A 112,196-nucleotide genomic window follows, 5' to 3' on the forward strand; every position below is an offset into this window, starting at 1 on the left:
GGTCTGAGCTCGCGCGGTGTCTCTCTGCACTTGTCAAACAGCGAGTGGGACGATGGACGCATGCCGCACGAGGAACCGCGTCCGCCGGTGACCGAGGCCCAGCGTCGCCGCCGGGTCGACGAGATCTTCGGCGACGTGCTGCCGGAGACCACGTCCGATGAGCGGGGCCGGGGCCCGGAGACCACGCCGGATTCGTGGTATCTCGAGAACCGGCCCCCGCATCACGATCGGTGACCCCTCAGCGTCCGTGCCGGGAGGGGCCGTCGCCCTGTTGCGCGCGCAGCAGGTCCCGGATCTCGGTGAGCAGCTCGACGTCCGTCGGCTCCGCCGGGCCGGGTTCCTCGCCGCGCTTGCGGCGCTCCTGCACGTGCTTGAGCGGAAGCACGATCAGGAAGTAGACGATCGCGGCGACGATCACGAAGTTGATCGCCGCGTTGATCACGCTGCCGAAGTCCATGAAGGTCGCGTCGTTCCCGCGCAGGACATTGAAGCCGAGGCCCTTCGCCGCGTCGGTCCCGCCCAGCGCACTGATGAGCGGCTTGATCAGGCCGTTGGTGAACGCGGTGACGATCGCGGTGAACGCGGCGCCGATGACGACGGCGACCGCGAGGTCGACGACGTTTCCGCGCATCAGGAAGTCTTTGAAGCCTTTCAGCACTGCTGCTCCCAGAGGAACTCAGGACGGGCACCTGGCCGCCGCAAGACAGCCGTCGCCCATCGGGGTCGGGTTAGCGGAGAGTAACCGCTACCGGCCGTTCCAGCGAGGAAGCTGCGACCTGCGTGGCAACCTGCGGCGGCACCGCCACCAGCACCAGTGGACCCTGTTGTGGCGGGCCCCATGATCGGCCGCCGGACTCGCCGGACCGCCGAACGGTGACCACCACAGCCCCTCTGGCCAGCACAGACGCAGAATTTGTGGTACTCGCGCCCGCGATGACGTCGACGCGCTGACCTGGCTGGAGCAACTCCGCGACGGCCGAATCCGCGATCCGGACGGCGACCGTGACGGCGCCGGGTTCACCCGATACGGGGAGACTGTTGCCGACCAGTCGGACGTCTGTGATGGGTTCGCCGGATCGGGCAGCGCCGGACAAAAGCCGCCCGGTTACGGCGTCTGCTGACGAAAGCGAACCTGCCGGACGGAGATGGTCGGGCAGTGCGACGGCGCGTACGTCTGCCGTGCGCAGGACTGAGCCCGCTGGCAGGTCGTGCGCTGCTACCACGGTCGAGGTGGCCGGTGCGCCGCGCGCGGAGGGCGGCAGGAACAGGACGACCAGGCCGGCCAAGAACAGTGTTCCGGCGAGCCAGCGGCGGAGCAGCCGGGCTCGCCGGCCGCGCAGCAGACGCGGATCAGGCAGCGAGGACAGGCGGCGGAGCAAGGTGTTCAAGGTCGTCCCCTCGTCGGTTCCCGTGCGGCGGGATGCCGCACGAATCCGACGTTAAGGACGCCGCGGACCGGCCGGAAGAGCCGATTCGCCAGCCTGTGGATAACTGGCCCCTTGTGGATAACTCGGGGGTCAGGAAGGCGTTGAAGCCGTTTTCGTCGTGCTCGAGGAGGAAGATGAGGACGAGCTCGAGGACGAAGACGTCGACGAAGAGGAGGTGGTGGACGACGAGTCGGACTTGCCGCTCTCGGTCTTGGCCGGGGTCGCAGCGGTGCTCGACTTGCCCGCGTCCCGCGAATCCGTGCGGTAGAAACCGCTGCCCTTGAAGACCACCCCGACCGAGCTGAAGACCTTGCGCAGTGGACCGGAGCACTGCGGGCAGATGGTCAGGCTGGGGTCGGAGAAGGACTGCACCGCCTCGAAGCGGTGGTCGCATTCCTTGCAGGCGTACTGATACGTGGGCACTGAAGCTCCTTCATGCGCTGGCACTCGACCTACAAGAGTGCTAACCCAATTGTGCTGGACGGCATTCCTCCAGCGCAATTCCCCCTTGCTCACATTGCCACGTGGAGCGGGGCGGGGCGGGTTCGTGCTGGTCAGGGTGGTCGAGCGGACGCCCGGCCGGGCAACGGTGGCTGGTCAAGCCCGGCTCAAGACCGCAGTCGGGTCAAGACCAGAGCCAGGTCAAGACGGCAGTCGGGTTAACACGGCGGCTGGGTCGAGACGCCTGGCGGGTCGAGACGGTGGCTGGGTCGAGACGCCTGGCGGGTCGAGACGGTGGTTGAGGCGAGACGGTGGCTGGGTCGAGACGCCTGGCGGGTCGAGACGGTGGTTGAGGCGAGACGGTGGCTGGGTCGAGACGGTGGCTGGGGCGAGACGGCTGTCGGGTTGAGACCGCCCTGGGTCACGACCGCAGCTGGGTCAAGACCGCGGCCCGGGCCAAGCCGGGCAGCTGGGTCGGGATGGCAGCCGGATCAAGCCGGCGGGCGTCAATGCGGCTGTCATCGGCACGTCGTGCGGTTCGGAGGGCAACTGGTCGACGACCTCCGCCGTGCGCACCACCGCCAGTCGCTGGACGTCTGGGGCCGCTGGCAGGGTGCGGTCGTAGTAGCCGGCACCGCGGCCGAGCCGGGTGCCGTGGCGGTCGACGGCCAGCGCTGGGATCAGCAACACCTCTGCCGACGCGACTGCCGACGTCCCCAGGCGCGGGCCGGACGGTTCTCGGACCCCGCGCAGACGGCCGGGGACCAACGCGTCCGGACCGGTGTACTCGGCCCAGTCGAGGGGGCCTGGCGTGTCCGGAATCACCGGCAGCAGGACGCGGGCACCGGTCGCGGCCAGTGCGGCTACCAGCGAGATCCGGCCGGGTTCGGTGCCGAACGGGAGGTACGCGCATACCGTTTGCGCAGCAACTGAGGCCGCCGCGGAAGCGAGCGCGGCTGCTTCCCGGGCGTGGTCTTCGGGGGGCAGTTCGGCGCGGGCTTGAAGGATTCTCGCCCGCCACTCCGCCTTGCTCGGGGTCTCATTGCCCGGCGCGTGCATGAGACCAGGTTAGGCTTTGCGCCCATGACGGGCGCCTCAACCACCCAGACCTTCAGAACCGCCATCGTGCCTGCGGCTGGCCTCGGTACGCGATTCCTGCCGACCACGAAGGCAGTGCCGAAAGAGCTGCTCCCGGTGGTCGACACACCGGGGATCGAGCTCGTCGCCACCGAAGCGGCGAATGCGGGCGCGAAGCGGCTGGTGATCGTCACCTCACCGGGCAAGGAAGCAGTCGTCCGGTACTTCGAGGCGAACCCGGGCCTGGAGAAAACCCTCGAGGACAAGGGCAAGACCGACCTGCTGGCCAAGGTCCGTCGCGGGCCGGGCCTGCTCGACGTCGAGGTGGCGATCCAGGAACAGGCCCTCGGGCTCGGGCACGCGGTCGCGCAGGCCGAGCCGAACCTGACCGACGAGGACACCGCGGTCGCCGTGCTGCTGCCGGACGACCTGGTGCTGCCCGCCGGGGTCCTGGACCGGATGTCGGCGGTGCGCGCCCAGTTCGGCGGAAGCGTCCTGTGCGCCTTCGACATTCCGAAGGAGCAGATCTCGCCGTACGGCGTGTTCGACGTCAGCGACACCGACGACCCGGACGTCAAGCAGGTCCACGGCATGGTCGAGAAGCCCAAGCCGGAGGACGCGCCGTCGACCTACGCCGCGGCCGGGCGGTACCTGCTCGACCGGGCGATCTTCGACGCGCTGCGCCGGATCGAGCCGGGTGCGGGCGGCGAGCTGCAGCTCACCGACGCGGTCGCGCTGCTGATCCGCGAGGGACATCCGGTGCACATCGTCGTCCACCGCGGGGGGAGGCACGACCTCGGCAACCCCGGCGGATTCCTGCGCGCCGCCGTCGATTTCGCGCTCGAGGACCCGGAGTACGGGCCTTCGCTGCGTACCTGGCTGACCGAACGGATCGGAAACGATCGCCCATGACGGACTCCCTCGACACCACCCCGGCCGAAGCCCCGGCGGAAGCCTCGGCCGACACGACGGCCGAGACCACCGTCGAACCCCAAGCGGAACCCGTGGCCGGCACCGTCGCGACGGAGGAATCCGGGGAGCTGACCGACTTCCGCTCGGTCGACGCGCAGATCGCGCTGACCCTGGACTCCGCCGTGCGCCCGCGGCCGGTGCGGGTCGCGATTTCCGAGGCGCAGGGCCTGCTCTGCGCGGAGGAAGTGGTCGCCGAACACGCGCTGCCCGGTTTCGACCAGGCCGCGGTTGACGGGTACGCGGTGCGGAGCGTCGATGTGCGCACGGCCGGGGAAGCGCCGATCCAGCTGCCGGTCGTCGGCGAGATCGCGGCCGGTTCGCGACAGCCCCGGCGGCTGCAGCCCGGCCAGGCGGTACGGGTCGACACCGGCGCGCCGCTGCCAACGCTGGCGGACGCGGTCATCCCGACCGCCTACACCGACGGACACCAGGCCAAAGTGACCGTGAGCCGCTCGGTGCCGTCCGCCGGCTACGTGCGGCGGGCCGGCGAGGACGTGCAGATCGGCGACGTCGCGGTCCGCAAGGGCGACACCATCGGTTCCGCGCAGGTCGGCCTGCTGGCGGCGGTCGGACGGGCGAAGGTGCTGGTCTACCCGCGGCCGCGGGTGTCGATCGTGTCGGTTGGCGATGAACTGGTGGACATCGACCGGACGCCGTCGGTCGGCCAGGTCTACGACGTCAACTCCTACGCGCTGGCCGCGGCCGCGCGCGACGCCGGTGCCGAGGTCAGCCGGGTCGGCATCGTCCCGGGCGACCCGAAGCGGCTGCGCGAGGTCGTCGAAGGACGACTGCTGATGTCCGAGATCGTGGTCGTCGCGGGCGGGGCCGGCGGCGCGTCCGGCGACGAGGTGCACGCCGCGCTGTCCGACCTCGGGCACATCGACATGACCCGGGTCGCGATGCACCCCGGTTCGGTGCAGGGCTTCGGCCGGCTCGGCCCGGACTCGGTGCCCACGTTCCTGATCCCGGGCAACCCGATGAGCGCGCTGGTGGTGTTCGAGGTGCTGGTGCGGCCACTGATCCGCACCGCGCGCGGCACCCGCAACCCGCACCGCCGGGTGGTCGGCGCCCGGCTGCTGTCGTCGATCACGTCGACGAAGGGCCGCCGCGGCTACCTGCGCGGCCAGTTGCTGCGCGACGAGGCGAACGGCGAGTACCTGGTGCAGCCGCTCGGTACCGCGGGGGCGCATCTGCTCGCGTCACTGGCCGAGGCGAACTGTCTCATCACGGTCGAGGAGGACCTGACCGAGGTGGCCGCGGGCGAGCAGGTCAAGGTCACTTTCCTCGCTCAGCGCGCCTGATCCGTGGCCGCACTTCCCGAGTCCGTCGAAACCCGGCACCCCGGCTGGCCCGCGACGCTAGGCCCGTTGCGGGTCCCGGCCGGCGTGGTCGCGGTGCGCCCGGTGCGGCTGCGCGACGCGGGCGAGTGGAGCCGGGTCCGGCTGCGCGACCGGGAGCACCTCGAAGAGTGGGAGCCGACCGGGATCGGGCCGTGGGCCGACCGCAACGCGTTCTGGTCGTGGCCGTCCCAATGGGCGGCCTTGCGCGGCCTGGCGCGGCGGGGCCAATGCCTGCCGTTCACGATCACGGTGGACGGAAAGTTCGCCGGGCAGATCACCGTCGGTAATGTGATCCGCGCCGCACTCCGATCCGCGTGGATCGGGTACTGGGTGTCCTCGGACATCGTCCGGGGCGGGGTGGCGACCGCCGCCGTCGCGCTCGTGACAGATCACGCCTTCGGGTCGGCCGGCCTGCACCGGCTCGAAGCGACCGTGCGACCGGAGAACAACGCCAGCATCCGTGTGCTCACGAAGGCCGGCTATCGGCAGGAAGGGCTGTTCGAGCGGTACCTGGACGTGGCCGGCGACTGGCGTGACCACCTGTGCTTCGCCGTGACGAAAGAGGAGACCGGCGACGGCCTGGTCTCTCGCCTCGTCGCGTCCGGCCGGGCTGAACTGGCCTGACGGTGACTACGCGTCGAAGTTCGATCACGCGTTACCACATCATGTGAGATTCACCTAATGTAGTGATGCATTTTCGTGATCGAACCCGGCGAGTCTGCGCCTCCTGTGTGACTGTTGTGGCTAGCGTGACTACAGCAGAGGATCGGGGGAGGTGACGGGAGATGCCCAGCTCGGTGATCATCGTCGCGCTCGCCGCGGCATGGCTCGTCGTTCTCGTGCCCATGGTGGCTCGCAAACGACAGCAGGTCGCGCGGACGCCTACCTCCGCGCTGGCCGCCCGGGTAGTGCGAAGGGGCAGTGCTCGCAACGAGGGACAGGAGGACGACGCCGTGTCCGACAATGCGAAGCCTTCGGTGGAGGACGACCTCGCCGAACTCGAGGCGGAGCTGGACGCCGACCTCGACGAAGAACCTGAACCCGAACCGGAGCCGCTCCCGCAGCCCTCGCGCGCGGAACGCGGCGAGCCGGCTCGCGAACGCCGCAGCTACCGGCCCGGCCGGGGCGGCTTCGACCCGGAAGCGGCCGAGATCGCGGCTCGCGCCAAGTACGCGTTCCGGCAGCGGGTGGTCGTGATCCTGCTGATCGCCGCAGTCGGCACGGCCGCGATCGCCGGGTTCGTGTTCACGCTCGCCTGGTGGGCACACGCGGCGGCGGACATCGCGCTCGTCGGCTACCTCGGATACTTGCGCCGTCAGGTCCGCATCGAGAACGACATCCGGCAGCGCCGGATGTCCCGCTACTCGACGACGAGCCGCCCCGCGCGCCGGGCCGCCCCGGTTCGTGAGGAGGAATACGACTCGTTCGCCGAGGCGGAGGACGAGGACGTCGAAGTCGTCGCGCCGGAGGTGCCGCGCGAGATCGTGGAGCGCAAGCCGTCCCCGATGTCGCGCATCCGTCGGCAGGCGGTCGTGGTCGACCTGGACGACGAGGACCCCGCTTTCGAGGAACTCGCCGAACCCAGCGCGGGCCCGTACCGCCGGGCAGTCGGAGAGTGACCCCCCGTTGTTCGGTGCTTGAAGGGCACTGATAAGCTTTGCAAGCACTGAACAACAGGGGTTCACGCTCCTGAGGGGCTGTAGCGCAGTTGGTAGCGCGTCTCGTTCGCATCGAGAAGGTCAGGGGTTCGATTCCCCTCAGCTCCACACATGAAGTTGTAGATGAACCCCCTGAGCGCTTGGAAATCCCAGGTCAGGCACTCGTTGGGGGTTCATCTGTGTCGGGGGTTTGGTCGCGGCACGTTGCGTCGCTTACTAGAACTTCCGTCGAGCTGCCTGGACCTTGATTTGGGGCCGCCATGCTGGCTTCTTGCGAGGTCAACGAGAACCTTGGCGATCTTGCACGGGTCTGGCGGATCGTGTCGCACGCCCCGAATCCGGACCTTCGACACGCGGGCTCGGGGCTTGTGTCCCCGCTTCTTCGGTTTGGTCATCAGAGTTACCACCTTGTCGCGACGGTTGATTGGTCACGCAGGTGGGGATGGCCGCCGGGGTGATCTGCCTGCAACTCCGTCGGTCATTCGTCGCTTCGCGCGGTCTGCGTGGGACTTTCCCTTTCGCCGGATATCCGGTCGTCCCGCCGGCGCCGGTTTCGTTCCTGGCGTTCCCGTTCGCGGCGGCCGTAGGTCGCGTTGCGGACGGTCTCTTCGTCTTCCAGGCTTGATCCGAGCGCGCCGGCGACGATGCCGACCGAGCTGCACAGCCACACCAGGTTCAGGTACGAACCCACACCGACCGAGTGTCCGAGTGCCTGGGCGAAATAGCCGCTGTCGATCAGGACGGCCGCCGCGAGCAGGGCGAGCACGTACAGGATCGCGTACATGCACACCACCCCGACCGCCAGTGTGGTGGCCGTGGAAACGTTGTACAGCAGCGCTTTGCGTCGCTCGGCGGATTCGGAGGGCCGCTCCCAGAGGTGGTTGTACACCGTCAGCCACACCGTCATGACCAGGACGGTGACCACCGTGATCGCCGTCAGCCGCAACGGGGACAACGCGTCCGCCAGTTTCCAGAACGAACTGGTGATGATGCCGTAGGCGGCGGTGCCGGCCGCCGCCGCGGTGGCGCCCGCGAGGTGCGGGACGAGCCGCCACGGGCGGTTGTCCCGGACCATCCCGGCCAGCAGCCGCAGCCGGCCACGCAGGCCGACCAGAGCGAGGTGGGTCGCGGACGACTGGCGTCCACCGGGCATCCGCCGCGTCGGGGCCAGCACTTCACGCAGCCGTGCCGGCGTCCCGTGTCCGCCGCGATCGCTGTCGATCCCGAGCCGGCGTGAAACCAGTTGCCGCACCACGCGGACCAGCAACGCGCGTGCCCGGCGCCGCACGAGGACGGCACCGAGCGCGGGCAGCGAGATCATCGCGACACCGTGCTCGACGTCGACTCCGGCGACGACGGGGCTCGTCCCCGCGCGCCGGGGCAGGTCGGTGACCAGGACCAGCAGGTCCCAACCCCGGTCCTGCCGGTGCCGCCGCGACAGCGTGCGCATCGGGATGTCACCGTCTTCGTCCAGCGGCAGCTGGTCCACCTCGTGCTCCACCCGCCACCGCGCCTGCCCGCTCACCCGGGTGGCGAAGATTTCGGGCAGGTCGCCGGCGATCGTCGTGATCACCCGCTCCGGCAGCCCTTCGTCGGCCAGCACCCCGACGGCCACCTGGCGTGGCGCGTTCATGTGGTTCACCTCGCTCGTCGGCACCCGCCGGTTTCCCCGGGTGGTACCGGCCAAACCCCTCGGACAGCGGGTCAGAGCGGAAGAGCCGGATGCCGGGACGTCGCCACGCGGTAGGCCCGTGCCGGTGGCGTGGCCGGCCGCTCCCGGCGTGCCCGCGCGACCAGCACCAGCAGCCACACCACCCCGATCGCCGCGATCACGCCCTGCCCTACCCAGGTCAGTGTCGTGTACAACCCGACCTGGGCGCCGGTCGGCGCGGCCGGCAGGCCACGCATCAGCAGTTCGTACTGCCACGGCTGACCGGTCAGCAGCAGCGTGACGTAGAGGGAAATCACGGACATCGAGTCCCACAGCGCGTGCAGCAGCGAAACGCCCAGGTAGGCCAGGGCGAGCCGGGCGGTGAGGACGAAGTGGTCGCGGGTGCTCCACGCGAACAGGAGCCCGCCGAGAACGGCGGTCCACAGCCCGTGCCCGACCGGGGCGAGGAGTCCGCGCAGCAGTTCGGTGGTCACCAAGTCCGTCAGGGACAGTCCCTGAGGGGTGAACAGCGCGGTCAGCGCGTACCCGGCCGACTCCAGTGCGGCGAACCCGAACCCGACCGCGGCGCCCAGGATCAACCCGTCGCGCACGGACTTCACGGCCAGGTGCCGGGTCAGCAGGGCGAGCGCGGCCAGTTTGACCGCTTCCTCGATGAGCCCGACGCCGACGTACAGCCACGGCGACGGGTGCAGCAGATACGTTTCGAGCACCGATGCGCCGAGCACGCCGAGCACACCGCCGACGATGAACGTGCGGAACACGAGTTCGGCGGTGATCTCGCCGGAGTCGCGGCGCTCGAACGCCCACGCCACGAAGGTCACCGGCACCAGGAAGCTGCCGAGCAGCACCAGGGTGGGGATGAGGTTGGGGTTCCCGGTCAGGTAGGTGACGACCGCGGACAGGATCCACAGGAGAAGGCCGGCTCCGAACATCCGGAGCCACATACGTCGTTTCGGGCGTTCGGCGATCGCGCTCACCTGCGCCTCCCCCACCGCTCGCCGCGGCCGTGGGCGGCGGTGTCGATGAAAGTCCGGTACCGGGCCGTGGACCCGGGCTCCGCGACGTCCTCGAGCCCTTGGGGGCAGCGCAGCGACGACCACAGCGCGGCACGCGGTTCCGGGTCGTCGATGACCGCGCGGTACCAGGAAAACACTTCGGCCAGCAGGATGTCGTCCATCGCGTACAGCACGGGCGGCGCGAGCCCGGTCAGCTCGAACAGGCCGCCCCGCGCGGTCAGCTTGTCCTCCACGCGGTGCATCAGTTCGAGCAGGCCGTCGTCCACCCGCCCGACCTGGGACAGGTCGACCACCAGGCGCCGCGTGCCGGCGTGGAGCAGCCCGGCGAAGTGCGCGGCCAGGAGGCGGAGTGCCCGCGCGTCGACCGACCCGCCGACCGTGACGACGGTGTGGTGGTCGTCGCGCAATGTCGAGGTGACCGTGAGGTTTCCCGTGGTGCCTGCGACGTCGGGTGACACATCGCTCGGCCGCCCGGTGAGGCGTTGCAGCTCGGCGTACGCGGCCACGTAAGCCGGTTGATCGAGGTTGAGTGAGAGTCCGTTGGCCATGCCTGACGCCTTTCAGAGGAGCAGTTCGAACATCCGGAAGACCTGGTCCCATTCGGCGGAGCCGGGGTTCTTCACGCGCGGGTCGATGATCTTGAACGCCTGGGCGAGAGCCACGCTGAGACCGCCGGCGACGGCCGGGAGCCGCGCCTCGGTGTCTTCGGAGATCGCGATCCCGAGCGGGGGACGCGCCAGGAGCCGCTCCAGCAGCGGCACCACTTCCAGGTCCTCGTCCATCTTGAGGAACTCGTGCATGCGCTCCTGCAGTCCCTTGGTGATCGGCAGGTCCCACGGCTCGATGACGTCCCGCCGGTTGGCCTTGGCCGTGGCCTTGGCGGCCACGAAGAGATCGTGGATCTTGCGGTCCAGGAACTCGTCGTACCGTTTCAGATCGCTCTTGTCGACGTCCAGGCTCGCGGCCATCCGGAAGAACCGTTCGAACCTCGCCGTACCCATGACCGGCATCAGGCCTCCTGTGAGAGATGTTCGTGGACGAACCGGACGGCCATGGCGCCTTCCCCGACCGCCGAGGCCACCCGTTTGACCGAGCCGTGGCGTACGTCCCCCACCGCGAACACCCCGGGCCTGCTCGTCTCCAGCACCTGTGGCGGGCGATGCACCCCGCGCCACACGTCGGCGTCCCGGAAGCTCTCGGCGTCCACCCCGGTGAGCACGAACCCGTCCTCGTCGAGGGCGACCATGCCCGAAAGCCAGGCGGTGTGCGGGGAAGCTCCGATGAAGACGAACAACGCGCGGGCGTCGAGGACGCGGCGCTCGCCGGTGCGATTGTTTTCGACGACCACCGATTCGAGGTTGCCGTCGCCGGCGAGCTCACGGACTTCGGTGTGGCCGAGCACGCTGATCCGCGGATGCTGCTCGACCTGGTCGACGAGGTAGCGGGACATGTTCGCGGCGAGATCGCCGCCGCGCACCAGCAGATAGACCACCGGCGAACCTTCCGCGAGGAACACCGCCGACTGGCCGGCCGAGTTGCCGCCGCCGACCACGGCCACCGGCGAAGCCAGGCATCGACGCGCTTCGTGCACAGTCGCGGCGTAGTACACGCTGCTCGCTTCGAACGCCTCGATGCCGGGTACGACGAGCCTGCGGTAGCGGGCACCGGAGGCGATCACGACGGCCCGGGAAACGATCTCGATGCCGTCGTCGAATCCGACGACGTAGTGCCCGCCGCGTGCTTCGAGGGTCCGGGCCTCGGCCGGCACGGCGACCCGGACCCCGAACTTGGCCGCCTGGATCACCGATCGCTCGGCCAGTTCCGCGCCGGAGATCCCCGGCGGGAAGCCGAGGTAGTTCTCGATGCGGGACGTCGTCCCGGCCTGGCCGCCCGCGGCCAGGCCGTCGAACGCCGACAGCAGCAACCCGTCGGACGCGCCGTAGACCACCGCGGCCAGCCCGCCGGGCCCGGCGCCGACCACGAGCAGGTCCCGCACACCGTGTTCCGGTTCCGGCTGCCGCAGCCCGATTTTCCGGGCCAGCTCGGCAGTGCTCGGGTTCCGCAGCACTTCGGTGCCGTTCACCACGACCACCGGGGTGTCCGCGACGGCGATGCCGAAGCGCCCCAGGAGCGCCTCGGCCTGCCGGTCCTTGTCGACGTCGACCAGCCGGTACGGGAGCCGGTTGCGCGCCACGAACTCCAGCAGCCGCCTGGTGTCCGGGGAGTAGCAGGAGCCGACGATCCTCAGCCCGTTGCCGGATCCGATGAGCACCGTCCGGCGTATCAGGTAGGCACGCAGGATCAGGTCTCCGAGCACCGGGTCGCCGAGCACCAGGTGCAGCACCGCGCCCACCGGGACGGCGAGCACCTCGCCGGGGTCGGCGGCCACGGCGCCGACGAACGCGGGCTGCCCTTCGATCAGTCCGAGTTCGCCCAGGAACCGGCGAGGTCCGTGCACCCGGACGACCTTCGCGTCGTCCCCGGTTCCTTCGATGACGGCGACCTTGCCGCTCAAGATCACGAAGAACTCGGACGGCCGGCCGCCCTGCGCGTACAGCACCTCGCCGGCCTGGACCGGACGGCGTTCACCCGCTTCGGCGAGCGCGTCGATCTGCTCGTCCGTGAGCCGGGGGAACGCACCGGAGGAGTCCGGGGTCTCGGTCAGCGGCGCGCCGAGGTCGATTCCCGTCGAGGCGGTCATACGAATGTCTGGTCGACGTAGCACCAGCGCCAGGTTTCCCCGGGCTCGAACGAGCGCACGATCGGGTGCCCGATGGCGTGGGCGTGCTTGCTGGCGTGCTTCATCGGCGACGAGTCGCAGCAGCCGACGTGCCCGCACGTCAGGCACAGCCGCAGGTGCAGCCACGGCGTGCCGGCGACCAGGCACTCCTCACAGCCCTGCGGGGTTCGCGGCACCACGTCTCGGACGAGCGCGAGATGCCGGTCGACGACACTGGTCATCGCACGTCACCTTCCCTGGTCGAGTTTGGTCTTCGGGGTGCTCTCCGGCCGCGCCAGCGCCTGATCGAGCCACTCGCGCAGTACGGGGACGGGCGCGGCGCCCGCCTGCCGCGCGACGACCTCGCCGCCGCGCAGCACCATGAGCGTCGGCACGGCCTTCACGTCGAACCGCTGGGACAGCCCGGGTGCCTTGTCGACGTCGACCTTCACGAGCTTGACCTTCCCGGCCCGCTCCCGGGCCAGCTGGGCCAGCGCGGGGCTGACCTGGCGGCAGGGCCCGCACCAGGTGGCCCAGAGATCGACCAGCACCGGAATCGTGGCCCGCTCCGCGACTTCCGCGAAGTCGGTGTCGCCGGCGTCGACGATCCAGGGCAGCGGCTCGTGGCAGTGCCCGCACTTCGGTTTGCCCGCGGCGGCGGCCGGGACGCGGTTCTTGTGGCCGCAGTGTTCGCAGACGACCGTGGCGGTGGTGCCGGTGGTGGCGTTCATGCCGCGGACCTCCCTTCGCCCCCGCTGTAGGTGACGACGAGCTCGCCGTCCTTGGCGTCGACGGTGATCACCAGTCCCTCGGTCGGTTCGCCGCGCAGCAGCGTGCGGCCGATCTTGGTCTCGACCTCGTGGGAGATGTAGCGGCGCAACGGCCGGGCGCCGTAGACGGGGTCGAATCCGCGCTGGGCGATGAGTTTCCTCGCTTCCGCGGTCAGCTCGACCGCGATGCCCTGTTCGGCCAGCCGGCGGCGCAGCTCGGCGAACTGCAGGTCGACGATCCGCTCGATCTCGCCCGGCCCGAGCGGGGTGAACAGCACGATGTCGTCGACGCGGTTGAGGAACTCCGGCCGGAAGTGGTGCCGCAGCTCGGCCAGCACGGCGTCCCGGGCGTCCGGCTTGATCTCGCCGGTGGAGGTGACCCCGTCGAGCAGATGCTGCGAGCCGATGTTGGAGGTCATGATGATCACCGTGTTGCGGAAGTCGACGGTCCGGCCCTGCGCGTCGGTGATCCGCCCGTCGTCGAGCACCTGGAGCAGCGTGTTGAACACGTCCGGGTGCGCCTTCTCGATCTCGTCGAACAGCACGACCGAGTAAGGCTTGCGCCGCACGGCTTCGGTGAGCTGCCCGCCCTCGTCGTAGCCGACGTAACCCGGGGGAGCGCCCAGCAGCCTCGAGACGGTGTGCCGCTCCTGGTACTCGCTCATGTCGAGCCGGACCATGTTCTCCTCGCTGTCGAACAAGGCCGACGCGAGGGTCTTGGCGAGTTCGGTCTTCCCGACCCCGGTCGGGCCGAGGAAGATGAACGAGCCGATCGGCTTGCGCGGATCGCGGATACCCGAGCGCGCCCGGATGACCGCGTCGGCGACCAGCCGGACGGCCTCGTCCTGGCCGATCACCCGCTCGTGCAGGATCTCGTCGAGCCGCAGCAGCTTTTCCCGCTCGCCTTCCTGCAGCCGGGAAACCGGGATCCCGGTCCACGAGGCGACGATCTCGGCGATCTCGTCCTCGGTGACGACCTCGTGCAGCAGCCGTTTCCGGCCCTGCTTGCCCGCCAGCTGTTCTTCCTCCGCGGCGAGCCGCCGCTCGGCTTCGGTGATCTCGCCGTAGCGCAGTTCGGCCGCGCGGTTCAGGTCGTAGTTCCGTTCCGCTTCTTCGGCTTCGTGTCGCAGCCGTTCCAATTCGGACCGCAGTTCCTGGACCCGCCGGATCGCCTGACGCTCGGCATCCCACTGCGCCTTCTTCGAGTCCGCTTCGGCACGAAGATCGGCGAGTTCCCGGTGGAGGTCCGCCAGCCGCGCCTTGCTGGCCTGGTCGGATTCCTTGGACAGCGCGGCCTCCTCGATCTCCAGGCGGGTGACGCGCCGGGTGAGCTCGTCGAGTTCGGCGGGCATGGAGTCGATTTCCGTGCGCAGCCGCGCGCACGCCTCGTCGACCAGGTCGATCGCCTTGTCCGGCAGGAACCGGTCGGTGATGTAGCGGTGGGACAGGGTTGCCGCGGCGACCAGCGCGCCGTCCTGGATCTTGACCCCGTGGAACACCTCGAGCCGCTCCCGCAGCCCGCGCAGGATCGAGATGGTGTCCTCGACGGAGGGTTCGTCGACGACGATCGGCTGGAACCGGCGCTCCAGCGCGGCGTCCTTCTCGATGTGCTTGCGGTACTCGTCGAGCGTCGTCGCCCCGATCATGTGCAGCTCGCCGCGCGCCAGCATCGGCTTCAACATGTTCCCGGCGTCCATCGCGCCTTCGGTGGCGCCTGCCCCGACGACCGTGTGGAGCTCGTCGACGAAGAGCAGGATGCGTCCTTCTTCGGCTTTGACCTCGGCCAGCACGGCCTTGAGCCGCTCCTCGAATTCGCCGCGGTACTTGGCCCCGGCGACGAGCGCGCCCATGTCGAGCGAGAAGATCGTCTTGTCCCGCAGGCCTTCCGGCACGTCGCCGCGCACGACCCGCTGGGCGAGGCCCTCGACGATCGCCGTCTTGCCGACGCCAGGGTCGCCGATCAGCACGGGATTGTTCTTCGTCTTCCGCGACAGGATCTGGATCACCCGGCGGATCTCGGCGTCCCGGCCGATGACCGGGTCGAGCTTGCCCGATCGCGCGTCGGCGACCAGGTCCCGGCCGTACTTCTCCAGCGCCTCGTACGCGCCTTCGGGGGTCGCCGAGGTGACCCGCTGGTTGCCGCGGATCTTGGTCAGCGCCGTCAGGAACGATTCGCGCGTCACGCCGTACCGGGTCAGCAGCCGTCCCGCGGCGGACTTCGCACCCTCGTCGGCGAGTGCCAGCACGAGGTGTTCGACGGAGACGTATTCGTCCTTGAGCCGCTTGGCTTCCCGTTCGGCGGCGTCCAGCAGGCCGGCGAGGCGCCGGGTGAGGTAGACCTGCCCGGGGGTGGCACCGGGGCCGGTCACCTTCGGTCGCCGCGCGAGCTCCGCTTCGACGGCTTCGCGGAGACCGTCGACGTCCGCGCCGCTCTGCGCGAGCAGCCGGGGCGCCAGGCCGTCGGACTGGTCGAGCAGGGCGATCAGCAGGTGCTCACCGTCGGTCTCGGTGTGGCCGTGGCGCTGTGCCACGCTCTGGGCATCTTGCAGCGCTTCTTGCGATTTCTGGGTCAGCTTGCTCATGTCCATCGCCGGTGGCTCCTGACTTGGGCTTCGAGGACGTCGATCCGGTCCAGCAGGTCGAGCACGAGCCCAATGGCCGCGTAGTTGAGGGAAAGGCCGGCGCGCAGGCGCTGGATGCGCGCGAGAGTGGCGACGGCGGACGGCGCGAACCACAGCCGCCCGCTCGAGTCGGCCGTGCCGTCCACCAGGCTCAGTGCGACGAACCGGCGGATCAGGTCCGGGTGCAGTCCGCTTCGTGCGGCCACCGTGTCGAGACTGAGCCGGACGGGACGGACGAGCAGGTACTCGGCCATCAGGTCCTCCTCGGGTCGAAATCGGACACGGCGGCGAGCTCCTCGAAGAGTTCGCGTTCCCGCTTGCCGAGCTTCTTCGGCACCATCACGCGCACCTCGGCGTAGAGATCGCCCGATTTGCCCTTGGGGTTGGGCAGGCCCTCGCCGCGCAGGCGCAGCCGCCGTCCGGTCGACGAGCCGGGTACGACCCGCACCTTCACCTCACCGCCGGGGGTCATGACGGGAACCGTGGCGCCGAGCGCCGCCTCCCAGGGCGACACGGGCAACTCGACCGTGATGTCGCGCCCGGACAGGCGGTAGCGGGGATGCGGCTTGATCCGCACCACGAGGTAGAGGTCACCGGGCGCGGCGTTCCCGGACGCCCGCCCGCCTTGACCGGCGAGCCGGATGCGCTGTCCGTCGACCACGCCGGCCGGGATGTCGACGTCGTAGCCGCGCTCGCCCGCGCCGGCGATGCTCAAGTGCCGTCGCCCGCCCCGGTAGGCCTCCTCGACCGTCAGCTCGAGCTCGGCCTCCTGGTCGGCGCCCGCGATCGGCCCGCCGGAGCCCCGGCTCCGGAAGAAGCCGCCGAGCAGGTCCTCGATGTCGACACCTTCGAAGCCCTCGAACCCGCCGCCGAATCCCGGTCCCGCCTGGGTGTAGCGGACGTGGCCGCCACGCCGCCCGCCGGCGCCGGCGTACACCCGCTCGTCGAAGTCGTCGGGCACGCGGCGGAAGTCCGCGCCGAACCGGTCGTACTTCTTGCGCTGCTCCGGATCGGACAGCACCTGGTAGGCCTCGCTGATCTCCTTGAAGCGCTCTTCGGCGCCCGGGTCGGAGTTCACGTCCGGGTGGAGACGGCGCGCCAGTTTCCGATAGGCCCGCTGGATTTCGTCGGTGCTCGCGGTCTTGGCGACCCCGAGGGCCTCGTAGAAATCGGTGGCCACCGGCCATCACCCCTGCGACCTGGACACCGTCACGGCCGTCGGCCGCAGCTGGTGCCGATCGGTCCCGTAGCCGGGGCGCACGACCCGGGTCACGGTGTTCGGCTCGGTGGCGGGGTCCTCGACGACGGCGACGACCTCGTGCCGGTTCGGGTCGAACCGGACGCCGGTTTCGTCGTCACGCGGGTACCCGAGCCCGGCGAGCAGCCGGACGGCTTGCTCCCGGATCGCGTGGACACCCTGCACGATGGCCGCCGGGTCCGCCTCGGCGTGCGTGAGCGCCAGTTCGAGGTTGTCGAGCACCGGAAGCCAGGCCGACGCGACCCGCGCCCGCTCGGCTTCGGTCGCCCGCCGCAGTTCGGCGGCATGGCGCTTGCGCAGGTTGTCGAGGTCGGCCGCGGCGCGCCGCCACCGGTCCTCGAGCTCGGCGATTTTCTCTTCCGCCCCGGTCGCCGAGGCCGGCACCTCCTGGGGGCCGGACACCGTGCCGGCCTCGGCGACCTCCGCGGAGGCTTTCTCCTGCTCCGCGGCCCTTCCTGTGGTGGCCATCGGTCCGCCTCACGCCCGGTCGAAGTCCGCGTCGATCACGTCGTCCTCGTCGGCCGCCTGCCGCGGGCCGCCGCCGGAACCGTTGCCGCCGTCGCTCGCCCGGGGCGCGGTGAGCCCGGCCAGCACCTGCTGCAGTTCCGAGGTCAGCGACCGCACCCGGTCCAGGGGAGCGGCGTCCTTGACGGCCTCGCGAGCCTCTTGGACGAGCATCTCCGCCCGCGCCTTCTCATGCGCCGGCGTGGTGTCCGTGATGGCCCGTTCGACCTGGTAGGCGGCCGAGTCGAGCAGGTTGCGCGCGTCGATCTCCTCGCGCAGCCGCTGGTCCTCGGACCGGTTGCGTTCGGCTTCGGTGACCATGCGGTCGATCTCCGCCTGGTCGAGGTTCGAGCTCTCGCTGATCGTGATGCCCTGCTGCGCGCCGGTGTCCTTGTCCTTCGCGGTGACATCGAGGATGCCGTTGGCGTCGACGTCGAAGGTGACCTCGATCTGGGGCTCGCCCCGCGGTGCCGGCCGGATGTCGGTGAGCTGGAAGCGCCCGAGCACGCGGTTGTCGGCGGCCCGTTCCCGCTCGCCCTGCAGCACCACGACGTCGACCGCGGGCTGGTTGTCCTCCGCGGTGGAGAACACCTCGGTCCGCCGCGCCGGGATCGTCGTGTTGCGCTCGACGATCTTCGTCATCACGCCACCGCGGGTTTCGACGCCGAGGGACAGCGGGGTGACGTCGAGCAGCAGGACGTCCTTGACCTCGCCCTTGAGCACCCCCGCCTGGACCGCCGCGCCGAGCGCGACGACCTCGTCCGGGTTGACGCTCATGTTCGGGTCCTTGCCGCCGGTCAGCCTGCGGACCAGGCTCTGCACGGCCGGGATCCGGGTCGACCCGCCGACCAGGATGACCTCGTCGATGTCGTTCGCGGTCACCTTCGCGTCGGCCATCGCCTGCTTGACCGGGCCGAGGCACCGCTCGACGAGGTCCGCGGTGATCTGCTCGAACGCCGAACGCATCAAGGTGGTCGTGAGGTGCTTCGGGCCGTCCTTGCCCGCGGTGATGAACGGCAGGCTCACGCTGGTCTGGCTGACCGAGCTGAGCTCGACCTTCGCCTTCTCCGCGGCTTCGAAGAGCCGTTGCAGTGCCTGCGGATCCGACCGCAGGTCGATGCCGTTTTCCTGCTGGAACCGATCGGCGAGGTGGTCCACGATCCGGCGGTCGAAGTCGTCCCCGCCGAGGTGGGTGTCCCCGGCGGTCGACCGGACCTCGACCACGCCGTCGCCGACGTCGAGCAGGCTCACGTCGAAGGTGCCGCCGCCGAGGTCGAACACGAGGACCGTCTCGTGGGCCTTCGAGTCGAGCCCGTAGGCGAGCGCGGCGGCGGTGGGCTCGTTGATGATGCGCAGGACCTCGAGGCCGGCGATCTTGCCGGCGTCCTTGGTGGCCTGCCGCTGGGCGTCGTTGAAGTACGCCGGCACGGTGATGACGGCCTCGGTCACCCGTTCGCCGAGGAACTTGCCCGCGTCGTCGGCGAGCTTGCGCAGGACCTGCGCGCTGATTTCCTCCGGCGAGTGGAGCTTGTCGCGGACCTTGAACCGGACGACGCCGCCCGGACCCTCGACGACGTCGAACCCGACCGCCTTGGCCTCGTCGCCGACTTCGTCGTACTTCCGGCCGATGAACCTCTTCGCCGAGTAGATCGTGCCCTTCGGGTTGAGGATCGCCTGCCTGCGGGCGAGCTGGCCGACCAGCCGCTCTCCGCTTTCGGTGAACGCGACCACCGACGGGGTGGTCCGCGCGCCTTCGGAGTTGGCGATGACCTTCGGTTCGCCGCCTTCCCAGGCGGCGATCACCGAGTTGGTCGTCCCCAGGTCGATGCCGACCGCCTTGGCCATCACACACCGCCGTTCAGCTTGGCGAGCAGGTTCTTGGCTTCGTCGGCCACCGCTTCGTCGGCGACGACCTCGTAGCGGGTGGGTGTCATCGCCCGGACCGAGGCGAAGTCCCGGCGGCCGCGCTGGAGCGCGTGCACGACGAGGCCGAAGATCGCGCCGATCACCGCGCCGAACACGAGGCCGTACACGGCGAGCGTGAAGGCCGCCAGCAATGGCGTGAACCAGTTGAAGACGCCGAACAGCCAGCCGATCAGCAGCCCGGTGAGGGCACCCGAGCCGGCTCCCCGCAGCGCGGCGCCGCCGTAGTTCAGGCGCCCGACGACCTGCTCGACCAGCTTGACGTCCGAGCCGATGATGGCGACCCGCTCGACCGGGAAGCCGCTGTCCGACAGGTAGTCGACGGCACGCTCGGCTTCGCTGTAGTTTTCGTAGGACCCGATCGGACGGCGCTGTTCCGAAATGCCGGGATCCGTGGAGTGACGCGGTGATGGCGCCGTGGCGCCGGGCTGCGTGGTCATGGTCCGACTCCTAGACGTTGGCGTGTTCCTCGCGGGAAGCCCCTTCGGCGATCCGGGGCTTTTTTGCCGTTTCGGCACCACCGCCGATCTCGACCTTGCGGGGCTTGCTGGCTTCGGCGACCGGGATACCGAGCATGAGCACGCCGCGGTCGAACTCCGCGGACAGCCGTGCGCTGTCCAGGTTGTCGCCGAGGAAGAACTGGCGGCTGAACTCACCCTGCGGTCGCTCGTCGACCAGCAGTTCGTCACCTTCACGGCGTAGCGGGGCGCGGTGGGCGTGCACGGTCACCACGTTTTGTTCCACCGTCACGTCGACCTCGCCGGGGTCCACTCCCGGCAGATCCAGCGCGACGACGAACTGGTCGTCGCGGCGAAAGGCCTCCATCGGCATCGCCCGCGGCCCGCGGGCGCCGGCCAGGGCCTGCTCGGTCAACCGTTCGAGATCACGGAACGGGTCGAAACGCATCAGTGTCATGACTCTCCTCATTCCTCGTCCGGGCGCTTGTCGCGAAGAGACCAATCGCGCCCGACAGGCTCCGCGACGCGTTTCTTCCCATGGGCACAAGTCCTGCGACACCGGCAGAAACCGGACTGTCGCAGTGATCTCTCCACATGTGACACCCACAGTGGCAAGGACGATGGCGCCCGCGCATGCGCCTGGCAGGTCGAAATTCGCGCGCACGATCGACACGGCAGAGCAGGATCAACCGCTGTAACGTTCTGACCAGTCGACGGTCGGAGGTCCGATGACACCCGCGGAGCCGGGCGACGGAACCCGCGAAACTCCACAAGGGCCGCACAGCTGGTGGCGTGGCCAGCAGTCGACTCTGCGCGGACTGTTCGCCGTCTCGACGATGATGATCGACGGCCGGGAAGCCGACGGCATCATCCGGCTGGCCGCCACCTCCGTCTCGGCGTTGAGCAGTTGCGACGTCAAGGCGGTGTATCTGTTCATCGGCGACGCACTCCGCCGTCGTGACGACACGGAGCCGGACGCGGAACTCGACCGGCAGGTCCGGCTCCTCGGCGGCGTCAGCGGTCCGCTCGTCCTCCCCGACGGCGGCTGGTGCTGGGGCTTCGCGCTGCGGGGGCTGGACGGCCTGCTGGGTTACCTGGTGGTGCACGCGGGGGTGGAGCCGCCCAAGGACGAGTTCTTCCTGCTCGAAGCGCTCGGCCGGCAGACGGCGGGTGCTTTGGTGAACGCGTCGCTTCATCGGCGGGAGCGCGAGCATGCGCTCGAGCTGCAGCAGCTCAACGGCAGGCTGTCCGCCTCGGTCGCCCGGCTCGAGCAGCAGACGCACGTGCACGAGGTGCTCAGCGACATCTCCGTGTCCGGTGCGGGCGAGCCCGGCATCGCCCACGCCGTGCACCAGCTGACCTCGTTGCCGGTCGCGATCGAGGACCGGTTCGGCAATCTGCGGGCCTGGGCCGGTCCCGGCCGGCCCGACCCGTACCCGAAGCACCAGGCCCACCGGCGCGAGGAGCTGCTCAGGCGCGCCGCGGCGGTCCCCCACCCGGTCCGGGAGAAGGAGCGGGTGATCTCGCTGGTCAAACCGCGGTACGAGGTGCTCGGCGTGTTGGCGCTCGTGGACCCGCACAGGACCGTGGGCAGCCACGAGATGTTCGCGCTCGAGTACGGGACGACGGTGCTGGCGCTGGAGCTGTCCCACCTGCGCAATCTCGCCGAGGTCGAGCTGCGCCTGCACCGTGACCTGGTCGACGACCTGATCACCGGCACCGACGACGAGAGCGCCTACGCTCGCGCCGACGCACTCGGGCACGACCTGCGCGGTGCACATTGCGTGATCGTCGTCCGCTGGGGCGAGGAGCAGACCGACGACGCCGTCGCCGAGGCCGTAGGCCGGGCGGCTGCATCGCTCCAGCTGAGTTCGATGATCTCGCGGCACTCGGGTGCGGTGGTGCTCCTCGTCAGCGGCTGCCTGGAAGGGGACACGCTGTATCGCCTGCTTTCGGAGGACCTCGGTGGCGCCGGCGCGACCGGGATCGGTGGCCGCTGCGACCGCCCTGGCGACTTTCCGAGGTCCTACTCGGAAGCGATCCGGGCGTTGGACATCCGCCGGAAATCGGGGTCGCCCGATGGTGCGACGACCTTCGACCAGCTGGGCCTCTATCGCATTCTGGACAGCGGCGGGAATCGCGCCGAAATCGTGGCGTACGTGCGGGAATGGCTGGGCCGGCTACTCGACTACGACGAGCACAAGAACACGGATCTGGTCCAGACGCTGGCGCAGTACCTCGAATGCGGCGGACACTACGACGAGGCCGCTTCCGCGCTGGTCATCCACCGCAGCACCCTGCGCTACCGGCTGGGCCGGATCCGGGAGATCACGGACCTCGACCTGAATGACGTCGACAGCAGGCTCAACCTGCACGTGGCCACCCGAGCCTGGAAGGTGCTGGGAGGCTCGGTCTGAACGGCGAGGGTTGGAGGCGCTTGAGCTGCGTCGACCCTGTCTTTCCAGCGCCCGTTCTCGAAATAGAGGTTTCGCAGATCAGTCGGGCAATAGGGCTCGGGTGTCGTCGAGGCCGGTGAGCAGGTGCTGCTCACCGGCGACAACGCGGCCACGGCCAGCCGGATCGCCGGCCAGAGTGCAGACCGCCCGCGCCGTGGTAGTCCACGACGACCTGACCACCGTTCCCGCCGTGATCGCCCTGTCCGGCGCGCCCGCCGCGTCGTCACCGCCAACCTGATCATCGCCGCCGTGTTCATCACCGGCCTCGTCCTCTGGGACCTGATCGGCACCCTGCCGCTGCCGCTTGGCGTCGCCGGCCACGAAGGCTCCACCGTCATCGTCGGCCTCAACGGACTGCGCCTGCTCCGCCGCGCCGCCTGGACCCGCGCCACCCGCAGCCAACCAACACGGTGAGCCCGGCTGTTCAGGCTCGTGGTCGCCCGTGCGAGTCGCGGGTGGGGATGCCGCGTTCGCGGAGTTTGGTCAGCACGGTGGTGTGGTCGACGCCCAGGTGTTCGCCGACTCGGGCGAGGGACCAGCCGAGGTTGTAAAGGTGGATGGCGTCGTCGACCTGCTCGGGGGCAAGTCCGCGGCGGCGCATCGGCACGTCGTGTCGTTTGAGGATATTGCTGACCGTTCGCCGTTCGATGCCGAACTGGGTACCCAGCTCGTGCACGGTTGCTCCGGCTTGGTACCCGGTGATGAGTTCCTGGACCTGGTCGGCGTCGAGCTGGCGTGCCCTTCGGGGCTTGGGACGATCGACGGGCGGTGGAGCCGGTTCGGTGGGGTCGGGTAGTTTCCGGAGCAGGGTCTCCAGGGCTTCTACCTGGGGTTTTGTGTTGTAGTAAGTTCCCCCAAGGTCCACAGCAGGTTAATGGCCGTCCATGATGAAATGGACGGCCTTTTTGTTGTCTTGACACCAGCAAAGTCCAGCAGGGCTGCACATCGAGGCTTTCCGCGCATGGGTCACCGGGCTCGCATCGCCAGGTCGACTGGCAGCGCCCCGCAGGGCCGTCGGCCATCGTGAACGATGATCTGCTGAATCTCGGGCGGGTGCCCCGTTGTTCCAGGACCGGCGGACGTTCCATGGGGCGATCGGCGGGCCGTACTTGGTGGAACACCGGATCGCTCGGGTGGTGGAGCTATTTCAGCTGGGTGACTTCCGGGGCGTGGTTCGTGATGGGCTTTGGTGTCCCGGCCTCGTCCCGCGAAGGAGGCGGCCGCCGGCGAGAACGCAGGAACCGGTCCGCGGGGGCCTCGACGAAGCGGTGCACCAGGTCCGCCACGATCGCGGTCGCCACCAGTCCGGCGAGTACCGCGATCTCCGGGCCGACGCGCGGCACGAGCAGGTTGAGCAGCGGGTACATGCAGGCCAGGTGGACCAGGTAGATCGCGTACGTCCGGCTCGACCACTCCCGGATCACCTTCGACCGGCTGACCCGCCCGTTCGCGCGCATCATCAGCAGCACCGCGGCGATCACCAGCAGCAGTGTGCGTGGCATCGCGTTGCCTTGGAAGGTGAAGCCGCCGATGCGGTCCGCCCAGATGAACAGCAGCACGTGCACTGAGCCGATCGCGAGCGCGACATACCGGTGCACGGCTCGCGCGTGCACGAGCGAGATGAGCTGCCCGATGCACAGCACCGACAGGTACACCGCCCATTGCCCGGCTTGATGCGCCCACATGTGCAGCGCTCCGGAGGTGGTGCCTCGGGACAGGGTGGACAGCAGGATCGTGATGAAGCAGACGACGGCCAGCAGCGCCGGCGGCAGCCACGGTTTCCGGCGCAGCAACGGGATCGACGCGGCGACGTAGCAGTAGAAGATGATCTGGATCCACAGCGTCCAGGTCACTCCGACCATGCCGATCTGCGGCCGCTGGAAGAAGTTCCAGAGCGCCATGCCGGCGAGCAGGTCGCCGAAGTCCAGCTTCGGGTCGACGGTGGAGGAGACCTGCAGACCGAGGTTGATCATCAGCCACACGACCGGCGTGACGACCCACAGCAGCGGCAGCAGCCGGCTGACCCGGCGGTACAGGAACGTGCCGGGGCCTTCCCTCGTCGTCACGTGCGTGACGACCACGCCGCTGATCATCAGGAAGGTGCACACGCCGAGGAAGCCGAGGTTCGCGTTCAGCCGGAAGCCCTCGACCACCTGCTCTTCGACCCGGTCGGTCAGCCACCAATGCTGGTGCGCCAGCGTGAAGTACGCGGCGATGTGGCCGAACAGGACCAGGCAGGAGGCCAGTACCCGCAGCAGATCGAGACCGTGGAGGCGTTCGGCTCGGCTCATCGCGCGCCTCCCAGCGGGCGTTCGACGAACCGGTGTCCGGCTTCGGCGGCGAGCCCGGTGACCAGCACGGCCGCCGCCATCGACACGACCAGGGGGAGGCGCTGGTAGCCGAGTCCGAGCACTGTCCAGCCGAGCGCGCAGCCCGCGCCGATCAGCCACACCGCACGCGACGACAGCCAACGGACGAGCGCTGTTTCGCCAGCTACCTGCCCGCTCGGCAGCGCCAGCATGACGATCAGCAGCGCGAACAAGGCGGTCACCGGGTACCAGTAGCCGTACCACTCGGCGTAGCGGTGCTCAGTCAGCAGCATGATCACGAACGCCCCGACGCTGACGAGGCCGCCGGCCCACGGCGACAGCCGGGCGGCCCGGACCTGCCAGAGCATCTGGCCGAGCACGAACAGCGGCGCGAAGCCGGCGAGCTGGCCGGCCTCGGGTGCGTTGGTGCCCACGAGCACGAGCACACCGGAAACGGCCAGCTGGAGGGCGAGACCAGCCGCCGCCGGAAGGCGACGGGTGGCGAGCGCGAGCACGGTCGCGGGCACCACGACCACCACTGGCCAGCCGAGTCCAAGGAAGGGCTCGCCGCCGAGCAAGTGCGCGGCCGCGCCGAGCGCCGCGGCCACCGCCAGTGCCGGGACGGTTCCATTCAGCAGCCGGCGGACCGGAGTTCCCTGTGCCACCAGGAATCCGGCCGCCATCAGCAGCATCGACACGCCGAGCACGCCGAAGTCCTGGCTGATTCCGGAGGGTTTGCTGATCCAGTCGCGGATCGCGACCAGCGTCGCGGGGGAGTAGCCGTGCCGGTTGAGCCACAGGGCGCCGAGGTAGCTGTAGAGCACGAGTACCGACGAAAGGGCGACGACGACCCGCAGCCCGGGGGTCGCGCGCGGAGCCTGCTCATCCATCGGCGGAGAGTTCCTTCAGCTGGCGGTTGATCACCCCGGTGAACGCGGGGCCGAGCGGGACACCAGGCGCGGCCGCCAGATCGACGCGGACCAGCAGCCGGTCATGCGCGTAGTGCACCCGGCCGTCGGGGGTCGCGCCGGCGATCTCCGCCCGGTGCACCGACGGCGGCGCCAGTACTCGCCGCATGCCCGCCTCGATCTGGAGCTGGTCGAGCTCGGCAGCGACGTCCTGCGCGACCTCCGGGCTGGCCAGCTTCACCACGATCGCGACGACCCGGCCCTGCGGACTCTTCGCGACGGTGGCCCGCGCGGCGGTCGCCGTCCCCGCCTCGATCACGGCGATCTCCTTGGCGCTCAGAAATTTCATGTCGACGATCTGCTCGAAATCGCGTACGTACCCGTAGCCGTCCGAGTCGCCGAAATCCGCCAGTGCGAGCCCGTCGCGCGCCATCCGGCCTTCCTCGCCGACCGCGGACAGCGACTGGTAGTTCAGATCCGGCAGCCCGTCGGACAGCTGCCGGTAAGTGATCACGCAGCCGATGCCGAGCACGGCGACGAGCGCGAGCCCGGCGATCGTGCCCGCCCGAGTGCGACCTCCGTTGATCACGGCAGCTCATTTCCCCAGTTCGAATCGACGGACCAGTCTCCCAAACGGGTGACGGGGGATTGAGCGAAGGGTGGCCTGATCAGCCCCCGAGGGGGCTTTTGGGGCGATTGTGTTGCGCTGTGACAGGCAGGCGGCACGTTGAGGAGCCTCGAACGCGGCTGAGTGGCTACGTTCAGTGATCGAGCTCGAGTTCAGTGCGCCTGGCTAGGCGAGCGGCGGCGGGAAGTCCGCGGACTCGAGGTTCGGGCCGTACAGGGCGGTCTTCACGGCTTCGAGCAGCTCGTCGAGGCTGACGCTTCTGGTGCCGTCTGGGCTGGTGAAGGTCCAGGTGTCGGTCCAGGTGACCGTGTAGACCTCGTGGCGGTAGTTCTCGAACTCCACGAACAGGTCGTCCCGGCCCTCATGGCTAGTCAGCCAGGACACCAGCAGTTTCGGCCGGACGAATTCACGTTCGTCCGGCAGGAAGCCGTTGTCCCCGCGAAAGCGCACCTTCAGGTACGGAGCCGGTTTGCGGCCCCAGCGGGTGCCTGGGACTCCGGACGAGCGGCTGTAGCGGATTTCGGCGTCGGCTGGGTCTTCGTCGCCCGCGAACTCGCAGCGGTAGACCGGGATGACCGGATTCACAAGGGCGTTCAGCTCAGCGTTGTCCGGGTAGAGGCGGTGCATGGACGGGCTGACCGACACCACGGCGTCGAACGCGTAACCGGAATGGGAGAAGCCTTCGGCGAGGGCCAGCGGCCGGCCGGTGGCCAGTTCGGTGCTGTGCGAGCGGGCGAAGGACAGCAGCGCGACGGCGAGCCCTTCGTCGTACGAATCCAGTGCGTACGCCTGGAACGCGCGCTGGCCGTCCGCGAAGAGCGCGGCGCTGTAGTCGAAGCCGGGGGCTTTGGCCCAGTGCCAGGCGTCGGGCAGATCGCCGAGGGGCGCCGCGTCCGGCATCGCCGCGTAGGTCTCCCGCAGATCCACCGCTCACCTCCAGAAACGTCAATGCAACTTACATGGATGCCGGGGTCCCGGTTCTTTTTGGGCGTAGCGCTCGTCCATCTTGGCGCCTTCGGACGAGTTCTGCGATTTGCCCATGGCCTCCATGTCGTCTGTCTTGTTGTACCAGGCTTTGCGTTCCGCTTTGGTCATGTTGTGCCCCTCTTCGATCCAGTGCTGGACGACCGGTGGCACGTGTTCGTAAGTCAGGTTGACCTTGCCGTTGGCGTCGTAGTAGGGAATCGGCTCACCGTTCCTGTCCACCCAGTCGAGCTGGTCGTGCGGCGTTCGCACCCCGTTCGCGTCACGGGGGACGTCGCCGAGTTGTCTTCCTTGCACGGTCCACTTCGTCGCCATCTCGTCGTGGGTGGACTGCAAATAGTCGCTGGGGTATTCGCTGCGGCGGTTGTGGACATGGTCCGACGGCGGCAGCGACGGGTCCCTGGCCCACTGTTTGGTCACCGGGTCCTGATATCCCGCCAGGCCGAGCGGGTCGGCGACGGCGAGCGGGTTCGCGACGTAGGTGTAGTGGTTCGCCGAGGGGGCGAGCCCGATCGGGTCCGGGGAGAGATAACGCGCGGTGTGCGGGTCGTAGTAACGGTGCACGTTGTAGTGCAAGCCGGTTTCGTCGTCGTAGTACTGGCCTGGAAACCGCAGCGGGCAGACTGTTTCGTCCGAAGTGGACATGGCGATGGTGTTGCCCCACAGGCCGCTTGTCCGGTACCAGGCGACCCGGCCGTTCGCGTCGACCAGTTCGGTCGGCGCGCCGATCAGGTCGGCGACGATGGCGTGGAACCGGGTGTCGATCACCTCGGCGGGCGCGTCCGCCAGCCAGGAGCGGGTGGTCTGCGCGATCGGTTCGGCCGAGCCGCCGCGGTAGTCCCACGACGTGACGGTGGTCCGGCCGGCGACGGTGCGGGCGGCTTCGGCCAGGACCGTTCCGTCCCAGGAGAACGTGGTTTCTTCGGCGACTCTGCCGTCCGCGGCCAGGCGCTGCTTGGCGGTCCGGCGACCCAGCGGGTCGTAGCGGTACCGCCAGCGGGTGCCGTCCGGGGTGGTGACGGCGACCAGCTGGTCGAGGCTGTTCCATTCGTACTCGCGGATCCGGCGCTGGCCGGACAGGCCGCGGCGGACTTCCCGGACGACCCGCCCGGCAGCGTCGTAGGAATAGGAAGTCCGGCCCGCGCTGCGCAGCAGCATGCCTTCCACCACGCGGGGGCCGGCGAAATCGACAGTGTCCTCTGTGGACGGACCAGGTTGCGCGGCGACCAGGTTGCCCAGCGCGTCGTAAGCGTACTGCTCGGTCCAGTTGGCCGCCTGCACGCCGGTGACCCTGCCGCCCGGGGTGAGCTGGAAGACGCGGGCACCGTGCACCCGGTCGTCGATCGCGAGCACCTGACCGTCGGCGCGGTAACGGAAACTGCGTTCCTGGAGTGCGCGATTCGGCTCGCCGGCGGAGAAGAGTGTCTGGCTGGCGAGGCGGCCCAGTTCGTCGTGGGTTTGCGCCAGGCTCGCGTTCTCGCCGAGGCGGCGGAGCACTTCCCGGCCGTCCCGGTATTCGAAGGCAACGGTCCCGGCGGTACCGGCCATCGCCGTTTCCCGGCGCATCTCGTCGTAGTGCCACCGCGCTTCGACGCCGGACGGGGTGATCCGGCGGATGCGGCGGCCGACCAGGTCGTACTCGCTGCGCAGCACCCGGCCGTTGACCGACTCGGCGACCGGGCGGCCGAGCAGGTCGCGTTCGTAAGTCACTTCGACGGCGGCGTCGGCGATCCGGCTCGGCCGGCCGCCTTCGTCGTAGTCGTAGGCGATACTCGTTTCGCCGGTTGTCTGCCGGGACACCCGGCCGCGCACGTCGCGGGACAGTTCGATCACCGAGCCGCCCGCTTCGGTGCGTGAGATCAGCGCGCCGTTCGCGTCGACCCGGTATTCGACGAAGCGACCGGCGAAATCCCGTTCGCCGATCAGGTTTCCGGCCGGGTCGTAGCGGTAGGACCAGGTCTGCCCGGCCGGGTTGCGGACGCCGGTGAGTCGCAGTTCGGTGTCGTGGGCGAAAGTGTGCCGGATGCCGTCCTGTCCGGTGCGCGCGACGAGCAGGCCGAACGGGCCGCGTTCGAAAACAGTGGTCGCGCCGCTTTCCGAGCGGGCGCGGACCAGGCTGCCTTCGAGATCGTAGAACCGTTCCTCGCGATCGCCGTTGGCGGCGATGCGCCAGGCAAGCGCGCCTTCGCGAGTCCAGCCGTACCGGGTGGTGCGGCCGCGCGGGTCGGTCGCTTCGATCGCCCGGCCGAAGCCGTCGAGCCGGAACGTGGTGGTTTCGCCGTCCGGCGAGGTGATCGACAGCGGGCGGCCGGCGTCGTTGCTGGTATAGGTCCAGCGGGCGCCGTCCGGTTCGACGGTGGCGGCGAGATGGCCCCGCTCGTCCAGTTCGCTGGTCGCGACCGCGCCCATCGGATCCACTGTGGACACGATGCGGCCGGTGTCGTCATAGGTGTGGCGCCAGACCGCGCCGTTCGGCTGGGTCACGGTGACCGGCAGCCGCCAGCGCGGGTCGTACTCGATGGTCAGCGCGGTGCCGTCGGGATACTCGATCCGGGTCGGGTCGCCGTTCTCGTCGCGTTCGTAGCGGGTGACCGCGCCCTTCTTGTCGGTGAAGGACACCAGACGGTGGAACCGATCGAACTCCGGCCGTTCGACCGCGCCGTTCTGGTCGACCACCGAGGTGAGGTGATTGTGCTCGTCGTAGTGGTACTCGGTGCGCTGGCCGAGGCTGTCGGTGACGGTGGTGACCCGGCCGGCCAGGTCGTAGTCGAAGGTCGCGTCGAGGTAGCCGTCGAGGCCGGCGCCGCGGACCACACGTCCGTCCGCGCCGTATTCGTACTCGTAGCGGTAGCCGGTGCGGTCGGTCCAGGCGACGATCCGGTCGGCGTCGTCGTAGTCGTACTGGTACGGCGCGCCGGTCGAGTTCACGATGCCGGAAAGCCGGCCGCGCCGGTCGTAGCGGAACGACACGATCGGCACGTCTTCGCCCTGTTCGCCACCGCTGAGCAGCCGATATCCGGCGATGCGCTGGCCGGCCGAACCGTCGACGGTCTCGACGCCGACCCGGTAGCCGCCGGAATGCGTGACCGCGAGCGGCCGGCCGTTTTCGTCGCGCAGATAGTCGACGCGGTGCCCGCTGCGGTCCGACAGCGAACTGATCTGCCACTCGCCCGCGGCCGTGGGGTGCGCGGCGAATCGGCGGGTCCAGCCGGATTCCTGGTCGACCAGCAAGTAGCTGTCCGAAGCGGAGTCCCAGCTCAACGGCCAACGGGCGCCGAAACTCGGCAGCACCGGAGAGCCGTCACGGGCGGGATGGACGTAGCTGAGCACTTCCGCGTCCACGCCGTAGTACCGCACGAAATCGTCGGTCAACACCAGCCGCTGGTCCAGTGTGGACGCCCAGCCGGGGCCGAATGACCGGCCGTCGGCGTAGCCGGAGGCGTACGCGCGGTTGAGCACCAGCGGCAGCAGCCCGGGCAGGTCGACGTCGGTGCCCGAGGTGATCATCTGGCCGGAAACCGCGTCGACCGGGTCGCCGCCCTTGCCGTCGCAGCCGCCGGTGCCTTCGGATTTCTGCCCGCCGGCCGCCTCCGGATCGTGGCTGCCGGGCGCGTTCGGGTCGGAGCCGTGGTGCCCGGGCGGGGTGCCGTCCGGGACGGTGCCGTCCGGCTCCGGCGCGGACGACGGGCTGGTGCCGTCATGCGGCGCACCGGGTTCGTGCGGGCCGGAGTGGCCGGGCCCGGCCGACGAGACGTGCGTCCCGTCGTCGCCGGGCCGGCCGTGCAGCTCGGACATGACCTTCTTGACCGCGGCGAAGATCTCTTCGAGCTTCGACATCAGCGGCCGCAGCTTCTCGACCGAGTTGATCAGCTTTTTGACCAGCGCGCCGATCTTCTCGATCCACGCCGACACCTGCTCGACCACCTGCGCGACGACGACCGGCGTGCCGAGCCCGAGCGAGCAGACTTCTTCGAGCGCGTCCTGGATGAAGTCGCCGACCGCCTGGGTGATCATGTCGCGGACCATGGCGCGCACCGCGGCGGTGATCACGCCGACGATCTCCACCACGGTGCTGATCCCGCTCGCGCAGGTCGCCGCCGCGTTGAGGTGGTCGATCTTGTTCGTGACGTTCGCGCGGTAGGTGTCCGCGGCTTGCCCGGTCCAGTGCGCGGTGTCCTTCTGCACGCTGTCGCCGAGGTCTTTGGCCGCCTTCTCGACAGCCTTGGCGATGTTGCCCCAGGTCTGCGAGTACGCGGTGATCTGGTCGGCGTCGCCCGCTAGCTGGTTCAGCGCGTCTTGCAGCGGCTGAACGTGCTCGATCAGCCAGTTCAGGCCGTAGGAGATGAGCGTGCCGACTGGGTTCATCGCGATGGTCAGCAAGTCCATCGCGGTGCCAAGCGCGGCGATGCCGCCCTCGATCCACGAACCGGACTTGATGCCGTCGTACGCGCCGATCGCGTCGTCGAGGACGTTGACGCCGGTGTGCCAGGTGGTCGAGTCCTGCTTGCCGGCGACCAGCGGATTGCTCACGGCAGCTCCTTGCCGAGGCTGGTGATCCGCTGGGAGTGCGCCTGTTCGATGTCCTGGTAGGTCTTCGCGGCCTGCTGGATCGACTGGGACAGCGTGCCCATGGCCTGCTGCGCGGCACCGAGGGTGAGCAGGCCGGGCGCGCTGACCGCGAGCACCATCGGCACGAAGAGCGGACCGCAGATCAGGCCGTACGCCTGCACGCCCATGGTGACCTGCTCGGCCGCCGCCAGCGCCTGGCCGAGGGTCTGGCCGACTTGCTCGACCGCCTTCGCGTGGGTGAGCAGTTCGTCCGGGCGGACCTGGTAGCCGCCGCCGTTCGCCGCGCCGTCCGGCATTGTCGTGTCCCCCCGTCGCAGCTATTCGCGGATCATCACCGGGCCGCCGAAGCCCTCGTCGTCGTCATCGTCGGGCGGGGCTGGGCGTCGCGGTGCCGGTCGCGGTGGCGGCGCGGCCGGCGGTGGCTCGGGTTCGTCGGCGAGCTGGCCGATCCGGCTGGCCGCGGCGGGCGGGGGTTCGTCCGGCTCGGGTTCGGGTTCCGGGAATTTCGCCCGGTAGTTGCCGACGATGGTGTCGCGGGTCTGCGGATCGTCGCCGATCGTGTCCGCCATCACCTCGCTGAGCCGGTCCGGCAGTTTCGCCTGCGCGGCTCGCAGCGCGGACAGCACGGCTTTCGCGACTTGATCGCCGGACATTTCCCGGACGCGGTCGGTGATCCGCAGGTCGGCGACGTTGCCGGCGGAGTCCACCGTGACGGTGGCGGTGCCGTCTTTGCTGGCCGCCGACACCGAGACTTGCTCAACTGCCTGCTGCATGGCGCGGTATCGCTGCGCCTTCTGCTTCGCCTGTGCGACCAGTTGGTCGATCCGGGCCTCCGCGCCTTCCGCGTTGTCCGATAGCGGTCCGCTCATCCGGTTGCTTCACCCCCATCGTCCAGTCAGGTACGAGGAAACCATCGAAGCCGGCGCAACGGGTGGCAGACGTTCCGGAATTACGCCGAATGGCGCACGGTGGCAACGGAATCGGGAAATTCGGCGGAAGTCGATCAGTGGTGCGCCGGTGCTGCTTGCGCAGTCTTGCTTGACTGAGCTAAAGTTTGCTCATGCGAGCAAACGGGCGGACCTTCACCGAGTCAGGGCGGCGGGCGCAGATCGTCTCGGCGGCGATCGAGACGATCGCGGAGGTCGGTTACCAGCAGGCGTCGTTCGCGAAGATCGCGAAGCGGGCCGGGCTGAGCAGTACGGGGATGATCTCGTACCACTTCGCCGGCAAGGACGATCTGGTGTGCGCCGTCAGCGAAGAGATCGTCGCGACGGCTACCGCGTTCATGCAGGAGAGGATCGGGGCCGCAGAGGGGCGGCCGGCCCGGTTGCGGGCGTATATCGAGTCCAATATGGACGTAGTGGCGGCGCATCCGGCGCACCTGCGGGCGCTGCTCGGCATCATCGCCGCGGCGCAGGGTGCCGTTGGGGGGCTTCAGGTGGACACGTCGGTGCTCAGTGCGCGGATCGAGCGGCTCGAAGCAGAATTGCGCGACGGGCAGGCGGCAGGCGACTTCGGCGAGTTCGACCCGTCGGTGATGGCGCTGGCCATCACTGGGGCGATCGACGCGCTGGTCGCCAGCCGCACCGGTGCTTCGGCGGAAGTGCTCGCGCGCAGTGGTGCCGAGCTCGCTGATCTCTTTCTGCGCGCGACAGCTACTTAAAGGGGGAATGCATGACTGCTCCGGCAGCGGGTCAGCAGCGGCGCGAGGGGATGCGCGCTCTGGTCCGGCAGAATGGCTCGACGATTGTTTTCGATCTAGTGGTTCCACTTGGCCTGTATTACGGGCTGCGGGCACTCGGCGTAAGCCAGTGGTGGGCGTTGCTGGCCGGGATTCTCGCTTCGATTCCCCGGATCGTGCTCGGTGTCTGGCGCGCCCGCCGGCTGGACCTGATGGCGGTGTTCACGATCAGCGTCATGGCGTTCAGTCTGGCGATCGGTCTGCTCACCGACAGCCCGCGCGCATTGGCGATCCGCGAAGGCTGGGTAGGTGCGTTGCTCGGGCTTCTCGGGTTGTGGATGGTCATCTCCGTGCTGGTGAGGCGTCCCGTGCTGATGACGCTCGGGCGAACCATCGCGGTCAGCAAGGTCGGCGAAGCGGGGGCGCGGGTCTGGGAACGACGCTGGCAGGAGGATGCCGGTTTCCGGCACGGCCTGCGAGTGATGTCCGTCGTGTGGGGGCTGGGGCTTTTTCTCAGCTCGGTGGCCAGCATCGTGCTGACTTACCTGCTGCCGATCGACCTGATCAACCTGGTGACCAGCGTGCAGTTCTACGCGATTCTCGCCGCGCTGCTCGGATTCCACTTCTACTACACCAAGAAGCGTGATCTTCGTGCCTGACTTCGACGTCCTGGTGATCGGCGCTGGTCCGACCGGCCTGCTGCTCGCCAACGAGCTGGTGCTGGCCGGAGTGCGCGTCGCGGTGGCGGAGCAGGCGATCGAGCGCACCGGACAGTCTCGGGCGCTGAGCCTGCAGCCGCGGTCGGCGGAAATCCTGGAGATGCGGGGATGGCTCGAACCCATTGCCAGGCAGGCACTGGCGATGATCCCGTCCGGACATTTCGCTGGCATCCCGGTTTCCTACGCCGAGCTGGACACCCGGTTCCGGTATCAGCTCGGGGTGGAACAGGCCATTGTGGAGGAATACCTGGAGGGCCAGCTCGACCCCGTGCTCCGCGGGCAGCGGCTGGTCTCAGTGCGGCAGGACGAAGAAACGGTGACCGCGACGTTCGACGGGCCGCGGGAAACGCTGACCGCGCGGTACCTCGTCGGCGCGGACGGGGCGCACAGCACGGTCCGGAAACTGCTGGACGCGGACTTTCCCGGCCGGGACGGACGAGTCTCGATGGCGGTCGCGGACGTGGTGCTGGAAAGCGCTTTCGGCACTTGGGAGCTGCCGTCGTTCGACTCGGCGACGCCGGCGTTCGGTCACCTGATTCCGTTGCGGGACGGGAAGAGCCGGGTGCTGTTCGCCGGTCCGGAACAGCAGGAGCTGGCTCGGGAGGCACCGATCAGCCTCGCGGAAGTCCAGCGAGCGGTGGGCGATCGGGCGCGCGTAGAACGGATTTGCTGGGCTTCGCGGTTCACCGATGCTTCGCGGCAGGTGTCGAATTATCGGCACGGTCGAGTGTTCCTCGCCGGGGATGCCGCGCACATCCATCTGCCGATCGGCGGGCAGGGGCTGAACCTCGGGCTCGGGGACGCGTTCAACCTGGGGTGGAAGCTGGCAGCGCAGCTCGGCGGGCGTGCGCCGGCCGGTCTGCTCGACACTTACCACCGCGAGCGGCATCCGGTGGCCGCCGCGACGCTCGCGAGCACTCGGGCGCAGGGAGTGCTCACGGTGCCGGACGAGGATGTCGTCGCGCTGCGGGACTTCGTGTCGGAGCTGTTGTCCCGGCCCGAGACGCTGCGGGAGATCGCCGAGCGCCAGGCCGGGTTGGATGTTCGCTACGAGCTTCCGGGCATCCGGCATCCGCTCCTGGGGGTGCGGATGCCGGACGTGCGGCTGGCCGACGGAACCTGGTTGAGCAGCCGGTTCCGAGACGGAAAGCCGGTACTGCTGGGAGATTCCGGCCGACCCGTCCCCTGGGTGTCGCAAGTGGACAGTCCAGACCTCGCCCGGTACGGCGTCGATGCGGGCACGGCGGTGCTGGTCAGGCCGGACGGGCAGGTGTGCTGGGTCGGGGAAGATCCGGGCGCGGCGGTGGCGGAGTGGTTCGGCGCGCCCGTCCGACCGGGTTGATCTCCTCCGACCGCTGTCCAGTCCGTGAAGGGCCCTTTCCGGGAACCAGATTCCCGGAAGGGGCCCTTCACGGACGTTTCGCTGGCAGCGGCCGTGCGACTGCTATCCGTGTTCTTCGCGGAACGCTGGCGAAACTGAGCGCACTGCCGCGGCCACGAAGGACGCGACCTGCGGACGCCGGTCCAGTTCGTTCCAGGCGAGCACCAGCCGGCTGGGCGGCGCGTCGGCTACCGGAAGGCATCGCACGCTCGGCGGAGCCGAGGTGACCAGCGAGCGCGGCAGCACGCCGACCATCCGGCCGAGCGAGACCAGCTGCAGCAGCTGGACGACGTCCGCGATCTCGGGACCAGCGCCTTCGATACCGGGGACTCCCTTCCACGACGGCAGGGTCTCCCCTTCCAAATCGGACAGCCGGACGGTTTTGCGCCGGGCCAGCCGATGCCGGGCCGGAACGATCGCGACGCGGTCCTCGGCGTGCAAGGTTTCGTGCGCCAGTCCGTCCAGGTCGTCGAACGGAGCGAAGAGAAGGCCGACGTCGGCGCGGCCGTCGCGAAGGTAGTCGGTGCGATCGGCCGGGCCGCTGAAGAGGATTTCGACCTGGTGCGCGCCCGGATCATGGGCGTACTCGGCGAGTATCCCGGACAACAGACCGGCGTCGCCGCCCGGTTTGAGCACCACTCGCAGGTGGCGCTCACCAGCCCGGCGGGCGTTGCGGGCGGCCGCGCTCACCGCGTTGAGCGCGTGCCGGCCGTGCTCCTGCAACGCCTCGCCGGCCGGGGTCAGCGACACCTGCCGGCTGGAGCGGACGAACAGCGGCACGCCGAGCCGGGCTTCGATCCGCTGGATCGCCTTCGACAGCGCCGGCTGCGCGATCGACAGCCGGGCCGCCGCCCGGCCGAAATGCAGCTCGGCGGCAACGGCCAGGAAGTACTCGAGTTCGCGGGTCTCCAGCTCAGCCATTCCGTCAGGTTATCAGTGGATAGCGAACTGGTCTTGGACCAGCGCTGATGTACTCGGCAGTATTTGAAGCATGATCACGCATACGATGATTGTTTCGTTCGACCAGCCGGTGTCTGACGCCACGCTGGATCAGTACCTGGCGGATATCACCAAGGCGATGCGGGACTCCGGCCTCGCCGAGTCGGTCAAGACCCAGCGGCACCTGCCGATCCCCGGCGAAGAGGCGATCCCGGCCCTGATCGCGACGGCGATCGTGCAGGTCGAGGTCGCGGACCTGGAAACGCTGGGCAAGGCGTTCACCGCGCCGGAGCTGCACGAGGTGATCGAGAAATGGCAGGCGCGGCACTCGTACCGGGTGGCTTGGGCCAACCACGAATCGCTGTCGTGAAGCGCGGTCTGGTTACCGGGGCCGGCAGCGGAATCGGCCGGGCGGCGGCGCTCGAACTCGCTCGCACTGGGGCCGCGGTGGCAGTACTCGACATCGACGAGGACGCCGCCGCGGAGACGGTCGCGATGATCGCCGGGGAAGGCGGCGAGGCGCTGAGCGGGCACGTCGACATCGCCGAGGAGCGCTCCGTTCGGGAAGCGGTAGGGCAGGCCGCGGACGTGTTCGGCGGGCTGGACTTCGCGGTCAACAATGCTGGTTCGTCGTCGCGGCAACGGATCGACAAGCTGTCCCTATCCGAGTTCGAACGCGTTGTGCGGGTGAACCTGACCGGCACGTTCCTCTGCCTGAAATACGAGCTTCCGCTGATGAAAGGCGGATCGATCGTGAACGTCGCCTCCAACGGCGGCCTGTACGCGATCCCGAACGCGCCGGCTTATGTGGCAGCGAAGCACGGCGTCGTCGGGCTCACCAAGGTCGCGGCGGTCGATCACGCGGCAGACGGCATCCGCGTCAACGCGGTCTGCCCGGGTCCCACCCGCACGCCGGGATTCGAGAAGTGGGCCGGCGATTCCGACCTGATCGCGCGGCAGGAAGCGATCACCCCTCTCGGCCGGCTCGCGACGCCGGAAGAAGCAGCCGCCGCGGTGGTGTGGCTCTGCTCGGACGCCGCGTCGTTCGTCACCGGAATCGCCCTGTCTGTCGACGGCGGCCGCCGGGCTTGACCGAGCCCCCCCCGGCTGGCCCGTCCGTGAAGGGCCCCTTGCGGGACTCAGATTCCCGGAAGGGGCCTATCGCGGACTTCGGGTCAGGCGAGTGCTGCGGCCGAATCCGTCGTGTGCTCCTGGGCCTGGCGGCCGAAGCGCCTAGGATTGCCCTGTGGAGCTGGAATTCGTGCGGACCTTCGTCGCCGTGGTGGACGGGGGGCAGTTCCAGGAAGCGGCCGCGGAGCTGGGGATCACCCAGCAGGCGGTGTCGAAGCGCGTCGGCACTTTGGAACGCGAGCTGGGCGTCCGGTTGTTCACCCGGACCGCGCGCGGCGCGCGGCTCAGCAGTGCGGGCGAGGCGTTCCTCCCGCACGCTCGGACGCTGCTGGACGCCGAGCGGCGCGCTCTTGCCTCAGTTCGCCCGGAGCAGCGGCCGCTTCGAGTCGACGTGCTGAACCGGCGGGTTCTGACGGCGTGGCTGGTGCGCGATTTCCACCAGGCACATCCGGAGGTCGAGCTGGAGGTGGTCACCTCCGGCGCCGAGCTGGACTTCGCCGGTGCGGTCGCCGCGGTCGAGAACGGTTCGGTCGACGCGGCGTTCCGCGGGGTCCCGAGCCGCGACCAGCTGGGAGCGGTGGAGAGCTGCCTGGTCGGCTACGACGCGCACGAGCTGCTGGTCGGCCCGCGCCATCCGTTCGCCGACCAGCCGTCGGTGCGGATGGCGGAACTGGTCGGCCGTCGGATCTGGATGCCCGGCCTGTCGTCCCGGACGGAATGGGGCGCGTACTACGCCGAACTGTCCGCCGCCTTCGGCCTGACCATCGACCCGTCCGGCCCGGTCTTCGGCAACGAGGCGATGCTGGACGAACTCGCCACGTCCCCGGACCTGTCGACGTTCGTCGGCGTGGGCTCGCGCTACTTCTGGCCGGACGGATACGACCTTCGCCGGATCCCGGTGGTCGACCCGGCGCCGGTGTACCCGATGTCGTTGCTGTGGCGGCGTGACCAGCCGCATCCGGACGTGCGGAAACTGCGCGACCACCTGGTCGAGGACCGGCCGGCCGGACCGGACACGTGGCTGCCGAGCTGGGATTAGAGCGGGTGCTCGTACCAGACGTTCGGCTCGACGTACCCGCCCAGATCCTGCGCGGCGGACCCGATCACCGGCGCGATCCCGCCCGGCACGACGTTCGGCCCGTCCCGCAGCCGGACGCCGGTCCACTCCTGCCACTGCGCGAACGTTCCGATGACCGTCATCGCGAACGGCGCGACCTTGCGGAATTGGCCGCCGAGGCGTTCGTGGCTGCGCAGCCAGGGATCGGCACCGGTGGCTAGATAGTCCACAATAGACTCCAGGGGCGGTTTTCCGGTCGGCCGGACCGGGACGACCAGGCTGTCGAGACCGGCTCGCCGCGCCCGTTCCTTCAACTCGGCGAGCGCGATGCCGGCGATGCCCTGCCCGCGGGCGGTTTCCGCGACGTACACCTCCAGCGCGACGAGCGTGGTCGGCGGTGTCCCGTCGAGATGGTCCTCGGCGGCCCAGACGAGGGCGCCGTCCCAGCCGTGGTCAGGCAGCTCGGAGCGGTCGTCCGCGGGGAAGGCGACCGGGATCGCGGCCGCGCGCGCGACCGGTGTTTCGGCAGCGTCGAGCAGGACGAGGAAGAACTCCGGCCAGTGCGCGGCGAGCCGGGCCGAGCTGGCCAGACCCGCGGTGAGCCCGCGGCCGAGGAACTCGCCGCCGACGGACCCGAGCCGCAGTGCCGGTCCGCGCAGCTCCGGCCGGGTCGCGAGGTCTGCGATGCGGATCATGGTGCCTCCGATGCGGGCCCAGGACCTTCGTTCGGCTGACTCAGGTCAGCGCACCGGAAGTGCCGACCTCCGCCGCCCGATCGCCGCCGGATCCAGGTTTGCCCGGGTTCCGGCCCGGTGCCCCTCCCGGTATCCCGACCCGGACAACCGGCGCGGCGCCGCCGAGCGCAGGTCGCCGTACTCCCGGTCGAACGCCTGCTGCACCACCGCGGTCCGGTCCCGCACCACGAGCTCCGCGGACTTTCCGCTCGCCGTCTCCGGCCGGTAGGTCCGCGCGGCTTTCTCCTCGGCCAGCGACAGCCGCTCGTGCACCGCGCGTGCGAACCCGTGCAGCCAGGTCCGCCGGTACGCGGCCAGCGACTCCCGGAACACCCGCTGGTCCGGCCGCACCCGCACCAGCTGCGTGCTCGCCTGCAGCAGCAGGCTGGTGTACAGCAGTTCGACCCGGGCGAGGTCGGTGCCGAAGCCGAAGACGGTGACCTCCTCGACGCCCTGTCCGACCCGGTGCAGCAGGGTCCGGCAGCGCAGCGGGTAGGCGATGCTGGTGAGCAGGCTGGCCTTGTCGCGGCTGTACGGATTGGCGATCGGCAGCTTGAGCACGGTGAGGTCGTCGCCGCTCTGGCCGGACGCGGCCAGCATCGCGTTGTCGATCCCGTGCCGCGCGATCAGCTCGGCGGCCTTGGTGTTGTACAGCTCGGCTTCGGCCGGCGTGACCGCCGGGTCCTCGGCCTTGGCCAGCAGCTTCCGCACGCGCTCCAGCAACGTGTCGTGGTCGGGCATGGACCCCCCTCTCCGGCAGGCGCGACCCGTGCGGGCCGGGCATGGGGTGCACGGTAGGCGCGAGGTACGACAATATTCGATCAGGTGTTCGGGCGTGACACTGGGTGCCCGGTTCGTCGCAGCCCTACGATCGGGGTGTGAAACTGCCTGGCACGCTGGACGCGGCGGTCGTCGGCTCGGGGCCGAACGGCCTGGCCGCGGCCATTTCGCTGGCCCGCGCCGGGCTGTCGGTCGAGGTGTACGAGGCGGCCGCGGAGCCCGGCGGCGGGGCACGGTCGAAGCGGCTCTTCGACTCGGATGTCGTCCATGACATCTGCTCGGCGGTGCACCCGATGGCCGCTGCTTCGCCGTTTTTGCAGCAGTTCGACCTGGACCTCTGTGCGTCCGAAGTCGCGTACGCGCATCCGATTGACGAGCGAACCACCGCTTTCGCGTACGCCGACCTAGAACGCACCTGTGCCCGGCTTGGCGCAGATGGCTCGCGCTGGCGGCGCTTCATGACACCGCTGATCGAGCACACCGACGAAATCACCAAGACTCTCCTAGGCGACCTCCGCCACGCGCCTTCGCCACGTACCGCCGCGTACGTCGCGTCGCGCGCCCTCTCGGCGATCACGAACCCCTTCACTGGTGAAGAAGCTCCCGCGCTCCTAGCGGGCGTCGCCGCGCACGCGCTAGGCCGGATGCCGTCCTTGGTCGGCGGCGGCATCGCTGTGCTGCTCAGCCACCTCGCACACGCCACCGGCTGGCCGATTCCCCGTGGCGGCACGCAGCGCATCACCGACGCTCTCGTCGCTGAACTGGAAATGCACGGTGGCCGCGTACATACCAACGCGCGCGTCACCGACGTACGCGAGCTAGCGCACGCGAAAGCCGTACTGCTCGACCTCGCCCCGAAAGGCGTCCTCGGGATCGCTGGACCGCTGCTGCCGCCGCAATATCGCCGCGCGCTCGCCAACGTCCGTTACGGCCCGGCCGCTGCGAAGGTCGACTTCCTGGTCTCCGAAGAGATCCCCTGGCGCGAGAAGGAATTGGCCCTCGCCGGCACCGTCCACCTGGGCGGCACTCGCGCCGAAGTCCACGCTGCGGAAAACGCTGTCGTCGCGGGAGAACGGGCCGAGCATCCGTTCGTGCTCCTGGCGCAGCCGATGGCCGCCGACCCGAGCAGGGGGCTGCCTGGCAAGCGGCCGATCTGGGCGTATGCCCATGTCCCGCACGGGGATCCGCTCGACCCGACGGATGCGATCTGCCGTCGTATCGAACGGTTCGCTCCCGGCTTCCGCGACACGATCCTCGCCTCGCGCGCGATCCCAGCGAGCGAATTCGAGGCGTACAACGCTAATTACGTCGGCGGCGACATCGCGGCGAGCGCGGTCAGCCTGCGTCAGGTCGTTGGCCGACCGGTCCTCCGCTGGGACCCGTACCGGACCCCGCTGCGCGGCGTCTACCTGTGCTCGGCTGCCACTCCGCCCGGTCCCGGCGTGCACGGAATGGCCGGTCTGCATGCTGCGGAACGCGTGCTGCGCAACGAGCTCGGCTACCGGATGGACAGTCGGGCCGGCCGCTCCCAGTAAGCGTCCGCGCTGAGCTGGAGGTGCCCAGCCACTTCACCCCAGGTACGCGTCGAGAGTCACCGCGAGCGCCGATTCCGGTGACGGTGCGAAGCTCGCCCCCGCCAATCCGCCCCACAGCCAAAGCTGCGCGAGACCGTGCAGCGCGGCCCACAGTGATGCTGCGACGAGGCGTGGGTCGGTACCCGACCGCAGCCGGTCGTCCTTCGCTTCCGCGCGGTCTAGACGGACCAGTTCGGCGAAGGTGTCGAAGACCGCACTGCTGGCCGCGACGAGACCAGGTTCCTCCGGGTCGATGAGGTCGCGTCGAAACATCAGCTCGAACATCGCCGGGTTCGTAACCGCGAAGTCGACGTACGCGTGACAGGCAGCCGTGACACGTTCGCGCGGGCTGCCATCGGGCAACTGTGCGCCACGCTCAAGCAGCTGGGTAAAGCCAAGCGTCGCGACCGCGGACAGCAGCTCCGCGCGTCCCGAAAAGTGCCGGAGCGGTGCGCCGTGCGACACGCCTGCCGCCTTCGCGATCCCGCGCAGCGTGACGGCTTCGACGCCGGAACCGGTCAGCAGCTCCTCGGCGGTGCGGATCAACCGTTGGCGCGCGCTCATACCTGAGCTTCGGAGAAGGCGACCGGCAGCAGCTCAGGGCGCTTCGGCAGGAAACCGTCGCCGGGAGAACGGCCGATGAGCCGGTTGCGCAGTCGAGTGATGCCCACCGGCAGCACCTCCTGCCACAGCCAGCGCAGGTCGGCGAGCGGGCTCGGCTGGTCCGGCGTGCCCGGCAGCGGTTGCAGCCAGCTGCCGTCGTGTGCGATGTCGAGCCGGTCGAGCACGTGCCCGGCGACGCGCAGATGCCCGGCCTGCGAAAGGTGCAGCCGGTCCGGGCCGAAGTACCGCGAATCGTGCGCCGCGTGGTCCGGCCACAGGTCGACGAGCTTCGCGCCGTAGCTGACCGACGCTTCGCGAATGGCGTCGTTCAGCGCGGTGATCCGCGGGCGCATCCGGTTGCCCAGCGGCATCCGGTGGGCGATGTCGCTCAACGTGAAGGTGACGACCGTCGGCGCGATCTGCGTGCACTGCCGGATCGCGGTGTCCACGCGGCGGGCCACCGTGCGCGCGTCCCAGCCACGGCTCATCACGTCGTTGCCGCCGCCGAACAGCGCGATCAGATCCGGTGCCTGCCGCTCGGCGGCGGGCAGCTGCTCCGCGGCGATCTGGTCGAGCCGGCGGCCGCGAACGGCCAGGTTGGCGTAGCGGAATCCGCCCTCGTCGCGCGCGAGCCGGCCGGCGACGTAGTCCGCCCAGCCGCGGTACTGGCTGTGGTCGGGGTACGGATCGTCCAGCCCCTCGGCGCAGCTGTCGCCGACGGCGACGAACGTGTGGTAGCCCATTCCGCTCTCCGTAACCCCTGGTTCACCTTGTAGACACTGTCTATCAAACTGAGTAGACGGTGTCTACCTCGGGGGTCGCCCGACCTGTCCGTTCGGCTCGGTTGCCGGTGGGGACGATCAGGCCCGGACCGACGTCCTCGGCGCGACCTCGTGCCGGAACGCTGGCCGCGCCGACCGCCGCCCACCTGGCCTAGGACCTGCGGGTCTGCCACCGCTCAACTGTGGCTGCCCAGCCGATGATCCGGCGACCTGATCGACCTCAAGCACCGACGACGTGCGGAGACGAACCGGGATCTCTCGCCAAGCCCAGTGTCAGGCGCGGGGATTGAATGGGTCGGCGATGGTGTTCCCGGTGTCGATCCAGGCGGTCTTGACCTCGGTGTACTCCTCGATGGCGTGGAAGCCGTTCTCCCGGCCGATCCCGCTTTCCTTGAATCCGCCGAACGGGGCGACATGGTTGGTTTTGCGGTAGTTGTTGATCCATACGCTGCCCGCGCGCAGGCGCCGGATCATGCGGTGGGCGCGAGCGACGTCGCGGGTCCAGACGCCGGCGGCGAGGCCGAACGGGGTGTCGTTGGCGATTCGGACGGCGTCGTCTTCGTCGGTGAACTTGATGACCGCCGCGACCGGCCCGAAAACCTCTTCGCGAGCGATCCGCATGTCGTTGGTGACCCCGGTGAAGACGGTGGGCTGGACGAACAAACCCTCGTCGAGCGCGGGGTCGGCGGGCCGCCCGCCACCAGTGGCCAACTGTGCGCCCTCGGCCTTCGCCATCTCGATGTAGTGCAGCACCTTGTCGTACTGGGCCTGACAGGCGACGGTGCCCATTTCGGTTTCGGGGTGGAGCGGGTCGCCGAGCTTGATCTGCGAGGTCTTCTCGGTGAGTGCCGCGACGAACTCGTCGTGGATGTCTTCGTGCACGAGGACCCGTGACCCCGCCATGCAGGTCTGTCCGGTCGCGGCGAAGATGCCCGCGATGACGCCGTTGACGGCGTTGGGCAGGTCGGCGTCGGGAAAGACGATGTTGGGCGATTTTCCGCCCAGTTCCAGGGAAACTCGCGCGAGCCGCTGCGCTGCCGTGACCGCGATCTTCTTGCCGACAGCGGTGGAACCGGTAAAGGCGATCTTGTCGACGCCGTGGTGTTCGGCCAGCGCGGCGCCGACCGGCGCGGCCCCGGTGACGACGTTGACGACCCCATCGGGGAAACCGGCCTCCTGGATGAGCCGGGCGAGGACCAATGTGGACACCGGGGTGATCTCGGAAGGTTTGATCACCACGGTGTTCCCGGCCGCGAGGGCGGGGCACAGCTTCCACAACAGCAACGCCAGCGGGCTGTTCCACGGGGTGATCGCGGCGACCACGCCGATCGGTTCCCGCACGGTGAACACCTGCATGCCCGGCACGCTGCTGGCGAGCGTTTCGCCGAGCGGGCTTTCGGCGACTCCGGCGAAGAAATAGCAGTGGTTGGCCAGTGCGATGGTCTGGCCGGCGACTTCACGGATGAGCTTCCCGTTCTCCAGGACCTGGATGCGGGCGAGTTCGTCGGCGTTCTCCTTGATGAGGTCGCCGAACCGGCGCAGCAGAGTCGCGCGCTGCAGCGGCGTCGAACCGGACCAAGGCCCATCATCGAACGCCCGCCGGGCCGCGGTGACGGCGTCGTCTATGTCCTGGGGCGTGGCGCTCGGCACCTCAGCCCAAGTCTTCCCGTTGAAGGGGTTGACCGACGGGAAGGTGGCACCGTCTGCGGCGTCGCGCCACTTTCCGTCGATCAGCATCGTGTAGGTCTCGGTGCTCATGCCGGTGGTTCTCCCAAACTTTCTTTCAGGCGGAGGCGGGCAGGGCTGGTTCGGGCGCGGTGGACGCCGCATGTTTCTTGTGGCGCACGCCGACGACGGCGACGAGCGAAATGGCGGCGGAGGCGACGGTCAACAGGGCGAGCGGCCACCAGCGGGTTCCGTTGCCGACTAAGGCTTCGGCGACGAACGGTGTCGGAGCGCTGAAGATCAGGGCACCGAGCGCGTTGCTCAACGCGGTGCCGCTGTAGCGGACCTTGGTGTCGAACTGGTCGGCGATGACGCTGGAAATCACGGCGTACACAGTGGCGTGGGCGCCCAGCATCATGACGGTGACGACGAGGCCGGTGAGGAAAACCTGGTCGCGGCCCATGAGCCAGAAGAACGGGAAGACCGCCGCCGCGGTGAACAGGACACCGCCCAGCAGCACGGGCCGGGCGCCGACTCGGTCGCTGGCGGCGGCGACCACCGGCAGGACAAGCAGGTCGATGGCGGCCGCGACCATCACGATGAGCAACGCGGTCTCGCGCGCCATGCCGAGCGAGGTCGTCGCGTAGGTCAGGAAGTACACCGAGATGAGGTAGAAAACGACATTGACCGAGGCTTGGACACCGGTGCCGACCGCGAGCCCCCGCCACGCTCGGGTGAAGACCTCGCCGATCGGTAACCGGACTGTCTGCCCGGCCGATTTGAGCTCGCTGAACTGCTCGGGTTCGGCGACGCCGAGACGGATCGCCAGGCCGACGGCGACGAGCACGAAGCCGGTGAGGAACGGGATCCGCCACCCCCAGGCCAGCAGCTGATCATTGGGCAACGCCGAGACCGCGGACATCACGGCGGTCGCGAGGACCAGGCCGAGCGGGCTGCCCATCTGCGGTGCGGACCCGAACAGCCGCCGCCGCGACGGCGGCGCGTGCTCGACCGACATCAGCACCGCTCCACCCCATTCGCCGCCGACCGCCAGCCCCTGGGAGAGGCGCAGGGTGATGAGCAGGATGGGTGCTGCGATGCCGATCGAGTGGTAGGTCGGCAGCGCCCCGATCAGACCGGTCGAGACACCCATGATGCTCAGGGTCATGATCAGGGTGGACCGGCGGCCGAGCTTGTCGCCGAGGTGACCGAACACCGCGGCGCCGATAGGCCGGGCGACGAACGCGACAGCGAGTGTGGCGAACGACGCGAGCTGTCCGCTGTGCGTGTCGAACGCCGGGAAGAACAGCTTGCCGAAGACCAGCGCGGCGGCGAGGCCGTAGACGAAGAAGTCGAACCATTCGATGGTGGTGCCGACGAGGCTGGCGATGGCGGCACGCCGGGACATAGCCCGGGTGGTCCGCACCGGTTGTGCCATGACTGTCTCCTTTGACATCAGGACGCTGCGCTGGGGACGGTGGAGCGTGCCGCGGCCGCTTCGCCGGCGACGCGGCCGAAGCAGAGGGCACGCAGGACGGAGGTGGCACCGGGGTACTTGTGGTGATAGATCCCGGCGACCTCGCCGACGGCGTACAGGCCCGGGATCGGCGCACCGTCCCGGCCGACGACCCGTGCGTGTTCGTCGGTCTTGAGGCCGCCGAAGGTGAAGGTGATGGCGCAAGTTACCGGCCACGCCACGTACGGAGGCTCGTCGATCGGGCGCGCCCAGTTCGACTTCGGCGGTTCGAGCCCGTTGGTCGACACCCCGTCGAGACGGGTCACGTCGAGGGGACCTGGCTGGGCGGCGGCGTTGTACTTCTTGACCGTCGTCACGAGCGCGGCGGCGTCGAGGTCGAGACGCTCCGCCAGGGCTTCGAGCGTGTCGGCCGATTCGGGTTCGCGGTCGGTCAGGACGGCGCGCGCGATGTCGTGGCGCACCAGTTTCTGGTCCGCGATCAGGTACGCGAACTGGTTGGCGTCGCGCCAGATCCGGTACGCGACCGACTCGAAGGTGTTGTCCGGGGTGTCGGCGCCTTCGTCGAGGAACCGCTCGCCGCGGTGGTCGACGAGGATGCCGTACGGATAGACCATGACCAGTGCTTCCGGTGACCGGGTGCGCGGGTCGACTGGCTCGCCGTGGAAGCGGTCGAACTGCCCGTCGGTCGCCGCCCCGGCACGCACGCCCATCTCGATGCCCTCGCCCTGATTGGCGCGCCCGCCGGGGGCGATGGTCGAAAGCTCGTGCCCTCGCTCGCCGAGGTGGCGGTTGAGCAGTGTCGCACTGCCTTCGAATCCGCCGCAGGCAAGAACGACTGTCGGCGCTTCCCACTGCGTCCCGTCGGCCACGACGACGCCGGTCACGGTGCCGGTCTCGTCCTGGACAAGGGCGTGTGCGGCGGTGTCGTACCGGATGGTGCCGCCGAGGGCCTCGACCCGGGCCGCGAGCGTCTCCACGATCGCCGCGCCACCGCCGACCGGCATCAGCCGCGGGCCCTTCGAGGTCAGGAAGTAGGTGAGGTCCGCCTTCGTGGCGATGCCGTTCTCGTTGAGCCACTGCATGGTGGGCTGGGCCAGCGCGGCCAGCCTCCCGACGATGGCGGCGTCGGTCCGGCCGTCGCTCAGTTCGAGCATCCGGGCGGAAAAGTCGGCCGCCGGCGCGCCGTCCTGTTCGAGCCGGAAGAACGCGCCGGTCCACGCCGTGTTGCCACCGCGCCGGGCCTTCGACGTCCGTTCGAGGACGACTACGCGACCCGTGGGGTGGAGCTCCAGGAACCGCACGGCGGTCGCGAGACCGCCGGCGCCGCATCCGACCACGACCAGATCTGCCTGTTGTCGAGTCACGAAACTCCCTCTCTCTTCCCCTGCGCACCATTGAGCGGTTTCGGGGTTCCGCTGGCCAGTTTGAGCAGTGCGGGAGTCAGGAAAGCACGCGCCATCGGCTCCGTCAACCCACAATGTGGTTTGCATAAACCGTCTGACGGTCTATGGTGGGATTCATGGCTGAGACTGGTACCGCTTCCACGCGGGTCGACGGCGGCGTGCGCAGCATCGCGCGAGCCATCGAGGTGTTGGAACTCTTCGACGTGGCGCATCCGACCCGGCAGCTGCGCGACCTGGTGACGCTGACCGGGCTGCCGAAGACCACCGTGGTGCGACTGCTTTCGACGCTCGAATCGCTCGGGCTGATCGTCGACAGGGGCGACTCGTCCTATGGGCCCGGCCCCGGCTTCCTCCGCTGGGTCAAGCTCGCGGAGTCGTTGTGGGAGGTCGGGCCCGAGGCGCGCAAGATCATGTCCCGGCTGGTGGACGACTGCGGAGAGACCGTCAACGTCTACATCCGGCAAGGGCTCGACCGGACCTCGGTCGCCCAGGTCGAGGGCACCGCGACGGTCCGCAGCGTGGTCGAGGTGGGCGTGCCCTATCCGCTGGCCACCGGGGCCGCGGCCAAGATCCTGCTCGGCGGCGCACCGGAAGACGTGCTGCGAGAACTGGCCGCCCGCCGTTCAGACCTGGCCTGGGAGTCGCTGCGCCGCGAGGTCGACAGCATCCGCGAGGCCGGCTACGCGATAACGCACGGCGAACGCGAACTGGGCGCGTCCGCGGTGGCGGCGCCGATCTTCGGCAAGGACGGCCGGGTCATTGCTGCGCTGTCCGCGAGCGGGCCGACGTCACGCTTCACCGCCGACCGCGTCGGCCGGTACGTCGACGCCGTCACAGCGGCGGCCGGCGAAATCAGCCAAGTCGGCCTTGGCCCGGTGGAGGTGTTTCTTCGATGACCGCGGATCTGCTCGCGGGGGTGCGCGTACTCGACCTGACCAACGTGCTGGCCGGGCCGTTCGCGGGCTATCAACTGGCCTTGATGGGTGCTGAGGTGATCAAGGTGGAACCCCCCGGGACCGGCGACCTGGCCCGTCAGCTCGGCTCCGACCCGGAGCTGTCTCGTGAGGGTCTCGGGGTCTCGTTCCTCGCCCAGAACTCCGGAAAGCGGTCGATCACCGTCAACCTCAAATCGGACGGCGGCAAGGAAGTCTTCGCGAGACTTGTGAAGAGTGCCGACGTTCTGCTGGAGAACTTCCGCCCCGGCGTGCTGGAGCGGCTGGGATTCGGCTGGGATCGCTTGCGGGAGATCAACCCGCGGCTGGTCTACTGTGCTGTTTCCGGTTTCGGCTCGACTGGGCCGATGCGCGGCAGGCCCGCATACGACCAGGTGATCCAGGGACTGTCCGGCATAATGAGCGTGACCGGGACCGCGGAGGTGGCGCCGCTGCGCGTCGGTTTCCCGGTGTGCGACAGCTTCGGCGGGCTTGCCGCCGCGTTCGCGATCTCTTCGGCGTTGCTTCGCCAGCGGCGCACCGGCGAAGGCGCCTTCCTCGACACCTCGATGCTCGACGCCGCGCTGACGGCGATGGGCTGGGTGGTGTCGGATCATCTGATCGGCGGGCGCGAACCGGCCCCGATGGCCAACGAGAACATCACGTCCGCACCGTCTGGAACCTTCGAAACCGCGGGCGGCGAGCTGAACATCGCGGCGAACAAACAGGAGCAGTACGAGATTCTCTGCCAGGTACTCGGTCGCGAGGAGCTGATCAACGATCCGCGGTTCGCCACCCGGGAGGACCGCAAGCGCAACCGGCAGACACTGCGAGCCGAGCTGGAGACCTCGCTCAAGGCGAAGACCGCGGCGGAATGGGACGAGATCCTGCTCGGCACCGGAGTGCCCGCCGCCCCGGTGATCTCGGTCCCCGAGGCACTGGTCTCCGCGCAGGTCGCGCACCGCGAGCTCGTCACCTCGGTGCCCTCGCCTGCGGCAAGCGGCGGTGAAGTGCGGGTGCTCGGCGCGCCCACCCAGGTCGACGGCGCCCGGGTCTCCACGGACCTGCGGCCACCGAAGCTCGGCGAACATACCGAGGCGATCCTGCGCGAACTGGGCTGCGGGAAGGCCGAAATCGCGCGGTTGCGTGAGGAGAAGGCGGTATGACTTCCGCACGGGACAAGGCGATCCATGCGACGTCGACCCGCGACGTGACCGACTGGTGGGCCACCGCGGTGTCCGACATCGAGCCCGGGGTCATCCGGCTGCGCGGCTATCCGGTGCAGGAGCTGATCGGGAACGCCGGCTTCGCGGAAACTATCTGGCTCCTGCTCCGCGGAGAGATGCCGCGCAAGGCCCAGGCCGCCTTGCTGGAGAAGGCACTCGTCGCCGCCGTGGACCACGGCCCGCAGGCACCGTCGATCGCGGCCGCCCGGATGGCGGCGACCTGCGGGGTCGGGCTGCACGGCGCGATGTCCACTGGCGTCGGGCTGCTCGGAGATGTGCACGGGGGAGCCGGGCAGCAGTGCATGGCCGTGCTCGCCCGCATCCGCGAAGCGTCTGAAAAGGACGGTGTCGAGGCTGCGGTCGCCAAGGCGCTGAAAGACTTTCGGGAGCGACGGCGGCACGTGCCTGGCTTCGGGCATCGCTTCCACCCGCGCGATCCGCGCCGGGATCCCTTGCTTCAGGCCGTATCCGAGCAGGTCGTGGCCGGCGTCGTCGAGGGGCATTGCTTGAGGATCGCCGAAGAACTCGAACGGCAGCTGGCAGCGGGACGGACCGCGCCGGTCCCGATGAACATCGACGGTGCCACCGCCGTCGTCTACGCGGAACTCGGCTTTCCGCCGGAACTGGGCCGCGGGTTGTTCATCCTGTCGCGCTCGGTCGGGATCCTGGCCCACGCCTGGGAAGAGACCCAATCCGGGCGTCGGATCAAGGGGCCGATTCCCCCGCCCCTGCTGCCCGCCTACGTCGGCACCGCCGAACGCCAGGTGCCGCAGCCGTGACGCTCGACTCCTTCCGCGCGACGCGCTCGCTGCCCGGCGGTAGCCGCTTCTTCAGCCTTCCCGCCGCCGAAGCCGCGGGAGCGGGCCCGCTGAGCCGTCTGCCGCACGCCAGCCGCACCCTGGTGGAAAACCTGCTGCGCCACGAGAACGGCCGGACAGTTACCGCCGATCACATACGCGCGCTGGCCGAACGGGACACCACCACCTCGATCCCCTTCCACCCAGAACGTGTTCTGCTGCAGGACGCCTCTGGCATCCCAGTGCTGGCCGACCTGGTCGCTTTGGCCGAACGCGCAGCCGAGCTCGGACTCGACCCGGCCGCCGTCGCGCCCCGGCGGAGAATGGACCTGGTCGTCGACCACGCGCTGGAACTCGACGCAGCCGGATCGGCACTGGCGGCCGGGCTGAACCTCGACCGCGAATACGACCGCCACGCCGATCGGTACCGGTTCCTGCGCTGGGCGCAGACCCGCTTCCCGGGCCTGCGTGTCGTGCCACCCGGCATCGGGATCTGCCATCAGCTCAACCTCGAGGTCTTGGCCGACGTGGTCACCGGCGGGCCGGTCGCCCGGTTCGACTCCGTAGTCGGCACCGACAGCCACACCACCATGATCAACGCGTTGTCCGTGACCGGCTGGGGAGTCGGCGGCATCGAAGCGACCGCCGCCGCTCTCGGCGAGCCGATCCTGCTGCGGGTACCCGAAGTGGTCGGCGTCCGGCTGACCGGTGCCATTCGGTCGGGAGTGCTGGCGACCGACGTCGCACTGACCCTTGCCGCGGTGCTGCGGGCACACGGAGTCGTGCAGCGGATCGTGGAATTCCACGGGCCGGGCCTTGCCGCGTTGCCGGTTCCGGACCGCGCCACGATCGCGAACATGGCACCCGAGTACGGCGCGACCATGGCCTATTTCCCCGTGGACGCCCGGACACTCGACTACCTGGGTCGCACCGGCCGCCCGGCGGGCGAGATCCGCGCCTACCTCGCGGCGCAAGGGATACTGTCCGGAATCGAGCCCGACTACGATGATCTGATCGAGCTGGACCTGACCACAGTGGACCGGACCCTGTCCGGTCCCTCGCGGCCGCACGAGACCCTTCATCCAGGCGACCTGCGCCGGCCGACGACGGCACGCCGTCCTGGAGAACTGTCCGAGGGCGACGTGGTGATCGCCGCGATCACGAGTTGCACCAACACCTCCAACCCGCGAGCAATGGCCGCCGCCGGTCTGCTGGCCCGCAACGCGGTAGCTCGCGGACTCACCGTCGCGCCGTGGACCAAGACCTCACTGACTCCAGGCTCGCGAGCGACCGCGGAGTTGTTGCGCACCAGCGGGCTGCAGTCCGCGTTGGACAAGCTGGGTTTCCAGGTCGCCGGGTATGGCTGCGGGACCTGCATGGGCAACTCCGGCCCGCTCCGGGACGATCTGGTCCGGCAGATCCGTGCGCGCGGCCTCTCCGTTGCGGCCGTGCTGTCGGGAAACCGGAACTTCCCCGGCCGCATCCACACCGACGTGACCCACTCCTACCTGGCTTCACCACCGCTTGTCGTCGCGTTCGCCCTCGCCGGGCGCACCACGATCGACCTCGACTGCGACCCGCTCGGCACCGGCCGGGACGGCAAGCCCGTACTACTGGAAGACATCTGGCCCTCCGAAACGGAAATCGACGCGACCGTCACGGCTGCCGAGCACCGGTCGCCGGGCCGCGGTGCGTCCCTGCCGATGACGACGGATCGCTGGCAGCAACTTCCATTCCCCGCAGGCGCAAGTTACGCATGGGACGAGCAGGAAACCGGGCTGATCCGGCGTCCCCCGTTCGCCGACGCCGCGGCATGCGAACCCCTTCACTCGGGAAACATCACCGGAGCCCGGCCGCTGCTGGTCCTCGGCGACGACGTCACCACCGACCACATCTCCCCGGTCGGGCGCATCCAGCCCGGCTCGGCAGCCGGCCAATGGCTCACCGAACGAGGCGTCGCACCGGAAGAACTCGGCAGCTACAGCGCCCGGCGGCTTAACCACGAAGCGATGCTGCGGGGCGGCTTCGCTAACCCTCGGCTGCGCAACAAACTCGCGGAGGGCAGGGAGGGCGGCTGGACGCGCCTGCTACCGGACGGCGACATCATGCCGGTTCACGCCGCAGCGGCCGCATACGCGCGGCGCGGCACGCCGGTGGTCATCGTCGCCGGGCGCTCCTACGGCGTCGGCTCCGCCCGTGACTGGGCCGCGAAAGTCACCCGCCTGCTCGGCGTGCAAGCCGTACTCGCTCAAAGCTTCGAACGCATCCACCGCACCAACCTCGTCGCACTGGGCGTACTGCCCGTCGAGTGCCCCGCGCTGGGCGGATTCGACGCCGACGGAACCGAGGAGTTCGACATCCTTGGCCTGGACGTCGGGCCCGCTGTCCAGGCACCGCTGACCGTCATCGCACGCCGAGGTGAACGGGTCGTGTTCGAACAGGCCGCGCTCGCCCGCATCGACACCGAGGTCGAGCAGACCTGGATGCGCGCGGGCGGCCTGCTGCCCCGGCTCCTGGCCGCCCCGGCTCCAGTGGCCAACCAATCCCGATAGCTACGAAAGGACCCCGGTCATGCAGTTCCTGGTTCTCAGCCGCAGGTACACCGAGCGGTACGAGGACGCCGAGTTCGACGCCGTCATCCCCGACGAAACCCGACGTGTGCGTCAGCTCTATGCCGCCGGAGTGGTGCGCCAGATCTGGCTGCGCGACGACATCCCTGGAGCCTGCTTCGTCATCGAAGCTCCAGACGAACAGGCCGCGCGATCCACGGTCGACGCGTTGCCGATGGCCCAGTCCGGCCTGTCCGAGTTCACCGTCATCCCACTGCTCCCATACCGGGGATTCGGACCCCGCTGAACACCGACGAGAACATCGCTCGCGCCACCCGGCGCGAGCGATGTCAGTGTCGCCGCCCCTTTCTCCGAACAGGCAACACTCGCCCGTGGTTGGCTCGATGAACTACCACCGCGCGCCGGCCGTCATCCGGTCCGACGTCCGCGAGCACCACGCGAGACCCGGACAGCCCAGCTCTGCGGACTCTCGCTTGCCAGCACCGGTCCTTGCGCTCACCACCGTTGAGGAGGATGCGCTCGCCGGGCCATCCGTTGGCCTGCGCCCCGGCGTCTCCTATACCGTCCGCAGCCACTCGGCAACGGCGGGCTAATCGGCGTCCGTGAGGCCATGCCGGGGGGTCGACGCGGTGTAGTAGCGCAGGTGCCCGGTGGTGTGCCCGCACCCATTCCCGATCGGTGCCGGTGATCTCATCGTCAACCCAGATGAATGGACGTCCAGCCGCCCAGTCGACCACCGGCAACTGCGGAAGGCCCAGTCGCGGCGACAGGCACTCGTTCGCCGCGGCGGCCCATGTGGTGGACCAGACCAGGTCGCAGGGCAACGTGGCCAGACGGGGACCATGCCCGGGGTCGAGCCTGGCTAGGAGGGGGTTCGAGCTGGGGGTAACGGGATGAGCGGCCCGTCGACGTCGAGAAAGAGCAGCGGCCGTTGCCGGGAGCCTGTCACAACAGCACGATAGCCGCCGATCTTGGGGCAGTGTCTTTGTGCGTGTTGATTATGCGGACTAGCCCGAGTCCGCCAGCACCGCACGTCGGCACCGTGGCAACCTTCCAAGTTCGCCCGGACGGGACACGAATCGCCAACGAGTGGCCCTGTGCATGGGGGAGGGTGTCCGCGAAACTGCTGTGATGGTCTCCGAATACGCCCAGAGCGACCAATTCCGCGGCGCTCGCATCCACCTGTGCGACCTTGCCGGCCTTGAGATCCGCGATTGCGAAGTGAACGGCCTGAAGATCGTCGACTGTTACGGCAGCGACATCTACCTCGGCGGCGTTTTCGAGCGCGTCGTCGTCAACGACGTCGATGTGACCGCCTATGTCGAGGCCGAGCTCGACCGCCAGCACCCCGCACGGGCGCTGGCGCGGGATGCGGTTTCTCCCGAGGACTACCAGGCTGCGTGGCACGCCATCGAGACCTTATGGGCCGAGACGCTCGGCCGGGCGAGGCTGCTGCCTGCTGCCAAACTGCACGAGCGGGTGGACGACGAGTGGTCCTTCGTCGAGACACAACGGCATCTGCTGTTCGCGTGCGATGCCTGGCTCGGGAACGCCGTGCTTGAGGAGGAAGCGCCCTATCACCCGCTGGGCTTCCCTGCCGGAGGGATGCCGCCCGACGCCGCGGCGAAGCTCGGACTCGTCCTGGAGGCCAGCCCGACACTTGAGGAGGTACTCGCGCCGCGGCTCGCTCGCATGGCCGCGATGCGACGGGTCATCGACGAGCTGACCGCCGCCGAGCTCGACCGGGTGTGTGGTCGCAAGCCCGCAGAGCCGTATCCGGACCAGGAGTACGTCGTGCGCCGCTGCCTCAAAGTAGTGCTGAAAGAAGAAGCCGAGCACCATCGTTACGCGGTGCGCGACCTCGCCGTGCTCGAGGCAGGTCTGCCTGAACTGCGGTAGTCCCGGCGTTGACAACGGGCGAGCGGCTGGCAGGCTCGGCTCATGAAGATCTTGGTGGTGGGCGGCACTGGCCTGCTGGGCCAGCATGTGCTCCACGAGCTGCGGAGCCGCGGCCACGAGACGACTGCGGTGGCGCGTACGCAACGTGAGGGGGTCGACAGGGTTCTCGACGTCTCGAAGGCGTCTCGTGCCGAGCTGCGCGCGGCGCTCGACGGTCACGACGGCGTCGTCTTCGCAGGCGGGATGGACGACCGTGCGGTCGGCCGAGGGCCGGTCGAGCCTCGGTTGCGCGCGGGCAATGTCGCTCCCGTCGCCGCGTTGCTGGAAGCTGCGCGGGAAGCAGGCTGTACGCGAGCCGCGGTGCTCGGCTCGTACTACACGCACTTCGACCGCGTACACCCTGAGTGGGGGTTGGCGGCGAAGCATCCGTACGTGCGCAGCCGACTCGAGCAGGCCCGCGTCGCGCGCGAGACCGCGGGACCGGAGCTGCCGGTCGCGATGATCGAAGTGCCGTTCGTGTTCGGAGTCGCGGACGACCGGGTGCCGCAGTGGTCGGTGCCGATCGTGAAGTGGGTCCGGTCGAGTTCGCCGCTCTTCGCGCCGCCGGGCGGCACTGCCGCGACGAGCGCGCGCGGCGTCGGCGTCGCGACGGTGGACGCGCTGGAGGAGGCGTCGGGCGCGGACATCCCGGTAGCGCAGGAGAACCTGCGATGGGACGACATGTTCACCCGGCTGGCGACCGCGGCTGGACGCCCCCGCCGGGTGCGGACCATGCCGTCCGGCCCGGTGCGCGGGGCGTTCAAGATCGGGGGATTGCTCAACGGGCTCACCGGCAAACAGCCGGGGCTGACCGTGCAGCACTTGGACGACCTGCTGCTGCGGGAGCTGTACGTGGACCCAACGCATCCCGGTCCGGTCGACGACGCGATCCGGGAAACCGCCACTGCCCGCTAAGGCCCTGCCCCAATGTGGCATTGGGTGCATGTGACGCACCGAATGCCACATTGGGTGCATGTGACGCACCGAGTGCCACATTGGGTGCATGTGACGCACCGAATGTGGCATTGGGGCGGTCTCAGCCCAGCCTGCTCCGATGCGTCCGCACTGCCGCCAGCCGCGGATCCGACGGAGCCAGCGCGGCCGTCAGCGCGTCCACCACGGCCAGATCGTCGACCCCGCAGGAGGTTTCCCAGAACGCCCACAGCGTGTCCGCGTCCCCGCTGTTCAACGCGAGCTGCCGAACCTGTGCGCTGATCGACTCCCGTTCGTCCAGAATCGCTGGCGCCTCCGACTCCACCAGCAACGGACCCCGGAACGACCGCACCGCCGCCGCCGCGTCGCCGGCCCGCAAGGCGGCCTTGGCGCGCAAGAAATCCGCGTCGACCGTCGCTGCCAGCCGGTACGGCCGGGTCTGCAGGACGCCAGTGCCGAGCTGGGTCCGCAACCGGTGGATCTCGGCGCGCACCGTGACCGGATTCCCGGACTCGCCGTACAGCTGCAACGCCAGCTTCTCGGCCGACAGACCGCGCGGCTGAAGCGCCAGCAAGGTCAGCAATTCCGCGTGCCGCAGGGTGTACGGGACATCCCGTCCGTCCACAGTGGTCGATCCGGGGCCGTCGGTGAGGTATTCCAGCGACAGCTGTCGCCGGGGTGCCGAGCCGGCGGTGGCCAGGCGGAGCAGGAAGCCCTCGTCGAGCGGGTCGACAGTGGCGATCCGGCCGTCCGGCAGGGTGATCGTGCCGCCGCCCTTCCGTACCTCCACCGCGGACGGAAGGTTGCACGCTTCGGCGGCCAGCACCCGCCCGCCCGCGGACAACAGCGCGCCCGGCTGGCCTCGGAGGGACAGAAGGTGCGGCATGTTCGCCCGCCGGACCCTTTCGTCGCGCACCGCCAGCTGGGCCCGCAGCCGCCCCTCGGCGAGCTGTGCGGTGGCCGTGACCAGCGACAACATCGCCGGGTGGACGGTGCGCAAGGGGCCGCTGACGTCGATCGAGCCGAGCAGGACGCCGGTGTCCGGGTCGCGGACCGGAGCCGCCGCGCAGGTCCAGGTGTGATAACGGCGGACAAGGTGCTCGGCCGAGTAGATCTGCACCGGCTTGCCGGTCGCGAGCGTGGTGCCCATCGCGTTCGTGCCGATCGCCTCTTCGCTCCAGCGGGTGCCCTCGGTGAGCGCGACGCGGTCCGCGCGCAGCAGCACGCCGCTCGCGCCCTCGCGCCAGAGGATCAGCCCGTTCGCGTCGGTCACGATCATCATGTGCTCGGCGTCGTCGGCGATGCTCACCAGCATCTCGCGCAGCAGCGGCAGCACCGGCGCGAGCGGATGCTCGGCGCGCAAGTCGGCGAGTTCGTCCGGCTCGCAGATAAGCGGGGCCTCGCCGGCGTCCGGGTCGACGTGCGCGGCCAGCGAACGTTCCCACGACGCGGAGATGACCGAGCGGGGCGAATGCGACGCCGAGGCCCCGGAGAGCACCGCCGCGCGGACGTCCTTGAGCAGCCGCGCGTACGACTCCGGGTCGCGCAGCAAGTCGGGCTCGGGCGTCTCTGCCACGGAAATGAGAGTAGAGACCCTGGTCACGCGTCTGCAACGTCGGTGCAACGTTGCCCGGCCTACGGTCGCTGCCGACCGTCACCGACCAGCAACGAGGCAGGGCAAGATGGCCGTATACGCCGCACCGAACACCGACGGCTCCGTCGTCGACTACGAGACTCGCTACGACCACTACATCGGCGGCGAATACGTCGCGCCGGCGAGCGGGCAGTACTTCGAGAACCCGACGCCGGTGACCGGCAAGACCTTCACCGAGATCGCCCGTGGCACCTCGGCCGATGTGGACCGTGCGCTCGACGCCGCCGAGGGGGCGGCGCCGGCCTGGGGCCGCACGTCGCCGGAGGAACGCGCGAACATCCTGCTGAAGATCGCCGACCGGATGGAGCAGAACCTCGAGAAGATCGCGGTCGCCGAAGCCTGGGAGAACGGCAAGCCGGTCCGCGAGACGCTGGCCGCCGACATCCCGCTGGCCATCGACCACTTCCGCTACTTCGCCGGCGCCCTGCGCGCCCAGGAGGGCGGCATTTCGCAGATCGACGAGAACACCGTCGCCTACCACTTCCACGAGCCGCTCGGCGTCGTCGCCCAGATCATCCCGTGGAACTTCCCGCTGCTGATGGCGGTGTGGAAGCTGGCTCCGGCGCTGGCCGCGGGCAACGCGATCGTGCTCAAGCCGGCCGAGCAGACGCCGGCGTCGATCCACCTGCTGCTGTCGATCATCGGCGACCTGATCCCGCCGGGCGTGCTGAACGTCGTCAACGGATTCGGCGTGGAAGCGGGCAAACCGCTCGCCTCGAGCAACCGGGTGCGCAAGGTCGCGTTCACCGGCGAGACCACCACCGGCCGGCTGATCCTGCAGTACGCCAGCGAAAACATCATCCCGGTGACGGTGGAACTGGGCGGCAAGAGCCCGAACATCTTCTTCAACGACGTCGCCGCGCAGAACGACGCGTTCTACGACAAGGCGCAGGAGGGCTTCGCGCTCTTCGCGCTTAATCAGGGCGAGGTGTGCACCTGCCCGTCGCGCGCGCTGGTCCAGTCCGGCATCTACGAGAAGTTCCTCGGCGACGCGGTCGAGCGCGTGAAGAAGATCAAGCAGGGCAACCCGCTCGACACCGAGACGATGATCGGCGCGCAGGCGTCGAACGACCAGCTCGAAAAGATCCTTTCCTACATCGACATCGGCAAGCAGGAAGGCGCGAAGGTGCTCACCGGCGGCGGGCAAGCCGACCTGGGCGGCGACCTCTCCGGCGGCTACTACGTGCAGCCGACGGTGTTCGAGGGCGACAACAAGATGCGCGTCTTCCAGGAGGAGATCTTCGGTCCGGTGGTGTCGGTCGCGAAGTTCGACGACTACGCCGACGCGCTCAAGATCGCCAACGACACGCTGTACGGACTCGGCGCCGGAGTCTGGTCCCGCGACGGCAACACCGCCTACCGGGCGGGCCGCGACATCCAGGCCGGCCGGGTGTGGGTGAACAACTACCACGCCTACCCGGCGCACGCGGCCTTCGGCGGCTACAAGGCGTCCGGCATCGGCCGCGAGACGCACAAGATGATGCTGGACCACTACCAGCAGACGAAGAACATGCTGGTGTCCTACTCGGACCAGGCGCTGGGCTTCTTCTGATGGCCCAACGGGTAGCCCTGACCCCAGCCGCGGCAGACCTGCTGCGGCGGCTGGGGTCCGCCCACGGCCCGGTGATGTTCCACCAGTCCGGCGGTTGCTGCGACGGCAGCGCCCCGATGTGCTACCCGCTCGGCGAGTTCCGGGTCGGCTCCCATGACGTGCACCTGGGAGACCTCGCGGTGGAAGGAATCGACTCGGTGCCGGTGTGGATGTCCGGGCCGCAGTTCGAGTACTGGAAGCACACCCACCTGACGATCGACGTGGTGCCGGGGCGGGGAAGCGGGTTCTCCCTGGAAGCCCCGGAGGGAGTGCGGTTCCTGATCCGGTCGCGGCTGTTGAGCGACGAGGAATCGGCTGAACTGAACGGATAGCGCTCGCCGCTCACCGGATCCCGCGGGTCCGGTGAGCGGCGGACAACGCGGCGAGGCTGACCGCCGCGGTCGCCACCAGGTAGTAGCCCGGCGAGATCGGCGACCCGGTCGAGGTGACCAGTGCGGTGGCGATAGCCGGGGTGAACCCGCCGAAGATGCCGACCGCGGCGTTGTAGCTGAAGGCAAGGCCGGTGGCTCGCGTCCGCGCCGGGAACGCGTCGGCCATCACCGCCGGCAGCGGTCCGAAGTAGACCGCCTTCAGCAAGCCGAGCACCGCCATCGCGACCGCCAGCACAGCGAACGAGCGCGCCGACGTGACCCAGACGTACAACGGCAGCACGGAAATCCCGATCAGCGCCGCGGCGACGGTCATCATCCGGACCCGTCCGTACCGGTCCGACAGCAGTCCGGCCAGCGGCGGCACCAGGGTGAGCAGCACCGACGTGATCAGCAGCGCGGTGAACGAGGCCGACGCGTTCAGTCCGAGGTTCTTGATCGCGAACGCGGGCAGCGACTGCAGGATGAAGTTCAGCGACGTCGACACCACCAGCGCGCCGCCGGCGATCAGCACGCCGCCCCAGTGCTTGCGGAACAGTTCGCGCACCGCCGACCGCGGCCGGTCCTCCGCCGGACGCGGGGCCTCGTCGACATGGCGGCGCAGGTAGTAGCCGACCGGGCCGACCAGCAGGCCGAAGACGAACGGGATCCGCCAGCCCCAGGTCGTCATCTCGGCAGCGGGCAGCAACGCGGTCAATCCGGCGGCGAACGCCGAGGACAGCAACGTAGCCAATCCCTGGCTGGCGAACTGGAAACTGCCCAGGAACCCCTTGCGCCGGTCGTCGTGCTCGATCAGGAACGACGTCGCCGCGCCGAATTCGCCGCCGGCCGCGAAGCCTTGCAGGAGCCGGGCGACGATCACGCCGATCGGGGCCAGTGCGCCGATCGTGTCGTACCCGGGCAGGACCGCCAGCAGGAAGGTGCCGACGACCATCAGCCGGATGGTCAGCACCAGCGCGCGCCGCCGGCCACGGCGATCGGCGTACGAACCGAGGATCAGCCCGCCCAGCGGCCGGATCAGGAAGGTGATGCCGAAGACGGCGTACGCCTCCACCAGCTGGATGCCGGGATTGTCGCCGGGGAAGAACGATTTGCCTATGTAGCCCGCCATCAACGCGTAGACGGCGATGTCGAACCATTCCAGCGCGTTCCCGATGACAGCCGCGGCGACTGCCCGGCGCGTGCCGGCACCGGTGCGGGGCTTGGTCGCGGAGGTGTTCATCGGACCTCCTTGCCGGACTGGCCGAGTGCGTCGAACAACGCAGTGGCGAGGACGAGACCTTCGCGGGCGATCGGGGCGAGCAGATGCTCGTCCGGCGCGTGCTGCAGACAGCCCGGGTAGGAGTGCGGCAGCCACAGCGTCGGCAGGCCGAGAATGTCGGTGAAGACGTGGTTGGGCAGGCCGCCGCCGAAGCTGGGCAGAGTGGCGAGTCCGGTGTCTGAGAGGACGGCCTGCGCCCACCTCACCCACGGGTTGCCGACCGGCGTCCGGCTGGCCGGATAGCTCTCCGACAGGCTCACCTCGACCATCGAAAATCCTTGGGCAGCCAGGTGTTCCTGGATCGCTTCGGACATTCCGCCGAGCGTTGTCCCGGTGACGTAGCGCAGTTGCAGCACCGCGCGCGCCCGGCCGGGAATGGCGTTGACCGGACGGTCGACGTCGGCCGCGCCGAACGCCAGCACCTCCAGGGTGTTCCAGCCGTAGAGCCGTTCGGCGGCGGTCAGCCCAGGAGCACCCCAGTCCGGGTCCGGGACCGGATCGCCCGGGGTGTTCGCGACCGTCACGTCGGCGAGTGCTTCGCGCACGGTGTCCGGCAGCTCGTTCGGCAGCAGTTCCGGCACGCGCACCCGGCCGTGTCCGTCGACCAGGCACGAGATCGCGCCGGCGAGCGTCGTCGCGGGGTTGCGCAGCAGGCCGCCCCAGTTGCCGGAATGGTAGGCATCCGGCCGGAGATCGACGTCGAGATTGATCCGGACCCCGCCGCGCGCGCCGAGGAACAGAGTCGGCGTCACGGCGTCCAGCCGGGGGCCGTCGGAAGCGATCAGCACGTCCGCGGCCAGCAGGTCCCGGTGCTGAGCGGCGAACTCGGCGAGACCTGGCGACCCGATTTCCTCCCCGGTCTCGAAGAGGAACTTGAGGTTGAACCCGAGCGCGCCGCGGTGTTCCCGGACCAGCCGCAACGCGGTCAGGTTGACCAGGTGCTGGCCCTTGTTGTCGGCGGCGCCGCGGCCGTACCAGCGCTCGCCGTCGGCGGTCAGCGTCCACGGGTCGCGGCCCTCGCTCCACTGACCGGCGTGCCCGTCGACCACGTCGGCGTGCCCGTAACACAGCAGCGTCGGCAGCTCGGGCGACTCGATCCGGGTGCCGACGAGGAACGGGCCGCCGCTCGGGTCCGGATTGGGGAAGGTGTCGACCGTGCAGCCGAGCGCGGTCAACGCGGGCGTGAGCACCTCGTCCAGGTATGCCCTGACAGCAACGCTGCCCTCCGGGCTCGTGCTCACGGTCGGGTAGCTGACCATCCGGGCGAGTTCGGCGAAGAATGCGCCGGAGCTCACCTGGCGCCGGGCTTTGTCGAGCAGTTCCGTCGGTGTCACGAGGGTTTCTCCCCAGGGTCGAGGCCGCTGTCGGCGCAGCGTAAGCCGCGGTACCAGGTCGTGACTATTGCCGTTTGGATCGGCTACCGTTCTCATTTCGGCAAACCGGAAGCGAAAGAGGATGGCATGCGCCTGCTGCCGACCGGACTGGCTTACTTCTTGGAGGTCGCCCGCACCGGCTCGGTCTCCGAGGCGGCCGCCGCACTGACCGTCGCACCGTCGGCGATCAGCCGGCAGATCGCGAAGCTCGAAGCATCGATCGGGGTGGCGCTGTTCGTCCGGCATCCGCGCGGCATGCTGCCTACCGAAGCCGGGAATCTGCTGCTCGACCACCTTCGCCGCACCGAGGCGGAGTCCGCGGCACTGCTCGGCGAACTGCGTTCGGGCCGGGCACGCCAGGCCAGGACGCTCACCGTCGCGTGTTCCGAAGGGTTCGCCCGGCGAGTGGTGCCGCAGGCGATGGCGCGGTTTCGCGAGGAGCACCCCGAAGTGGCGTTCCAGCTCGACGTGGTCGGGCGCGAGGAGGCGACCCGGCGGGTGCTGGAGGGCTCCGCGGACGTCGCGGTGACCTACGCGACGGGCCCGCAGCGCGGGATCCGGGTCGAGAGCGCGGTGGTCGTGCCGGTGTACGCGATCGTGCCGATCGGGCATCCGTTGGCCGAACGGGACCGGCTGAGCGTGGCGGACCTCTGCGAACACCCGATCGCGCTGCCCGCTCCCGGACAGAGCTTGCGCGAGCTGCTGGACATCGCGGTGCGCGTCGAGGAGCGGACGGTGAACGGGGTCCTGGTGTGCGGCGAACTGGCGCCGCAGTACGAGTTCGTGCGCCGCGGCGGCGGGATCGCGCTGGTCGGCGGCCTCGGCGACCCGCGGGAGGACGCGGCCTCGGAGGGAGTCGCCTACGTGCTGGTGGACAATCCGGTCTTCCGGAAGCGGGAGGCGCAGGTGCAGACGATGGCGGGCCGGTCGCTGCCGCCCGCGCTGAGCCGGTTCGCGGCCGTGCTGACGACGCTGGTGCGGGCCCCGCACCGGTAGCGAAAATCGGGCCAAACCCGGACTCGCCCTTGCTAGGTTCGACCGCATGCTGTCGCTGAACGAAGTCTACGTCGGAGAACCAGCCGTCCTCGGTCACCGCCGGAACGAGCCGGTGCTGAGCGCCATCCGGAAAACCCGGGTCGACGCGGCCGAACTGGCGCTCTCCGAACTGAACCTGGCCGGCGACCGGCAAGCCGACTTGACCGTGCACGGCGGCCCGGACAAAGCCGTCTACGTCTATCCGGTCGAGCACTACCCGGTCTGGGCCAGCGAAGGCTACGACGTCGCGCACGGCGACTTCGGCGAGAACCTCTCGGTGGGCGGCGCGCTGGAGGACGACGTGCGGATCGGCGACGTGTGGTCCTGGGGCGACGCCGTCGTGCAGGTCTCGCAGCCGAGGCATCCCTGTTTCAAGCTCGCGATGCGGACCGGCCGCAAAGAGGTCGTCCCCGCGATGATCGACGCGGAGCGTTGCGGCTGGTACCTGCGCGTGCTGCGCCCCGGCGTGGTCCCGACCAGCGGGAAGATCTCCGTGGAGCGGGCGGACGGGCCGACGGTGGCGGAAACCTTCCGGGTCGCGGCGGCCAACTATGCGCAGCCGGACCCGGCCGGGCCGCTGCTGGAACTCGCCGCGCGGGTGCTGTCCGCGGACGCGTTGCCCGGATCGTACCGGGCGGGCATCCAGTCCAAAGTAGACCGAGCGCTCGCCCGGACGAGCCGCTGGGCTACTTCCAGTCGATCTGCGGAGACCGGTAGAAGTTGATGTCCTGCGCCCGCCAGCGCGGGGCCTGCTTGGCCAGCCGCGCCCGGTAGCCGTCCCAGTTCCGCGCCGCCTGCGGGGACCAGCCGATCTCCGCGACCCCGGCCAGCCGCGGGAAGGCCATGTACTCGATGTCCGCGCTGGTCCGGATGGTCTCCGTCCACAGTGGAGCTTCGACGCCTTGGACGGACTTCTCGCCGACCCCGGGCACCAGCTTCGCCGGGTCCCATTCGTAGGCGTCGCGGACCTCGACGAGCCCGGCCCAGTCCTGGCCGAGCGGCGTCGATTCGGTGTACTTCATGTCCAGGTAGGCGTGATTGGCCGGGGACATGACGAACTTGTTCCCGCGCTTCGCGGCGGCAGCCAGGTCCGCGTTCGTGCCGCCTTGGTCCCAGTACTGCGGCACCGCGGACGTCGGCAGCGGGACCTTCGCGATCTCGTGCCACCCGGTGATCGTCTTGCCGTACTTGGCGACCATCGGCGCGACCTTCTCGTAGAACGCCTGGTAGTCCGCCGCTGGCGTCGAATGCGCCTCGTCGCCGCCGATGCCGAGGTATTTGCCCGGCGTGATCGCGGCGAGTTCGCGGATGACGTCCTCGACGAACCGGTACGTCGTCGGCGACTTGATGCACAGCGAGCTGTAGCCGACCTCGATGTCGGTACGCGGCGGCACCGCCTTGCCGTCGCAGTTCAGCTCCGCGTAGACCGACTGCGCGGCGTTCGTGTGCCCGGGCATGTCGATCTCCGGCACGACCATCACGTGCCGGCTCGCCGCGTACGCGACGATGTCTTTGTACTGCTCCTGCGTGTAATAGCCGCCCGGGTCGCCGTACGCGGCGGTCTTGCCGCCCTCGGTCGCCAGCCGCGGCCAGCTCTTGATTTCGATGCGCCAGCCCTGGTCGTCGCTCAGGTGCAGGTGCAGCGTGTTGATCTTGTACTGGACGATCTGGTCGATGTACTTCTTCACCTGCGCCGGCGTGAAGAAGTGCCGCGCGACGTCCAGCATCGCGCCGCGCTGGGCGAACCGCGGGTAGTCGAGCACACTGCCGCCCGCGATGGTCCACGACCGGTGCTGCACGGTCTTCGCCTCGATCGCCGACGGAAGCAGCTGCCGCAGCGACTGGATTCCCTCGAACAGCCCGGCGGACGTGTTGGCGCGCAACCGGACGGCGGACTTCGTGACGTCCAGCTGGTATCCCTCGTCACCGACGCGCGGGTCGGCCTGGCCGAGGTCGAGCGAGATCGTCGAGAGGCCCGGGCTCATCGGAACCACCGGCAGCGGGTAGCCGGTGGCCGGCCGCAGCAGCCCGCGCAGATATGCGGCCTCGTCGCCAGCGCCCTTCCCCGCGCGAATGACGGTGAGCGGGGTCAGGCGGAACGCGTCCGCCTTCGCCGTGGCGTGCACCGGTGCCGGAATCAGGTCGGTGACCTGCCGTTCGGTCGGTGCCGGACTCGCGACGGCCGGGCCGGGCGCGCCCATCGCGGCGAGCCCGAGCACGGTCACGCCGAGCACGGCCCGGGACAGGGTCTTCCTCACGGCACACCTCCGGTCGGGGAAAGGCGGTCGTTAGGAGGTATAGACCACCGCCGGGGGTGTGGACAACGTCCGGAAGGACGGGGTTCCGCTCGCCGGGAAGCCCTCGGCGTTCCGTGAAGGGAACATTGAGGGACTCAGAGTCCCTCAATGTTCCCTTCACAGAATCCAAGTCCCGCAAGGGGCCCTTCACGGACGGCGCTCAGGACCGCAGGATCGCGCGCAGGGCGTCCAGCACCGAAGCGTCCTCGATCGTCGAAGGCACCGGCTCGTCGCGCCCGTCCGCGATCCCGCGCATCGTCTTCCGCAGGATCTTTCCCGAGCGGGTCTTCGGCAGGGCGGCGACCACCGACACGTCCCGGAACGCCGCGACCGGCCCGATGTCCCGTCGGACCAGCGCGACCAGCTCCTCGCTCAGCTGCTCTTCGGACACGTCCACCCCGGCCTTCAGCACCACGAGCCCGCGCGGCACCTGCCCCTTCAGCTGGTCGGCGACGCCGATCACGGCACATTCCGCGACGGCTGGATGCGACGCCAGCACCGCCTCCATGGACCCGGTCGACAACCGGTGCCCGGCCACGTTGATGACGTCGTCGGTCCGGCCCATCACGAAGAGGTAGCCGTCCTCGTCGAGGTATCCGGAGTCGCCGGTCAGGTAGTAGCCGGGATAGCGCGACAGGTATGCCTCGCGGTATCGCTCATCGTCGCCCCATAGTGTCGGCAGCGAGCCCGGCGGCAGCGGCAGCTTCAGCGTGATCGCGCCCTCGCGGCCGGGCGGCAGCTCCTCGCCTGCCTGGTCCAGGATGCGCACGTCCCAGCCGGGCACCGGTTTCGTCGCCGACCCGGGTTTCGCCGGCATCGGTTCGAGCCCGCGCGGGTTGGCCGCGATCGGCCAGCCGGTCTCGGTCTGCCACCAGTGGTCGACCACCGGCGTGCCGAGGATGTCGTGCGCCCAGTGGTAGGTCTCCGGGTCGAGCCGCTCGCCGGCCAAGAACAGCGTCCGGAAGCGGGACAGCGGGTACTTCTTGAGCTCGTCCGCCTGCGGGTCCAGCTTCTTCACCGCACGCAACGCCGTCGGCGCGGTGAAGAGCGCCTGCACGCCGTACTCCGAGATGACCCGCCAGAACGCTCCCGCGTCCGGTGTGCCGACTGGCTTGCCTTCGTAGAGCACCGTGGTGGCCCCGACCAGCAGCGGCGCGTACACGATGTACGAGTGCCCGACGACCCAGCCGACGTCGGACGCCGTCCACCACACGTCCCCGGCATGGATGTCGTACAGCGCGCCCATCGACCAGGCGAGCGCGACCGCGTGCCCGCCCGCGTCGCGGACCACGCCCTTCGGCCGCCCGGTGGTGCCCGACGTGTACAGGATGTACAGCGGATCGGTTGCCTTCACCGGCACCGGATCCACCGGTTCCGCGCCGGCGGCCAACTCGACCCAGTCCAGGTCGTTGCCGGACAGTTCGGCCCGGGCCTGCTCCCGCTGGAACACCACAACGTGGTCCGGTTGATGCTCGGTCGCTTCGAGCGCGGCGTCGATGATCGGCTTGTACTCGACGATCCGCGTCGGCTCGATCCCGCACGACGCGGCGAGGATCAGCTTCGGCTTGGCGTCCTCGATCCGTGCGGCCAGTTCCTTGGGCGCGAACCCGCCGAACACCACCGAGTGCACCGCGCCGATCCGCGCGCAGGCGAGCATCGCGATGACCGCCTGCGGAATCATCGGCAGGTAGAGCACGACCCGGTCGCCGCGAGTCACGCCGAGCGAGGCGAGCGCCCCGGCGAACGTCGCGACCTCGTCTCGCAGTTCGGCGTAGGTGTAGCGGCGCTTGCGCCCGGTGACCGGCGAGTCCCAGATCAACGCGTCCTGTCCGCCCCGGCCGCCGTCCGCGTGCCGGTCGAGCGCGTTGTAGCAGGTGTTCAGCTCCCCGTCGGGAAACCAGCGGTAGAACGGCTCGCGGGACGCGTCGAGCGCTCGGGTGGGCCGTTTCGTCCAGTCGATCGCCCGGGCTGTTTCGAGCCAGAAGTGTTCCGGGTCGTCCAGACTGCGCCGGTAGGTCTCGGTGTACGCGCCCACGATGTCTCCTTCGACGTCGACGGCCTTCAGCTGCCCTCATGATGGACTCTCCGGCGACTCGACGCAGGTCAGCTGCGGGCCGGATTTTTCCGGCAGGATCGGTGCAGTGGATCACCCGCCCGGCGCGACCCGGCAACCCCGCGGCAGGCACAGGCGTCCTAAGCTGGACCAGGGGAATTGGCCGCATTGCGGCACCAGGGCATTACTGACAGTGAGGGGAACCAGGCGGTGAGCGGATTCGCGAGCGCGCTGCTCTCGCTCGCGCACACCTTGTTCGGACCGGGATTCTGCCCCGGCGACTGGGTGTGGGCGACGACCACAGCGGGTGCGCTCGTCGCGCTCTTCCCGGCGGCCGGTGCGCTGGTCGTGGCGCTGATCCGGAAGGGAACCGGCAACCGGTACGACGCGACCACGCTTACCGTGTTCGGGCTCATCGGCGTGCTCAGCGTGCTGGTGCTGCCGTGGCTGCTGGCGAGCGGCATTTCCGAGACTTTCCGGGCCGTGAACTCCGGGGCCAAGAGCGGCCTGTCGGCTGCCGAAACGGCCAGCCTTGGCAAGGACTACTGCTCGTTCGTCGGCGTGCAGAAGACCTACCTGGGCGGCGGGTCGAATGTCTTCGAGACGCTGTTCTACCCGCGCGGCATCAAGCTCTCCTACGCGCTGTACCTGCTCGCGTTCACCGTGCTGCCGGTCGGCTCGTTGCTGTTCGTGATGCTGCAGGCGCGCACCGCGTTCCGCCGCGGGCCGAAGTGGCCGTCGCGGTTCTTCTGGGTTTCGTTCGTCGTCATGGCGCTCGCGACCGCGGGCATGTCGGCCAACACCGCCGTGCACTTCTGGCTCGGCTTCCTGCCGTTCAGCATCCTGGGCCTGATCCCGGTCGCGCTGGTCGGCCCGCCGCCCTGGTCGGTGATCAACCGGCCGGAACCGCGCCGGGACGAGCCGCCCGCACCGGTCGCGCAGCCGCGGCGCGAGCAGCTGCCGCCGCCTCCGCCGCCGCAGAACAAGCCGTACCCGGCCACCGCGCTCGCTTCGGCGCCCGAGCCGCTGCCGAACGGCGGGATGCTCGCCGCCGCGCCCGGGATGATCCCGCCGCCGCCCGGCTCGCGCAATGCCGGCGGCAGCCGGTATCGGCGTGTCCGCCAGCTCGGCACCGGCGGCTTCGGCACCGTCTGGGAAGCGGTGGACACCCAGCTCAACCGCACGGTCGCGCTGAAGATCGCGCACGCGCCGGACCGCGACACCGAGGAGCGGATGCAGCGCGAGGCCCGGGCGCTGGCCGTGGTGAACCACCCGAACTGCGTGCGGGTGTACGACCTGGTCGAGGAGCCGGACGGGCTCGCGCTGGTGATGGAGTACCTGCGCGGCCGGCCGCTCGCCGAGGTGGTCGACGGCCAGGGTCCGATCGACGACGTCGCGGCCGGCCGGCTGTGGTCCACGATGGCCGGGGCGCTGGTCGCGGCGCACGAGCGAGGCGTGCTGCACCGTGACGTGAAGCCGTCGAACGTCATCCTCGACCCGGCGGGCATCGCGCACTTGATCGACTTCGGCATCGCCCGCAGCCAGGGCGATTCGAAGATGACCGCCACCGGGATGATGATCGGTACGCCCGACTTCGTCGCCCCGGAGCAGGCGATGGGCCAGCCGGCCAGTCCGGCCTCGGACGCCTGGCAACTGGCCGCCACGGTCAGCTATGCGCTGTCCGGCCAGCCGCCGCGCGGCACCCGCGAGACGCCGATGGCCGCGCTGATGGCCGCGGCCCGCGCCGATCCGGTCACCCACCTGCCGCAGCGGTCGGTGCACGCCCGGATCCTGGCCGCGTCGCTGGACCCGGAGCCGCGCAGGCGCCCGACGCTGAATTCGGTGCGTCGCGAGGTCGACGGCTGGCTGAGCCGGGCCGGGAAAGCGCTGGACGGTCCGGTCACCCAGATCGTGCCGCGCCGCTGACGGGCTCGCTTGAGACTGTGGTCCGTGAAGGGCCCCTCCAGAGAATCTAAGTCCCTCAAGGGGCCCTTCACGGACGGTTCACAAGCGGCTTGACAGCTGATAGTTCCAGCCGCTTGCCCGGCTCGGACGCCATCTTGACCTCAGCGAACCCCGCCGCCGGCAGCCGGCCCGGCAGTGCGTCCGGGTCCAGCACGTTCATCGTGTCTCCGAGGGGCCGGTCGATGACGACCGCCGTGTACCCGGGGCGGTTACCGGCGGCGAGCGCGTTCGACGCTGCCTTCCACCGGGCGGTGGGCGTCCCGCCCGGTGCCTGCTTCAGCGCCAGGACGGCAGCCACATCTCCGCGTTCCAATGCGCGTTCGTGATCGGGATTCCGTTCAGAATCGGCCATAGCCAAGCGAAGTTCGCCACCACGAGCCCGGTGTACAACGCGACCACGAGCAGCCCGGTGCCGCGCCGTTCGAAGCCGCGTTTCGCGCTGCCGAGGATCTGGCCCAGCGCGAGCACCAGCCCGAGCACCAGGAACGGGGCCATCGGCGTCGCGTAGAAGAAGTACATCTGCCGGTCGATGTTCGTGAACCACGGCAGGTAGCCGGCGAAGTAGCCGGTGAGCACCGCGGCGTAGCGCCAGTCGGCACGGAAGAACCACCGCCACAGACCCCAGCCGAGCATCGGCGCGGCCAGCCACCACATCGCCGGCGTGCCGATCAGCATCGTCGCGCCCAGGCAGCGCGATTCGCCGCAGCCGGTCACCGTGCTGTCGATGTAGTAGAGCATCGGCCGCAGGCCCATCGGCCAGGTCCACGGCTTCGACTCCCACGGGTGTGGGTGGTCCTTCGGCGTCACCAGCGTCTCGTGGAAGTGCAGAACGTTCGCCGTGTAGTCGCCGAGCGAGCGCAGCGCGGGCGGGATCCAGCCGAACAGTCCGGGGTCGATGTTCTTGATCTCGGTGTAGTGCCGGTCGGTCGCCGTCTCGCTGGCGAACCAGGCCCAGTACGAGGCGAGGTACATCAGAATCGGCACGACCAGGATCGCCCACAGCGCGGGCGCGACGTCCCGCCGGATGGTGCCGACCCACGGCCGCTGCACGCCCGCCGCGCGCCGCGCCGCGACGTCGAAGAAAACAGTGAGCAGGCCGAATGCCGCGATGTAGTACAGCGCCGACCACTTCACGCCGAAGGTCAGGCCGATCATCAGCCCGGCGGCGAATCGCCACCAGCGGAAGCCGAGCTTCGGGCCCCACGGCGATTCGTGCACCCAGCCTTCGCGCACCGCGACCGCCAGCCGTTGCCGGACCTGATCGCGGTCGCACAGCACGCACGCGAACGCGGCCAGCACGAACAACGCGATGAAGATGTCCAGCATCCCCATCCGCGACTGCAGGTGCAGCACGCCGTCGCAGATCACCAGCACGCCCGCGATGCCGCCGAGCAGCGTCGAGCGGGTCAGCCGCCGCGCGACACGGACGGTCAGCAGGATGATCAGCGTGCCGGCCAGCGCGGGCATGATCCGCCAGCCCCAGCCGTTGTAGCCGAACAGCCATTCGCCGACCGCGATGAAGTCCTTGGCCAGCGGCGGGTGCACGATCAGCTCGTACCCGGCGTTGTCCTCGTAGCCGCCGTTGCGCAGCATCTGCGCGGCTTGCGGCACGTAGTGCTTCTCGTCGAAGACGGGACTGCCGTGGTCGGTCGGGAAGCCCAGGTTCTGCAGCCGGACGACGGCGCCGATCGCGGTCAGCACGAGCGTCACGATCCAGCCGCGCAGCCGGTCGGCAGGCATGCCCCGGCCCAGCAGCGTCGCTTCGCGATCGGTCGGCGGGCGGCGGGCGTCGACCGGCTCCGGCCGCACGCTCTCGTCGTCGGCACGGGTCAGCAGCGCGGTCACGGGGCCCGATACTACGACCTGAGGCTCCGGCCGGGTCTGGTTAGGCTGATCGGCATGACTTCTTCGCCCGGACGGCTCGTGCTCGCTGCCACCCCGCTGGGCGATCCCGGCGACGCGTCCGCCCGCCTGATCGAGGCAGTGGGTTCGGCCGACGTGATCGCCGCGGAAGACACTCGACGGCTGCGCACACTCGCGTCGGCGCTCGGCGTGTCGCCGACCGGCCGGGTGGTGAGCTTCTACGAGGACGTCGAGACCGCCCGCCTGCCGAAGCTGTTGGAGGCGCTGCGCGGCGGCGAGACAGTGCTGGTGGTGACCGACGCCGGAATGCCGAGCGTGTCGGACCCCGGCTTCCGGCTCGTGGCCGCCTGCGTCGAGGAGGACTTGCCGATCACCTGCCTTCCCGGCCCGTCCGCGGTGACGACGGCGCTCGCGCTGTCCGGACTGCCGTGTGACCGGTTCTGCTTCGAAGGCTTCGCTCCGCGCAAACCGGGCGAACGCACGAAGTGGCTGACCGAACTGGTGGCCGAGCGTCGGACCGCGGTGTTCTTCGAGTCACCGCACCGGATCGCCTCTCTGCTGTCGGACGCGGCCGCGGTACTGGGCGGCTCGCGGCGGGCCGCGGTGTGCCGGGAACTGACCAAGACCTACGAAGAGGTCAAGCGTGGCACGCTCGCGGAACTGGCGGAGTGGGCGGAAGAAGGGGTCCGTGGCGAGATCACCGTGGTCCTGGAGGGCGCGGCGCCGCGGCAGGCTTCGGTGCCGGAGCTGGTGCCGGAAGTCGCCGAGCGGGTCGCGGCCGGGGAACGGCTGAAGACGGTGGCGGCCGAGGTCGCCAGCGCGGCCGGAGTGTCCACAAAGGAGCTTTACGCGGCGGTGCTCGCGGCTAGGAAGTGACCGTGGAACCTGCTCGCGCCGGTCTGTGACGGCTGCTTCCGCACCGGTCCGCGAAGGTCCGTGAAGGGCCCCTTGAGGGAATCAGATTCCCTCAAGGAGTCCTTCACGGACTTTCCGGTGCCGCACGGAGACGGTAGTTCCGGTCCGTGCTCAGCCCTCGGCGGAGGTTGCCGCGACGCGCGGCGCGCCGTCCGCGAACCGGCTGGCGAGGGTGGCCACTCGCTGGCCGAGGTGGCGGGCGGTGGACACGTCCGCGGCGTGAACCGCCTCGGGGCCTTGGTCGTTCCAGGTCTGGGCACCGGCGCCGAGGTAGAACCCGAGCCGGTTGCGGTCGTGTTCGCTGGCGGTGGTGGTGTTCCAGCCGGGCAGCAGGCCCAGGCTGATCCAGTGCATGCCGTGCTGGGCGGCCTCGGTGACGGGGGGAGTGCCGACCCGGTGGCGGACGCGGGATTCCGGGCTGCGGAAGCGGCGCTGCTACGGGACTGGCTGAGCGTACTGGGGCGGTGACGGTGCCGGATCCGCGCGCAACAGCAATCGCGCTGCCGCATAAGCCTTTTCGGCGTCCGGCGCCTCGCCCGTGATGGCGTCGGTGTAGATGAACGACTCGCCGACTCGCACCAGCAGATAGGCCAGATCCGCGACCGGCAGCGGTGATTCCAGCCGTCCCGCCGCGACTTCCGCGGACAGCAGTTCCCGCACCTTCTCGATCGTGCGCGACTGCACCAGGCTGGCCTTGGTGGTCAGCAGCCGCAGCGCGCGTTCCGGTTCGCGGCGCAGGAACGCCCGGAACGGGGCGGACGCGTTGACGGTGCGGACGAACGCGCCGATCGCGGCTGCGACGCCTTCGCCGCCCCGGCCCGCGTAGCTGACGTTCTCCAGCACCGCCGCGGTTTCCGCCCAGAGGATCTCGCCCAGCAGGTGGTCGCGGCTGCCTACCCAGCGGTGCAGCGTCGCCCGGCTGACGCCGAGTTCGCCGGCAAGTTCCCGCATGTCGACGCGGTCTCCGGTGAGGAACCGGTCGCGCGCGAGCCGGAAGGCCGCGACGGCATCGGGTCGCGGGAGACGGGTGGACAGTGGCGTTTCGATGAGTGAGACGTTAGCAGAAGGTGTCCCATGGATGAGACATATGACAGAATGTCTCAAAGACGAGAGGAGCCGCGAAGATGCGTGCTGTGCAGGTGACCGAGTTCGGCGGTCCCGAGGTGCTCAAGCCGGTCGAGCTGCCGGACCCGGTGCCCGGGCCGGGGCAGGTGCTGATCGAGGTCGACCGGATCGGGCTGAACTACGCCGACACGCACCAGGCGGAGAACTCCTACCTGGCCCCGAGCAAGCTCCCGCTGGTCCCGGGCGGCGAGGTCGTCGGCCGCACCGCCGACGGCAAGCGCGTGGTCGCCCTGCTCAACGGGGGCGGCGGTTACGCCGAACTCGCCGTGGCGGACGACGCCATGACCTTCCCGGTGCCGGACGGTGTCGACGACCTGAACGCGCTGTCGATGCTGGTCCAGGGCGCGACCGCGTGGATCATGCTGCGCAAGAACGCCCACCTGGAGCCGGGCGAGTCGATCGTCGTGCACGCGGCGGCGGGCGGCGTCGGGTCGATCGCGGTGCAGCTGGCGAAGGCGTGGGGCGCGGGCCGGGTCATCGCGACCGCGAGCAGCGACGAGAAGCGCGCGCTGACCCTGGAACTGGGCGCGGACGTCGCGGTCGACTCCCGCGCGGAGAACATGACCGAGGTGCTGCGGGAAGCGAACGAGGGCAAGCGCGTCGACATCGTCCTCGACATGGTCGGCGGTCCGACGACCGACCAGAGCATCGCCGCGCTGGCTCCGTTCGGCCGGCTGGTGTTCTACGGGATGGCCGGCCGCCGCCCGCCGAAGCCGATCGAGCTGCGCAACCTCCTCGGCCACAGCACGACGGTCGCCGGGATGTGGCTGCCGCACGCGTTCGGGTTGCCGGGCAACGTGTTCGGCACGGCGCTCAGCGACCTGTTCGGCATGGTCGAGGCAGGCAAGCTGCGCGCCGTCGCCGGAGGCGAGTACGCGCTGGCGGACGCGCGCGCCGCGCACGAGGCGCTGCGTTCGCGCGGCACCACCGGGAAGCTGCTGCTCGACCCGCGCCGCTGATCCACCGGGTGAGCGCTGCCCCCGATCAGCGCTCACCCGGGCTGGCCAGCAACTCCTCCAGCGGCGCTGCTTTGTCGAGGCACTCCTGCCACTCGGCGGCCGGGTCCGAATCCGCCGTGATCCCGCCGCCCACCCCCAGCGCGATCCGGCCGCCGGCGATCTCGAACGTCCGGATCGCCACGTTCAGCTCCAGCCCGGCCGGCGACACCAACCCGACCGCGCCGGTGTACACCCCGCGCGCCGCCGTCTCGAGCGAAGCGATCAGGTCCAGTGCCCGGATCTTCGGGGCGCCGGTGACCGAACCTGGCGGGAAGGTCGCGGCGAGCAAGTCCGCGTCGGACACCGCTTCCGGCAGCACACCCTCCACAGTGGACGCCAAATGCCACACCCCGGGAGCCGGGTGCACGGCGAGCAGATCCGGCACCACCACGCTGCCGACCGCGCACACCCGGCCGAGATCGTTGCGCACCAGATCGGTGATCATCACGTTCTCCGCGACGTCCTTCTCCGACCGCCGCAGCCGCCTCGCATTGCCGTCGTCCGCCGGGCCGCGCCGGGGCAGCGTGCCCTTGATCGGCGAGGACCGCACCCGCCGGCCGTGGCGCTCCAGAAACAGCTCCGGTGACAGCGAGACCACTGATCCCCACGCTCCGGCGACATAAGCCGCCCGCCGCGGAGCCAGCCGACGCACACCTTCAGCGAACAACGCGGCCGGGGAACCGTCGAACGAGCCGGTGAACCGGGAACAGACGTTCGCCTGGAACAGCTCGCCCGCCTCGATCTCGAGCACGCACGCCTTCACCGCCTGCTCGTGCCCGGACGGACGCGAAAGCGGGCTCGCCGACCACGACTCCGAAGAGGGCTCCGCCAGTGCCTGCTCCACCAGCGACAGCTGAGCCGGGGCGTCGCCGTCGATCGATTCGAACCAGCAGCTCCCGTCCGCGTCCCAGCGCAGCACGTGCGACGCCCAGCCCCACGCTGAGACCGGCGCCCCGGCGGATCGGCCGGACGGATCGGTCAGGTCATAGGACAGAAACCCGAACCAGCCCCCGCCGACCCGCCCCGCCGGCACGGCGACTGGCGCCACCTCGGGAAACGGCCGAGGCTCGACCGGCACGAACGGCGCGACCACCGCGCGCGACCCGAACCAGTCGCCGCACACCGCAGCCGGTTCGGGCAGCCCGTGCGCGCGGGCGAACGCGGACAGCCGCCGCAACGCCCCGGAAGGCGTCAGGTCGGTCCGCAGCGGCTGGAAAAGCATCGCGCCATTGTGCCCGTACCCGGCGATGACCAGCGGAAAAGGTGATCAGAGCAGCACCTCAGAGCAGCACCTCAGAGCAGTACATCGGACAGCGCGAACGGATACACCACCGCGTCCTGCGCCACCGGTCCGTCGACGCCGGGCACTCCGGCGGACAGGGCATGCTGATGCAGCCCGAGCCGGGCATGGAACCAGCCGGGCCGGCCGGGGATCCCGTTGTGCCGCACGAGCCACAGCACCACGTCGGAATCCGCCCAGCGGTCCGGGTGCAGCCGGTGCGCCCAGCAGTCGTGCCCGGCGTACACCAGGACCCGCCGGATCCGTGCGGCGTGCCGGACGTGCTTGATCCACGCCTTGATGAACCGGTCGTCCACGCTCTGCGCGTCCACCTCGAGCGCGGGCGCGAGCGAGCCGGGCGCGAACGCGCCGAGCCGGCTGGCCGTGCGGACGAAGTGGTCCGCCTGGTCGTGCACCGCGCCGGGCCGCGCGTAATGCCGTGCGCCGGTGTGGATGCCCGCGTGCTGAGCGGCGTGCAGGGTCCGTTCCGCGCCTGGGTCGCTCCAGTTGACGTTCTCGCTGATGGTGACCGACACGAACCGGACGTCGGCACCGCGCACCGCCGTCCAGTCGAGCACCTGCTCGCGATGAGTGAGCGTGAGCCCGTGCCCACTCTCCGGTTCGGCCACTGCGCACCCCTGACAAGCCCCACGACGGGTGAAAGGCCACCCTACGTGCCGATTTCGGAACGCGGGTGACCCTTCCCGGCGTGTCGGGCCCGGGTGATCAGGCGTTTTACCGCTCGAAGGCGCGCGTGCCCCGCCAGACCGCCCGCATCAGCACCACAATCGGATCGTTGCCGGGAGAACCGTCGCGCGCTCCGGTCGACCACCTGCTGGAGCGGTTGACGGCGAGCCAGCCCGGCGGTGACCGGGACGAGGATCCCGGACCGCGACAAGCGCGGCCTGGTAGGCGGGCGGCGGTCAACGCCGACAAGCGCGGTTCCGAACGGCGCGAGCAGCGCGGGGGCAAGCACCGTCCCGTCCAGCCGGCGCGGTCGGACCTGCCCGGCGCGTTCAGCGACTTCGCCGGCTCGGATCTTCTCCGGCGGGTCCTCGGCGGTCCTCTCGCCGGCGAACCGGCTGTCCCTTCCCCGACCACCCAAAATCGCCTTGGAACGCATCCGTAGGCTAAACAGGTATGAGCACCCCAGTGTTGACCGCGGTGGCCTGGCCCTATGCCAACGGCCCCCGCCACATCGGCCACGTGTCCGGATTCGGCGTCCCGTCCGACGTCTTCTCCCGCTACCAGCGAATGGCCGGCAACCGGGTGCTCATGGTGTCCGGAACCGACGAGCACGGCACCCCGATCACCGTCCAGGCGGACAAAGAGGGCATGACCCCGCAGCAGACCGCCGACAAGTACACCCGCCAGATCGACGAGGACCTGCGCGGTCTCGGCCTCTCCTACGACCTGTTCACCCGCACCACCACCGGCAACCACGCCGCGGTCACCCAGGAGATCTTCCTGGCGCTCAACCGCAACGGCTACGTGGTCCCGAAGACCACCCGCGGCGCGATCAGCCCGTCCACCGGGCGCACTCTGCCGGACCGCTACATCGAGGGCACCTGCCCGATCTGCGGGTACGACGGAGCCCGCGGCGACCAGTGCGACAACTGCGGCAACCAGCTCGACGCCGCGGAGCTGATCAACCCGAAGTCGCGGATCAACGGCGAGACGCCGAAGTTCGTCGAGACCGAGCACTACTTCCTCGACCTGCCCGCGTTCACCAAGACCCTCGGCGACTGGCTGGGCACCAAGAACGACTGGCGCCCGAACGTCCTCAACTTCACCAAGAACCTGATCGACGACATGCGGCCGCGGCCGATCACCCGCGATCTGGACTGGGGCGTGAAGATCCCGCTGGACGGCTGGCGCGACCAGCCGCTCAAGCGGTTCTACGTCTGGTTCGACGCGGTCATCGGCTACTTCTCGGCGAGTGTCGAGTGGGCCCGCCGCAACGGCACGCCGGACGCCTGGCAGGAGTGGTGGGCCAACCCCGACGCGCGCGCCTACTACTTCATGGGCAAGGACAACATCACCTTCCACGCCCAGATCTGGCCCGCCCTGCTGCTGGGCCAGAACGGCGAGGGCGACCGCGGCGGCGAGCCGGGCAAGTACGGCAAACTGCACCTGCCGGACGAGATCGTCTCCAGCGAGTTCCTCACGATGAGCGGCTCGAAGTTCTCCACCTCGCGCGGCACCGTCATCTACGTGCACGACTTCCTGCGCGAGTTCGGCCCGGACGCGCTGCGCTACTTCATCTCGGTGGCCGGCCCGGAGACCCAGGACACCGACTTCACCTGGGACGAGTTCGTCCGCCGGACCAACTTCGAGCTGGCCAACGAGTGGGGCAACCTGGTCAACCGGTCGATCTCGATGGCGCACAAGAACAACGGGGCGATCCCGGCGCCGACGAAGCCGGCTCCGGCCGACGAGGAGCTGAAGGCACTGTCGCGGGCGGCGTTCGACACCGCGGGCGCGCACCTGGCGCGGTCCCGGTTCAAGCTGGCCGCCGCCGAAGCGATGCGCGTCGTCACCGCCGCCAACCGGTACCTGTCGGACCAGGAGCCGTGGAAGCTCAAGGACGACCCCGACCGGCGGGACGCGGTGCTGCACACCGCGCTGCAGGTGGTCAGCGACGCGAACACGCTGCTCACCCCGTTCCTGCCGCACTCGGCGCAGAAGGTGCACGAGGCGCTCGGCGGCACCGGCGTGTGGGCCGCGCAGCCGGAGTTGCAGGAGGTCGAAGACCTCGACCTGCCGGACCGGATCAACCCGATCCTCACCGGCGACTACGCCAGCGAAAAGGCGAAGTGGGAATCGACGCCGATCGAGGCCGGCCGTCCGCTGGACAAGCCGAGCCCGCTGTTCACCAAGCTGGACCCGAAGCTCGGCGAGACCGGCCCGGAGTGGGCGCCGATCGTGACTGACTGAACCGCGTCTGCCGTTCCGTGAAGGGCCCCTTGCGGGAATCCAAGTCCTGCAAGGGGCCCTTCACGGCCTTCGGGCGAGGGGCGGTGAGGGGGCCCAGTAGCTTGGTGAGCATGGGCGACGAAAAGCGCGAACTTCCCCCGATCCCCGACCGCCTCCCGGTGGCGGTGGTCGACGCGCACACCCATCTGGACGCCTGCGGCGCGAAAACCGCGGCCGACGTTTCCGCGATGGTCGACCGCGCGGCGCAGGCCGGGGTGGCCCGCGTCGTCACCGTCGCGGACGATCTCGCTGCCGCCCGCTGGGCCGCCGAAGCGTCCACCTGGGACCCGCGCGTCTTCGCCGCGGTGGCCATCCATCCCACTCGCACCAAAGAATTCGGCCCGGTCGAACAGTCCGAAGTGGAGCGGCTGGCCGGCGGCGAGCGAATCGTCGCGATCGGCGAAACCGGTCTCGACTACTACTGGGACTACTCGCCGCACGACGCGCAGCAGGCCGCGTTCCGCTGGCACATCGACCTCGCGAAGCGACTCGGCAAGACGCTGATGATCCACGACCGCGAAGCGCACGAAGACGTGCTTCGGATCCTCGACGAGGAAGGCGCGCCCGAGACGGTCGTCTTCCACTGCTTCTCCGGCGACGAACACATCGCGCGCCGCTGTATCGACAAGGGCTACGTACTGTCCTTCGCCGGCACCGTCACGTTCAAGAACGCGCACGGGCTGCGAGAGGCGGCGCGGATCGTGCCGAGCGGGCAGTACCTCGCCGAAACCGACGCGCCGTTCCTGACCCCTCATCCGTTCCGTGGGCGGCCGAACGAGCCGTATTGCACCGCCTACACCGTGCGGCATCTCGCGGCCCTTCGCGGCGAAGCGGTGCACGAGGTCGCCGAGGCGGTCCGGACTACTGCCGAACGCGTCTACCGGCTGCCCGCCTGATTTCGCACTGTCACATGGGGTTGAACGGATTGCGACGTTCGGGTGCGGGCATTCGTCCACCTGATGAGTGACACAGATCACGACACTCCGGGGGGTGTTTGCGCAACCCGCCGACACCCGTTACTGTCCCGTGATCGTGCCGGTCGGTACCGCGCAGCGGATACCGGCTGATACGCCCACCAGTCACGTCAGTGCACGTCGGGGAAGCGGAACCGGGTTGGTACGACCTGGGACCGTGACGATGGCGCTGGCTGGGGGTGTCGGACTTGAGAGGCGTGCCCTGCGAGGGTGCGTCGCGAACGAAGGACGACGCGCGTCGGACGCGCGATGTCTTGGGAAAGGGAACGACCCGGTGACTGGTAGTAGGCAGGATGACTCGCGTCTTGACGCGGGTTCGGCATTTTTCTCCTCCCCCGCTGGTTCGGTGGCCGTGCTCGACCGTGAGCTCGACGACACCGCCTACGGGCAGTACGACTTCTCCGACGAGCTGAAGGTGACCGAGCAGGACGTGCTCGCGGCCCTCGGCCCGGACGCCGACATGCTGATGTCGGAAATCGACGTCGACGTGGACGAGCTGATCCGGCTCATCAACGCCGAGACCACCCTGCTCCCGCCGCTCGTCCTGCCGGACGAGGTCGAGCAGGACCGCACCGCGTCTCCGGAGGCCAAGAAGGCCGCCGTCGAGGACGGGCTGCGCGAAGCGACCAAGACGTGGAAGCGCCGCTTCCTCAAGGGCGCCGTGCTTTCGCTGCTGGTCACCATCGGCGGCGGCGGCGCGGCGGCGCTCGCGATGAACAAGAGCATCACCGTCGACGTCGACGGTCACCAGCAGACCGTGCACACCTTCGGCGGCACTGTCGGCGACGTGCTCAAGGACGCCGGGCTTTCGGTCGGCGAGCACGACGCGCTTTCGCCCTCCCCGCAGGCGGCGGTCGGCGACGGCGGCGTCATCAAGCTCGAGCGCGGCCGCCAGCTGAACCTGGTCGTCGACGGCGTGTCCCGGCCCTCCTGGGTCCGCGCCACCACGCTCGGCGAGGCGATGAACCAGCTCGGCATGGGCAGCATGCTCTCCCAGGGCACCTGGACCTCGATGCCGTCATCCGGCGAACTGCCGCTCGAGGGCTCCACCGTCCAGGTCAAGACCCTCAAGCACATCACGCTGTTCGACGGGGCCAACGCGCCGCGTCAGGTGACCACCAACGCGGTGACCACCAAGGAGTTCGCTTCCGACCTGAAGCTGAACCTCGGCCCGGACGACGCGATCGAGGGCGGCCTCGACGTCGGCCTGAAGAACGGCGCTGAGGTCCACATCAGCCGCATGGGCGTCTCGATGGTCAACCAGGAAGAGACCATCGACCCGAACGTGCAGAAGGTCGACGACCCGACGCTGCTGCAGGGCCAGACCAACGTCGACGACCCGGGCACGCCGGGCACGAAGCTGGTCACCTACAAGGTCACCAAGAAGAACGGCGAAGAGGTCGGCCGCGAGCAGATCTCGGAGAAGATCCTCGTCGCCGCCAAGGACAAGATCATCAAGGTCGGCACCAAGCAGCCCCCGCAGCCGGCGATCGGCGACGGTTCCGCGTGGGACCGCATCGCGCAGTGCGAGTCGGGCGGCAACTGGGCCATCAACTCCGGCAACGGCTACTACGGCGGTCTCCAGTTCGACAAGCAGACCTGGAACGCCTACGGCGGCAGCCAGTACGCGTCGCTGCCCAGCGAGGCCAGCCGCGAGCAGCAGATCGCGGTCGCGGAGAAGGTCCGCGATTCCCGCGGCGGCTACGGCGCTTGGCCGGTCTGCGGCAAGCGCGCCTGAGTTTTCCTCCGTCGGCGGCCGTGAGCTTCGTGCTCGCGGCCGCCGGCGTTTTTCGTGCCGCCTGCTCGGGCCGCCGAGTGCGCTGGGTAGGCTCGTCCGGTGGTGGAACTGCTGGGACCTGCCGAAATCCGCGGGCTGGCCGACGAACTCGACGTCCGGCCGACGAAGAAGCTCGGGCAGAACTTCGTGCACGACCCGAACACGGTTCGCCGCATCGTCGAACTCGGCGGCGTGCAGCCCGGAGACATCGTGCTGGAGGTCGGCCCCGGCCTCGGCTCGCTGACCCTCGGCTTGCTCGCCGCGGGCGCCCAGGTGGTCGCGGTGGAGATCGATCCGGTCCTCGCCGCCAGGTTGCCGCGTACGGCGGCCGAGCGCGCGCCTGAGGCCGCGGAACGGCTGTCTGTGGTCGGAGCGGACGCATTGCGCGTGCGCGCCGCCGACCTGCCCGCGGAACCGGTGTCCCTCGTCGCGAACCTGCCGTACAACGTCGCGGTGCCGGTGGTGCTGCACTTGCTCGCCGAGCTGCCATCGCTGCGCAGTGGCCTCGTGATGGTTCAGACCGAGGTCGCCGATCGGATGGCGGCCGGACCGGGCAGCCGCACCTACGGCGTGCCCAGCGTGAAACTCGCCTGGTACGGCCCGGCCCGCAAGGTGGCCGCGGTGCCGCGTGCGGTGTTCTGGCCAGTCCCGAACGTCGATTCGGCGCTCGTGTCGTTCAGTCGCACCGACCCGGTGTCCGGCGTCGATCGGGAACGGCTCTTCGCGGTGGTCGACGCGGCGTTTTCGCAACGCCGCAAGACCCTCCGGGCCGCGCTGGCGGGCTGGGCCGGTTCGGCCGATCGGGCGGGGGAGCTGCTCGCGGAGGCGGGGATCGACCCGCGGACGCGCGGGGAGCAGCTGGACGTGCACGCGTTCGCCCGGATCGCGGCAGCCAAGTCCTGATCTCGGGCCGCCGAGGGCCGCACGCGCGCCGGCTTCGCCCAGTCCTCGAGTGAAGGTCCGGACGTCGTCCGCCAGGGCGACCGCGCGATCTGTCCCGCTGCGGCCCGCCCGGCTCGGATGCGGCGATGCAGCGGAACCCGCGCGGGTCCCGCCCCGGACTGGTTGCTGGCCTGATGGAATGAGTCCTGGATCTCGCCCATCGTCCAGACATTTATGCGGACATTTCCCGGCAAACACAAAATCGCCTCGCGTCGCGGCAGGCGCGACCGGGGTCACATTGGTTCAACCAGGCTGTCGGCGCGGCTATTCCCGGTCCGCTCGAAGCCCTCGTCCGGCGCACTCGAGAAGGTGCGGGCGGCCTCGGCATCCGGGGGAAGCTCCGGTGGTCGCGAACCGGACTGTTCGGGCCCGTCGAGAGCCGATGGTTCGCCTTGGCGGCCTACCTTCCTCAGCGGCTGGTGCACCCGGCGGCGGACCGAGGTACAGTGAAAAGTTCTGGCTCTTCGGCCGAAATTCCTTGATCCGCAACCGGGTCTGCGTTGTCCACAGTGGATCTCATGATCGCCGTTCGGCAGGGTCTGCCAGGTCGGAGCACTGTTCGGCGGCCGAGGTTCCCGCTCCCGCGAGGCAAGACGGCCGTTCCGGCATGCGGCCGCCACCAGACGTGTGATCTGCATCCGCGTGCTTGCGTTCAGTCCGTGGGATCGGCTTTACTCAGAAGCGTCCATCCCGAGCGACTGAGAGACCTGGCTCGCCGAAGTCGCAGCAACCACCCTCCGCAGGGCAGGTGCTACCGCCAGGACCGATGGAGGCTGTTTCCGATGAAGAGGGTCACCCGCCCGCTCCTGCTGACCCGCCGACGTGTCGTCGACGAAGGTCGCCGCTCGGTATGTGCGTGTCAACGCTCCATGGTCATCGCCTGATCTTTCTTCCGGTCTTTTCTTGCACCGTCCACATCGGACGGTAATTCGATGACGCTTGGCGCGCCCGGAATCGGCGCCGCGCCCGTATGCCATGGAGCCCTTTCGTGATCACCGTCGAAAACGTGTCCAAGTCCTTTCCCTTCCACGGAAACCGTGTCGCCGCGCTGCGTGACGTGAGCGTCGACGTGCAAGCCGGCTCGCTGTTCGGCGTCGTCGGCCCGGCCGGTTCCGGCAAGTCCACCCTCGCCCGGTGCATCGCGCTGCAGGAGCGCCCGGACCGCGGCGTGGTGCGGCTCGACGGCCTCAACACCGCGACGCTGGACGGCAAGCGGCTGCGGGAAATCCGCCGTCAGCTGGGCGTTGTCGGCACCAAGCCGGAGTTGATCGCCGAGCGCACCGTCGCGGGCAACATCGCCAGCCCGCTGGAGCAGCTGGGCGTCGACGGCCCGCAGCGGCGCAGCAAGGTCGGCTCGCTGCTCGACCTGGTCGGCCTCACCGCGCGCGCCGCGCAGAAGCCGGAGGAACTCACCGAAGGCCAGCTCCGCCGCGTCTCGGTCGCCAAGGCTCTCGCCGCCGGCCCGGCGGTGCTGCTGGCCGACGACCCGACCGCGGGCATCGCGCCGGAGGACGCCGGCGCCGTGCTGGCGGTGCTCGACCGGGCCCGCGCCGAGCTGGGCGTGACGATCGTCGTCACCACCCAGGACGCGGACGTGGTCCGCCGGGTCTGCGACGACGTCGCGGTGCTGGACAACGGCGCCCTGGTGGAGCGCGGTTCGGTCCTCGACCTCGTCTCGACGCCGGACAGCTGGACCGCACAGGCGGTGCTGCCGGCCATCGAGACCTCGCGCGCCCAGTCCGCGAAGTACGACCGCGCGGTCGACGTGGTGCTGATCGGCTTCGCGTCGGTGGGCGCACTGCTCCCCGAGGCGGCCAGTCGCTTCGATGTGGAGCTGGCCACCATCGGCGGCGGCCTGACCCGCCTCGGCGACACCCCGATCGCCCGCTTCCGCCTGGGGGTCCGCGGCGAGCGCGCGGACGCCGCGCTGTCCTGGATCGCCGAGCGCGGCGCGCACGTGAGCCAGCCGGCGCGTGGCCCGCAGAGCGTGGTCGCCGCCTGATTTCCGGTTAGCCGCAAGGCATCTCCACCGCGGGCCGCTCCGGATCGGGGCGGTCCGCGGTGCGCTTGTGGCGGGTCAGATTGAGCACGCCAGCCAGATCGAGGCCCCGGTCGGCGCGAGCCAGACGAGGATGCCGAGCAGCAGCTGGCCGGTCAGGGACAGAAATTCGGCGATCAGCACCGCTGTGTACTTGATTCCGGTCCAGATCTCGGCGGAGCGGGTCGCTGTCTCGGCCAGCTCGCGATCCAGCTTCGCCTCCAGCCGGTCCATCGCCGCCTCCGACTCGGCCTGCTCGGGCACGAACTTCAGGGCCGCCCACATCGCCACGACGAAGATCGTCCACGACGACACCACGCCGATCGCGATGATCACGACCCGGGCGGTGCCTGGTCCGCCGATCCCCAGCAGGCCGCCGAGGGCGAGGAACTCGGCCACCGCGGCGAGGGCGAGCGACAACTGCAGCATCACGGCGGTCACGATCCGCCTGCCCTCTCGCGGCGCTCTCGTGAGCTTCGCGGACTTCTCCGCCACTGCGAACGCGATCAGCAGCGTCGGGATGATCTGCGCCGTCGCGGCCCAGAAGTCAGTGGTGATCGGCACGCGGAAAGGATGCCGCAGCCGTCCGGTTCGCGACACTGGTTTCGCCGTATCGGTCTCGGCGGCCGGTATCTCAGGTCAGCTGTACTGGCTATCAGGACATCTGTCCTGCCCGGCGAGTGATCCCGCCCCGGGGTTTTTCTCCTGGTGAGCCCCGGCGGAGCGGCGCCACGTAGGCTGGACAGGTGCTCGCCGTCGTTCCTCCCCCTGTCACCGTCCGGGTCCCGGCCAAGGTCAACCTGCACCTGGCCGTCGGAGACCTGCGATCGGACGGGTTCCACGAGCTGGTGACCGTTTTCCAGGCGCTTTCGCTCACCGACGAGGTGACCGTCGCGGCTACTGACGATCCTGGGCTCGAGGTGTACGGAGAGGGGGAGCGCACGGTCCCCACCGACGGCACCAACCTCGCCTGGCGTGCGGCCCGCGAGCTCGCCGCGTACGCCGGGCGGCCGGATGCGGACGCGCCGAAGGTGCGGGTCGTGCTCCGCAAAGGCATTCCGGTCGCGGGCGGCATGGCCGGCGGCAGCGCCGACGCGGCCGCCGCACTGGTCGGGCTGTCCTCGCTGTGGAAGCTCGACATCACCCGGGACGAACTCGCCACCATCGCCGGCCGCCTCGGCAGCGACGTGCCCTTCGCGCTGTACGGCGGCACCGCGCTCGGCACCGGTCGTGGTGAGCGGCTCGTGCCGGTGCTGGGGCGGCACACCTTCCACTGGGTGCTGGCCTTCGACGAAGAGGGTCTCTCGACGCCCAAGGTGTTCGGCGAGCTCGACCGGTTGCGCGCGGACGGCAAGCCGCCGCGGATCGGCTCGCACACACCGGTCGTCGAGGCGCTCGCGTCCGGCGACCCCCGGCAGCTCGCTCTGCTGCTGGGCAACGACTTGCAAGCCGCGGCCGTGTCGCTGCGGCCGGGCCTGCGCCGCACGCTGCGCGCCGGGGTGAACGCGGGGGCGCTCGCCGGGTGCGTGTCCGGCTCCGGGCCCACTTGCGCGTTCCTGTGCGCGGACGCGGAGACCGCGGTCGAAGTGGCCGCCGAACTGTCCGGTGCGGGGGTGTGCCGCACCGTCCGGGTCGCGCACGGCCCGGTGCCCGGCGCGCGGGTGGTCGGCGGCGACGACGCGCCGCGCAGCGCGCCCCCGCGCGTACACGCCTGAACTATTAGTCCACAGTGGAAAGGATCCGGATGGCCAACCTGGTCAACCTGGAGTCGGTGAGCAAGTCCTACGGCGTGAAGCCGTTGCTGGACAACGTTTCCCTCGGCGTCGCCGCGGGGCAGCGAATCGGCGTCGTCGGGCTCAACGGAGGCGGGAAGACGACGCTGCTCGAAGTCCTTTCCGGACTGAGCGAACCGGATTCCGGCCGGGTCAGCCACGTGCGCGACGTGCGGATGGCGGTCGTCACCCAGCGTACCGAGCTGCCGGTGGGCAGCACCGTCGGCGATGTCGTGCTGCAGCGCTACGGCGCCGAGCACGAATGGGCTGCCGACGCGCGCGTCCGGTCCATTGTGGACGGGCTGGGCATTACCGCGATCGGACTGGATACCTCGACCGCGAACCTGTCCGGCGGAGAGCGCCGCCGGGTCGCGCTGGCCGCCGCGCTCACCGGCGAGCTGGACCTGGTGGTGTTGGACGAGCCGACCAACCACCTGGACATCGAGGGCGTCCGCTGGCTCGCCGACCACCTGCTGAGCCGGCGCATCGCGGTCGTGGTCGTGACCCACGACCGGTGGTTCCTGGACACCGTCGCGAGCCTCACCTGGGAGGTCGCGAACGGCCGGGTCGAGCAGTACGAAGGCGGTTACGCGGACTGGATTTTCGCCCGTGCCGAGCGGGCCCGGCTGGCCGCGACCGCGGAGGAGAAGCGGCAGAACCTGGCGCGCAAGGAACTGGCCTGGCTGCGTCGCGGCCCGCAGGCGCGCTCGTCCAAACCGCGTTACCGCGTCGAGGCGGCCGAGGCGCTGATCGCCGACGTGCCGCCGCCGCGCGATTCCGTCGAGCTGATGGCGTTCGCGAAACGCCGCCTCGGCAAAACGGTGCTGGAACTGGAAGACGTCTCGCTGGCGGTCGGCGAGCGGACTCTGCTCGATCACCTCACCTGGCGGATCGGCCCGGGCGACCGGATCGGTCTGGTCGGCGTGAACGGATCCGGCAAGACCACCCTGCTGAAGCTGCTGGGCGGCGACGTCGAATCGCCGACCGGCCGGCGCGTGCAGGGCAAGACGGTCGCGCTCGCGCATCTGCGCCAGGAGTTGGACGACCTGCCCGCCGATCTTCGCGTGCTGCAAGCGATCGAGCAGGTCGCCGGCCGCGTCGTGTTCGGCAAGCAGGAGATGAGCGCGTCGCAGCTGGGCGAGAAGCTCGGCTTCCCCGCCGCACGGCAGTGGACGCCGGTCGGCGACCTGTCCGGCGGCGAGCGGCGCCGCCTGCAGCTGTGCCGGCTGCTGATGGCCGAGCCGAACGTGCTGCTGCTGGACGAGCCGACGAACGACCTGGACATCGACACTCTGCAGCAGCTGGAAGACCTGCTGGACGGCTGGCCCGGCACGATGGTCGTGGTTTCGCACGACCGGTACCTCGTCGAGCGCGTCTGCGACGCCACGTACGCGCTCTTCGGCGATGGCAACGTCACGCATCTGCCGGGCGGCATCGACGAGTATCTCGACCGGCGCGCGCGGGCCAAGGAAGCCGCGCCGCGTCGTGAGGCACCCGCCCCGGAGAAGACCGAGGCTAAGCGCAGCGCGGCGGAAATCCGCGCGGCGCAGAAGGAATTGGGCCGGCTGGAGCGGCAGCTGGACAAGCTCTCGGCGCGCGAGGAGAAGCTGCACGCCGCGCTGGCCGAAGCCGCGACGGACCCGGAGAAGCTGATCGAGCTGAACACCGAGCTGAAGGGCGTCCTGACGGAAAAGGACGACGTCGAGGCGAAGTGGCTGGAGACCTCCGAACTGGCCGAGTGACAGCGGCGGGACGGGCGAGGTCGCTCCGCAGGGTCGCTGCCGCGGAGGCTTCGCGCGCCTCGTGCTCGGCTTCCTCGGCGACCGTCGCCCGGGGGACAACGCCGCCTCGGTGTGCCCGGGCTTCGCCCCGTGCCCGCGTCCGGTTTCGGCCGCGGCGGGGACCTGCATCGCCGCGGGGACAGATCCGCACGTCGGGTCCGTCCCCGTGTCGTTTCGGGGGCTGCCCGGGCCGGACACTCGCTGTTCACGCCGCCGCGGGCGTGGCCGCGAAAACCGGACAGTAATCTGACCCGCATGAGTCGGTTTGTGGACACTCTCGTCGGAACTGCGGCGGACCGGGGCCAGCGGCGCGGCATGGTGACCGGGGAGCCCAAGGAGCCGGTCCGCCGGACCTGGGCGCAGGTGCACGAGGAAGCGCGCCGGATCGCAGGCGGACTGGTGGCCGGCGGTCTCGCGCCGGGCAGCGCGGTGGGTGTTCTCGCCGCCGCGCCGGCGCTGATCGCGCCGACCGTACAGGCGGTGTGGCTGGCCGGCGGCAGCGTCACCATGCTGCACCAGCCGACGCCGCGGACCGACCTCGCCGAATGGGCCGAGGACACGGTGAAGGTGCTCGGCATGATCGGGGCCGAGCTCGTAGTGCTGGGCGAGCCGTTCGACCAGCTCGCCCCGGTGCTCGCCGAGAAGGGCATCCGCTACCGGCTGATCGCGGAGCTGGCCGCGGCCGAGCCGCTGGCCGAGATCGTGCCGACGGAGGAAGGCGACACCGCGCTGCTGCAGCTGACCAGCGGGTCGACCGCGGACCCGAAGGCGGTGCGGATCACCTACGGCAACCTCTACACCAACGTCAAGGCGATGGTCGACCGCGCCGAGTTCGACTTCGACACCGACGTGATGGTGTCCTGGCTGCCGACCTTCCACGACATGGGCATGGTCGGCTTCCTGACCGTGCCGATGACGTTCGGGGTCGAACTGGTCAAGATCACCCCGGTCGAATTTCTGACCGGCCCCTTGATCTGGCCGGAGCTGATCAGCAAGTACCACGGCACGACGACGGCCGCGCCGAACTTCGCGTACGCGATCGTCGGCAAGCGGATGGCGCGAGTCGAGGACGACAACGCCTATGACCTGTCGAAGCTGCGCATCGCGCTGAACGGCGCGGAGCCGATCGACGAGACGGCCGTGCAGACGTTCGTGGACGCCGGCAAGCGGTTCAAGATGCCGCCGGAGTGCGTGTTCCCGGCGTACGGCATGGCCGAGGCGACGTTGGCGGTGTCGTTCGCGCCGCTGTTCACCGGGCTGACCCTGGACTTCGTCGAGGCATACGCGCTGGAAGCGGACAACCGGGCCGTTCCGGTGCCGGAAGGAGATCCGCGCCGCGGCACCGACGAGGTTCGCTCGTTCGCGCTGCTCGGGCGGCCGCTGGACGGGCTGGAAGCCGACATCGTGGACGATTCCGGGACGGTGCTGGGCGATCGGCAGGTCGGCGAGATCCGGCTGCGCGGCGAGGCGGTCACGCCGGGGTACCTGACCGTCGACGGTCCGCTGGCCACCCAGGGACCGGACGGCTGGATGAAGACCGGGGACCTCGGGTACCTGGTCGACGGCCAGATCGTGATCTGCGGACGGCGCAAGGACGTCATCATCATGGGCGGCCGGAACCTGTACCCGACCGACATCGAACGAGCAGCGGGTTCGGTGAACGGGGTTCGGGCGGGGAACGCCGTGGCGGTCCGCTTGGACGCGGGATCGCGCCGGGAACGCTTCGCGGTGGTGGTGGAGTCCAAGCTGGCTGGCGACGCGGCGGAGGAAGCACGGCTGAGCAAGGAGATCGCGGCGCGGGTCCGGGACGCGGTGGACATGCGCCCGTTCGCGGTCGTGGTGCTGCCGGCCGGGTCGCTGCCGAAGACGCCGTCGGGGAAGGTGAAGCGGGCGGCTACCGCGGTGCAGTACGCGGAGAAGATCGCTCGGAACGCCGAATCGTAAGGCTGCGCTTCCGGCCCGACTGCCGCGGTGGTGTCCGGCCTCCAGCGGCTGAGTCCGTGAAGGGCCCCTTGAGGGAATCTAAGTCCCTCAAGGGGCCTTCACGGACTGGCCAGGGGCCTACCGGCGAACTGTCGCCAGCGGTCGAATCAGAGCTCGGACAACCGCTCCGCGGGCGCGTCCGCCGCCGCTGGCCGGGCGGCTCGCTCCAGCATCGCCTGGCCCGGTCCCCGGCTGCCGGGGATCATCGGCGCGCGCCGGCCGGACAGGTCCGCCAGCTGAGCCTCCACTTCGTCCAGGAACTGGTCGACCTCGCGTTCGTCGTAGCCGCGCTTGCCGATCAGCGGCTTGGAGAACAGCACGTGGTGGACCTCGGCGGCGGTGAGGTCGTCCTCGTCGGCGATCGTCTTCGCGATACGCCGGACGAAGTCGTCGACCTCGTGCTTGGCGTAGCCGCGGCGGCCGATCGGGGCGTTACCGAAGGCGACCTCGGCGAGGTCCTCGGCGGTGAACGACATGGACATTCTCCGATTCAGGGTCGGGGGGTGCTGCGAACTCCTGAATCCGTCCTAACCGGTGCCGAGTACTCCGGGAAGACCACGGCCGCGTGGACGACTCGATCAGGGAAGAGAATGCCGCCCATCGAGTGAGAAAAGCATCACGCAGAGCACTTGGCGCTCACTCACTAGAACAACAACGTCAGCCGGCGTGGAATTCGTTCTGCGCGGCGGCCAGGCCCTTCGACACCAGCGCCTCGACGGCGTCCGCGCACCGGTCGATCTCGAACGGGAGCTCCTTGCGCTCGACCGTCGAAAAGTCCTTCAACACGAAATCCGCCGGATCCTGCCTGCCGGGCGGGCGGCCGATGCCGAAACGCACGCGGTAGTAGTCGCGCGTGCCCAGTGACTTGGTGATGGACCGGAGTCCGTTGTGTCCGTTGTCGCCGCCGCCGAGCTTCATCTTCACCGCGCCGAAATCGACGTCCAGCTCGTCGTGCACCACCACGACACCGGACGGCGGCACCTTGAAGAACCGGGCCGCGCCGACCACCGGGCCGCCCGAGGTGTTCATGAACGAGCGCGGCTTCACCAGCACCACCCGGGTACCGGACAGCCTGCCCTCAAGCACCTCGGCGCCGCTCTTGTGCGCCTTGAACTTGCCGCCGATCCGGGCGGCGAGTTCGTCGAGCACCATGAACCCGACGTTGTGCCGGTTGCCGGCGTACTGGGGCCCGGGATTGCCGAGGCCGGCGAGCAGAATCAGCTCGCCGGCCCCGGGCAGGTCTTCACTCACGAAGGTAAGTTTATTCGGCCGCTTCGGCGGCGGCGGTCTCGCCTTCGCCTGCCTCGTCGGCGGCTTCGCCGCGCGGGGCCTCGTTGACGGCCACGACGAGCGCTTCGGCGTCGGTCACCAGGACCGCGCCCTCGGGCAGGGCGACCTGGCCCGCGGTGATCTGGGTGCCGGCCTCGATGCCCTCGACGGAGACCTCGACCTGCTCCGGGATGTGCAGCGCCTCGACCTCGACCTGGATGGCGTCGAGGTCCTGGGCGACCAGGGTGCCCGGGGTGGCGGTGCCGGTGACGACGACCGGGACGTCGACGGTGACCTTCTCGCCGCGCTTGACGACCAGCAGGTCGACGTGCTCGATGTAGTTCTTCAGCGGGTGGACCACGATGGTCTTGGTCAGCGCCAGCTCGGTGGAGCCCTGCAGGTCGAGCGTCAGGACGGCGTTGGTGCCGTTCTCACGCACGACGCGGGCGAACTCCAGCGCCGGCAGCGCGAAGTGCCGCGGGTCCGAGCCGTGGCCGTAAAGCACCGCGGGGATTTTGCCTGCGCGACGGGTGCGACGGGCGGCACCCTTTCCGAACTCGGTGCGCGGTTCGACGGAAAGACGTACCTCGGACACGGTGTAGCACTCCTTCAATCACACGACGTGCGGCAGGGGCGGCGGGGATCGTCGATCTCTGCACGGGGGCGGTTGTGCACGGCGGCGAGATTGCGGGCGTGATCAGAACACGGGGCTTCTCGAGCCGCCGCGTCGATCACGCCGGAGCACCCAAAGGCGCACCCGCCTCGCCGAGACAACCCAGGAAGTGTAAACCAGCCGGTCCGCCCGGGTGCGCACGGGGCAGTGCGACCTCCCCCGGCCGGGTGGGTGACGACACAATTCCCGTGCCGCCCATCGATCTTTCGGGGGTGGCATGATTCCCGCGGACAAGAGGGGCGACCGACATGCGGGCTCGATGGACAGCGGCAGCACTGGTACTGCTTGGCGGGCTTCTCACGGGCTGCCAGGTCGCGGTGACGGGCACGGCGGGCCTTTCCGACGCCGACCGGCAGCTGGCCGCCCAGCGCGCGCTGCAGCAGAAGGCGGTGGACGCGGCCCTCGCGGAGCTGGAGCAAGCGGCGGCGCTGCAGTACGACGCGACCGTGAAAGACGCGTCCGGGAACCCGGCGACGGCGACCTTCCGGATCACTCGCGACGGCGACGGTTTCGGCTCGTTGCCGCTGGACAGCCGCCAGGTGCGGATCACCGAGCCTGGCGGCCAGCTCTACCTCGCGGCCGACGCGGACTACTGGAAGTCGCACGGCCTGGAAGAGAACAGCGCCCAGTACGGCGGCGGTTTCGTGCACACCGTCGGCACTGAGCTGCCGGTCGACCCGGCCCAGCGGATGACCCCGGGCAAGGTCGCCGCCGAGCTGCGCAAGTCGCTCGCCGGACTGGGCGGCGCCGGATTGCCGCGGAAGCAGAAGCTGCCCGACGGCACCGAGGTCTACGACCTGGCCGGTTCGCTGCAGGTGACCACCGCCAAGCCGTATCGGGTCGCCGGGTTCGCGCCGGCACTGCTCGACCCCCGGGGCGGGCCAAAACTGGGCGCCGCGTTGCGCGTGCGTCCGCTGACCCCCGCGGAGATCAAGCAGTTCCACACGGATTTCGACGCCGCGGTGGACGCGGTCGGCCAGCCTTTCGACGGGCTCGCCCAGGCGAGCGTCACGATCCAGGGCAACAAGCTCGACTGCAAGGACTACGTCGGCTCCTGCACGACGACGGTGGACGTTTCGAACAGTGTCGTCGGCAACCAGCCGGGCACCAATCCCAAGGTCCACCTCAAGCTGACCGTGGAGGCCAGTGCCGACGCGCTCGGCACGCAGACCTGCACCGCGGAGGCCGACGCGGCCGCGGACTCGACCACCACGATGTCCTGCGACGTGAAGTTCTCGCTGCCCAACCGCACCGCGAGCTACCAGGTGCTGGCCAAGCCGTCGGCGGTCGCCGAGGTGCGATCACCGGTCGACGCGGGCGCGGTGAAGGCCAAGCTGGCCACGGCGTTCGCCGCGCTCGGCGGCTGACCTGCACGCTCACCTCCAGGTGCGTTGCTTCCGTTGAAGTAGCCGAAGATCCGTCCCTACCATCGGCGGCATCGAAACGGTTTCTTCTTCCAAGGAGCGGCAATGAGCAAGCTGGTGGTGTTCGGCGCAACGGGGTTCGCCGGCGGTCGGATCACCGACGAGGCGCTGCGGCGCAGGCACTCCGTCGCCGGGGTCGCGCGCAAGGCCGAGGGCCTGCCCGAGGGTGTCGAGGCGCGGTCCGGGTCGATGCACGACGCGGAGTTCGTCGCGTCGGCGACCAAGGACGCGGACGTCATCGTGATCGCCACCCCGGGTCGCGCGGACGACGAGGGCCGGCGTCTGGTCGACGCTCTGCCGACGCTGGTCGAGGCGGCCCGCGCGGCCGGTGCGCGGCTGGCGTTCGTCGGGGGCGCGGGCTCGCTGCGGGTGAGCGAGGACGGGCCGCGGCTGATCGACACGCCGGAGTTCCCGGACGAGTACAAGGGCGAGGCCGGCAGCCACGTCCTGGTGCTGGAAGCACTGCGCGAACTGCCCGCCGACGTCGACTGGTTCTACGTCAGCCCGGCCGCCGAGTTCGGCTCCTGGATCCCGGGGGAGCGCACCGGCACGTTCCGCCTCGGCGGAGACGTGCTGGTCAGCGACGCCGACGGTCGCTCGCACATCAGCGGTGCGGACCTGGCGATCGCGTTCCTGGACGAGATCGAGGAGCCGAAGCACTCCCGCGCCCGGTTCACGCTGGCGTACTGAACCGGCTCAGCCGGGGGAGCCGGCGCCGCAGGGGAACTTCGCGGCGTGGGCCGGGTCGAGCGCGTTGGTGACGAGGTGCCAGACGTTGAGGTCGTACGCCTCGCCAATGTGGCCGACGGGATCGAACGGACAGGTGTCCTGGACGTACTCGTTGGTGACGCCCGGTTCCCGCACGAAGGCCGTTTCGGTGGGCGTCACCAGCTCATCGAACTGCGAAGTGATCACCGTGTAGTGCACACCGGGTTGTGCGACGGGGCCGTTCGTGAGCGTCTGGACCGCGCTGCCGTCGGTGATCAGGTTGTCGCAAGCTGGGCAGCCGAACGCGGTGAGCGCTTTGCCGACCGCATCGCGTTCGGCCCCGCCCAGCAGGTACGCGAGCTTCGTCAACCCGGCGAAGGTAGTGCCGTGGGTGGGCGGCGCGATGGCCACCACGGAACCGATCCGGTCAGCGATGCCTTGCGTCTTCGTGACGTACAGGGATTGGAAGCCGCCTTCGGAGTGGCCGACCAGATCGACTTGCGCGGCACCGGTTTCGTCCAGCACTTCGGTCACGAACTGCTTGATTTCTGTTGCGGAGTCGGCAATCGGACGCAGTCCGCCGACGACCGGGAATTGCGGGTACGCGCCGTAGGTGCGGCTGAACGTGCAGTATCCCTGTGCTGCCACGTGATCTTGCAGGAAGTTCAAGTCCTCGTAGGAGGTCGCGCCCAGCCCGTGCAGGAACACCACTGGCCGCGGATGTGCCGTGCTCGGCCGGCACGACGAGTCGTTGACGCCGCCGCTGGGCGCGGCTGAAGCGGGGGCGGCGAGCGCGGCGGTGAGCAATGCCGCGGCGGCCAGAGCGATGCGCAACCTCATCGGCGGTCCTTCCCTCGGATCCTTGACACTCGATACCTACGGGTATTGGATACCTGAAAGTATGGAGACCGTGTCAAGCCCGGAACGGGGGAGATGCCGATGAACGGCCGGACGCGGCCGACCCGGGCGGAGACCCGGCAGCGGATTCTCGACGCGGCCTTCGAGGTGTTCGGCGAGCAGGGCATCGCCGCGAGCAAACTGACCGAGGTGGCGGCCGCGGCCGGGCTCACGAAAGGCGCGGTCTACTCGAGTTTCGCGTCGAAGGACGAGCTCGTGCTGGCGTTGATGGAGGAGCACGCCGCGCACCGGCTCGAAGCGAGCCTCGCCGGTTTCGCCGAGGCGGACGACGGCGGCGCGGGCTTGGCGAACGTCGCCGCCGTGCTGATGCACGAAATGCGCACCGACGCGGTGTGGCACCGGTTGCTGGCCGAGTTCTTCGCGATGGCGCACCGCGACGACCGGCGGCGCGACGCGTTGCGTCGGCGCCGCCGGGAAGTCCGCGGCACGATCGCGCGTGCGCTGAACCGGCTAGCCGAAGGCTTGGACCTAGAACTTCCGTTGCCTGCCGAGGAATTCGCCGTCGTGCTGCTCGCGCTGAGCAACGGGCTGGCGGTGGAGGCGGACATCGACGACGAGGCGGTGCCGGACGGTCTGCTGGGCCGGGTGCTGACCCTGATCGCCGGCGACGCCGTCGCCAAGGTGAAAGAGGTCAGCGGCCTCGCAGCTGCGCCACCACCGGAGCGAACGTCTCCATCAGCGGCTCGAAAACCGTGAAGTAGGAGAAGCCGTACCGCTCGCGGCGGGCGACGAGCTGTTCGGCCATTTCGTCCAGGGTGCCGAAGAGAAGCTGGGGCGCTTCGAGCAGTTCTTCGATGCTCTCGGCGCTGCGTTCCTCGGTCTCGGCGTGCCATTCCGCGGCCGCCGCGCGCCGGTCCTCCGTGTCCACGACGCGCTGGATCAGCATGTTGTACTGAATGTCGCGATCCCCAGCGAGAGAACGGAAATACCCGACTCGCTCCGCCAGCTTGTCCGCGTTGTCGAGGACGAACGTGCCTGGCGGACGGCCGCGTTCCTGGCGCAGCCCGGAGAAACCGGCGATGTCCGCTTGCTCGGCGGCGAGCTTCAGCACGCCGTCGCTGTTTCCCGCGATCAGCAGCGTCGGCATCCCGCCTTCGTCTTCGAGCCGGGTGCGCAGTTCGGCGAGTCCTTCGGCGAGATAGGTGATCCGGTCGGCCGCCTTGCGCCATGGCAGGCCGGCGTCGTCGAACTCGTGCTTCATGTGGCCCGAACCGAGGCCGAGTTCCAACCGGCCGTCGGTGAGATTGTTGGTGGTGGCGACGTCCCGCGCGAAGAGCGCGAGGTTGTAGAACGGCACGTTCGACACCAGCGTGCCGACCTTCACTCGCTCGGTGACCGCGGCCGCGGCGGTGAGCGCGGGAAACGGCGACAGCCGGTTCTTCCCCAGATGGTCGGGCACGGTCAGGTGGTCATAGCCGAGTTCCTCGGCGCGGCGGCACTTGCGCACCCAGTCGGCGCCATCGGACGAGTGCCGCAGACTGACGCCGAATTCGAATTTCCCCATGGCAGCAACGCTATCCGGCCAGATCCGGGCCGCACACCCGTTTTCGCCGCGGGCGGAACGCCGTTTTTGTCAGACCCTCGGGCTAGCGCGTTTCTAGTCCGTGAAGGGCCCCTTGAGGGACTTGGTTTCCCTCAGAGGGCCCTTCACAGACCTCTGCCGGCGGGCGTGGCTGGCTCGGCTTGGCGAGTCCGAACGTGTCGCTGAGTGCGGGCGAGTTTCGCAGATCGCGGGCGAAGGGCGCGCGGTGTGCGGCGACGAGAGCCGTGCGGCCGACGGCCCGAAACGAAACCAGGCCCCGGCGATTTCCGCCATGGGCCTGGTTTCGTTGACGGTGTCAGACTGATGCAGCGTGCATCACGCGCGGCCCAAGCCGAGTCCGCGTGCACTGCCGCGTCCGTCCAGCCGTGGCTCGTGCTGAGCCGGCCAGGATCACGCGTTGCCGTCGAACAGCGAGGTGACCGAGCCGTCCTCGAACACCTGCTGGATCGCTTCGGCGAGCATCGGCGCGATGGACAGCACCGTCAGGCCCGGGAAGCGCTTCTCGTCCGGGATCGGCAGCGAGTTCGTCACGATGACCTCGCGCGCCTTGCACTGCGAGAGCCGCTCGGTGGCCGGGTCGGAGAGGATGCCGTGCGTGGTGGCGATGACCACGTCCGCCGCGCCCTCCTCGAGCAGGGCTTCGGTCGCCTTCACGATCGTGCCGCCGGTGTCGATCATGTCGTCGATCAGCACGCAGAGCTTGCCCTCGACCTTGCCGACCACGCGGTTGGCGACGGCTTGGTTCGGCTTGTCCGGGTCGCGCGTCTTGTGGATGAACGCGATCGGCCGGTCGCCCAGCTGCTGCGCCCACTTCTCGGCCAGCCGCACGCGGCCGGAGTCCGGCGAAACGACCGTGATGTCCGCGTTGCCGTAGGTCGCCTTGATGTGGTCGGCGAGCACCGACTGGGCCATCAGGTGGTCGACCGGGCCGTCGAAGAAGCCCTGGATCTGGGCGGTGTGCAGGTCGACCGTCATGATCCGGTCCGCGCCCGCGGTCTTGAACAGGTCCGCGATGAGCCGCGCCGAGATCGGCTCGCGGCCCTTGTGCTTCTTGTCCTGGCGGGCGTACGGGTAGAACGGCATGACCACGGTGATCCGCTTGGCGCTCGCGCGCTTCAGCGCGTCCACCATGATCAGCTGCTCCATCACGTACTCGTTGATCGGCGTGGTGTGCGCCTGGATCACGAACGCGTCGGTACCGCGCACCGACTCCTCGAACCGCACGAACAGCTCGCCGTTGGCGAACGTGTGCGCGGTCTGCGGGGTGATCGTCACGTTGAGGTGCTTGGCCACCTCTTCCGCGAGCTCGTAGTGCGCGCGGCCGGAGAAGAGCATCAAATTCTTCTTCGGCGTACCTTGCTTCGGACTCATGCTGGCGACTCCCCGTCGGTTCCTGCTGCTGACTCGGACACAACGGTGTCCTGCTGCTGGGCGGCGAGCGCGGCTTCCGCCGCCTCCGCCGCGGGCGTGCCCGGCCTGCGCCGGACCGCCCAGCCTTCGATGGTGCGCTGAGGCCCGGCCGACAGCGCCAAGGAACCCGGCGGGACGTCGTCGCGGATCACCGCACCCGCACCACTGTAAGCGCCGTCCCCGATCCGCACCGGCGCGACCAGCGTGTTGTCCGCCCCAAGCCGGACGTGCGAGCCGACGACGGTGGTGTGCTTGTTCACTCCGTCGTAGTTCACGAACACGCTGGAGCAGCCGATGTTGCTGTGGTCGCCGACGATCGCGTCACCGACGTAGGTGAGATGCGGCACCTTCGTGCCGGTGCCGATGTCCGCGTTCTTCGTCTCGACGAACGCGCCCAGTTTGCTCTTCGCGCCGAGCTTGGTGCCCGGGCGCAGGAACGTGTACGGGCCGACGTTGACGCCGTCGCCCAGCTCCGAGCCCGAACCGTGCACCCGGACCACCGAAGCGCCGGCTCCGATCCGCACGTCGGTCAGCGTCGTGTCCGGGCCCACCACGGAACCCTCGCCGACCGAGGTGTTTCCCTTGAGCTGGGTGTTCGGCTCGATCAGCACGTCGCGCGAGAGCGTGACGCCCGCTTCGATCCAGGTGGTGTTCGGGTCGACCACCGTGACGCCTTCGCGCTGCCAGCGGCGCACGATGCGGCGGTTGTACTCGGCGCCGAGCACCGAGAGCTGCACCCGGTCGTTCACGCCCTCGGTGACCCACGGGTCGTCGACGACCAGCGCGCCGACGCCCTTGCCGTCCTCGCGGGCGATGCCGAGGACGTCGGTGAGGTAAAGCTCACCCTGGGCGTTGTCAGTGGACAGCCGCGACAGGCCGTCGGTGAGGACGGCCGCGTCGAAGGCGTAGACGCCGGAGTTGATCTCGGTGATCGCACGCTGGTCCGGCGAGGCGTCCTTGTGCTCCACGATCGCGGTGACCAGGCCGTCTTCGCCGCGGACGATGCGGCCGTAGCCGTTCGGGTCGGCGACGTCGGCGGTGAGCACGGTCACCGCGTTCCCGGTCTTGGCGTGCTCGGCGAGCAGCGCGCTCATCGTTTCGGTGTCCAGCAGCGGCACGTCGCCGTAGCTGACCAGGACCGTGCCGGCGAGCCCGTCCGGCAGCTCGGCCAGCGCGCAGGAAACCGCGTGGCCAGTGCCTTTCTGCTCCTCCTGCACGGCGGTGCGGACCTCGCGGCCGAGCGCTTCGCCGACGCGGCCGAGTTCGGCGCGGACGGCGTCGCGGGCGTGCCCGACGACGACCACCAGGTGCTGCGGTCCGAGGCCGGCGGCGGCGCGCACGGCGTGTTCCACCAGCGACCTTCCGGCGATCGGGTGCAATACCTTCGGAGTGGACGAACGCATGCGGGTGCCTTCACCCGCAGCGAGGATCAGCGTGCTCAGCGGGCCGCTCACGAGTCTCCCAACGATTCACCGGTGCGTGACGAGCACCAACGATCCTACGTGGGGTCCTCAGCGCTCCACGCGGGGTCGGTCGGCGCGGTTTCCCCAGTCCAGCCGCCTGCCCCGTCGCCCGCCATCGAGTTCGCGGACGCGACCTGGTTGCCGCCGCCGCGTTTCGCCTCGTACATCGCCGCATCTGCGCGCGCGAGCACCTGTTCGGCGCGTTCTTGCGGACGCAGCGACACCAAACCGATGGACAGCGTGACGCCGTGCGAAAGGTGGTGCGGCAGTGTCGCGACGGATTTCGCGGCGCGGCCGAGCGCCATCTTCGCCGCCGACGCGGGCGCTCCGGGCAACAGCACGATGAACTCGTCGCCGCCGTAGCGTGCCACGACGTCGTCGCCGCGCAGAGCGTCGCGCAGAGTGCTTGCGACAACACGCAAAACGTTGTCGCCCTCGGCGTGCGACTGCTTGTCGTTGACGCCCTTGAACCCGTCGAGGTCGACCAGCGCGACAGCGAGCGGCTGCGCGTCCGCCGACGAGGCGAGCGCGCGCAAGCGCTCGTCCAGCGCGCGGCGGTTCGGCAGACCGGTGAGCGGGTCCTGCAACGCCTGCTGGGTGATCGCGCCGTGCTCGGCGGAAAGCCGTTCGTGCTCGCGGCGCGCGTTCAGCGTGGCGATCTGTGATTCGCGCAACGCCCACATCTCGGTTTCCAGCGCGGTCGCGTAGTCGATCAGCGACTGGCTGGCGGCTTCCGGGTCGAGCCGGGCGAGCTCGCGGGAAAGGGTGAGCCGCATGGACGGCTGAGAGACGTCTTTGGCCAGCACGTCGCGGACCTCGCGCAGCACGCGCAGCGCGTCGGTGCGCTGGCCGGCTTCGTCCAGGCAGCGGGCCAGCGCGATCGCGACCAGCTCCTGCTCGTGCGGGTAGTGGTGGCCGAGATGCATGCCCTGCAGGCGTTCCACGTGCTCCGCGGCGGGGTTGTGCAACGCGAGCGCGGCGGCGAGCACGCCGACCTGGTCGACCGCGGACACCCCGATCTTGCGCGGGAAAAGCGATTCCGCGAACGGGCCTTCCGCGGCCACCGCCATCGACGCGGCGGTGCGGAACTTCTCCGCCGATTCGTCGTACTGCTCGATCCGCTCCAGCCGCAGCCCCCAGCCGAGCAGCATCTTGACCCGGTTCATCAGCTGCAGGGTGATCTCGTGCGGGCTCGCGCTTTCCCGGATCGCCTGGTGCGCTCGGCCGATCACCTCTTCGGCGGCCTCGTAGACGCCGAGCTGGTTGAGCACGATCCAGCAGTCGATGAGCGCCATCGACTGCATCCGGTTCCAGTTCCGCACGCCGACCTGGCGGTCCGGGATGGTGGAGTCGTCGAGGATCGCGAGCGCGCGGGCGATTTCGGTGAGCGCGGCGTCTTCCTGCGCGGCGAGCACGAGCCGACGGCCGCGCAGGGCGTGCGCGTCCGCGCGCAACAGCGAGAGTCCGTGCCGGCGGGTGTGCGCGAGCATCTCGTCCAGCCGGGGTTCCGCTTCGGCGGCGAGCCCGCGGGTGACGAGCCGGGCGAACGCGGAGGCGCGCAACAGCTGCGCGACGAGCGTCGGTTCCCCGCGGCGGAGAGTCTCCTCCAGCAGCTCGTCCATGATCTTGACGATCTCGAGCTGGTTGTCGTATTCCTGCCGCTGAACAGCCGCGATGAGTTCCCGCGCGCGCCCGACCAGCCACGCGTCCGACATCTCGACCAGGGTCGGGCGGCGGGCGCCCGCGGGGTCGCTCGGTTCCTCGCTCAGCCGCCCCCACTCCCATCGCCCTCGCCGGATGTGCAGCTCCGCCGCCAGGATTCGAACCTGAACTGTCAGAACCAAAATCTGAAGTGCTGCCGATTACACTACGGCGGATTGGTCCTGGTCAGGATAGCGATGACCAAGGGACGGGACGCCAGCAGGGGGAGGCGTGCGCCACAGCGGCGCCCCGGGCACCGGGCAATCGGACTTTTCGGGCCTCCACAGGGCCGGAAACCTCCTGTACCGTAACTTACGACACCGTAGGTTAGGGCACCCTTCGCACGGGGTGGTGAGAGGAAAGAAGTGAGCGTATGACGGCCACCCTCGACCGTTCACAGTCGGCCGGAGACCCGCCGAAGGGCCCGAAGCCGATCATTCAGGGACAACGTTCGGTCGGGGTCCAGACATCGGTTTATCTGGGCGTGCTGCTGCCGATCGTCGCGTTGCTGGTCGCGGTCCCGTTCGCCTGGGGCTGGGGGCTGACCTGGCTGGACGTCGCGCTGTTCGTCGTCTTCTACGGCATCAGCGGGCTCGGCATCACGGTGTCCTACCACCGGTATTTCACGCACGGCTCGTTCAAGGCGAAGCCGTGGCTGCGCGTCGTGATGGCGATCGCGGGCAGCATCGCGCTGCAGGGCCCGGTGATCACCTGGGTGGCCGACCACCGGCGGCACCACGCGTTCTCCGACCGCGACGGCGACCCGCACTCCCCGTGGGCCTACGGCACGTCTCCGACGGCGATCGCGAAGGGCTTCTGGCACGCGCACATGGGCTGGCTGTTCGAGCGCGACCAGAGCAACCAGGCCCGCTTCGCGCCGGACTTGGTTAAGGACAAGGCGATCCGCAAGGTCGACGACCTGTTCTGGCTGTGGTCCCTGGTGAGCCTGTTCCTGCCGGCGCTGCTGGGCGGTCTGCTCTCGTGGTCGCTGTGGGGCGCGGTGACCGCGTTCTTCTGGGCGGGCCTGGTGCGCGTGTGCGTGCTGCACCACGTCACGTGGTCGGTGAACTCGATCTGCCACATGATCGGCGAGCGCCCGTTCACCGCCCGCGACCGTTCGGCGAACTTCTGGCCGCTGGCGATCTTCTCCTTCGGCGAGTCCTGGCACAACCTCCACCACGCCGACCCGACGTCCGCGCGGCACGGCGTAAAGCGCGGCCAGATCGACATGTCGGCGCGGCTGATCTGGATCTTCGAGAAGTTCGGCTGGGTGCACGACGTCCGCTGGCCGACTCCGCAGCGGCTGGCCCGGATCGCCGCCGGCGGCGAGTGAGGGTTTCCCGCTGTTTGGTCTTGTCCGTGAAGGTCCCCTTGAGGGAATCCAAGTCCCGGTAGGGACCCTTCACGGACAAGACGGGCAGGGCGCCCCGGACCCTCGTGGCTGCGAATCGCACGTCGCCGCTCCCGCCTCGGCCTGCGGTCCGTTGTGGACGGTGCTGGCCTTCGTCGCCGCGTCATCTTCGCAGGCCAACCTCCACGCGGGCGCCCCTGCCGACTACCCTGCTGGGAATGGCGGGGAGACGACGGGCCAAACGAGAAGCGGCAGTCACCGGCGCGCGGCCGGCGGCTCCGGTCGCCCGGGTGCGGATGACTGGCAGCGAGCGCAGGCAACAGTTGCTCAACGTGGCGCGCGCCCTGTTTGCCGAGAAGGGCTTCGACGGCACTTCGGTCGAGGAGATCGCTGCTCGCGCGAACGTGTCCAAGCCGGTCGTTTACGAGCACTTCGGCGGCAAGGAAGGCATCTACGCGGTCGTCGTCGACCGGGAAACGCAGCTGCTGCTCGACCGGATGGTGTCCACTCTGCACGGCGGGCACCCGCGCGTCATGCTCGAACAGGCCGCGATCGCGTTGCTCAGCTACGTCGAGGATTCCCACGACGGGTTCCGCATCCTCGTCCGCGATTCGCCGGTCGCCAGTTCCACCGGCACTTTCTCGACCGTTCTCAACGACATCGCCAGCCAGGTCGAGCACATCCTCGCCCAGCAGTTCGCCGCGCGCGGGTACGAAGAGAAACTGTCCGCGCTCTACGCGCAGGCGCTCGTCGGCATGGTCGCTCTCACCGGCCAATGGTGGCTTGACGCGCGCAAGCCCAAGCGCGACGAAGTCGCGGCGCACCTGGTGAATCTTGCCTGGAACGGACTGTCCCACCTGGAAAACAAGCCGCGCCTGCTCGGTTGAGACGGGCTGCCTGCTGGCGAGACGAGCCTCGCCGAGACAAGTGACCGCCGCGCTCCTGCCGGACAACGTCCGTGAAGGGCCCCTTGAGGGAATCTGCTTCCGGCAGGGGGCCCCTCACGGACATCGATCAATGACACGGAGGGCTAGTTCAGCTCGCCGCGGGCGTGCAGGTCGTCGAGGATCAGCTGGACAGTCGCCGAAACGCGGTCCCGGTCTTCGTGGGTGAGCCAGCCGAACGACTCGATTTCGCTGCTCGGCTTCAGCTCTCCGGCGTAATCCGCGGTGTAGCAGGTCATCCGCACCACGACGCCGTCCGCGCGGCCGTGTGCCTGCGCTTCCCACACGCCGGCTGGCCGCGCGGAGGCAGCGTCCAGCCGGACGCTCAGTTCCTCGGCGATTTCCCGGACCAATGTCTCGACGTCGGTCTCGCCCTCTTCGCGCTTCCCTCCGGGCAGGTACCAGGTGTCCTTGCCCGCTGAGCGCGCTGCGAGCAGCTTGCCGTCGACCACGCGCAGCCAGGCGACTTTGTCGATGGTGGACATGTCCGCCACCCTACCTCCGCGCCCGCCGGTCCAGGTCCGCGAGCAGTACGCGCAGCAGACCGGCCAGCTGCTCGCGCTGTGCCGGGGACAGCGCGGACACCAAGGTTTCCTCGTGCTCCAGCAGATCGCCGACGGTCCGCTCGATCAGATCGTGCCCGGTTTCGGTCAGCTCCACGTACACGCCTCGCCGGTCCGATGTGGACTTCACCCGCCGGACGTGGCCGTCGCGTTCGGCGCGGGCGCTCTGCTGGGAGATCGCGCCCGCGCTGACTCGGCAGCGTTTCGCCAGCTCGCCGGCGCTGAGCCGGTACGGCGGCCCGGACCGGCGCAGCGTGCTGAGCAGCGTGCGGGTGGACGCGTCCATTCCGAGCCGCAGCATGGTCGTCCGTCGGTCGTCGTCCAGCAGTTTCGCGATGTGCCAGATCCGGGTGAGCACGCCGATCGACGACACCGGCGTGCCCGGCCGCTCTCGCGCCCAGGCCCGCTGGATCTCGTCCACTTCGTCGCTTGACGTCATTTCCATCGCGCCGGTACCGTCGTCCACGGGAGATACTTTAGCAATAAAGGACATTCGGATGAGTCGGGAAGTAGTAGTTACCGGAGGAAGCACCGGAATCGGGTACGCGATCGCGGCGGCGTTCGCGAAGGCGGGGGAGCGCGTCACGATCACCGGGCGGCGGGAGGGCCCGCTGATCGAGGCGGCGACCCTGCTGGGTGCGCGTGCGCTGAGCTTCGACGCGAGCGATCCGGCGGCGGTCGAGGCGGCCCGCGCGGAGCTGCCCGCGCGGGTCGACGTGCTGGTCAACAACGCCGGCGGCAATACCGATTTCCTGCGGGAAGACCGGTCCGACCTGGCGGCCCTCGACGCGGCTTGGACCGCCAACTTCCGGGCCAACCTGTTCACCGCCGCGCTGGTCACCTCGGCGCTGGCGGACCGGCTGGCCGACCACGGGCGAATCGTCACGATCGGCTCGATCGCGGCGCACGGCAGCGGCGGCTCCTACGGCTGGGCGAAGGCCGCGGTCCAGGTGTGGAACATCGATACCGCCCGGCGATTCGGGCCGCGCGGGATCACGTCGAACATCGTGGCGCCGGGGCTGATCGTGGACACCGAATTCTTTCACGGAAAGCTGACCGCGCAGCGCCGGGAACGGCTGATCGAGAACACTATGACGAAACGCGCCGGGCGGCCGGACGACGTCGCCGAGGCGGTGCGGTTCCTGGCCTCGCCGGAGGCCGGGCACATCACCGGCCAGGTGGTGCCGGTGAACGGCGGCGCGCAGATCGGCTGATCAGCCGGGCGTGACCTGGAGCAGTTTGTCGTTCGTGCCGTTGGAAGTTGTCACGTAGAGCGAGCCGTCCGGTCCGCTGCGGACGGCGCGCAGCCGGCCGAACTTGTCGTTGAATTCCGGCGGCAAGGTGACGCCGGTGACCTTCGCCGAGGCGTCGAGATGCAGCAGCAAAAGCTTCTGCCCCTTCAATGCCACCACGGCCAGCGCGCCCTCGTTGGCACCCCATTGCCTGCCGGTGAGGAACGCGTCGCCGCTGATCGCCTCGGTGATCTTGCCGGTCGTCCATAGTGGACGGACAGCGTCCGGGAACCGGTCGGTGTCGGTCATCGGCACGCTCTCGTCATAGCTGGTCTCGGTGCCGCCCTTGGACGGGTCCCAGCCGTAATTGCCGCCTGCGCGCAGGAGGTTCACCTCGTCGTCGAACGACGGTCCGTGCTCGGCGATGACCACCTGCCCGGTGCCTGGCCGAATCGCCACGCCCTGCACGTTGCGGTGCCCGTAGGTGTAGATCCGCCGCTCGTTCGGGTCCGTGGACGTCAAGAACGGGTTGCCAGGAAACGGTTCCCCGGTCTTCGCGTTGATCCGCAGCACCTTGCCGCCGAGGCTGTGCCGGTCCTGCGCCACCGGGGCGCGCGCGGTGTCGCCGGTGCCGACCAGCAGCGCGCCATCAGGAGCGAGCGTCGGGCGGCAGCCGGAATGCCGCCCGCTCGGATTCACCGGCAGGCCAGTGAGCAGGTTCCGCACCTTGGTCGCGCTCTTGTCATCGTCGGCGAGCCGCCAGGTGACGAGCCGGATGTCGATCGCCTGGCCGTTTTCCTGATGCGTCTGGCAGGTGGTGAACTCGCGGGAGATCGCGAAGTCGGCGGCCAGCACGAGGCCCATCAGCCCGCCTTCTCCCTGCACGAGCACGTCGGAGAAATCGGCGCGCACCTCGGTGGCCTGGCCGCCGCGGATCAGCGCGAGCTTGCCAGGGCGCTGCGGCACCAGCAGTGCTCCGTCCGGCAGGAACGCGACGTCCCAGCCGTGTTCGAGGCCGTGCGCGACTTCCCGCACGACGAACCGGCCCGGTGGCGACCCGGTCGGTGCCGGAGCCGGCGCGGGGGTCGCTGCGGTGCAGCCCGCCAGCCCGAAAGCCAGGGCCGAGGCGAGCACGACGGCCAGACGCATGCGTCCAGGATGCCTGATTCAGCCGCCGGGGCGAACCAGCCCGGACTCGTAGGCGAACACCACCGCGTGCACCCGGTCCCGCAGGCCGAGCTTGCTCAGCAGCCGGCCGACGTGCGTTTTCACCGTCGTCTCGCCGATGAACAGCGCCGCCGCGATCTCGGCGTTCGACAGGCCGCGCGCGATCAGGCCGAGCACGTCCTTCTCTCGCTCGGTCAGCGTCTCCAGCTTCTGTTCGTCCAGCGGCGTCCGATCGGCGCCGAGATAGCGGTCGATCAAGCGCTTCGTGACCGACGGGGACACCATCGCATCGCCGCGCAGCACGCCGCGGATCCCGACCAGCATCTCGTCCGCGGGGGCGTCTTTGACCAGGAATCCGCTGGCCCCGGCGCGCAGCGCGGAGTAGGCGTATTCGTCCAGGTCGAACGTCGTGATCACGAGGACCGAGGTTTCCGGCAGTTCGGCACAGATCCGCGCGGTGGCCGCGACGCCGTCGAGGACCGGCATCCGGACGTCCATCAGGACGAGGTCCGGCCGCTGCGCGCGGGCGAGTTCGACGGCTTCGGCGCCGTCGCCCGCTTCGGCGACCACGTCCAGGTCGGGCTGGCTGTCGACGATCATCCGCAGCCCGACCCGCACCAGCTCCTGGTCGTCGCAGATCAGCACGGAGGTCATGCGGCGTCCGTCCGGAGCGTCGCCGCGACCCGGTAGCCGCCGTCCGGGAGCGCCCCGGTTTCGAGGAGGCCGTGGTAGAGCTCGACCCGCTGGGCCATCCCGGTGAGCCCGCGACCGGACCCGGGCAGGCCGGCCGCCACCGGTTGCCGTCCGCCGGAATTGACGATTTCGACGCGGACTTCCGGGTCGGCGAGCTCGACCCGGACCTGACCGGTCGCGTCGGGAGGTGCGTGTTTCAGCATGTTGGTCAGCGCTTCCTGGACGATGCGGTAAGCCTGCAACGCGACACCGGCGGGCAGGCTGGCGATGTCGCCGGTCACGTCGAGCGTGACTTCGCGGCCGGCTTGGGCGACGAGCGTGCGCAACTGCTCGAGCGTCGGCTGCGGAGCGCGTGCGGCTTCGCCCGCATGCATTACTTCCAGCATTCGGCGCAGCTCGCCGAGCGCGGCGCGTCCAGTTGTCGCGATGGTGCCGAGCGCTCTGTCAACTGCTGCCGGATCATGCTGCTTCGCGAGTTTCGCGCCTTCGGCGTTCAGCACGATCACGCTCATGCTGTGCGCGAGTACGTCGTGAAGCTCGCGCGCGATGTGCGTGCGTTCTTCTGCGACAGCAGCGCGACCGCGGGCTCGTTCTTCGGACGCAGTTAGCTCGGTTCTCAGCCGTTCTTCCTCGGCAAGCTGTTCCCTAGCACGGAAGAACGCGCCTAGCGCCCACGCGGCGAGGTACAGCGGCAACGCGCCGAAGATGGTGAGCGTCGGGTTCAGCGTGTTGACGCCCCAGGTGAACCCCCACAGTGCGTCCAGACCGGCGATAGCTATCGATACGGCGATGAACGATCGATCGCCTGCCTTGACGAGCGTGTACAGGACGACGGCCATCGCGAGATCGCCACGGCCGCGGTCGTGTGCCCACAGCTCGTTGGTGTAGCTGATTGTCACGCCGATGAGAATCAGCAATGCGACGGTGCGCGGGTAGCGGCGACGCACCAGGAGCGGCAGCAGGAACGCCATCGGGATCATTGCGATCGGCCAGGTCCGCTGGTCGGCGATGTTGGGGCCGAGGCTGAGGAAGACGGCGTACAGCGGCAGGTCCAGCAACCATCGCTGCCCGCGTACCCAGGTGACAAACTGCCGCATCAAACGAACGTAACGCGGTCCTGCCGTCGCGCGCGTCGTTCCCGAGGATGGCTGTGGTCCTCCGTGCGGACGACCTTTTCCGCCGCACGAGCCGATCCGGGACGACCCGGGTGCTCCCTAGCGTCGGAACCATGTCGATCACCAGGGAATTCTTCCGGCACCCGATGCGGACCGGTGCGATCGCCGCCAGTTCGGCGCGGCTGGGCGGTGTGATGACGGCGGGGCTGGGTATCGAGAACGCGCACAGTGTCGCGGAGCTGGGTCCAGGCACCGGCGTATTCACCGAAGCGCTGCTTAGGATGCTTCCGCGCGACGCGCACTTCACTGCGGTCGAAATCAACCCTCACCTCGCACAGGAACTGCGCGGCCGCTTTCCGTCGATAGACATCGCGGAGGGCTCCGCGGAGCACGTCGCGACGTACGTGACGATGCCGGTCGACGTCGTTGTCTCTGGTCTGCCGTGGACAGCCATGCCCGCCGCGCGTCAGACCGCCGCACTGAACGCCTTATGCGCGGTCCTTTCGCCGCAGGGCCGCTTCACCACCTTCGCGTACGCGCATACCGCCTGGGCTCCTCCGGCGCGCCGCTTCGCGCGGTTGCTGCGAAGCCGCTTCTCCGTCGTTGAGCGCACCAGCGTCGTCTGGCGAAACCTGCCTCCGGCGTACGTGTACCGCGCGGCATTGCCTGTGCGGTCGGGACTGGACCGTTATGGACAGCCTGCTTCAGCCGCTTCTTAACGCGCCCGCTCCGCTCGTCTACTGCGTCTGCGCGCTGGTGGTGCTGGCCGAAACGGCGCTGCTGCCCGGCATTGTGCTGCCGACGCTATCCACCTTGCTGCTCATGGGGTTCCTTGTGCAGCGAGGGACTCTGCAGCTGTGCTGGGCGCTTGCCGTGTGCGTAGCGGCAGCGGTGGCCGGCGATCAGCTTGCGTACTGGGAAGGTCGACTGTGGGGACCGCGGCTGCGACGGTCTCGGCTCGGCCAACGCATCGGCGACGAGAAGTGGAACAAGGCCGAAGCGACCGTCGCGCGCTATGGCGTGCCCGCAGTCGTTCTCGGCCGCTGCCTTGCCGGTGTACGCACTCTCGTGCCGCGCGTCGCCGGTTCCGCTGGGCTGTCGTATCGACGCTTCTTCGTGGGCAGTGTTTGTGCGGCGATGCTGTGGGCCGGCGTGGAGCTGACCGTTGGCCAGCTCACCGGTTGGGTCGCGCCTTAAGCAGCTCTGCCGTCGCAGCGTCGGCGGGCAGGAACGTTTCGAGACTCAGCTCCGCGACCGTCACGTCGACCGCGGTGGCGAACTGCGTGATCGCGGTGAGCAGCCGCAGCTCGCCCGCCGAGCTGGCCAACTCCAGCGGCACCGCGAACCCGAGATGGTCGCCGGCGGGTTCGCCCAGCGTCGGCAGATAGCTGGTGAGCTCGTCGAGCATCGCCTGATGCCGCGGGTCCGGCCCATTCGCCAGCCCACGCCGGGGCCGTTCGAGAACGTGCTGAGCCCAATCCGCGAAGTTGCGGATCCGCGGTGCCATCCCGCGCGGGTGCAGCGCCAGCCGCAGCACGTTGACCGGCGGTTCCAGCAGTTCCTCCGCGACGCCCTCGGTGATCAGCGCGAAGGCGTCGTTCGCCGCGACCAGCTCGCTGTAGCGGTTCACGACCAGCGCCGGATACGGCTCGTGCCCGTCGAGCAGCGCACGCAGCGAATCCAGCACCGGCGTCAGCGCCGGGTCGTCCAGCCGCGTCTCGGGGTAGACGGGTGCGTAGCCGGCGGTCAGCAGCAAGGCATTGCGCTCGCGCAGCGGCAGGCCGAGCGCCTCGGACACGCGCACCACCATGCCGCGGCCGGGCAACGAACGGCCGCGCTCCATGAAACTCACATGGCGCTGCGTCGTCCCCGCGCGCAGTGCGAGGTCGAGCTGACTGAGCCGGCGGCGCGAACGGGCGTCGCGCAAAGCTTCGGAGAACGGGGACACCCGCCTGATTCTGGCCGGTGCCCGAGGCAGCGGGCCATTCCCTCCAGGGAATTGCCGGAAGACCGGCGCTCGCGGATGGTCGGAGCCGTGAAATTCGGACTTCTCCTCCCGGCCGGACAGGCCCAACTCGAAGCCGGCGGCACCCCGCGTGCCCTCGTCGAACTTGCCCGCGAGGCCGAACGGCTCGGGTTCGCGTCGATCTGGGCCGGCGACTCGCTTGCCCGAGCCCGCGTCGAACCGCTCACCTTGCTCACCGCGATCGCCCAAGCCACCGAACGCATCACGGTCGGCACCGCGGTGCTGATGCCCGCGCACCGCAACCCGGTGCAGACCGCGATGACCCTCGCGTCGCTCGACCTGCTCTCGGAAGGACGGCTGGTGGTCGGGGTCGGCGCGGGCTTCCCCGGGTTCAGCGAGCAGGAATTCGCCCTGTCCGGTGTCGCGTTCCGCACCCGGTTCTCGCACCTGGACGACGTGGTCGCGCTGTGGCGCGAACTGTGGGCGGCCACGCCGAAGGCGTTCCACGGCAAGGTGCTGCACTACGACTGGCTCCCCGAGGGCGTCCGCCCAGCCCGCCCCGGCGGCCCGCCGATCTGGCTGGGCGGTGCCACGCCAGCCGCACTGCGCCGCACCGCGGACCGGTATGACGGCTGGCTTCCGTACCCACCGGATCCGGCTGACTACGCTTCCGGCCTCGCGACCATCCGTGCCGCCACGAATCGCGCGGTGACGCCTGCGTTGTTCCTGACCGTCTACGTCGACTCCGACCCTCGGCGCGGCGAGCGGGTGCTGGAGGACTACGCGCAGGGGAACTACGGGCGGCCGCTGACCGAGATGAGCGGAATCCAGGCGACGGTGACGGGTTCGGTGCCGGAGGTCGTCGCCGCGGTGCGCCGGTACGCCGAAGCTGGGGCGGAGCACGTGATGTTGCGGGTGGGATCGCTGGAGCCCGGCGGGGTGGAGCGGCAGTTGCCGTTGCTGGCTGAGGTGATCGCGGGAGCCGTAGCCTGACGTCGCGACCAGCGCTGCGCCGGTCAGCGGCATCGCGATGACGGCATTCCTGCTGGCGGTCGCGACCCTGGTCGTGCGGTCGCCGGTGCCACCGTGGCCCCGACGATCGGCCTGCTGACCGCGATCGGGTGCGTCCTCGGCAGCGGTGATCGAAAGTAATGTCGGGGGTGGGACGTAGGCTGGGACGGTGACCGACGCTGTACTGTCCGGACTCCTCCAAGCCATCCTTCCCGACCCGGCGCTGCGTGGTGTTGTCGAGCGCGCTGGCGCCCCCGTGCTCGAGCTGCAGGGTGCGGTCGCGGTGCGCCAGCTCGTCGCCGCCGCGCTCGCCGAAGACGCTGAGCGCGGCGGCGCGGGCCGTCCTGTGCTGGCCGTGACCGCGACCGGGCGCGAGGCCGACGAGCTGACCGCGTCGCTCGGCGCGCTGCTCGGCCACTCGCGGGTGGCCGACTTCCCCTCGTGGGAGACGCTGCCGCACGAGCGGCTTTCGCCGCGCGCGGACACCGTCGGGCGGCGGCTCGAAGTGCTGCACCGGCTGCATGCCGGCGACGACGAGCTGCGCGTCGTGGTCGCCACCGTGCGCAGCCTCATCCAGCCGATGGCGCCCGGGCTCGGCTCGCTCGCGCCGATCGACCTCGTGGTGGGAGAGGAGCAGAGCTTCGACGGCCTGCTCGAACGGCTCGTCGAGCTGGCCTACACCCGCGTGGACATGGTCGAGAAGCGCGGCGAGTTCGCCGTTCGCGGCGGGATCCTCGACCTGTTCGGGCCCACCGCGCAGCATCCGGTCCGGGTCGAGTTCTGGGGCGACGAGGTCAGCGAGATCCGGGCGTTCGCGGTGTCCGACCAGCGGTCGCTGCCCGGCGAGATCCAGCGGGTCACCGCGCCGCCGTGCCGCGAGCTGCTGCTCACGCCGGACGTCAAGGCGAAGGCCGCCGAGCTGGCCACCGCCTACGAGGCGGACGCGCACCTCGCCGAAATGCTCACCAAGCT

General features: G+C 69.6%; 107 protein-coding genes, 2 tRNA genes and 1 riboswitch (2 of these 110 running past the window's edge). Of the genes, 48 read left to right on the forward strand and 61 right to left on the reverse strand.

Annotated features, from left to right (window positions below):
- Together AMYBE_RS0138050 and AMYBE_RS45550 are read left to right on the forward strand one after the other, a co-directional pair.
- Positions 1 to 7, forward strand: partial view of a MogA/MoaB family molybdenum cofactor biosynthesis protein gene (locus AMYBE_RS0138050; protein ID WP_020664649.1) — the 3' portion only. It extends 494 nt beyond the left edge of the window; only the last 7 of its 501 coding nucleotides appear in the window; its start codon lies off the left edge, out of view; the stop codon is at positions 5 to 7.
- Positions 8 to 60: 53 nt separating this feature from the next.
- Entirely contained in the window at positions 61 to 234 is a 174-nt protein-coding gene (locus AMYBE_RS45550; RefSeq protein ID WP_020664650.1) for a hypothetical protein, read from the forward strand.
- 4 nt (positions 235 to 238) lie between these two features.
- On the opposite strand, the gene mscL is transcribed toward AMYBE_RS45550, so the two are convergent.
- The 4 genes from mscL to AMYBE_RS0138080 form a co-directional block, all read right to left on the reverse strand.
- Positions 239 to 658: a large-conductance mechanosensitive channel protein MscL gene (gene mscL / locus AMYBE_RS0138060; RefSeq protein ID WP_020664651.1), complete on the reverse strand. Its 420-nt coding sequence runs from the start codon at positions 656 to 658 to the stop codon at positions 239 to 241.
- Positions 659 to 728: 70 nt separating this feature from the next.
- Positions 729 to 1,223 carry an SAF domain-containing protein gene (locus tag AMYBE_RS0138065; RefSeq protein ID WP_245573442.1) on the reverse strand — a complete coding sequence of 165 codons (495 nt, stop codon included), beginning with the start codon at positions 1,221 to 1,223 and terminating at the stop codon, positions 729 to 731.
- A 294-nt stretch (positions 1,224 to 1,517) separates the two neighbouring features.
- Positions 1,518 to 1,850 (reverse strand): FmdB family zinc ribbon protein, encoded by a 333-nt coding sequence (locus tag AMYBE_RS44495; RefSeq protein ID WP_084470294.1) that lies wholly within the window; start codon positions 1,848 to 1,850, stop codon positions 1,518 to 1,520.
- Between the two features lie 456 nt (positions 1,851 to 2,306).
- Complete coding sequence (locus tag AMYBE_RS0138080; RefSeq protein ID WP_020664655.1) at positions 2,307 to 2,927, reverse strand: 5-formyltetrahydrofolate cyclo-ligase; 621 nt, start codon at positions 2,925 to 2,927, stop codon at positions 2,307 to 2,309.
- Between the two features lie 24 nt (positions 2,928 to 2,951).
- Here AMYBE_RS0138080 and AMYBE_RS0138085 point away from each other — a divergent pair, with 24 nt between their 5' ends.
- The 5 genes from AMYBE_RS0138085 to AMYBE_RS0138105 all read left to right on the forward strand — a co-directional run bounded on the left by AMYBE_RS0138085 (position 2,952) and on the right by AMYBE_RS0138105 (position 7,023).
- On the forward strand, positions 2,952 to 3,857 hold the full coding sequence (locus AMYBE_RS0138085) for a UTP--glucose-1-phosphate uridylyltransferase (protein ID WP_027928445.1): 906 nt from the start codon (positions 2,952 to 2,954) through the stop codon (positions 3,855 to 3,857).
- Entirely contained in the window at positions 3,854 to 5,218 is a 1,365-nt protein-coding gene (glp, locus tag AMYBE_RS0138090; protein ID WP_020664657.1) for a molybdotransferase-like divisome protein Glp, read from the forward strand. Before AMYBE_RS0138085 ends, glp begins: the two co-directional genes overlap by 4 nt.
- Positions 5,219 to 5,221: 3 nt before the next feature.
- A complete protein-coding gene (locus tag AMYBE_RS0138095; protein WP_020664658.1) occupies positions 5,222 to 5,881 on the forward strand; it encodes a GNAT family N-acetyltransferase in 660 nt (219 codons plus the stop codon).
- Positions 5,882 to 6,042: 161 nt separating this feature from the next.
- Entirely contained in the window at positions 6,043 to 6,876 is an 834-nt protein-coding gene (gene sepX, locus AMYBE_RS0138100) for a divisome protein SepX/GlpR (protein WP_020664659.1), read from the forward strand.
- Positions 6,877 to 6,950: 74 nt separating this feature from the next.
- Positions 6,951 to 7,023 (forward strand) — tRNA-Ala (locus AMYBE_RS0138105).
- 370 nt (positions 7,024 to 7,393) lie between these two features.
- Here AMYBE_RS0138105 and AMYBE_RS0138110 read toward each other — a convergent pair.
- From AMYBE_RS0138110 to AMYBE_RS0138175, 14 genes are all read right to left on the reverse strand, one after another.
- Positions 7,394 to 8,548, reverse strand: a complete 1,155-nt coding sequence (locus tag AMYBE_RS0138110; RefSeq protein ID WP_034289858.1) for a hypothetical protein — start codon at positions 8,546 to 8,548, stop codon at positions 7,394 to 7,396.
- Between the two features lie 71 nt (positions 8,549 to 8,619).
- Entirely contained in the window at positions 8,620 to 9,564 is a 945-nt protein-coding gene (locus AMYBE_RS0138115; protein ID WP_027928447.1) for a PrsW family intramembrane metalloprotease, read from the reverse strand.
- A complete protein-coding gene (locus tag AMYBE_RS0138120) occupies positions 9,561 to 10,151 on the reverse strand; it encodes an STAS domain-containing protein (RefSeq protein ID WP_020664662.1) in 591 nt (196 codons plus the stop codon). The genes AMYBE_RS0138115 and AMYBE_RS0138120 overlap by 4 nt, the downstream gene beginning before the upstream one ends.
- A gap of 12 nt (positions 10,152 to 10,163) precedes the next feature.
- Complete coding sequence (locus tag AMYBE_RS0138125; RefSeq protein WP_020664663.1) at positions 10,164 to 10,613, reverse strand: DUF1931 family protein; 450 nt, start codon at positions 10,611 to 10,613, stop codon at positions 10,164 to 10,166.
- A complete protein-coding gene (locus AMYBE_RS0138130) occupies positions 10,613 to 12,304 on the reverse strand; it encodes an FAD-dependent oxidoreductase (RefSeq protein WP_020664664.1) in 1,692 nt (563 codons plus the stop codon). Before AMYBE_RS0138130 ends, AMYBE_RS0138125 begins: the two co-directional genes overlap by 1 nt.
- Positions 12,301 to 12,564: a ubiquitin carboxyl-terminal hydrolase 14 gene (locus AMYBE_RS0138135; protein ID WP_020664665.1), complete on the reverse strand. Its 264-nt coding sequence runs from the start codon at positions 12,562 to 12,564 to the stop codon at positions 12,301 to 12,303. The genes AMYBE_RS0138130 and AMYBE_RS0138135 overlap by 4 nt, the downstream gene beginning before the upstream one ends.
- A 6-nt stretch (positions 12,565 to 12,570) precedes the next feature.
- Positions 12,571 to 13,053, reverse strand: a complete 483-nt coding sequence (gene trxA / locus AMYBE_RS0138140) for a thioredoxin (RefSeq protein ID WP_020664666.1) — start codon at positions 13,051 to 13,053, stop codon at positions 12,571 to 12,573.
- Complete coding sequence (gene clpB, locus AMYBE_RS0138145) at positions 13,050 to 15,680, reverse strand: ATP-dependent chaperone ClpB (RefSeq protein WP_020664667.1); 2,631 nt, start codon at positions 15,678 to 15,680, stop codon at positions 13,050 to 13,052. Before clpB ends, trxA begins: the two co-directional genes overlap by 4 nt.
- A complete protein-coding gene (locus AMYBE_RS0138150; RefSeq protein WP_020664668.1) occupies positions 15,671 to 15,967 on the reverse strand; it encodes a chaperone modulator CbpM in 297 nt (98 codons plus the stop codon). The genes clpB and AMYBE_RS0138150 overlap by 10 nt, the downstream gene beginning before the upstream one ends.
- Entirely contained in the window at positions 15,967 to 16,893 is a 927-nt protein-coding gene (locus tag AMYBE_RS0138155; RefSeq protein WP_020664669.1) for a DnaJ C-terminal domain-containing protein, read from the reverse strand. Before AMYBE_RS0138155 ends, AMYBE_RS0138150 begins: the two co-directional genes overlap by 1 nt.
- Before the next feature lie 6 nt (positions 16,894 to 16,899).
- Positions 16,900 to 17,439: a nucleotide exchange factor GrpE gene (locus tag AMYBE_RS0138160; RefSeq protein ID WP_020664670.1), complete on the reverse strand. Its 540-nt coding sequence runs from the start codon at positions 17,437 to 17,439 to the stop codon at positions 16,900 to 16,902.
- Positions 17,440 to 17,448: 9 nt separating this feature from the next.
- Entirely contained in the window at positions 17,449 to 19,320 is a 1,872-nt protein-coding gene (gene dnaK / locus AMYBE_RS0138165) for a molecular chaperone DnaK (RefSeq protein ID WP_020664671.1), read from the reverse strand.
- Entirely contained in the window at positions 19,320 to 19,838 is a 519-nt protein-coding gene (locus AMYBE_RS0138170; protein WP_020664672.1) for a YflT domain-containing protein, read from the reverse strand. Before AMYBE_RS0138170 ends, dnaK begins: the two co-directional genes overlap by 1 nt.
- A 10-nt stretch (positions 19,839 to 19,848) precedes the next feature.
- The gene (locus tag AMYBE_RS0138175) at positions 19,849 to 20,313 is read right to left on the reverse strand and encodes an Hsp20/alpha crystallin family protein (RefSeq protein WP_020664673.1); all 465 of its coding nucleotides are present in this window, start codon (positions 20,311 to 20,313) and stop codon (positions 19,849 to 19,851) included.
- A gap of 271 nt (positions 20,314 to 20,584) precedes the next feature.
- Here AMYBE_RS0138175 and AMYBE_RS0138180 point away from each other — a divergent pair, with 271 nt between their 5' ends.
- A complete protein-coding gene (locus AMYBE_RS0138180) occupies positions 20,585 to 22,273 on the forward strand; it encodes a PucR family transcriptional regulator (RefSeq protein ID WP_020664674.1) in 1,689 nt (562 codons plus the stop codon).
- Positions 22,274 to 22,396: 123 nt separating this feature from the next.
- Positions 22,397 to 22,726: a hypothetical protein gene (locus AMYBE_RS43050; protein ID WP_063710051.1), complete on the forward strand. Its 330-nt coding sequence runs from the start codon at positions 22,397 to 22,399 to the stop codon at positions 22,724 to 22,726.
- Positions 22,727 to 22,736: 10 nt separating this feature from the next.
- Here AMYBE_RS43050 and AMYBE_RS46515 read toward each other — a convergent pair whose 3' ends face one another.
- The 8 genes from AMYBE_RS46515 to AMYBE_RS0138225 all read right to left on the reverse strand — a co-directional run bounded on the left by AMYBE_RS46515 (position 22,737) and on the right by AMYBE_RS0138225 (position 32,579).
- Positions 22,737 to 22,988, reverse strand: coding sequence for a hypothetical protein (locus AMYBE_RS46515; RefSeq protein ID WP_020664675.1), 252 nt, complete (start codon positions 22,986 to 22,988; stop codon positions 22,737 to 22,739).
- Positions 22,989 to 23,454: 466 nt separating this feature from the next.
- On the reverse strand, positions 23,455 to 24,603 hold the full coding sequence (locus AMYBE_RS0138195; protein ID WP_020664677.1) for an acyltransferase family protein: 1,149 nt from the start codon (positions 24,601 to 24,603) through the stop codon (positions 23,455 to 23,457).
- Complete coding sequence (locus AMYBE_RS0138200; protein ID WP_020664678.1) at positions 24,600 to 25,511, reverse strand: hypothetical protein; 912 nt, start codon at positions 25,509 to 25,511, stop codon at positions 24,600 to 24,602. Before AMYBE_RS0138200 ends, AMYBE_RS0138195 begins: the two co-directional genes overlap by 4 nt.
- Complete coding sequence (locus AMYBE_RS0138205) at positions 25,504 to 26,118, reverse strand: hypothetical protein (RefSeq protein ID WP_020664679.1); 615 nt, start codon at positions 26,116 to 26,118, stop codon at positions 25,504 to 25,506. Before AMYBE_RS0138205 ends, AMYBE_RS0138200 begins: the two co-directional genes overlap by 8 nt.
- A gap of 204 nt (positions 26,119 to 26,322) precedes the next feature.
- A complete protein-coding gene (locus tag AMYBE_RS0138210) occupies positions 26,323 to 27,084 on the reverse strand; it encodes a hypothetical protein (RefSeq protein WP_020664680.1) in 762 nt (253 codons plus the stop codon).
- A gap of 18 nt (positions 27,085 to 27,102) precedes the next feature.
- A complete protein-coding gene (locus AMYBE_RS0138215; RefSeq protein WP_020664681.1) occupies positions 27,103 to 31,671 on the reverse strand; it encodes an RHS repeat-associated core domain-containing protein in 4,569 nt (1,522 codons plus the stop codon).
- Complete coding sequence (locus AMYBE_RS0138220) at positions 31,668 to 32,006, reverse strand: type VII secretion target (protein WP_020664682.1); 339 nt, start codon at positions 32,004 to 32,006, stop codon at positions 31,668 to 31,670. The genes AMYBE_RS0138215 and AMYBE_RS0138220 overlap by 4 nt, the downstream gene beginning before the upstream one ends.
- Before the next feature lie 21 nt (positions 32,007 to 32,027).
- Positions 32,028 to 32,579: a YbaB/EbfC family nucleoid-associated protein gene (locus tag AMYBE_RS0138225; protein WP_020664683.1), complete on the reverse strand. Its 552-nt coding sequence runs from the start codon at positions 32,577 to 32,579 to the stop codon at positions 32,028 to 32,030.
- A 191-nt stretch (positions 32,580 to 32,770) separates the two neighbouring features.
- Here AMYBE_RS0138225 and AMYBE_RS0138230 point away from each other — a divergent pair, with 191 nt between their 5' ends.
- From AMYBE_RS0138230 to AMYBE_RS0138240, 3 genes are read left to right on the forward strand one after another with little or no spacing between them, the layout of a single operon-like run.
- Positions 32,771 to 33,373: a TetR/AcrR family transcriptional regulator gene (locus tag AMYBE_RS0138230; RefSeq protein WP_020664684.1), complete on the forward strand. Its 603-nt coding sequence runs from the start codon at positions 32,771 to 32,773 to the stop codon at positions 33,371 to 33,373.
- Positions 33,374 to 33,384: 11 nt separating this feature from the next.
- Positions 33,385 to 34,050 (forward strand): VC0807 family protein, encoded by a 666-nt coding sequence (locus AMYBE_RS0138235; protein ID WP_051124843.1) that lies wholly within the window; start codon positions 33,385 to 33,387, stop codon positions 34,048 to 34,050.
- A complete protein-coding gene (locus AMYBE_RS0138240; RefSeq protein WP_020664686.1) occupies positions 34,034 to 35,452 on the forward strand; it encodes an FAD-dependent monooxygenase in 1,419 nt (472 codons plus the stop codon). The genes AMYBE_RS0138235 and AMYBE_RS0138240 overlap by 17 nt, the downstream gene beginning before the upstream one ends.
- Positions 35,453 to 35,554: 102 nt before the next feature.
- On the opposite strand, the gene AMYBE_RS0138245 is transcribed toward AMYBE_RS0138240, so the two are convergent.
- Entirely contained in the window at positions 35,555 to 36,412 is an 858-nt protein-coding gene (locus AMYBE_RS0138245; protein WP_020664687.1) for a LysR family transcriptional regulator, read from the reverse strand.
- 70 nt (positions 36,413 to 36,482) lie between these two features.
- Between AMYBE_RS0138245 and AMYBE_RS0138250 the strand changes: the two genes are divergently transcribed.
- The 3 genes from AMYBE_RS0138250 to AMYBE_RS0138260 all read left to right on the forward strand — a co-directional run bounded on the left by AMYBE_RS0138250 (position 36,483) and on the right by AMYBE_RS0138260 (position 38,600).
- Positions 36,483 to 36,800 carry a hypothetical protein gene (locus tag AMYBE_RS0138250; RefSeq protein ID WP_027928451.1) on the forward strand — a complete coding sequence of 106 codons (318 nt, stop codon included), beginning with the start codon at positions 36,483 to 36,485 and terminating at the stop codon, positions 36,798 to 36,800.
- Positions 36,797 to 37,522 carry an SDR family NAD(P)-dependent oxidoreductase gene (locus AMYBE_RS0138255; protein ID WP_020664689.1) on the forward strand — a complete coding sequence of 242 codons (726 nt, stop codon included), beginning with the start codon at positions 36,797 to 36,799 and terminating at the stop codon, positions 37,520 to 37,522. Before AMYBE_RS0138250 ends, AMYBE_RS0138255 begins: the two co-directional genes overlap by 4 nt.
- Positions 37,523 to 37,676: 154 nt before the next feature.
- Positions 37,677 to 38,600, forward strand: coding sequence for a LysR family transcriptional regulator (locus tag AMYBE_RS0138260; RefSeq protein ID WP_020664690.1), 924 nt, complete (start codon positions 37,677 to 37,679; stop codon positions 38,598 to 38,600).
- Here the strand turns inward: AMYBE_RS0138260 and AMYBE_RS0138265 are convergent.
- Both AMYBE_RS0138265 and AMYBE_RS0138270 read right to left on the reverse strand, forming a co-directional pair.
- Positions 38,597 to 39,313, reverse strand: coding sequence for a GNAT family N-acetyltransferase (locus tag AMYBE_RS0138265; RefSeq protein ID WP_020664691.1), 717 nt, complete (start codon positions 39,311 to 39,313; stop codon positions 38,597 to 38,599). The genes AMYBE_RS0138260 and AMYBE_RS0138265 overlap by 4 nt on opposite strands.
- Positions 39,314 to 39,358: 45 nt before the next feature.
- On the reverse strand, positions 39,359 to 40,093 hold the full coding sequence (locus tag AMYBE_RS0138270; protein ID WP_020664692.1) for a DUF2786 domain-containing protein: 735 nt from the start codon (positions 40,091 to 40,093) through the stop codon (positions 39,359 to 39,361).
- A gap of 137 nt (positions 40,094 to 40,230) precedes the next feature.
- Between AMYBE_RS0138270 and AMYBE_RS0138275 the strand changes: the two genes are divergently transcribed.
- Positions 40,231 to 41,667, forward strand: coding sequence for an FAD-dependent oxidoreductase (locus tag AMYBE_RS0138275; protein WP_020664693.1), 1,437 nt, complete (start codon positions 40,231 to 40,233; stop codon positions 41,665 to 41,667).
- Positions 41,668 to 41,700: 33 nt separating this feature from the next.
- On the opposite strand, the gene AMYBE_RS0138280 is transcribed toward AMYBE_RS0138275, so the two are convergent.
- From AMYBE_RS0138280 to AMYBE_RS0138300, 5 genes are all read right to left on the reverse strand, one after another.
- The gene (locus tag AMYBE_RS0138280; RefSeq protein ID WP_020664694.1) at positions 41,701 to 42,270 is read right to left on the reverse strand and encodes a TetR/AcrR family transcriptional regulator; all 570 of its coding nucleotides are present in this window, start codon (positions 42,268 to 42,270) and stop codon (positions 41,701 to 41,703) included.
- Positions 42,267 to 43,052, reverse strand: coding sequence for an SGNH/GDSL hydrolase family protein (locus AMYBE_RS0138285; RefSeq protein WP_020664695.1), 786 nt, complete (start codon positions 43,050 to 43,052; stop codon positions 42,267 to 42,269). The genes AMYBE_RS0138280 and AMYBE_RS0138285 overlap by 4 nt, the downstream gene beginning before the upstream one ends.
- A 312-nt stretch (positions 43,053 to 43,364) precedes the next feature.
- On the reverse strand, positions 43,365 to 44,849 hold the full coding sequence (locus AMYBE_RS0138290; RefSeq protein WP_020664696.1) for an aldehyde dehydrogenase: 1,485 nt from the start codon (positions 44,847 to 44,849) through the stop codon (positions 43,365 to 43,367).
- A gap of 25 nt (positions 44,850 to 44,874) precedes the next feature.
- Positions 44,875 to 46,194 (reverse strand): MFS transporter, encoded by a 1,320-nt coding sequence (locus AMYBE_RS0138295; RefSeq protein ID WP_020664697.1) that lies wholly within the window; start codon positions 46,192 to 46,194, stop codon positions 44,875 to 44,877.
- A gap of 17 nt (positions 46,195 to 46,211) precedes the next feature.
- Entirely contained in the window at positions 46,212 to 47,597 is a 1,386-nt protein-coding gene (locus AMYBE_RS0138300) for an FAD-binding protein (protein ID WP_027928454.1), read from the reverse strand.
- Positions 47,598 to 47,752: 155 nt separating this feature from the next.
- Here AMYBE_RS0138300 and AMYBE_RS0138305 point away from each other — a divergent pair, with 155 nt between their 5' ends.
- From AMYBE_RS0138305 to AMYBE_RS0138335, 7 genes are all read left to right on the forward strand, one after another.
- Positions 47,753 to 48,532: an IclR family transcriptional regulator gene (locus AMYBE_RS0138305; protein ID WP_020664699.1), complete on the forward strand. Its 780-nt coding sequence runs from the start codon at positions 47,753 to 47,755 to the stop codon at positions 48,530 to 48,532.
- Positions 48,529 to 49,734 carry a CaiB/BaiF CoA transferase family protein gene (locus tag AMYBE_RS0138310; RefSeq protein ID WP_020664700.1) on the forward strand — a complete coding sequence of 402 codons (1,206 nt, stop codon included), beginning with the start codon at positions 48,529 to 48,531 and terminating at the stop codon, positions 49,732 to 49,734. The genes AMYBE_RS0138305 and AMYBE_RS0138310 overlap by 4 nt, the downstream gene beginning before the upstream one ends.
- Positions 49,731 to 50,573, forward strand: a complete 843-nt coding sequence (locus AMYBE_RS0138315) for a citryl-CoA lyase (RefSeq protein WP_020664701.1) — start codon at positions 49,731 to 49,733, stop codon at positions 50,571 to 50,573. Before AMYBE_RS0138310 ends, AMYBE_RS0138315 begins: the two co-directional genes overlap by 4 nt.
- Positions 50,570 to 53,143: an aconitate hydratase AcnA gene (gene acnA / locus AMYBE_RS0138320; RefSeq protein ID WP_020664702.1), complete on the forward strand. Its 2,574-nt coding sequence runs from the start codon at positions 50,570 to 50,572 to the stop codon at positions 53,141 to 53,143. Before AMYBE_RS0138315 ends, acnA begins: the two co-directional genes overlap by 4 nt.
- 19 nt (positions 53,144 to 53,162) lie before the next feature.
- The gene (locus AMYBE_RS0138325) at positions 53,163 to 53,447 is read left to right on the forward strand and encodes a muconolactone Delta-isomerase family protein (RefSeq protein WP_020664703.1); all 285 of its coding nucleotides are present in this window, start codon (positions 53,163 to 53,165) and stop codon (positions 53,445 to 53,447) included.
- Positions 53,448 to 54,292: 845 nt separating this feature from the next.
- The gene (locus AMYBE_RS0138330) at positions 54,293 to 55,060 is read left to right on the forward strand and encodes a DinB family protein (RefSeq protein WP_020664704.1); all 768 of its coding nucleotides are present in this window, start codon (positions 54,293 to 54,295) and stop codon (positions 55,058 to 55,060) included.
- A 42-nt stretch (positions 55,061 to 55,102) separates the two neighbouring features.
- Complete coding sequence (locus AMYBE_RS0138335) at positions 55,103 to 56,014, forward strand: NAD(P)H-binding protein (protein ID WP_020664705.1); 912 nt, start codon at positions 55,103 to 55,105, stop codon at positions 56,012 to 56,014.
- Positions 56,015 to 56,135: 121 nt separating this feature from the next.
- Here the strand turns inward: AMYBE_RS0138335 and AMYBE_RS0138340 are convergent, their stop codons facing one another.
- The gene (locus AMYBE_RS0138340; protein WP_169515344.1) at positions 56,136 to 57,614 is read right to left on the reverse strand and encodes a helix-turn-helix domain-containing protein; all 1,479 of its coding nucleotides are present in this window, start codon (positions 57,612 to 57,614) and stop codon (positions 56,136 to 56,138) included.
- Between the two features lie 100 nt (positions 57,615 to 57,714).
- Here AMYBE_RS0138340 and exaC point away from each other — a divergent pair, with 100 nt between their 5' ends.
- Both exaC and AMYBE_RS0138350 read left to right on the forward strand, forming a co-directional pair.
- Complete coding sequence (gene exaC / locus AMYBE_RS0138345; protein WP_020664707.1) at positions 57,715 to 59,238, forward strand: acetaldehyde dehydrogenase ExaC; 1,524 nt, start codon at positions 57,715 to 57,717, stop codon at positions 59,236 to 59,238.
- Positions 59,238 to 59,609 (forward strand): DUF779 domain-containing protein, encoded by a 372-nt coding sequence (locus AMYBE_RS0138350; protein WP_020664708.1) that lies wholly within the window; start codon positions 59,238 to 59,240, stop codon positions 59,607 to 59,609. The genes exaC and AMYBE_RS0138350 overlap by 1 nt, the downstream gene beginning before the upstream one ends.
- Positions 59,610 to 59,619: 10 nt before the next feature.
- Here the strand turns inward: AMYBE_RS0138350 and AMYBE_RS0138355 are convergent, their stop codons facing one another.
- Complete coding sequence (locus tag AMYBE_RS0138355; RefSeq protein ID WP_020664709.1) at positions 59,620 to 60,888, reverse strand: MFS transporter; 1,269 nt, start codon at positions 60,886 to 60,888, stop codon at positions 59,620 to 59,622.
- Positions 60,885 to 62,261, reverse strand: a complete 1,377-nt coding sequence (locus tag AMYBE_RS0138360) for a M20 family metallopeptidase (protein ID WP_020664710.1) — start codon at positions 62,259 to 62,261, stop codon at positions 60,885 to 60,887. The genes AMYBE_RS0138355 and AMYBE_RS0138360 overlap by 4 nt, the downstream gene beginning before the upstream one ends.
- Before the next feature lie 126 nt (positions 62,262 to 62,387).
- Here AMYBE_RS0138360 and AMYBE_RS0138365 point away from each other — a divergent pair, with 126 nt between their 5' ends.
- Positions 62,388 to 63,296, forward strand: a complete 909-nt coding sequence (locus AMYBE_RS0138365; RefSeq protein ID WP_020664711.1) for a LysR family transcriptional regulator — start codon at positions 62,388 to 62,390, stop codon at positions 63,294 to 63,296.
- Positions 63,297 to 63,342: 46 nt separating this feature from the next.
- Complete coding sequence (locus tag AMYBE_RS0138370) at positions 63,343 to 64,059, forward strand: MOSC domain-containing protein (RefSeq protein WP_020664712.1); 717 nt, start codon at positions 63,343 to 63,345, stop codon at positions 64,057 to 64,059.
- On the opposite strand, the gene AMYBE_RS0138375 is transcribed toward AMYBE_RS0138370, so the two are convergent.
- Both AMYBE_RS0138375 and AMYBE_RS0138380 read right to left on the reverse strand, forming a co-directional pair.
- Positions 64,022 to 65,536: a beta-N-acetylhexosaminidase gene (locus AMYBE_RS0138375; RefSeq protein ID WP_084470482.1), complete on the reverse strand. Its 1,515-nt coding sequence runs from the start codon at positions 65,534 to 65,536 to the stop codon at positions 64,022 to 64,024. The genes AMYBE_RS0138370 and AMYBE_RS0138375 overlap by 38 nt on opposite strands.
- 256 nt (positions 65,537 to 65,792) lie before the next feature.
- Positions 65,793 to 67,667 (reverse strand): propionyl-CoA synthetase, encoded by a 1,875-nt coding sequence (locus AMYBE_RS0138380; RefSeq protein ID WP_020664714.1) that lies wholly within the window; start codon positions 67,665 to 67,667, stop codon positions 65,793 to 65,795.
- A 228-nt stretch (positions 67,668 to 67,895) separates the two neighbouring features.
- Between AMYBE_RS0138380 and AMYBE_RS0138385 the strand changes: the two genes are divergently transcribed.
- Positions 67,896 to 69,611 (forward strand): serine/threonine-protein kinase, encoded by a 1,716-nt coding sequence (locus AMYBE_RS0138385; RefSeq protein WP_020664715.1) that lies wholly within the window; start codon positions 67,896 to 67,898, stop codon positions 69,609 to 69,611.
- A gap of 67 nt (positions 69,612 to 69,678) precedes the next feature.
- Here the strand turns inward: AMYBE_RS0138385 and AMYBE_RS45310 are convergent, their stop codons facing one another.
- Entirely contained in the window at positions 69,679 to 69,948 is a 270-nt protein-coding gene (locus AMYBE_RS45310; RefSeq protein ID WP_020664716.1) for a hypothetical protein, read from the reverse strand.
- Positions 69,927 to 71,495 (reverse strand): dolichyl-phosphate-mannose--protein mannosyltransferase, encoded by a 1,569-nt coding sequence (locus tag AMYBE_RS0138395; RefSeq protein ID WP_020664717.1) that lies wholly within the window; start codon positions 71,493 to 71,495, stop codon positions 69,927 to 69,929. The genes AMYBE_RS45310 and AMYBE_RS0138395 overlap by 22 nt, the downstream gene beginning before the upstream one ends.
- Before the next feature lie 54 nt (positions 71,496 to 71,549).
- Between AMYBE_RS0138395 and rsmI the strand changes: the two genes are divergently transcribed.
- Complete coding sequence (gene rsmI, locus AMYBE_RS0138400) at positions 71,550 to 72,389, forward strand: 16S rRNA (cytidine(1402)-2'-O)-methyltransferase (protein ID WP_020664718.1); 840 nt, start codon at positions 71,550 to 71,552, stop codon at positions 72,387 to 72,389.
- A gap of 150 nt (positions 72,390 to 72,539) precedes the next feature.
- Here the strand turns inward: rsmI and AMYBE_RS43060 are convergent, their stop codons facing one another.
- Complete coding sequence (locus AMYBE_RS43060) at positions 72,540 to 72,782, reverse strand: hypothetical protein (protein ID WP_020664719.1); 243 nt, start codon at positions 72,780 to 72,782, stop codon at positions 72,540 to 72,542.
- Positions 72,783 to 72,863: 81 nt separating this feature from the next.
- Positions 72,864 to 73,379 carry a QsdR family transcriptional regulator gene (locus tag AMYBE_RS43065; protein ID WP_020664720.1) on the reverse strand — a complete coding sequence of 172 codons (516 nt, stop codon included), beginning with the start codon at positions 73,377 to 73,379 and terminating at the stop codon, positions 72,864 to 72,866.
- Between the two features lie 173 nt (positions 73,380 to 73,552).
- On the opposite strand from AMYBE_RS43065, the gene AMYBE_RS0138415 reads away from it, so the two are divergent.
- Positions 73,553 to 74,512 carry a quinone oxidoreductase family protein gene (locus tag AMYBE_RS0138415; protein ID WP_020664721.1) on the forward strand — a complete coding sequence of 320 codons (960 nt, stop codon included), beginning with the start codon at positions 73,553 to 73,555 and terminating at the stop codon, positions 74,510 to 74,512.
- 25 nt (positions 74,513 to 74,537) lie between these two features.
- Here AMYBE_RS0138415 and AMYBE_RS0138420 read toward each other — a convergent pair whose 3' ends face one another.
- Together AMYBE_RS0138420 and AMYBE_RS0138425 are read right to left on the reverse strand one after the other, a co-directional pair.
- The gene (locus AMYBE_RS0138420; RefSeq protein ID WP_020664722.1) at positions 74,538 to 75,773 is read right to left on the reverse strand and encodes an aminodeoxychorismate synthase component I; all 1,236 of its coding nucleotides are present in this window, start codon (positions 75,771 to 75,773) and stop codon (positions 74,538 to 74,540) included.
- 71 nt (positions 75,774 to 75,844) lie between these two features.
- The gene (locus AMYBE_RS0138425) at positions 75,845 to 76,459 is read right to left on the reverse strand and encodes a glycoside hydrolase family 25 protein (RefSeq protein WP_020664723.1); all 615 of its coding nucleotides are present in this window, start codon (positions 76,457 to 76,459) and stop codon (positions 75,845 to 75,847) included.
- A gap of 511 nt (positions 76,460 to 76,970) precedes the next feature.
- On the opposite strand from AMYBE_RS0138425, the gene metG reads away from it, so the two are divergent.
- From metG to AMYBE_RS0138455, 5 genes are all read left to right on the forward strand, one after another.
- A complete protein-coding gene (gene metG, locus AMYBE_RS0138435; RefSeq protein ID WP_027928457.1) occupies positions 76,971 to 78,767 on the forward strand; it encodes a methionine--tRNA ligase in 1,797 nt (598 codons plus the stop codon).
- 110 nt (positions 78,768 to 78,877) lie between these two features.
- Entirely contained in the window at positions 78,878 to 79,702 is an 825-nt protein-coding gene (locus AMYBE_RS0138440; RefSeq protein WP_020664726.1) for a TatD family hydrolase, read from the forward strand.
- A gap of 430 nt (positions 79,703 to 80,132) precedes the next feature.
- Positions 80,133 to 81,518, forward strand: a complete 1,386-nt coding sequence (locus tag AMYBE_RS0138445) for a resuscitation-promoting factor (RefSeq protein WP_020664727.1) — start codon at positions 80,133 to 80,135, stop codon at positions 81,516 to 81,518.
- A 99-nt stretch (positions 81,519 to 81,617) separates the two neighbouring features.
- Positions 81,618 to 82,460 carry a 16S rRNA (adenine(1518)-N(6)/adenine(1519)-N(6))-dimethyltransferase RsmA gene (rsmA, locus tag AMYBE_RS0138450; protein WP_020664728.1) on the forward strand — a complete coding sequence of 281 codons (843 nt, stop codon included), beginning with the start codon at positions 81,618 to 81,620 and terminating at the stop codon, positions 82,458 to 82,460.
- Positions 82,461 to 83,181: 721 nt separating this feature from the next.
- Positions 83,182 to 83,272, forward strand: a riboswitch (SAM riboswitch).
- Positions 83,273 to 83,487: 215 nt separating this feature from the next.
- Positions 83,488 to 84,501 (forward strand): methionine ABC transporter ATP-binding protein, encoded by a 1,014-nt coding sequence (locus AMYBE_RS0138455; RefSeq protein ID WP_020664729.1) that lies wholly within the window; start codon positions 83,488 to 83,490, stop codon positions 84,499 to 84,501.
- A gap of 75 nt (positions 84,502 to 84,576) precedes the next feature.
- Here AMYBE_RS0138455 and AMYBE_RS0138460 read toward each other — a convergent pair whose 3' ends face one another.
- Positions 84,577 to 85,101: a hypothetical protein gene (locus tag AMYBE_RS0138460; protein ID WP_154676416.1), complete on the reverse strand. Its 525-nt coding sequence runs from the start codon at positions 85,099 to 85,101 to the stop codon at positions 84,577 to 84,579.
- Between the two features lie 182 nt (positions 85,102 to 85,283).
- Between AMYBE_RS0138460 and AMYBE_RS0138465 the strand changes: the two genes are divergently transcribed.
- The 3 genes from AMYBE_RS0138465 (at position 85,284) to AMYBE_RS0138475 (ending at position 90,034) form a co-directional block, all read left to right on the forward strand.
- On the forward strand, positions 85,284 to 86,252 hold the full coding sequence (locus AMYBE_RS0138465; RefSeq protein WP_020664731.1) for a 4-(cytidine 5'-diphospho)-2-C-methyl-D-erythritol kinase: 969 nt from the start codon (positions 85,284 to 85,286) through the stop codon (positions 86,250 to 86,252).
- A 29-nt stretch (positions 86,253 to 86,281) separates the two neighbouring features.
- Positions 86,282 to 88,051, forward strand: coding sequence for an ABC-F family ATP-binding cassette domain-containing protein (locus AMYBE_RS0138470; protein ID WP_020664732.1), 1,770 nt, complete (start codon positions 86,282 to 86,284; stop codon positions 88,049 to 88,051).
- A gap of 294 nt (positions 88,052 to 88,345) precedes the next feature.
- A complete protein-coding gene (locus AMYBE_RS0138475) occupies positions 88,346 to 90,034 on the forward strand; it encodes a fatty acyl-AMP ligase (protein WP_027928459.1) in 1,689 nt (562 codons plus the stop codon).
- Positions 90,035 to 90,180: 146 nt separating this feature from the next.
- On the opposite strand, the gene AMYBE_RS0138480 is transcribed toward AMYBE_RS0138475, so the two are convergent.
- The 3 genes from AMYBE_RS0138480 to AMYBE_RS0138490 form a co-directional block, all read right to left on the reverse strand.
- Positions 90,181 to 90,549 (reverse strand): DivIVA domain-containing protein, encoded by a 369-nt coding sequence (locus tag AMYBE_RS0138480; protein ID WP_027928460.1) that lies wholly within the window; start codon positions 90,547 to 90,549, stop codon positions 90,181 to 90,183.
- Between the two features lie 181 nt (positions 90,550 to 90,730).
- Positions 90,731 to 91,324, reverse strand: a complete 594-nt coding sequence (gene pth, locus AMYBE_RS0138485) for an aminoacyl-tRNA hydrolase (RefSeq protein ID WP_020664735.1) — start codon at positions 91,322 to 91,324, stop codon at positions 90,731 to 90,733.
- A gap of 10 nt (positions 91,325 to 91,334) precedes the next feature.
- A complete protein-coding gene (locus tag AMYBE_RS0138490; protein WP_020664736.1) occupies positions 91,335 to 91,937 on the reverse strand; it encodes a 50S ribosomal protein L25/general stress protein Ctc in 603 nt (200 codons plus the stop codon).
- A 395-nt stretch (positions 91,938 to 92,332) separates the two neighbouring features.
- Between AMYBE_RS0138490 and AMYBE_RS0138495 the strand changes: the two genes are divergently transcribed.
- Positions 92,333 to 93,382 (forward strand): hypothetical protein, encoded by a 1,050-nt coding sequence (locus tag AMYBE_RS0138495; RefSeq protein WP_020664737.1) that lies wholly within the window; start codon positions 92,333 to 92,335, stop codon positions 93,380 to 93,382.
- Positions 93,383 to 93,484: 102 nt separating this feature from the next.
- Positions 93,485 to 94,129 (forward strand): NAD(P)-dependent oxidoreductase, encoded by a 645-nt coding sequence (locus AMYBE_RS0138500; RefSeq protein ID WP_020664738.1) that lies wholly within the window; start codon positions 93,485 to 93,487, stop codon positions 94,127 to 94,129.
- Between the two features lie 6 nt (positions 94,130 to 94,135).
- Here AMYBE_RS0138500 and AMYBE_RS0138505 read toward each other — a convergent pair whose 3' ends face one another.
- Positions 94,136 to 94,987, reverse strand: coding sequence for an esterase/lipase family protein (locus tag AMYBE_RS0138505; protein ID WP_020664739.1), 852 nt, complete (start codon positions 94,985 to 94,987; stop codon positions 94,136 to 94,138).
- 99 nt (positions 94,988 to 95,086) lie between these two features.
- On the opposite strand from AMYBE_RS0138505, the gene AMYBE_RS0138510 reads away from it, so the two are divergent.
- Complete coding sequence (locus AMYBE_RS0138510) at positions 95,087 to 95,761, forward strand: TetR/AcrR family transcriptional regulator (protein WP_034289872.1); 675 nt, start codon at positions 95,087 to 95,089, stop codon at positions 95,759 to 95,761.
- On the opposite strand, the gene AMYBE_RS0138515 is transcribed toward AMYBE_RS0138510, so the two are convergent.
- The 5 genes from AMYBE_RS0138515 to AMYBE_RS0138535 all read right to left on the reverse strand — a co-directional run bounded on the left by AMYBE_RS0138515 (position 95,697) and on the right by AMYBE_RS0138535 (position 101,358).
- Positions 95,697 to 96,569: a TIGR03621 family F420-dependent LLM class oxidoreductase gene (locus AMYBE_RS0138515; RefSeq protein WP_020664741.1), complete on the reverse strand. Its 873-nt coding sequence runs from the start codon at positions 96,567 to 96,569 to the stop codon at positions 95,697 to 95,699. The genes AMYBE_RS0138510 and AMYBE_RS0138515 overlap by 65 nt on opposite strands.
- Before the next feature lie 429 nt (positions 96,570 to 96,998).
- Positions 96,999 to 97,979, reverse strand: coding sequence for a ribose-phosphate diphosphokinase (locus AMYBE_RS0138520; RefSeq protein ID WP_020664742.1), 981 nt, complete (start codon positions 97,977 to 97,979; stop codon positions 96,999 to 97,001).
- Positions 97,976 to 99,472 carry a bifunctional UDP-N-acetylglucosamine diphosphorylase/glucosamine-1-phosphate N-acetyltransferase GlmU gene (glmU, locus tag AMYBE_RS0138525; RefSeq protein ID WP_020664743.1) on the reverse strand — a complete coding sequence of 499 codons (1,497 nt, stop codon included), beginning with the start codon at positions 99,470 to 99,472 and terminating at the stop codon, positions 97,976 to 97,978. Before glmU ends, AMYBE_RS0138520 begins: the two co-directional genes overlap by 4 nt.
- Positions 99,473 to 99,516: 44 nt before the next feature.
- A complete protein-coding gene (locus AMYBE_RS0138530) occupies positions 99,517 to 101,196 on the reverse strand; it encodes a GGDEF domain-containing protein (RefSeq protein ID WP_051125047.1) in 1,680 nt (559 codons plus the stop codon).
- Positions 101,197 to 101,286: 90 nt separating this feature from the next.
- Positions 101,287 to 101,358 (reverse strand) — tRNA-Gln (locus AMYBE_RS0138535).
- A 197-nt stretch (positions 101,359 to 101,555) separates the two neighbouring features.
- Between AMYBE_RS0138535 and AMYBE_RS0138540 the strand changes: the two genes are divergently transcribed.
- Entirely contained in the window at positions 101,556 to 102,515 is a 960-nt protein-coding gene (locus AMYBE_RS0138540; protein WP_020664744.1) for an acyl-CoA desaturase, read from the forward strand.
- A gap of 314 nt (positions 102,516 to 102,829) precedes the next feature.
- Positions 102,830 to 103,420, forward strand: coding sequence for a TetR/AcrR family transcriptional regulator (locus AMYBE_RS0138545; RefSeq protein ID WP_027928463.1), 591 nt, complete (start codon positions 102,830 to 102,832; stop codon positions 103,418 to 103,420).
- Between the two features lie 143 nt (positions 103,421 to 103,563).
- Here the strand turns inward: AMYBE_RS0138545 and AMYBE_RS0138550 are convergent, their stop codons facing one another.
- A complete protein-coding gene (locus AMYBE_RS0138550; protein WP_027928464.1) occupies positions 103,564 to 103,962 on the reverse strand; it encodes an NUDIX hydrolase in 399 nt (132 codons plus the stop codon).
- A 10-nt stretch (positions 103,963 to 103,972) separates the two neighbouring features.
- Positions 103,973 to 104,506, reverse strand: coding sequence for a MarR family winged helix-turn-helix transcriptional regulator (locus tag AMYBE_RS0138555; RefSeq protein ID WP_020664747.1), 534 nt, complete (start codon positions 104,504 to 104,506; stop codon positions 103,973 to 103,975).
- A gap of 25 nt (positions 104,507 to 104,531) precedes the next feature.
- On the opposite strand from AMYBE_RS0138555, the gene AMYBE_RS0138560 reads away from it, so the two are divergent.
- Positions 104,532 to 105,254, forward strand: coding sequence for an SDR family NAD(P)-dependent oxidoreductase (locus AMYBE_RS0138560; RefSeq protein WP_169515345.1), 723 nt, complete (start codon positions 104,532 to 104,534; stop codon positions 105,252 to 105,254).
- Here the strand turns inward: AMYBE_RS0138560 and AMYBE_RS0138565 are convergent, their stop codons facing one another.
- Genes AMYBE_RS0138565 through AMYBE_RS0138575 form a run of 3 tightly spaced genes read right to left on the reverse strand, consistent with a single transcriptional unit; the run spans position 105,255 to position 108,229 of the window.
- Complete coding sequence (locus tag AMYBE_RS0138565) at positions 105,255 to 106,421, reverse strand: PQQ-dependent sugar dehydrogenase (RefSeq protein ID WP_020664749.1); 1,167 nt, start codon at positions 106,419 to 106,421, stop codon at positions 105,255 to 105,257.
- An 18-nt stretch (positions 106,422 to 106,439) separates the two neighbouring features.
- Entirely contained in the window at positions 106,440 to 107,093 is a 654-nt protein-coding gene (locus tag AMYBE_RS0138570; RefSeq protein ID WP_020664750.1) for a response regulator, read from the reverse strand.
- Entirely contained in the window at positions 107,090 to 108,229 is a 1,140-nt protein-coding gene (locus tag AMYBE_RS0138575; RefSeq protein ID WP_020664751.1) for a sensor histidine kinase, read from the reverse strand. The genes AMYBE_RS0138570 and AMYBE_RS0138575 overlap by 4 nt, the downstream gene beginning before the upstream one ends.
- A gap of 131 nt (positions 108,230 to 108,360) precedes the next feature.
- On the opposite strand from AMYBE_RS0138575, the gene AMYBE_RS0138580 reads away from it, so the two are divergent.
- Complete coding sequence (locus tag AMYBE_RS0138580; protein WP_027928465.1) at positions 108,361 to 108,966, forward strand: class I SAM-dependent methyltransferase; 606 nt, start codon at positions 108,361 to 108,363, stop codon at positions 108,964 to 108,966.
- Positions 108,938 to 109,444 (forward strand): DedA family protein, encoded by a 507-nt coding sequence (locus AMYBE_RS0138585; RefSeq protein ID WP_020664753.1) that lies wholly within the window; start codon positions 108,938 to 108,940, stop codon positions 109,442 to 109,444. The genes AMYBE_RS0138580 and AMYBE_RS0138585 overlap by 29 nt, the downstream gene beginning before the upstream one ends.
- Here the strand turns inward: AMYBE_RS0138585 and AMYBE_RS0138590 are convergent.
- On the reverse strand, positions 109,422 to 110,195 hold the full coding sequence (locus tag AMYBE_RS0138590; protein ID WP_020664754.1) for a helix-turn-helix domain-containing protein: 774 nt from the start codon (positions 110,193 to 110,195) through the stop codon (positions 109,422 to 109,424). The genes AMYBE_RS0138585 and AMYBE_RS0138590 overlap by 23 nt on opposite strands.
- A gap of 87 nt (positions 110,196 to 110,282) precedes the next feature.
- Here AMYBE_RS0138590 and AMYBE_RS0138595 point away from each other — a divergent pair, with 87 nt between their 5' ends.
- Complete coding sequence (locus tag AMYBE_RS0138595) at positions 110,283 to 111,206, forward strand: LLM class flavin-dependent oxidoreductase (protein WP_027928466.1); 924 nt, start codon at positions 110,283 to 110,285, stop codon at positions 111,204 to 111,206.
- A 202-nt stretch (positions 111,207 to 111,408) separates the two neighbouring features.
- Positions 111,409 to 112,196, forward strand: partial view of a transcription-repair coupling factor gene (gene mfd / locus AMYBE_RS0138600; RefSeq protein ID WP_027928467.1) — the 5' end (the start) only. The gene runs 2,794 nt beyond the window's last position; only the first 788 of its 3,582 coding nucleotides appear in the window; the start codon lies at positions 111,409 to 111,411; its stop codon lies off the right edge, out of view.

It is taken from the genome of Amycolatopsis benzoatilytica AK 16/65 (genome assembly GCF_000383915.1).
Classification (GTDB): Bacteria; Actinomycetota; Actinomycetes; order Mycobacteriales; family Pseudonocardiaceae; genus Amycolatopsis; species Amycolatopsis benzoatilytica.

Bases quoted from the DNA above. Each gene is read 5' to 3' on its own strand.
- AMYBE_RS45550 (WP_020664650.1), top strand. From the start codon at position 61: ATGCCGCACGAGGAACCGCGTCCGCCGGTGACCGAGGCCCAGCGTCGC.
- AMYBE_RS0138080 (WP_020664655.1), bottom strand. From the start codon at position 2,927: ATGCACGCGCCGGGCAATGAGACCCCGAGCAAGGCGGAGTGGCGGGCG.
- AMYBE_RS0138085 (WP_027928445.1), top strand. From the start codon at position 2,952: ATGACGGGCGCCTCAACCACCCAGACCTTCAGAACCGCCATCGTGCCT.
- glp (WP_020664657.1), top strand. From the start codon at position 3,854: ATGACGGACTCCCTCGACACCACCCCGGCCGAAGCCCCGGCGGAAGCC.
- sepX (WP_020664659.1), top strand. From the start codon at position 6,043: ATGCCCAGCTCGGTGATCATCGTCGCGCTCGCCGCGGCATGGCTCGTC.
- AMYBE_RS0138110 (WP_034289858.1), bottom strand. From the start codon at position 8,548: ATGAACGCGCCACGCCAGGTGGCCGTCGGGGTGCTGGCCGACGAAGGG.
- AMYBE_RS0138120 (WP_020664662.1), bottom strand. From the start codon at position 10,151: ATGGCCAACGGACTCTCACTCAACCTCGATCAACCGGCTTACGTGGCC.
- AMYBE_RS0138125 (WP_020664663.1), bottom strand. From the start codon at position 10,613: ATGCCGGTCATGGGTACGGCGAGGTTCGAACGGTTCTTCCGGATGGCC.
- AMYBE_RS0138130 (WP_020664664.1), bottom strand. From the start codon at position 12,304: ATGACCGCCTCGACGGGAATCGACCTCGGCGCGCCGCTGACCGAGACC.
- AMYBE_RS0138135 (WP_020664665.1), bottom strand. From the start codon at position 12,564: ATGACCAGTGTCGTCGACCGGCATCTCGCGCTCGTCCGAGACGTGGTG.
- trxA (WP_020664666.1), bottom strand. From the start codon at position 13,053: ATGAACGCCACCACCGGCACCACCGCCACGGTCGTCTGCGAACACTGC.
- clpB (WP_020664667.1), bottom strand. From the start codon at position 15,680: ATGGACATGAGCAAGCTGACCCAGAAATCGCAAGAAGCGCTGCAAGAT.
- AMYBE_RS0138150 (WP_020664668.1), bottom strand. From the start codon at position 15,967: ATGGCCGAGTACCTGCTCGTCCGTCCCGTCCGGCTCAGTCTCGACACG.
- AMYBE_RS0138160 (WP_020664670.1), bottom strand. From the start codon at position 17,439: ATGGCCACCACAGGAAGGGCCGCGGAGCAGGAGAAAGCCTCCGCGGAG.
- dnaK (WP_020664671.1), bottom strand. From the start codon at position 19,320: ATGGCCAAGGCGGTCGGCATCGACCTGGGGACGACCAACTCGGTGATC.
- AMYBE_RS0138170 (WP_020664672.1), bottom strand. From the start codon at position 19,838: ATGACCACGCAGCCCGGCGCCACGGCGCCATCACCGCGTCACTCCACG.
- AMYBE_RS0138175 (WP_020664673.1), bottom strand. From the start codon at position 20,313: ATGACACTGATGCGTTTCGACCCGTTCCGTGATCTCGAACGGTTGACC.
- AMYBE_RS0138180 (WP_020664674.1), top strand. From the start codon at position 20,585: ATGACACCCGCGGAGCCGGGCGACGGAACCCGCGAAACTCCACAAGGG.
- AMYBE_RS0138195 (WP_020664677.1), bottom strand. From the start codon at position 24,603: ATGAGCCGAGCCGAACGCCTCCACGGTCTCGATCTGCTGCGGGTACTG.
- AMYBE_RS0138200 (WP_020664678.1), bottom strand. From the start codon at position 25,511: ATGGATGAGCAGGCTCCGCGCGCGACCCCCGGGCTGCGGGTCGTCGTC.
- AMYBE_RS0138220 (WP_020664682.1), bottom strand. From the start codon at position 32,006: ATGCCGGACGGCGCGGCGAACGGCGGCGGCTACCAGGTCCGCCCGGAC.
- AMYBE_RS0138225 (WP_020664683.1), bottom strand. From the start codon at position 32,579: ATGAGCGGACCGCTATCGGACAACGCGGAAGGCGCGGAGGCCCGGATC.
- AMYBE_RS0138230 (WP_020664684.1), top strand. From the start codon at position 32,771: ATGCGAGCAAACGGGCGGACCTTCACCGAGTCAGGGCGGCGGGCGCAG.
- AMYBE_RS0138235 (WP_051124843.1), top strand. From the start codon at position 33,385: ATGACTGCTCCGGCAGCGGGTCAGCAGCGGCGCGAGGGGATGCGCGCT.
- AMYBE_RS0138245 (WP_020664687.1), bottom strand. From the start codon at position 36,412: ATGGCTGAGCTGGAGACCCGCGAACTCGAGTACTTCCTGGCCGTTGCC.
- AMYBE_RS0138250 (WP_027928451.1), top strand. From the start codon at position 36,483: ATGATCACGCATACGATGATTGTTTCGTTCGACCAGCCGGTGTCTGAC.
- AMYBE_RS0138265 (WP_020664691.1), bottom strand. From the start codon at position 39,313: ATGATCCGCATCGCAGACCTCGCGACCCGGCCGGAGCTGCGCGGACCG.
- AMYBE_RS0138270 (WP_020664692.1), bottom strand. From the start codon at position 40,093: ATGCCCGACCACGACACGTTGCTGGAGCGCGTGCGGAAGCTGCTGGCC.
- AMYBE_RS0138280 (WP_020664694.1), bottom strand. From the start codon at position 42,270: ATGAGCGCGCGCCAACGGTTGATCCGCACCGCCGAGGAGCTGCTGACC.
- AMYBE_RS0138285 (WP_020664695.1), bottom strand. From the start codon at position 43,052: ATGGGCTACCACACGTTCGTCGCCGTCGGCGACAGCTGCGCCGAGGGG.
- AMYBE_RS0138290 (WP_020664696.1), bottom strand. From the start codon at position 44,849: ATGAGCACCGAGACCTACACGATGCTGATCGACGGAAAGTGGCGCGAC.
- AMYBE_RS0138295 (WP_020664697.1), bottom strand. From the start codon at position 46,194: ATGGCACAACCGGTGCGGACCACCCGGGCTATGTCCCGGCGTGCCGCC.
- AMYBE_RS0138305 (WP_020664699.1), top strand. From the start codon at position 47,753: ATGGCTGAGACTGGTACCGCTTCCACGCGGGTCGACGGCGGCGTGCGC.
- AMYBE_RS0138310 (WP_020664700.1), top strand. From the start codon at position 48,529: ATGACCGCGGATCTGCTCGCGGGGGTGCGCGTACTCGACCTGACCAAC.
- AMYBE_RS0138315 (WP_020664701.1), top strand. From the start codon at position 49,731: ATGACTTCCGCACGGGACAAGGCGATCCATGCGACGTCGACCCGCGAC.
- AMYBE_RS0138325 (WP_020664703.1), top strand. From the start codon at position 53,163: ATGCAGTTCCTGGTTCTCAGCCGCAGGTACACCGAGCGGTACGAGGAC.
- AMYBE_RS0138330 (WP_020664704.1), top strand. From the start codon at position 54,293: ATGGTCTCCGAATACGCCCAGAGCGACCAATTCCGCGGCGCTCGCATC.
- AMYBE_RS0138335 (WP_020664705.1), top strand. From the start codon at position 55,103: ATGAAGATCTTGGTGGTGGGCGGCACTGGCCTGCTGGGCCAGCATGTG.
- exaC (WP_020664707.1), top strand. From the start codon at position 57,715: ATGGCCGTATACGCCGCACCGAACACCGACGGCTCCGTCGTCGACTAC.
- AMYBE_RS0138350 (WP_020664708.1), top strand. From the start codon at position 59,238: ATGGCCCAACGGGTAGCCCTGACCCCAGCCGCGGCAGACCTGCTGCGG.
- AMYBE_RS0138355 (WP_020664709.1), bottom strand. From the start codon at position 60,888: ATGAACACCTCCGCGACCAAGCCCCGCACCGGTGCCGGCACGCGCCGG.
- AMYBE_RS0138365 (WP_020664711.1), top strand. From the start codon at position 62,388: ATGCGCCTGCTGCCGACCGGACTGGCTTACTTCTTGGAGGTCGCCCGC.
- AMYBE_RS0138370 (WP_020664712.1), top strand. From the start codon at position 63,343: ATGCTGTCGCTGAACGAAGTCTACGTCGGAGAACCAGCCGTCCTCGGT.
- AMYBE_RS0138375 (WP_084470482.1), bottom strand. From the start codon at position 65,536: ATGGGCGCGCCCGGCCCGGCCGTCGCGAGTCCGGCACCGACCGAACGG.
- rsmI (WP_020664718.1), top strand. From the start codon at position 71,550: ATGACTTCTTCGCCCGGACGGCTCGTGCTCGCTGCCACCCCGCTGGGC.
- AMYBE_RS43060 (WP_020664719.1), bottom strand. From the start codon at position 72,782: ATGCACTGGATCAGCCTGGGCCTGCTGCCCGGCTGGAACACCACCACC.
- AMYBE_RS43065 (WP_020664720.1), bottom strand. From the start codon at position 73,379: ATGCGGGAACTTGCCGGCGAACTCGGCGTCAGCCGGGCGACGCTGCAC.
- AMYBE_RS0138415 (WP_020664721.1), top strand. From the start codon at position 73,553: ATGCGTGCTGTGCAGGTGACCGAGTTCGGCGGTCCCGAGGTGCTCAAG.
- AMYBE_RS0138420 (WP_020664722.1), bottom strand. From the start codon at position 75,773: ATGCTTTTCCAGCCGCTGCGGACCGACCTGACGCCTTCCGGGGCGTTG.
- metG (WP_027928457.1), top strand. From the start codon at position 76,971: ATGAGCACCCCAGTGTTGACCGCGGTGGCCTGGCCCTATGCCAACGGC.
- AMYBE_RS0138440 (WP_020664726.1), top strand. From the start codon at position 78,878: ATGGGCGACGAAAAGCGCGAACTTCCCCCGATCCCCGACCGCCTCCCG.
- AMYBE_RS0138470 (WP_020664732.1), top strand. From the start codon at position 86,282: ATGGCCAACCTGGTCAACCTGGAGTCGGTGAGCAAGTCCTACGGCGTG.
- AMYBE_RS0138475 (WP_027928459.1), top strand. From the start codon at position 88,346: ATGAGTCGGTTTGTGGACACTCTCGTCGGAACTGCGGCGGACCGGGGC.
- AMYBE_RS0138480 (WP_027928460.1), bottom strand. From the start codon at position 90,549: ATGTCGTTCACCGCCGAGGACCTCGCCGAGGTCGCCTTCGGTAACGCC.
- AMYBE_RS0138500 (WP_020664738.1), top strand. From the start codon at position 93,485: ATGAGCAAGCTGGTGGTGTTCGGCGCAACGGGGTTCGCCGGCGGTCGG.
- AMYBE_RS0138505 (WP_020664739.1), bottom strand. From the start codon at position 94,987: ATGAGGTTGCGCATCGCTCTGGCCGCCGCGGCATTGCTCACCGCCGCG.
- AMYBE_RS0138510 (WP_034289872.1), top strand. From the start codon at position 95,087: ATGAACGGCCGGACGCGGCCGACCCGGGCGGAGACCCGGCAGCGGATT.
- AMYBE_RS0138515 (WP_020664741.1), bottom strand. From the start codon at position 96,569: ATGGGGAAATTCGAATTCGGCGTCAGTCTGCGGCACTCGTCCGATGGC.
- AMYBE_RS0138520 (WP_020664742.1), bottom strand. From the start codon at position 97,979: ATGAGTCCGAAGCAAGGTACGCCGAAGAAGAATTTGATGCTCTTCTCC.
- AMYBE_RS0138530 (WP_051125047.1), bottom strand. From the start codon at position 101,196: ATGTCGGACGCGTGGCTGGTCGGGCGCGCGCGGGAACTCATCGCGGCT.
- AMYBE_RS0138540 (WP_020664744.1), top strand. From the start codon at position 101,556: ATGACGGCCACCCTCGACCGTTCACAGTCGGCCGGAGACCCGCCGAAG.
- AMYBE_RS0138545 (WP_027928463.1), top strand. From the start codon at position 102,830: ATGACTGGCAGCGAGCGCAGGCAACAGTTGCTCAACGTGGCGCGCGCC.
- AMYBE_RS0138550 (WP_027928464.1), bottom strand. From the start codon at position 103,962: ATGTCCACCATCGACAAAGTCGCCTGGCTGCGCGTGGTCGACGGCAAG.
- AMYBE_RS0138565 (WP_020664749.1), bottom strand. From the start codon at position 106,421: ATGCGTCTGGCCGTCGTGCTCGCCTCGGCCCTGGCTTTCGGGCTGGCG.
- AMYBE_RS0138570 (WP_020664750.1), bottom strand. From the start codon at position 107,093: ATGACCTCCGTGCTGATCTGCGACGACCAGGAGCTGGTGCGGGTCGGG.
- AMYBE_RS0138575 (WP_020664751.1), bottom strand. From the start codon at position 108,229: ATGCGGCAGTTTGTCACCTGGGTACGCGGGCAGCGATGGTTGCTGGAC.
- AMYBE_RS0138580 (WP_027928465.1), top strand. From the start codon at position 108,361: ATGTCGATCACCAGGGAATTCTTCCGGCACCCGATGCGGACCGGTGCG.
- AMYBE_RS0138585 (WP_020664753.1), top strand. From the start codon at position 108,938: ATGGACAGCCTGCTTCAGCCGCTTCTTAACGCGCCCGCTCCGCTCGTC.